This window comes from Nocardia sp. NPDC049149, assembly GCF_043197455.1.
Taxonomy (GTDB): Bacteria; Actinomycetota; Actinomycetes; order Mycobacteriales; family Mycobacteriaceae; genus Nocardia.
This window is the reverse complement of sequence record NZ_JBICTD010000009.1, coordinates 173,015-288,357: the sequence shown is the minus strand read 5'-3', so window position 1 is coordinate 288,357 and position 115,343 is coordinate 173,015. Positions and strand designations below refer to the sequence as shown.

Below are 115,343 nucleotides of genomic sequence, written 5' to 3'. Positions count from 1 at the left end.
TCGGTCCGACGTCATGCCGCGCCCTGGGCGGCCTGGCGGCACTTGCGCTGCCACTTTTCGGTCCAGGTCCGAGTCCAACGGGTCACCCAACCGCAGTTCCACGCGAGACACGAAACAGTCCTTCATGGCCGGGCGCAGCTCATTCCACCGAGACACCGAGACGACAATGTGGATGCCGTAGGAAAGGCCTTGCACCGCAAGGTTCACGACGTCCTGCTCGAGCGTCTCGAAGTCCTGCCGGATGGATCCGAAACCATCCACCACGAGGAAGACGTCGCCATACGGGTCCTGTCGCACACTGTCGGCGACCGTGTCGACGGCAGGATCCGTCGAGCGCAAAACCCGGAACTGAGCCATGGATTCGATGCCGAGCTCGGCGAACTGGGTTTGGCGGCGACGCAGCAGCGCGGTCATCTCCGCGACTGTCCGTCGCACTCGATCGGTGTCCAACCGTCCGGCTATCGAGCCGATGTGCGGCAGCTCGCCGAGCCTGCTCAACGAGCCACCCCCGAAATCGAGGCAATAGAACTGCGCTTGTTCGACGGTGTGGGTCAACGACATTGCCAGGATCAATGTGCAGAGGAGTGTCGACTTGCCGGACTGGGGGCCGCCGACCACGGCCACATGTCCGGACGCACCGGCAAGGTTGAGTATGAGCGTGTCGAGGCGATGTTCATACGGCCGGTCGACGATGCCGACAGCTGCCAGCAAGGGGGCAACAGTGCCGTAGCCGCCGGTCAGGATCGACGTCGACGGTTGGAAGAGCCGGTCCAAGGTCGGCGCGGCATCCAACGGCGGCAGCCAGATCGCGCGCGCTCGGCGACCGTGCTTACGCAGTTGCGCGACAACAGTTTCGAGCAGTGTGCGATCGACTGCGTCGGCCTCGGGACGCACGGTTCTGGAGGGATCGGCTCGTGACGGATGAACTGCCTGGAACCGAATCAACTCGGAGTCGGTGCGCAGATAGCCGGCACCCGGCGTGCTCGGGAGCAGGTAAGCGTCCTTTGTGCCCAGTGCGGCCCGTGACTCCTCCGCCGAGTGAACCCGAAGGGCGAGCTGGTACGAAATGTGGGAATCGAGCCCCCGCAACCTGCCGGTGTCGAAGCGCTGCGTGCTGAGCAACAGGTGCATCGCGAGCGATCGGCCAACGCGACCGATCATGATGAGCAGTTCTTCGAAGCGGGAACTCTCCGCCGCGAGGCTGGTGAACTCGTCGACAACGATCAGCAGGGTCGGCACGGGCTGCAGGGCAGCCCCGGTGGCGCGGGCCCGCTCGTAATCCGCCACATTCGCGAAATGGCCTGCTTCCCTGAGCATTTCCTGACGGCGATTGGCCTCACCGCTGAGTGCCTCGACGATCCGTTCGACGAGGGGAAGATCTTGGGTGACGTCGGCAATGTTCGAGGACACGTGCGGCAGCGCACTCAGCTCCCGAAAGGTGCCGTGCCCGTTGACGTCGACCAGGAAGAAATTCAGCACGTCCGGCGAATGCGTGAGCGAAAGCCCGACCACGATTGCCTTGAGCAGCTCCGACTTTCCAGACCCGGTCGCGCCGACCAGCAGGCCGTGCGGTCCCATGCCGTTCGCTGCGGATTCCTTGAAATCCAGTTCCACCCGTTCACCGGTGGTAGGGACCGTCCCGATCGGAATACGCAGATGGTCGCGGCCCTTTCTCGGCTGCCACAACGTGTCTGTGTTGAGCCGCACCGGCACATCGAGACCGTACAACGCGGCGAAGTCGGGCGGGGTGTTCGGTACCGCTCGACCAGCCGGATACGCTCCCGACTGCTTCGACCAGCCCTCGGCCACCTGCGTCACCAGGTCAGCGGCGCCATCGGCCATCTCCGACACCATCATCGACTCGTCGACGAGTTCCCGAATGTCGGGCAGGGCAATGCGAAACGCCCGCTGATTGAGTAGCGCCCAGCCAGGGCTGTCCGGCAGGCGCGCGGCCCGATCCGGGTTGACTCGCGATTCGGCGGGACGGTGCAGCCGCAGCTCGATATGGGCAGGGAGCAGGTCGGCCAGCCAGTCGGGCGCCTCACTCCAGTCGCGCGCCGTCGTCACGACGTGGACCGCGTATTCCGGGCCAGCGCTGGCGATGTGCCGGATCGTGTTCTCGAATTCCGGGAGCTGATTCGAGAAATCAGACCACCGATCGAGAATCAAGAACACATCCGGAAACGGTCCCTCGGCCAACACCGAACGGACCGCGCGCAGGCTGGTCGGCGAATCGATGTTGTGTTCGCGGTACAGCTTCTTCCTGCTGCGTATCTCGTCGATGATCGTCTGCAGGGTCAGCTCGACCTGCTCGAGTTCATCGTCGCCGACAACACCGACCAGATGCGGAAGACCACGCATCGAGCCGAGCCGGTTGCTCGATTCCAGTACGTAGGCGCGCGCCTCGTCTGGAGTGTGGGTGAGTGCCATCGCGCCGACGAAAGTGCGCAACAACGTGCTCTTCCCCGACCCCGCCCGGCCGACGATCAGCAGGTTGCCGTCGGCACGCGCCAGATCGAGCCACATCACCTCGCCCGGTGTCCCGTCCGAGCGCCGTTCCTGACCGATAGGGATCTTCAATTTGCCGGTGCCCCACCAGCTTTCCGCACGGAGGCCGGTGACTGGATCGAGTTCGAGTCGCCCGAGCAGGTCGCCGAGTTGCACGCGGTCGCCGATCTCCACCAGGGCGGGTGTGGCGCGGCGGGCGCGCGCGACATACACCTCATCGCGCAGCACACCGTAGTGGCTCGGTGTTTGGCGGACGGTACGGCTGCGTACCTCGGTACTCACGTACGTCCACAGGTCGTGGGTGCTGATTCGTCCGCTGCCGTTGTCGGCGAGCCCGGTGCCGATGCCCTTCACCATGGCTGCCGTGAACACCGACAGCGGCGCTGATCGGTCCGCGTTGCCGTCCTCGGCGATCTCGATCGCGGTCGATGCGGTCAGGACACAGATCCCGTCGCCGGTGGCGAGATCGTGGCCGACATCATCGAAGTTGGGCATCGCCTTGATGGCGTCGTTGCCGAGAAATGCTCCGCTGTAGCAGCAGTCGAGCAGGATGATCTTCGCCGCGGCGTCCGACTCTCGAATCAGCTCCTTGATGAACGAGGACGACACCGCGGAACTGCTGATCAGCGGCAGCTCGGTGTTGCTTGTTGCCAGATACAGGTTCTGTCGAGTCCGGATGCCGTGGCCGGAAAAGTAGAACAGCACGACGTCTTCGGGTCCTGCGCCGCGGAACAGCCGCTCGATGTTGCGTTCTATCTCCGCCTTGGACTCGTTGACCAGTAGCTCGGTCGGCTGGAAAGCGCCGATCTCCGGATCGCGCAACAGCTCTCGCAGTTGGTGCGCGTCGGAAACCGGTGCGTGCAGGCGCGCAATTCCCGGCGAGTGGTACGTGTCGTTGGCTACGAAGAGCGCGTGGCGTCGTCCGGCCGGGTCAGTCATCGTTGAGGACGTCGCGCAGGCGTTCTACGACATCTTCCACCTGCTTGTCGGCTGGCCGCACGATGGTGACCTCACGGTCCCCGTTTTTGACGGTGATGGAGGTGGCGCGGGTGCGGTCCAGGAACTTGTAGATGACGTCCCGGATCACCCAGGCGGCCGTGCCTAGCGCGCCGCCCGAGGCTAGTAACTGGCCGATCTCCACCGCCGCAGTCGATTTCGCGTCGCCGACCGCGCTGGTCGGCTTGGTGATCACGAGCCCGTTGATCTCGCGCAGGTCGTCCGCCAGCTCGTCGGTGATCCGGTCCAGCCGCTCGGGGTCAACGCGAATGTCGCCTTCGATGGCCAGTAGTACCTCGGACATTGCTGTTGCCCCCTCCTCGATCGACCGCACTCGCAACGTAGCAACACACTGTAGTCGCGGCGTCGACGCGCAGGCACCGAGTTGCGGCATCCCGCAGCGACCGGGAGTCTCGGTCAACTCCATGAATTCGACGGTAGTGCGGGGTGGTCGGGCATGTCGTGATCTTGTTCGTACTGGTCGGTCTTAAGATCGGGGCGGACGTCTGGGTTTGATACGCGCGGAGCTGATCGACCCGTGCCGGGTGGTCTGCCGCGGTGGAGATCAGGAGACCGCTCATGACCTTGCGTGTGCAGTTCGGCCGACGGTGGCGTCGGGTGGGGATGCGGATCGGCGCGGTGGGGGCGGTGGCGGTGCTTGCGGTGGGGCCGGTGGCGGCCTCGGCGGCGCCGGGGGAGGTGACGCTCGGACTGAAGACGCTCGGGTTGGGGAAGTCGTTGACCTTTCCGGGGGCGGCGCACGAGGTGTCGCTGACATTGCCGCTGTTGCCGGGGCTGGTGCCGACGGCGATCGTGGGGACGGTGCAACTGCCGCCGCACGTGGGGCGCGGGGCGTTGGAGGTGCATTCCGGGGAACGGCTGCTCGATCGGGTGGAGATTCCGGTGGCGCCGCGGGCGCCGATTCGGCTCGGGTTGGCCGGGGCCGAGGTGATCGACAACGCGATGTCGGTGACGGTGACGTCGTCGTTGATCTCGGATGCCGGGTTCTGTGTGACCGACTGGCTGGGGCGGCCGTTGGCGCTGACCGAGGTCGGCGTCGTGTACAGCGGCGAGGAGGTGCAGCCGACGACGGTGGCCGATTTTCTGCCGCCGGTCTTGCAGCGGTTGACGATCTATCTGCCCGCCGATCCTGCGGAGGTCGAGAGCGCCGCGGCGATGACGCTGAGCGCCGCGGTGATCGCGCGGTACGGCAGTCAGCCGGTGACGGTGGCTGTTCGGCCGATCCCCGCATCAGGAGAGATCCCCGACGACCCGCTGGATCTGCTGGAACGGCAGGTCGTGATCGGCGAATCACCCAATCCTGGACTGAGATTGAGCCCCGGCCCGAAGCCGAGGCTGACGATCAACGGTGAGAAGAAGAGCCTGCCGGACCAAATGCGCTTGCTCGTCAGCGATTTGACGAAGGTGGCGATCTCCTCGGCGGCGACGGCAGTCGCGCTGCCGCCCGCGCCGCTCATCGCGCCGGAGCACACCACGCTCGGCGAGCTCGGCCAGACGCAGCTCACCTCGACCGCACTCGGTGCGGTCCGCGTCGATGTCGGCATCGATCAGTCCCGGCTGGGCAGGCCGTCCAAGGATCTGCGAGTTCGCCTGCACGGCAGCTACACCCCGCTGCCGAACACCTTGAACGGGCAGCTCACGGTGACCGCGGGCGACACCCACATCGACAGCTGGCCGGTGGACGCCAGCGGGCGCTTCGATCGGTGGATCTCCGTCCCGAACTCCGTACTCGGCCGATTCACCACGCTGTCGGTGACCTTTCATCAAGCGGGTCTCACCCACGGCTGCGGACTGGAGCAGCCACTGACGCTGACCATCGACCCGAGCAGCGAAGTCACCAGCAACGCCGCGAATCCGCCCATCCCCTCGGGTTTCGGCGCACTACCGCAGGCGCTGCTGCCGGACGTCCAAGTCGGTTTGCGCACACCAGGATTCGCTGACACGGCGCGGGCCGTCACGGTACTCACCGGGTTGCAGCGCTTGACCGCCATCCCGATGCGGCCGGAGCTGGTGCCGTTCGATCAGGCGGTGCAGAGCAAGACCCCCGCGGTCCTCATCGCGGCGAACGGCGATGTGCCCGAGTCGATCCGGTTGCCGCTGACCCAAACCGACGCCGGGCTGGCGCTGACCGATACCGAAGGCAAGCCGATCACCAGGATCACCATCGACCCGACCACCCCGTTCGCGTCGCTGCAGAGCACGTGGTCCGGTGGCCGCACGGTGGTGGTCGGCACGTCGAGCGACGCACCGGAGCACTTCAACCGCATCCTCGAATGGCTCGACGCCGACCTGGACCGGTGGTCACGGCTGCACGGATCGGTGCTGTTCCAGGCCGACAACCGCGTGCCGGAGTTCGTCGACACCGACACCATGGCGACCCCCGCACCGTCGACCGCCGAAATGGACACCGTCGCACGGATTCTCACGGCGGCGGGCGCTGCCGTCGTGCTGGTCGGCGTGCTGGCCGGAATCGGCATCCTCGTTCGGCGCGGCAGGCGGTAGATGACCACCGAGCGGGAGCGGCTGCGCTGCATCGTCACCAGAATCGCGGTGCGGGCGGCGCTGGTGCTTCTCGCCACGACGGCCGCGTTCTGGACGACGTGGGTCCGGCTCGCGCACGACGCGTCGACCGGTTCCAGCATCGGATACGTCTACGTGCTCCCGATTCTGGCGATCTTCGCCGCGATCGGCATCACGGTGCGGCGCGGCAACGAGCTGCCCATCCACGACCGGCAGACCGATCTGATCGTCGGGTTGATCGGGCTCGGTCTGTCCGCCTGCACGTTGGGCCTGCTCACCCCGCGTTATCGGTACCTGTACGAGATGCTGCACCTGGACATCTTGGCGGCGTGGCTGTTTCTGGTGTCGGCCTGCATCCTGATGTTCGGCTTGCGGCCGGTCTCGCGGTACTGGCCGTGCTGGCTGCTGCTTCTTGCCGCGTTCCCGCCGCCGTATCGAGCGCTGCGCGTGGCGCTGGGCGGCGACGCTGTCGCCGCAGGCGTGACGATGCTGGTGTTGGCGGCGTTCGCCGCGGCCATCGCCGCGGGTCGCACCCGGACTCGCGGCTTGGTCGGTGCCGCACTGGCATTCGTGATCGGTGCAGTCATCCTCGCGGTTATGCGGATCCGGTTTCCGGACGCCTCCATCACCGCATATCAGGCGATTCCGTCGATCGCCGCCGTCTGGGTCGTCGCGGCGGTGATGTACGTGGACTGGCGGCGCAGGCGCGGCCTCTCACTGAAACCGTTGGACCGCGCGGTCGATCCGCTCACCGCGGCCCAGTCCTGGAGTGCGGCGGCGACGGTGGCCCTCGCGGGCATTCTGATCGCGGTCATCCCGATCCCGCCCGACTACAACCGCACCTTCCCTGTCGTGCCGGGATTCGTTGTCACCCAACCGCATACCGTGCCACCGGGCTGGACCGAGCTGAGCGAGCATCGATACCCCTGGGCACAACACTATTTCGGGCCCGGCACGTCGATGACCAGGCAGCTGCTTCGCGCCGATCAGCATGTCCCGGAGTGGGACAACGAATCCCGCCGCCGGCGCATCGTCGTCGACACGGTGGAATCCGACGACCAGTACTCGATCGACCGCTACCCGGAGTTCGTGCTCTACAACATGGCCCAGCCCCGGATCAGCCCGCCGACCCGAATAGATCTCGGCCACGGCATCTTCGCCCGCCTCAACACCGTCCTCGACGATCGCAGGCTGCTCAGCTGGACCTGGCTGACCTGGAACTGGAGCGGCGCAACGGGCGCCGAACGGATCAGCTTGATCGCCGCGGACAACCACGAATGGGACGCGGCCTTCCCGGAGCCGCAACCCTCGATGCTCGGGATCTTCGAGAACGTCATGCATCAATTCCTGCGCGGCAGGGCGGTGGTCCTGGACTCCGAATCCACCGATGTCGACTCCGATTCCGAGCACAAGGATCGCGACATGCTGATCAAGGTCGCGCAGGCGATCGTGGCCGGGGTCGAGTCGTGACCGGCGGACCGTCCGGCCCGGCGCCGGGATCGGCCAGCGCCGAGGCGTTGCACATCGCGGTGCACGGGCTGCGCGAGTCCGACCCGATGGCTTCGGCTTCGGTGGCATTCCTTCCGTGGCAACGCAATACGGCATTGGCCTGCCTCGCCGTCGTGGTGGCCTGCGCGGTGTTCTTCCCGGTGGTCACCTGCACGGTGCTGGTCGCCCTCTGCACCGCGGGCTATCTCGCCGCGATGGCCGATCGGGTATTGATCTTTCAGCGCGGCATGGCCAGGGACGCGATCATGACCGTCGAGGACGCGCGGGCGCTGGCGCTCACCGACGCGGAGTTGCCGCCCTACACGATTCTGGTTCCGGCCTACGGGGAACCGGAGGTGGTCGGCGACCTGATCGGCGCGATGACCGCACTCGACTATCCGAAGGACCGCCTCCAGGTGCTGCTCCTGCTCGAGGAGGACGACACGCCGACCATCGAGGCGGCCAGGAGCGCGGGCATCGGATCGAATCCCGCCGTCGATCACGTCACCATCGTGCTGGTCCCCGAGGCGCAACCGCGCACCAAGCCGAAGGCGTGCAACTACGGCCTGCGTCAGGCGACCGGCGACATCGTCACCATCTACGACGCCGAAGACATCCCCGATCCGCTCCAATTGCGCAGGGTGGTGGCGGCTTTCGCCGAGTTGCCGCCGTCGGTGGTGTGCATCCAGGCCAAGCTCGCCTTCCACAACGGCCGCCAGAATCTGCTCACCGCCTGGTTCACCGCGGACTACGGCCTGTGGTTCGGGTTCCTGCTGCCCGGCCTGATGCGCAGCAAGGCGCCGATTCCGTTGGGCGGCACCTCGAATCATTTCAAGCGCGACATCGTGACCGATATCGGCGCGTGGGATCCGTACAACGTCACCGAGGACGCCGACCTGGGCGTGCGTATCGCGGTGTCCGGCTACTCGACCGCGGTGATCGACTCGACCACCCTGGAAGAGGCAAACCCCGACCCGATCAACTGGATTCGCCAGCGCTCACGCTGGTACAAGGGTTACCTGCAGACCTGGCTCGTGCACACCCGCCGCCCGATTCAGTTGTGGCGCAGCATCGGCACCGTCAGTTTCATCCGCTTCACGCTGATTCTGGCGGGCACCCCGATCATCGCCTGCCTGAACCTGGTGTTCTGGTTCATCACGCTGTCCTGGATTCTCGGGCAGCCCGCCGCGATCGGGCAGCTGTTCCCCGCGTTCGTCTACTTCCCCTCGCTGATCGCGATGATCCTCGGCAACGGTGCGACCATCTACATGAATCTGCTTGCCTGCCGGGAGAACAACCGGTCCGATCTGCTCGTCGCGTGCCTGACGGTGCCGTTGTACTGGCTGATGATGAGCATCGCCGCCGCCAAGGGTTGCTATCAGCTGGTGCGCAATCCGTCTTACTGGGAGAAGACCTTTCACGGCCTCGGTACGAAGGAGGCCACCAGTTGACCGTGTCGACAATGGACCGTCAACGCACCGAGCGCATCCGCCCTGTCGCCGGCCGATCACGGCAGGCCCGCTGGATCTTCGTCGCCGCGACCGTGCTGTATCTCGCCGTCGGCGCGTGGCTCGGTGCGGGACACGGATTTCTGATGGGCGACGCGCTCAGCCGTGTGGCCGCCACCCAAGCAACGCTGTTCAGCCGCGACCCGCATTTGTCCGCGATCGGCTTCGTCTTCACTCCGCTGACCTCGCTGGCCCAGTTGCCGATGGTCGCCCTCGCGCACTGGTTTCCGGCGATCACCACCTGGAGCCTGTCCGGTGCGCTGATGTCGGCGCTGTTCATGGGTGGTGCGGTCGCGATGGTCTTCGGGATCGGCACCGACCGCGGTGCGCCGCTGTGGCTCAGTGGGGGAGTGGCCGCGGTGTTCGCGCTCAACCCGATGGTGGTGTTCTACGGCGGCAACGGGATGAGCGAGGCGCCGTTCCTGTTCTGCCTGTGCTTGGCATTGCGCAGGCTGATCCGCTGGGTACGCACCGACGACGCGAACGACCTGACAGTGTGTGGCATCGCGCTCGGGCTCGCCTACCTCACCCGCTACGACGCCTTGGCGCCCGCCGCGGCCGCCGCGGTCATCGTCGCCGTGCTCACCTATCGGCGCAGCCGTGGCGAGAGCCACCGGTGGCATTGCGTCATCATGGATTTCGTTCTCATCGTGCTTCCGGTCGCGGCCGCGTTTCTGGTGTGGGCCGCGACCAGCTGGTTGATCACCGGGCAGGCGTTCCAGCAATTCAGTTCGCAGTACGGCAACTCGTCGATCCTCCAGCAGTCCGGCGCTACCGGCACGACCGATGTCACTGCGGCGCTGGAGTATTCGACCGCCGCGACGCTGATCCTCGGTCCGGCGCTTCCCTTGCTCGTCCCGATCGTCGGCGCGCTCGCGATCCGCAGGCGCGATGGGCAGGTGGTGGTGCCGATCCTGCTCTGCGGAGCGGTGCTCGCGTTCCAGGCGTTCAGTTATCTGAGCGGTTCGACCTTCGCGTTCCTGCGCTTCTATGTCGCGGCGATCCCGCTGGCCGCGGTGCTGGTGCTACAAGTCGCGCCAGTGCGCGGGTTTCCACCGAGCAGGCGGCCCGGCAGGCATGCCGAGGTAGCGCCGCCGGATCCGGTGCGCACCACCGGTAAGCACCGCGCGTCCGCGCCACTGGGCGGCCGGGCCGTCGGGATGGCGCTCGCCTTGGCCCTGCTGGCGGCATCGGTGCCGCTCACCGCGTTGGGCATGTCGAGCCAGGCCATCTCGGTGCAGGAATACTCGCTCGGCGCAGTGGTTTTCCCGGATCCCGACGACGCGTCGGACCGCAGTGCCGACCAGCGTCGCATCGCGGCCACTTTCTCGACCGAGCGTCGCCTGGCGAACTATCTCGACGCCCTCGCGCTGCCGCGCGGTGCGGTGCTGATGGACACGGTGTACGGCTTCGCCGTGGTCGTCGCCTCGCATCGGCCCGATCAGTTCGTGGTGCCCTCGGACCGCGACTTCGTGCGGATGCTCAACCGTCCTGCCGAGCGCGGCGTGAAATACATTCTGGCGGTGCCGAACACCGGTCGCGGCACCTCGGACGCGGTCAATCGGCGCTACCCGACGATGTACGAGAACGGCAGCGGGATCGCGACGCTCGCCGTGGAGGCGCCGAACGACGGTGCGGGCCAGCCGCGGTGGCGGCTGTATCGGGTGCTCGGCGCGGGCTGAGGCGGTCAGCCGACGGTGGTGCGCTCCGCGACGAGCGACCACAGGGGATCGTCCGGCCCGATGTCGAAGGTGCATTGGTCTGGCCGCGGATCGGGGACAAAGGCCCAGAACAGCGCGCCCGCCGAGCCCGCGTTGCGTTGAGCGACCAGCTCCGCGTCGAGATGTGCGCGCCTGGTCGCTACGCTGCCGCACGACCCGGCCTTCTCGCCGATCTCGGCCACCAGCAACGGCTTTCGCAGCGCGGCGGCTTGCTGCAAGCGCACCGCCAGCCCGTTCCACTGATCGCCGGGCAACGAGGAATCGGTGGTCGAGTAGTCGTGGTACTCCACCACATCCACCTGCGGGGATTCGCTGACATACCGGAATTCGTCGCCCTGCGTACCGCATTGGCCGCCGCCCGCGTATCCCGCGAAGATCAACCGTTGCGGGTCGAGTGCCCGCACGATCGCCCCCGCGTCGTCCATGAACGTGCGCAGCACCTGCGCGGCGTCCGCAGGGCAGGTGCGGGCAGGCAGATCGCAATGTCCGCCCGTGCAATTGCTCGGCTCCGGTTCGCCGACCAACTCCCACCCCGCGAGCACCGGCACGTGCCGCCATCGGGCGACGGCGGTCCGCACCCACTCCTGGAAGCTCAGCACCGCACGCCCGTGGATCGGTGTGACGATCTTCCAGCCGTCCACATACCACTGCCGCTGCTTGAATTGCTCGTCCGCGCAACCACCGTCCTGCGGGGACAGCACCGGAAGCACGAGCTGGTCGTGCTTCGCTGCGGCGGCGAACACCGCGTCGGCGGGCGAATAGTCCATGGCGCCGGTCTCTTTGTTCACCGCGAGTGCCTGGAAAAGATTGAATCGGGTGAGCGAATTGCGCGGCAGCGCACCGAAGTAACGGTCCAGATCGGTCTGCGCGCCACAGCCGAAATTCACCGACCAATTCGTGGCGAGCTGTGGTGCGTTGAATCCGACCGGCCACCACTGCTTGTCGCGCAGTCGCAGGCCGGTCGGCGAGGCGCTCACCACCGCGTCGGCCGATGGCGTCGACGGTGGCGCCTTCGCGTCGTCCGCGCACGCGCACAGCCCTGTCACCAGCAAGGCGGCCGTCCACACTGCGGCGAATCGCACCTGCGTCACGTTACGCGGCTTTCGCCTGTCGCCGATCGCGACACGAACCGGAACTTTCGAGTTGTGGTATTTGTCCCTTTCGGGCCGTAATCCGCGTCACTGTTCCGGTTCGCCGAGTGTTGCGAAGCACGTGTGCAGCGTGCGGGGCTTCCGGCGGCAACCGGTTATAGTTGGGCGGCTGATTGGTTTACTGACCTTGGATTCGGTCGAGGTCGCGGGTGACGGTTTGTCACCGATTGCGCGTTGTGCTGTCAATTAAGGGCGGTAACTCGATGACCGACAATCGATCGATGTTTCGAACCTGGTGGCGAGACCGGGTCGATTACCGCCACCTGGTCGAAACCTTCGAATCACACGGCGCACTCGGTCGATTCAAGTTCATGCTCGGCACCGGCGGGCTGGTCATGCTGCTGATCGCGGTGCTCGCCTCGATCGCGCAGGGTGACGTGGCCGGGCCGGTCGGCGAGGTGCAAGGCATCGTCGAGGCCCTCGTCGCCGGCGTGTGGACCCTGCGCTGGTGGTTCCTGCCGTGGCCGCGCGAACGTGAGTCGCTCGTCTGGATCGTGCTCTTCGACATCGATACCACCGCCAACGATCTGCTGGTCCACGACCGCATCATCGGGGTGCTCGGTGTCGTCCTGCTCGCCGCGATGGGCGGGTACGTCGCGGTGTTCCACGGCCCGCGGATCCTGGCGCTGCACGTCGGGTGGACCGTGCTGACCAGCGTGCTGCTCGCGGCGCTGATGGTCAGCGGCGCGCTGCCTGCCGAGCAGGCGACCGTCGGGGACACCGGCGCGGATCTCGCACTCGGCCTCGCGTTCATCCTGGTGATGGTCGTGGTTGTCGGGGTGATCCTGCCTTTTGTGCAGTTCAGCCACTGGCTGCTGCGCAGGGACGCGCTGTCCGACCCGCTGACCGGGCTGTTGAACCGGCGCGGTCTCGACTCCTATCTGCCCTCGCATATGCGCCGTGCGCAGCACCGCGCGGCCTACGTGACGACGCTGGACCTGGACCGGTTCAAGGTCGTCAACGACACTTTCGGGCACCCGTTCGGCGACGAGGTGCTTGTTCGAACGGCCCAGCGCCTGCGTGCCGCGGCCGATCCCGACGCCTTGATCGCCCGCACCGGCGGGGAGGAATTCGTGGTCGTCGGTTTCCTGCGCGAGGATGCCGCCGCGGTGGGGGATGGTCTGCGCGGGGCGGTCGAGACGATGCCCGACCTTCCGGTGCTGATCACCGCCAGTGTCGGGGTCGCCGTGCTCGAGGCGGCGGAATCGTACAGCGACGTGACCTACCGGCATCTGCTGCGCAGTTCCGATTCGGCGATGTATCGCGCGAAACGCCGCGGTGGCAACGCCGTCGTCGTCGCCGAGCAGGACGAACCGGTGCACCGCAGGCCGAAGCGCAGGCATGTCATCCGGCGCGGCAAGAACGCCGCCGCGACGCTGCCCGATGTGTGAAATTATTGCAGTTGTGCCGACGCTGATGAATCGAAATTCTGGACATGCCAATGGCATTCACGATAATCGATTCGAATCAAGCAGTCACGGAACGGATTACTTGAACAAGACCGCCAATTATCTTCTCTGAGTTAGTATTTCGTGCCCTCGCAATGGCATTTACAGTGGGTTGTCTCTTCTCTCTGTACCGGAGTAATGCGAGGAATCCCATGTACAAGAAATTCGCCGCCATCGGCGCTGCCGTTTTCGCGCTGGCGTTGCCATTAGCGGGCGCCCAAGTTTCGGCGGCGCCAGGCGGGATCGAGATCGAGCCTGCTCCGCCCGGCAAGATCACTATCGAGGTGGTGACGGTCAACGGAACCGGTTGCCCGAAGGACACCGCGGCCGTGGCGGTCTCTCCCGACAACACCGCGTTCACCGTGACCTACAGCCAGTACACGGCCGGGGTCGGACCGGGCACGGGCCCGATGGACTTCCGCAAGAACTGCCAGCTCAACCTGAAAGTGAATGTCCCGCAAGGCTTCACCTACGGGATCGCGTCTGCCGACTACCGCGGTTTCGCCAGCTTGGCGAAGGGGGCGACCGCGCTGGAGCGAGCCAGGTACTACTTCCAGGGCAACTCGCCGACCGACTTCGTCGACCACACTTTCGCGGGCCCGTTCAGTGATGACTGGCAGAAGACCGACACGACCGACGTCCATTCGATCGTCTACGCACCGTGCGGTGCCCGCCTCAACTTCAACATCAACACCCAGTTGCGGGTCGATGCGGGCAAATCGGACCCAAAGAAGGAGACCAGCTTCATCACGATGGACTCCACCGACGGCAGCATCAACACCACCTACCACTTCGCGTGGAAGGTGTGCCCCACCAACCCCTGATGCTCTCGGCCCGACGATGAGGGGCTGAGCGGCACAGGTGCAGGGACTCTCGGTGACGACAGGGTGGTTGAGCCCCGTTGCACCGGGAGTCCCTGTTTCGTACCGGTTTGTTTCCTCGGTGTTCAGGTGGGGAAATCCCCACTGCTCGCCGGACCACCGGCGATAGGCAGTGCCTTTGCTACTCACGAGTTCGGCGTTTTCGCGCTGCGTTCGCAACAAGTGCTGGGCTACAGTGCGTTACGCACCGGACTGACACCGCTGCCGACGACGAAAAATCATCGGCACGCTGTGTCTCCGTGGCACCGACCCTGATACCCGACTCGGCGTTCGTCCGCTGCGCACGCAGGCAGCCCGCGACCGCCGACCTACCGATGGATGGCTACTCTGCTGTGGATCCAGCTATGCGGCCCGCGTACTCGGCCTCCCACCGCCGGGAGCCGATCGCGCGGAAGACCGACGGCACGCAGTGGTAGACAGGGTGTACGCGACCGTTCAGCCCGACTATCGATGCGGTAGTCGGTTCAGGACACCGATGCGGTGTCGCCCACAGCGACGTAACGGTCTGCACCGCAATCGGATACAGGGTTTCAGTATGCGCTCATCCGTGACGATGGGTACCGGTTTCGGCTTCGGTTCCGTTGGGGGGACCCGCAGTCGCACGGTACGTGAAATGCAAAGCCGCCAAGCTCGCCTGTCGACCGGGCTACTGTTTTTGGAGAGGAAAGGTCTGTCGAGTGTTCAGCCGTATCGCAATCGTCAACCGTGGTGAGGCCGCGATGCGGCTCATACACGCCGTTCGGGACTTGGCCGCGGAAACCGGGCAAGCGATCGAAACCGTCGCCTTGCACACCGATGTCGACCGCACCGCCACGTTTGTGCGCGAAGCCGACATCGCCTACGACCTCGGTCCCGCGGCATCGCGCCCGTACCTCGATCTGAAGGTGCTCGAGCGCGCGCTGGTGGCGACCAAGGCCGACGCGGCCTGGGTCGGCTGGGGCTTCGTCGCCGAGGACCCGGCGTTCGCGGAACTGTGCGCGGAAATCGGCGTCACCTTCGTCGGACCGAGCGCGGACGCCATGCGCAAGCTCGGCGACAAGATCGGCGCGAAGCTGATCGCCGAAGAGGTCGGCGTTCCGGTGGCGCCGTGGAGTCGCGGTCCGGTCGAGACCCTCGACGCGGCGTTGGCCGCGGCTGAGAACATCGGCTACCCGCTGATGCTGAAGGCGACCGCGGGCGGCGGCGGGCGCGGCATCCGCGTCGTCACCAACCCCGGCGACCTCGCCGACGCCTACGAGCGCACCAGCCAGGAGGCCGCGCGCGCCTTCGGCAGCGGCATCGTGTTCCTGGAGCGCCTGGTCACCGGCGCCAGGCACGTCGAGGTCCAGGTGATCGCGGACGGCCAGGGCACCGCATGGGCACTCGGCGTCCGCGACTGCTCGGTGCAGCGGCGCAACCAGAAGGTCATCGAGGAGTCGGCCTCGCCGGTCCTCAGCGCGGAGCAGACCGCCGAGCTCAAGACCTCGGCCGAGCGGCTTGCCCTCGCGGTCGGCTACTGCGGCGCGGCGACCGTCGAATTCCTCTACCACCCCGGCGAGCAGCTGTTCGCCTTCCTCGAGGTGAACACCCGCCTGCAGGTCGAGCACCCGATCACCGAGTCCACCACCGGATTCGACCTGGTCAAGGCGCAGCTGCACGTGGCGTCGGGCGGCAAGCTCACCGGCGAGCCGCCGGCCGAGCGCGGCCACGCCATCGAGGCCAGGCTCAACGCCGAAGACCCCGACCGCGACTTCGCGCCGTCCCCCGGCCGCATCGCGCTGCTGAGCCTGCCTGCCGGGCCAGGCATCCGCGTCGACACCGGCGTCAGCACCGGCGACACCATCCCCGCCGACTTCGACTCGATGATCGCGAAGATCATCGCCTACGGTCGCGACCGCGACGAGGCACTCGGCAGGCTGCGCCGGGCGATGACGGAGACCACGGTCATCATCGAGGGCGGCGCGACGAACAAGAGCTTCGTGCTCGACCTGCTCGATCAGCCCGAGGTGATCGACGCCAGCGCGGACACCGGCTGGATCGACCGCGTCCGCGGCGAGGGCAGGCTGGTCTCGCACCGGCACTCCGCCGTCGCGCTGGCCGCCGCCGCCATCGAGGCGTACGAGGAAGAGGAACGCGTCGAGCGCCAGCGGCTGCTGTCGACGGCATTCGGCGGTCGCCCGCAGGTGCAGCACGAGAGCGGCAGGCCGCTGGATCTCAAGCTGCGTGGTGTCGGCTACCGGGTTCGGGTCGCCAGGGTCGGCGCCCACCGGTTCCGCGTCGGCATCGAAGCGGGCGACGACGTGCGCACCGCGGACATCGAACTCGATCGATTCGACCAGCACACCGGGCATATCGTCGTCAACGGCATCCGGTACCGGCTGGTCGCGGCCACGCACGGACCGATCCACCTGATCGAGGTCGACGGCATCACCCACCGGGTCAGCCGCGATGAGGGCGGCGTCGTCCGTTCGCCCGCACCCGCGCTCGTGGTCGCCACGCCGCTGGAGATCGGCGCCGAGGTCGAAGCGGGCGCGCCGGTGCTGGTGCTGGAGAGCATGAAGATGGAGACGGTGCTGCGTGCGCCGTTCAAGGCGCGGCTGAAGGAATGCGCCGTTTCGGTCGGCACCCAGGTGGAGACCGGTGCACCGCTGCTGCGGCTCGAGCCGATCGCCGATGACGACGACGCCGCCGAGGACACCTCGAGCGGTGCGACCGTCGAGTTGGAACTGCCCGCGTTGACCGACGACGTCCCGGCTCGCCTGCGCACCACGCGCGGTCGGGAAGATCTGCGCAGCCTGCTGCTCGGCTTCGATGTCGACCCGCACGACGAGCGCAGGGTCCTCGACGACTATCTCGTCGCGCGGCAGGCCGCCATCGCCGACGGCCACCGGCCGCTGGCGGGCGAGCTCGAACTCCTCGAGGTGTTCGCCGATCTCGCCGAGCTGAGCCGCAACCGGCCTGCCGCCGAGGACGGCACGGGCACGGGCCACGTGCACAGCGCCCGCGAGCACTTCCACACCTACCTGCAGAGCCTCGATGTCGGGCGGGCCGGGCTGCCGGAAACCTTCCAGGCCAAGCTGGCCAAGGCGCTCGGGCACTACGGCATCACCGAGCTCGATCGTTCCGCCGATCTCGAAGCCGCGGTGTTCCGCATCTTCCTCGCCCAGCAGCGCGCGTCCGCGTCGGCGACGGTGATCGCGGCCTTGTTGCGCGGTTGGCTGCGGGAGCCACCGCCGGACGACACGCTGCGCGAGTCCGTCGGCGTCGCGCTGGAACGCTTGGTGGCCGCCACTCAGGTCCGCTTCCCCGTGGTCGCCGACCTCGCGCGCGGCATGGCGTTCTCCTGGTTCGGTCAGCCGCTGCTGCGCCGCAACCGCGCCCGCGTCTACGCCGACGTGCGTAACCACCTGCGGCACTTGGATGCTCACCCGGATGCGGCGGACCGTGCTGAGCGCGTCGCCGAAATGGTCCGCAGCACTGAGCCTTTGGTGCGGCTGCTGGGGCAGCGGTTGATCCGCGACGACCTGGACAACACCATCATGCTCGAGGTGCTGACCCGCCGGTACTATGGCAACAAGGGTCTCACCGACGTGCGCAGCAAGGTGTTCAGCGGCTGCACTTTCGTTGTCGCGCAACGCGCGGGCTCGTGCGTGGTCTCTGCCGCGGTGAGCTTCGATGCGCTCGGCACCGCGCTCGACGGGCTCGCGGAGCTGGCTTCGGGCGGCGAGGATGCCATCGACGCGGACATCTACGTCGCGTGGGAGAAGCAGCCGGAGGACTTCGGCGCGATGGCCGCGGCCCTGCACGACATCGTCACCGCGCACCCGCTGCCGAGCCAGGTGCACCGGATCACCGCCACCGTCGCAGGCAGTGGCGGCGCGGTGATGCACCACCACTTCACCTTCCGCCGATTGTCCACGGGCATGACCGAGGAACGGCTGATCCGCGGCCTGCACCCGTACATCGCGCAGCGGATGCAGCTCGAACGGCTGAGCAAGTTCGACCTCACCCGGCTGCCGTCCTCCGACGAAGAGGTCTACCTCTTCCGCTCGGTGGCGCGGGAGAACCCGTCCGACGACCGCCTCGTCGCATTCGCGCAGGTGCGCGACCTGACCGAGCTGCGTGATCACGAGGGCAGGCTGGTCGCGCTGCCGACGGCCGAGGACACCATCGCCATCTGCCTCGACTCGATCCGGCGTGCGCAATCGCAGCGCCCGTCGAAGACCCGGTTCAACACCAACCGGATCGTGGTCTACGTGTGGCCGCCGAGCAACATCACCCGCGCGGAGCTGGCGACGATCGCCGAACGGGTGCTGCCGACCACGGCGGGCGCCGGGCTCGAAGAGATCCTTTTCATTGCGCGCCAGCGCAATCCGCGTACCGACGAGCTGGTCAAGATCGCCGTGCGCATCTCGTTCGATGCCACCGGCACCCCCGAGCTTACGGTCGGTGCGCCGCCGACCGAGCCGGTCGAGCCGCTCGACGACTACCGGCTGAAGGTGCTGCGCGCGAGCAGCCGCAACACCGTGTACCCGTACGAATTGACCAGCCTGCTCGGCAAATTCGTCGAATACGACCTCGACGACGCGCACAAGCTGGTGCGGGTCGACCGGCCGAAGGGACGCAACTCCGCGGCGATCGTCGCCGGCGTCGTCACCACGAAGACGCGGCGGCATCCGGAGGGCGTCAGTCGGGTCATCCTGCTCGGCGATCCGACGAAATCGCTTGGCGCGCTGTCGGAGCCGGAGTGCCGTCGGATCATCGCCGCGCTGGATCTGGCCGAGCAGATGCGGGTGCCGCTGGAGTGGTACGCGTTGTCCTCCGGCGCCAGGATCTCCATGACGTCGGGCACCGAGAACATGGACTGGGTGGCCGCCGCGCTCAAGCGGATCGTCGAGTTCACCCAGGACGGCGGCGAGATCAACATCGTCGTCGCGGGCATCAACGTTGGCGCGCAGCCGTATTGGAACGCCGAGGCGACGATGCTCATGCACACCAAGGGCATCCTGGTGATGACGCCCGACTCGGCGCTGGTGCTCACCGGTAAGCAGGCGCTCGACTTCTCCGGTGGTGTGTCGGCCGAGGACAACTTCGGCATCGGCGGCTACGACCGAGTGATGGGTCCCAACGGGCAGGCGCAGTACTGGGCGCCGGACCTGGCGGCGGCGCGCGACGTGCTGATGTCGTACTACGACCACACCTACGTCGTGCCCGGCGAGGACGGACCGCGACGGGCGAGCACCACCGACCCCATCGACCGCGACATCTCCGATTTCCCGCACATCATCGAGGGCAGCGACTTCACCACCGTCGGCGAGATCTTCTCCGCCGAGGCGAACCGGGATCGCAAGAAGCCCTTCGATATTCGGACCGTCATGCGGGCGCTGTCGGACCAGGACCACCCGGTGCTGGAACGCTGGGCGGGCATGGCCGATGCGGAAACCGCGGTGGTGCAGGACATGCACCTCGGCGGCATCCCGGTGTGCACGCTCGGCATCGAGTCGCAGTCGGTGCCGCGCCGCGGCTTCCCCCCCACCGACGGCCCGGACACCTACACCGCGGGCACGCTGTTCCCGCGGTCGTCGCAGAAGGCGGCGCGCGCCATCAACGCGGCGAGCGGCAACCGCCCGCTGGTGGTGCTGGCGAACCTGTCCGGATTCGACGGTTCGCCGGAGTCGCTGCGCAAGTTGCAGCTGGAGTACGGCGCCGAGATCGGCCGCGCGATCGTCAACTTCCGTGGGCCCATTGTGTTCTGCGTGATCTCGCGGTACCACGGCGGCGCGTTCGTGGTGTTCTCGAAGGCGCTGAACCCGAACATGACGGTGCTCGCGATCGAGGGCTCGTTCGCGTCGGTGCTCGGTGGCGCACCCGCGGCCGCGGTGGTGTTCGCGGGTGACGTGAATGCCCGCACTGCCGCCGACTCCCGCGTCCGTGAACTGGAGGCCCGCGTTGCCGCGGCCACCTCCGGCGCCGAACGTGGCGCCTTGCGGGCCGAGCTCGATGAGCTCCGCTCGTCGGTCCGCACCGAGAAGCTCGGCCAGGTGGCGGCGGAATTCGACGGGGTGCACAACATTCAGCGTGCCGTCGAGGTCGGCTCGGTCGACGCCGAGATCCGCGCCGCCGAACTGCGGCCGCGCATCATCGAAGCGATCGAGTCGCATCTGCGGTAGTCAACTGCGTTGTGGTGAACAAGGCCTGGCACTTTGGTGCCAGGCCTTGTTTTTTGTGCCGAATCGATTGCGGCGCATCGGTGCATTGGGATCAAGCGGGCGCAGAGGGTAGCTATGGCGCTGCTTCGCCCCTACAATCCAGGCACGAGTGATCGGAGCTTCCCGTGTCGACAATTCTGTATGTCCTTCTCGAACCACTGCTCGGTGCTCTCGGGGCCTCCTATTGGGCAACCATATTCATGATCGGTCCGCCGAACTGAGTTTTCTTCGCTGAGCCTGTCGACGCAGTGGCGCGGCGGGCTGCTTTCGTGACGGCGGGGTTCGCACATCCAGCGCGGCCGGGTGCTGCGCAGGCGAGTCCTCATGTCTGATTTGCCCGAATTAGGCTGGGGTGGTGAATGTAGAAATTACACCCCTGCCAGGGATCGGCGTACGCAAGGACTTTCCGCTCGCCAAGGTGCGCCGGCGGATCGGGGTCATCGATCATCGAGACGGCGCTATCGATCTGATCATGACGAAACTCGACGATCCGGAAAGCACCGTGCAGATTCCGCTGACCGAAGAGGAAGCGGGGGTGCTGGCGAATCTGCTCGGCGCCCCGCAGGTGGTCGCGCGGCTGCGTGCGGAGCACCGCGACATGGCCGGATTGAACACCAGGCAGATGTCGATTCGGCGCGGATCACCGTACGCGGGGCGGACGCTCGGCGCGACGGCGATGCGGACACGGACGAAGACATCGATCGTCGCGGTCATGCGGGTGGGACAGGTAATCGCCTCGCCGGGACCGGATTTCGAGTTCGGTGCGGGCGATGTCGTGGTACTGGTCGGCACCGACGAAGGTCTCGATGCCGCCGCTCACGTGCTGACCGACGGCTGAGGCGATGGGGGAGAGCGGAACCGCGCTGGCGTTGATCCAGCTGGGGGCGGTGCTTTTCGGGTTAGGGGTGCTCGGACGGATCGCGGCCAAGATCGGCATGTCGCCGATCCCGTTGTATCTGATCGGTGGGCTGGTCTTCGGGACGGGTGGGTTGATCGAGCTGCGGCATGCGGACGACTTTCTCCACCTGGCCAGCGAAATCGGGGTGGTGTTGCTGCTGCTGTTGCTCGGATTGGAGTACAGCGCTGCGGAATTGGTGACCGGGATGCGAAGATCCTGGCCCGCCGGGCTGCTCGATATCGTGCTCAACGCGACACCGGGTGTGCTGGTTGCGGTCGCCCTCGGGTGGGGCACGACCGGCGCCATCGCGATGGCGGGGGTCACCTACATCTCCTCGTCGGGAATCGTCGCGAAAGTGCTGAACGACCTCGGCCGCCTCGGCAACCGGGAGACGCCGGCGATCCTGTCGATCCTGGTGTTCGAGGATCTGGCGATGGCGGGGTATCTGCCGGTGCTGACGGCGGTGCTCGCCGGGGTCGGCTTGGTCGCGGGCTTGCAGACCTTGGCGATCGCGCTGGGCGCGGTCACCGCGGTGCTGGTCGTCGCGTTGCGCTTCGGCAGACAGGTGTCGGCGGTGCTGGCCAGCAAGGACCGTGAGGTCTTCCTGTTGAAGGTGCTCGGCGCGGCGCTGCTGGTCGCCGGTGTCGCGTCGGCCGTGCAGGTTTCGGCGGCGGTCGGCGCGTTTCTGCTCGGCATCGCCGTGTCGGATGCCACCGCCCGCGACGCGACGAAGATCCTGGAGCCGTTGCGAGACCTGTTCGCGGCGTTGTTCTTCGTGCTGTTCGGGCTCAGCACCGACCCGGCGAGCATTCCGCCGGTGCTGTTGTGGGCCGTGCTGCTCGCGGTCGTCACCACGGCGACCAAGGTCGCCACCGGATGGTGGGCCGCCAAGCGGGGTGGCGCCACCCCGCTCGGCCGCGTCCGTGCGGGGACAGCCTTGGTCGCGCACGGTGAGTTCTCGATCGTGATCGCGGGTCTCGCGGTCGGCGCCGGGGCGGTCCCCGACGAATTCGCGGCCCTGGCAACGACTTACGTGCTCCTGATGGCGATGCTCGGCCCGATCGCGGCGCGCGTCGCTGAGCCGGTCGTGCGGATCGTCAAAGGTCAACCGCCCGTTCCGAAGAGCGAGGTCGGCGAATGAGGGTTCGGTCAGTCGGCGGCCGCGCCCGCGGTGATCCGGTTGTCCGGCAGGCCGACTCGGCTGGCGATGTTGCCGCGCAGCGGGAGGAAGGTCCCGTCACGCAAGGACTGTTCGATGTCCTCTAGCGAATGACCCTTGGTTTCGGGCACGGCGAAGTACACGAAAACGAAGGACAGCAGGTTGAATCCGGCGTACATGACGAATGCCGGGCCGAGCCCGAGTCCGTCGATGGTGGACAGCGCGGTGAGCGTGAGCACCAGATTCGAACCCCACAACGCGACAGCGTGCAGGCTGGTGGCGCGGTCCCTGATGCTCAGCGGGTAGAGCTCGGAGCCGAGCAACCAGCCGACCGCCTGCAGCCCTGCGGCATTGCAGGCCATGTACGCCAGCATCAAGGCGAGCGTGAGGTACCGGTTGGGGTGATCGGTGAGCACGAACATCAACCCGAAACCGAACAGGAACACCGTCGAGCCGGGAATCAACGTGAGCATCAATCGCCTGCGCCCGACCACGTCGACCAGTCGCTCGCCGACGGCGGTGAAGATCAGATACACGGCGGCGATGCCGAGGCCGGACCACACGACCAGGTCTGCGCCGAAGCCTGCGGCGGTGCCGAGGATGGTGTGCGAGTAGTAGATCATCATCTCCAGCCCGGACAGCTGGGTGAAGGCCGCGATGCCGAGTCCGGCGATGAGTGCAGGCCGGGCCCAACGCTGGGTGAGGTTCGCCCAGCCGCCGCGCGAATCCTTGGTCTCCTGCTGGGAGATCGCCCAGATCTGCAGGGTTTCCTCGACGGCGGCCGTCCGGTTGGGGCGCATCCAGCGCAGCACCACCCTGGCCTTGCCGACGGTGCCGTTCTCGATGAGCCAGCGTGGCGTTTCCGGCAGCTGGAGCATCGCGGCGGCGAGCACGAGTGCGGGGAACACCGCGATCCCGATCATCCACCGCCAGTTGCTGTTCGCCTCGGGAGTGCCGCCCGCGGCCGCGACCACGCTGACGAGGTTCGCGAGGAAGATGCCGACACCGATCGCGATGTTGAAGAACGTGACCATCGCGCCCCGGCGCTGTGGCGGCGCCAACTCGGCGATGTAGGTCGGCACGATCTGTGAGCAGGCGCCGACCGCGAGGCCGAGGAAGAGCCTGCAGACCGTCATCATCCAGGCGTCCACCGCGAGCGCGCAGGCCAGCACGCCCACCGCGAACACGCAGGCGATGATGAAGATGGTCTTGCGGCGCCCGAGCTTCTTCGACAGCGACCCGCCGACCAGCGCGCCGATCACCGCGCCTGCGAGGATCGCCGCGGTCACGATTTCCTGCCGCGTGTGGTCGATGCCCCACTGTGCCGACATCTTGGGGAGCGCGCCGGAGATGATGCCGGTGTCGTAGCCGTAGAGCATGCCGCCCAACGCGGCGAACAATGCCACAATCGCGACATTTCTCCCGGCACTCTGCTTTTCATCCCGTGTCGCCTTTTCCGGCGGTGAGATGACCATTTCGTATCCGTCGAGGTTGCGACGGCGCAGCCGAGGAATGAAACTTCTCCGTCTGCTAATTGTCGTTTTCTCGAGAGACATGCGCTCCAGTCGACCAGTGTTCGAACGTGCTGCGCAAATCGAAGGTGATTATTTGTGAGTTGGCTAACCTTTCTGTTTATTTTTTGTGCTCATTTTCCGTACACCATTTACCGGACAATGGTTACGCAACGGGCGACCGGTGCTGCCGTGGCCGGACGGTGCACGACACACGCATGTTTGGCCGACGCCTGCGTGAGTTGGTAGAAAGTCTTGGTGCCCAACATCATCACGAGATTCACGTCGTCCCTTCGGTATTCGCGAGTGGTGACGCGGTCGGTCTGTGTCGACCCCGAACTGGACGTGACGTGCACGCTGGTTCGCGCCGGTGATCTGGCGGCCGGGCGGCGGCTGTTGGCGCAGACTCGTGACGATGCGGAACTGCGCTGCCTGCGGGTCAGCGAGGTCAGCGACGCGGCGGTGGACCGAGTCGACGAATTGGCCCGCCTGTCCGAATCGTCGCCCGATGATCCGGATCTCGCGGTGTGGCTGGGGACGACGCGCATCAGGCAGGGTTGGCGGGTGCGCGGCGCAAGCCGCGCCGAGTACGTCAGCCGCACGCAGTTCGAGCAGTTCTGGCAGATCCTCGGCGGCGCCCGCGATCCGCTCGTGCGGGCCGCCGAACTCTTGCCCGCCGACCCGGTGCCGTGGGATTCGTTGCAGTGGTTGGGACTCGGCCTCGAATCCGACCGCGCCGAGCTCGACGACATCTGGGCGCAGCTGTCGCGCCGGACGCCGAATCTATACGCGGGTAACTACTCTCGCGTTCAGGTGCTGTGTGAGAAGTGGCTGGGCAGCAACGGGGAAGTGCTGGAGTTCGCCGACGGTTTGGCCGATCGGGTGCCCGCGGGTGATCCGATGACGGCGTTGGTGGTCGCCGCGCATCTCGAGGCCGCCAGCGAGGCGGACTGGCCGCTGGCGAGTTACTTTCAGAGCCCGGCGATTCGCGATCACCTCGTGGCGTCGGCGGATCGCTGGGCAGCCAACGAAACTGCTCATATTCGGACGCCGGAGGCGCACCATCTATTCGGCGCAGGTCTTTTCCTCGCGGGCGACCACGACCGGGCGCGACGGCATCTCGCACAGGTCGACGGCAAGGTCATGCCCGAGCGGTTGCCCTGGGTGTACCCGCTCAATTACTGCCCCGGCTACGACTACCTGAGCGTGCGCAGACAGCTCCGGCTGAGCTGACCGATCAGCTCCCGCGCAGGCCGAGGCCGCGCAGCTCCAGCGCGGCCAGCTCGCGCACCGTGTCCTCGTCGCCGTTGCGCCATGCCGTCACCACCTCCGGGTCGATCCGGTGCAGCCGGCGCAGCGGTTGATGGGTGAGCGCACGCAGCGCGAGCAGATCCTGCCCGGCCGGATCGGCCCGGAGACCGACCGCCGCCCCGGCCCTGCGCATCCAGCGCACCCGCAGCGGCAGCCAGACGAACAAGACCAACCCGATCGGGACGATCAACGACCCGATCGCCAGGGCGAGGGCCAGCTCGTGCACGAGCGCCTGCTGGTCGTGCCCGGCCTCGGCCATCGATCTGGCTGCGGTGGCGGCTCGTTCGAACGGCGACGTCAGATCGTCGCCGACCACCGGAACCCGCCCCACCTTGCCGCCGACGGTGCCGAGGTTGTCGGCCAAGCCACTGCCCGCGCCCTCCAACTTCTGTCCGGGCACGGCGAGCTTGCCCACCAGCTCGTGTAGCCACAGCGCGGTCCAGATCGCCGCGTACACCCATGCGGCGACCAGCAGATCGGTGACCAGTTGACGAATGGCGACAGGTGCGCGATCGGCATAAATCTTCACCAGCCCAGAATCCCCCGGTCGCCGCGCGAAAACTCGAAAAGCGGCACTAGACCGCGGAACTCGTGGTGCCCTTCGCCAGTTCGGTCAGCGAACCGTTCCGTACCGTCATCGCCGACAACGCGACGCCCGCCGTCTTCAGCTATCAGATCTACAACGGGGAACTCGACGATCTGCCGAAAGGCCTTGCTACGAGCAATGATCAGCTGATCGCCAAGGCGATCGATGCGTTGCGGCGCTCGGGCGAGGCCAGCGGTCCCGATGGTGCGGCGGAGTATCCCGAAGGCACCGACCTCGGTGGCGGCGGCAACATCCTCCTCGATTTCTCGTGGATGAACGTTATCCAGGACATCTTCCGTGTCGGCTCGCTGCTGTTTCCGAACTGCGACGGGTTCGTCGCCAGTGGCACCGTCGGCAAGAACAAGGTCGGCTGGGATCGGGCCATCGACGCCGCAGGCGGCACCATCTACCGCCAGACCATCCGGTACCCAGGCTACGACTCGCGGGCCGGCTGCGGGAGCAACTCCGATTACACCGTCACCTGGTCGGTCGCCCGCAGTCGCGCGCATGGTCCGAGCCTGCGAAACTTCCTGCGCGAGAACGGACTTGTGCCGTCACCTGGTCTTCGTTCGCTCTCGTCCGGCGGCCCGTTCAGCGTTCGGCGGCTCATGTACTGAACGGGCGGAACCCTTCAGCGGATGCGGTCGTAGATCGTCGCGATCTCGCCGAGCTCGCCGACTTCTTGATGGGTGAGCGTCCATGTCGAACCCGGCAGGCCGTCCTCGAACAGTCGCTGCCCGCCGCCGACGATCTCGGGGGTGATCAGGAGGAACAGCCGGTCGACCAGGTCCGCGGCGAGCAGCGGCTTCAGGATGCTCGGGCTGGTGTTGACGAGGATGTTGCCGGTGCCAATGGCTTTCAGTTCCGTGACGACATCGGCGGCGGGCGCGTTCAGCACGCGGGTACGCTCCCACGGCGCTTCGGTCAAAGTGGTGGAGAGCACGACTTTTTCGGTGTCGACCAACCATTTCGCGTAGCCGCGATCGCGGGGATCGGCGTTCTCGTCCGCGGCGACCGTCGGCCAATAGCCGAGGAAGCCTTGGGCATTGGGCCGGGAGAGCAGTGCTGTCGTCGCGCCGTCCCAGATCTGGGTGAGATGGTTTCGGCCGACGTCGGTGGTCGCGTAGCGAACGATAGCGCCGAGGTCGCCGGGTCCGTCGGGCCCGTGGTAGCGCCCGTCGAGGGTGATGGCGATGTTCGCGGTGACCTTGCGGCCGGTGGTGTTGGTCATGACGTTTCCTTTTCCTGCGGTGAACTTTTCAGCGTTGAGCGGTGCCGACGGCGTCGGCGAGGTTGTCGAGGACTTGGCCCCAACCGGTTTCGATTCCGGCAATGGCGGGGACTGCCTCGACGGTGGTTTCGGTGATGCTGAGGTCCAGGTGCAACCGGGTGCCTTCCTGGACCGAGGTGAGGGTCAGGTCGTAGCGGCCGGTGAACGAGACCGCGCCCGCGGGGTCGAGCACCGAGAGATCGAATTCGAGATGCGCGGGTTCCTGCGCGGCGTTGACCCGTCCTTCGGAGCGATACCGGCGTTCGGCATCGCGGAACTCGAGGACGGCGCGCCCGCCCGGCTTCGGCTCGAGGACGCACTCGGTGACCGTCATCGACGGCGGCGCCCACCAGGTGGCGAGCAGATCCGGGTCGACCCAGTACTGCCAGAGCACCTCCGGTGGCGTGGCGAGCACGCGTTCGAACGTGAAGGTGCGTCCGTCCGCCCAGCGGTCCCGGTCCGCGAGCGCGGATTCCGCGTCGATGGCCGCGCGATACCTGGCGACGACATCGCGCTCGTCGGCATGCGCCTCGATGAGCTCGATCAGCCCGCGGACCCGACGTTCGAGGTCGTGCAAGGGTGCCGCCTCGACCGCATAGACGCGGCGTTGCCCGAGCGGGAAGACCGTGACAAGCCCTGCGCGAGAAAGGGTTTGGAGGTGCTTGGTGGTCTGCGGCTGGCGTAGCCCGGTCAGCTCAGCCAGCTCGCCGACGGAGCGCGGCCGCTCGGCGAGCAACTCGACGATGCGCCACCGGGCGCCGTCGCCGAGCGCTGATGCGATCTGTTCCATGCTTCAAAGTATTCACTGAAGAGAATATTCTTGTCAAGGAATGCTTTGAGCGAGCGGTTCGGGCAGGTCAGCGGCGTGCAGGATGTGCAGGGTGCTGACGGCTCGGGTCAACGCGACGTAGAGGCGTTGTAGGCCACGCTGTTCCGCCGCGGCGATGCGGGCAGGCTCGACGACCACGACGGTGTCGAACTCCAGGCCCTTGGCGAGGGTGACCGGCGCCAGCGTGAGGGGAGTGGTGTCGGGGCTCGCCGTCTCGGCGCCGAGGACGGTGTGCGGTAGGCCTGCCTGCGTGAGTGCGTCCCGCAGCCAGGGGATGTCGGCGTCGGCGGCGATGAGGCCGATGGACCCTTCCTCGGAAAGGGCGGTGGCACAGGCGTTGACGACCACGGTGGTCAGGTCCGCCGGTGCGGTTTCGGTGATGCGGAGTGCATCGTCGGACTGCCGGAACGAGGCGGGGCCGCGCAAATCCGGCGCGATGTGCGGCAACAGTCGTGCGGCGTAGTCGATGATCTGCGCAGGGACGCGGTAGCCGCGCGTCAGCTCCTCGATCTTCCCGTCGGGCTTGTCGAGGTGGGTGAGCAGGGTGGACCAGTCGTGGACCGCCGCGGCGCTGGTGGCCTGGGCCAGATCGCCGAGGACGGTGCACGAGCCCGCCGCCCGCCGCGCGATCGCGCGAATCTGCATCGCGCTGAGGTCCTGGGCTTCGTCGACGACGATATGACCGAGCCTGGCAGGGCGCTCGACCAGCGCCGCGGCCTCGTCGAAGAGGGCGAGGTCCGCGCTGCTCCACGCCATCGTCTTGACGCTGCGCGGGCGCGGCGTGCGCAGGATCGCCTGCTGTTCTGCCTCGGTCAGGATGCCGTCCGCCGCGCGGGCGAGCTGGTCCTGGTCGGTGAGGAGCTCGAAGATCAGTCGCGCGGGATCGACCTTGGGCCACATCAGGCCGACGCTGTGCCGAATTGCCTTGGCGCGACCGAGTTGTCGGAGCGTATCGGTGCCGGTCGAGTGCCCGGCCCGCTCCATCTGGCGCAGCACCAGATAGGCCAGACGCTGGGCCAGCAGCTCTAGGCCCGCGTGGTAGCTGGTGCCGCGGCCGCGCACGGCATCGAGTTCGTCGGCGAGCTCCTCGGGATACAGCCGCCAGGTGCGATGCTGATGCTTGACCTCCAAGGTCTGCTCGCTCGGTTGGATGCGCGACCACAGATGGTTATCGATGACCTCGGCCATGCGGGTATCGCCTTTGATCCGAGCCACGTCCGGATCGTCGACGCGGTCGACAATGCGATCCGGATCGATCAGCTCGTCGATGGTGGTCTGGGAGACCTCCACCTCGCCGAGCGCGGGCAGCACGTTGCGGACGTAGGCGAGAAAGGAGCGGTTGGGGCCGATGACGGCGACCCCGCCGCTCGTTCGTAATCGCTCCCGCTCGCTGAACAGCAGATATGCCAAACGGTGCAGGCCGACAGCGGTTTTCCCGGTGCCAGGCGCGCCCTGGATGCACAGCGTGCGCTCCATCGGCGCACGGACCAGGCTCATCTGCTCCGGCTGAATGGTGGCTACGATATCGCGCATCGGACCCTTGCGTGGCCGCTCGATCTCCGCGGCCAAGAGTCCACTGGCCGAGGCGATCCGGCTCTCGAGTGACTCGTCCTCGAACGCGCTCAGCATGCCGTCGCGGTCGAAGCCGTACCGGCGTCGAACCCGGACGCCCCGCGAATCCTGGTGACTCGCTTCATAAAAGGCGCTCGACAGCGGCGCGCGCCAATCGATGACCATGAGCTCGCCCGCCTCGTCGCTCACCCCGCGGCGGCCGATGTAGACCCGATCGCGGTCGGGATCGCTTGCCGGTGAACGGCTGTCGCGCAGCTCGTCCGGCGGATAGTCCAGGCGGCCGAAAAACAAAGGCACACCCTCGATATCGGACAGCTCCTCGACCTGGTTGACGCGCCACCGGCGCATCGCGGTGTTGGTCACCTTGTCCCCGATGGCATCGCCGTCGGCTGCGCCTGTGCGCAACATCCGCTCCACCTCCCCGCGCATCCGGGCGAGTGCGGCACGGCAGGCGACCATATAGTCACGCTCCGCACGTATTTCGGGCTCGACAAATTCGCGGTCTGCTTGATTCATGATGAGGGTCCCCGAGATCGAATGCTGACGAGGTCAAGCGCTCGACCCTACGCGGGTATCCAGGTGCGTACCAACAGGTTTTCGCCGTTGCGGATGACCCCCCGGTCCTTCCTTCGGCCGATGCCAGGCCTCGGCGCTCGTGCCTACGGTTGGCTCATGGAATCGCTGCTGGATTTCGTCCGCGCTCGCATCGCCGAGGACGAGGCGGGGGCTCGTGCCGATCGAGGCAACGGCGGCTGGTCGGGGCGCCGGATCCTCGACGAGTGCGCCGCCAAGCGGGCGGTGCTTGCGGCGTTGGAACGCGACCGGAAGAAGAAGTCCGAGGAGGACGCCTGGGATTGGCTGGACGAAGAATCTGCGATGTCATGGCTTTTCGGCGACTCGAAGGAGGACCAGTCCAAGCGGCTCGCGCGGGAGATCTTGCTGGCGATGGCGCTGCCGTACGCCATGCATCCGGACTATCGGCAGGAATGGTCCGCGCCACCCCGGCGCAGCCGCAGGTTCTGGTAGCTCGCTGGCGCATCCGGCTCGGACGCAGCGGGCCCGGCCGCGCGTGCGGCCGGGCCCGTGTCGGTGTCTCTTACCTGCTTACTTCGATCAGGCGCTTGCGCAGCCAGGTCAGCGCGGTGGCGCCACCACCGACCGAGTACCAGGGGTAGCTCTGGTGGATTCCGGACTTCAAGAAGTCGTCGACCTGCTTCTTGCGCTCTTCGTACGCCGAGTTGTTGAGCTGGTCGGACAACAGGCCGAGCCCGCCCGCCGCGAGGGCGTCGCTGATGAGTTCGTTCGCTTGTGCCTGGTAGGAGCCGAGTTGGCCCGGGTCCGGGTTGGAGATCTGCGCGAAGAAACCGGCGATCCGTGCGGCGTAGTCGCCGTCGGGGGTCGCGCAGTACAGATCGCCAGGGGCACAGAAGGTGTAAGTCTGCGACGAGAGCCAGCCGAAGCCGCCGATGCGCGGGCCGCCTGCGCCCGCACCCGCGACGGGCGGGCCGATCAGGGTGTCGGTCGGGGAGCGACGGGGATCGGAGATGAGTCCGACCAGCTCGACCCGGTCGGGGGACACCACACCGAGTCCGGTGCCGATCTCGGCAGCGAGGTCGCCTGCCGCGTCCGCGCCCTGGCTGTAGCCGAGCAGCGCGAAGTGCGTGGAGTCGCAGCGCTGCGCCACGTCACGGACCAGGTTCCTGGCATTCGCGACGGCCTCGTGTTTGGAACGACCGTACACATCGCCTTCCCAAGGGAAAGCGGTGGCAGGGTAGGCGACATAGCCGGTTTCGACGTCGCCGGGCAAGTTGTCGGCGACCGCGGCGAGCATCCCCTTGCCCGGGTCGGTGGTCGAGGTTTCCCAGGTTCCGGGAACCGCGACAACATACATTTCGGGACAACCCCGAGGGGCCGCCTGCGCGGTCGACGCGACACCGACCGGTAGGACGGCGGTCATCGTCGCAGCCGCACACGCGGCGGTGATCTTCCATCGCGAAAACATCGTTGTACTCCGTGTACTCACTGCCAGGCGGGTGCCCGGTCGGCGAAGGCGCTCGGTGTCCGGTTGAGCGCCGAAGGCTGTCTTTTCTTCAGTTGGATACCATGTGCGCCGGGGATGTCCCCGCAGATGGGAACAGTGTCCCAGAAAGTTCCCCCCACGCATGCTGTTCTGTACAGAGCGTAGTTGTTCGTCTGGGCGCGCCTGGCGCGGATGAGTCCTCGACTTCGGAACCTACCGGATGAGATCGAACTTTGCCCCGCACGCTGGTTAACACCAATCCGCGTGCCGCCGATGAGCCTCGATTCAACCGCGCGGAAACCGGCGCGGGATGGTCTCCTGTTCTCGTGCGGATTCCACACGTCCTGGTGGCGTTGCTGTTGCTGCTCCTGCCTATTGGGTGTGCGACTGGACCCGCTCCGATGGATTGGACGGCGGTCTGGATGACCGCACCGCACTTGCCAAGCAAGACGGCCACCCCGAATTGGTCGGTCGCCGGGTTCGCGAATCAGACACTGCGACAAGTGGTCCGGGTCAGCGACGGCGGAGCAACCACGCGCGTGCGCCTGACCAATCGTTACGGCACAACGGCGCTCATGGTTGCAGGGGCAACCATTGCGCGCAACGGCCGCAACGGCAGCATCCTGCTGGACACACTGCGCACCCTTTCCCTGGATCGCGATCCGGCGTTTCGGATTGCGCCGGGCGCCGAGGTGGCGACCGATCCAGTGCCCTTGGCGCTCGCACCACTGGAATCGATAACCATCACCCTCTACTTCGCCGAGCCGACCGGTCCGGCGACGCAGCACGCGCAAGCACTCGCCACCACGTATCGGGCCGAAGGGGATCATCGCGCGGACCCGACCGCCGACGCCTTCACCGAAACCACCCGGTCCTGGTACTACCTGGCCGGTGTCGACGTGCAGAACGTCTACCCACCGCGTCCCGGCGTCGTTGCATTCGGCGATTCCATCACCGACGGTGTCGGCTCGATGCCCGACTTCGACAACCGATTTCCCGACGAACTGGCCGAACGGCTCGCCTTCGCAGGCGCGGCCCGCCCGATCCTGAACGCGGGCATCAGCGGCAACCGCGTCACCGTCGACTCCAGCACGCTCGGCGACGCAGGCGTGCGCCGCTTCCGCCGCGATGTCCTCGACCAACCCGGCGTCGGCACCGTGATCATCTTCGAAGGCATCAACGACATCGGACTCAGCCGGAATGTCCCCGGCGCAGGCGATCCCGCGGTGCCGGTCTCGACCGCCCAACTGATCGCAGGCCTGCGCGACCTGATCAACCAAGCTCGTTCCCGCGACCTCCGAGTAATCGGCGCAACGATCCTGCCCTACTTAGGCTCTCCCTACGCCAGCGCAGGCGAACCGACCCGCGACGCCGTCAACGACTGGATCCGCACCTCCGGCGAATACGACGCCGTCCTCGACTTCGACACCCTGCTGGCCGATCCCACCGCCCCCGACCGCCTCGACCCCACCTTCGACAGCGGCGACCACCTGCACCCCAACGACGCGGGCTACCGCGCCATGGCCGCAGCAGTGCGCCCAGCAGATCTGCGCCAGTAGGTATGGGGGACAGGGGGATTGCTAGGGTGCTGGGGTATCTGCCGGGGAAGGCTCCGGTGGTGGGGACGGATCGCTGACGGGGCTGAGGACGGGTATGAAGCGAGCAGGTGGGGCGGGTAGTGTTGCGCGCCTTGGCATGACGGTGTTGGTCGCTGGTCTTTTCGCGGCGACCGCGGCGTGTGGCAAGGAGGCGGGGAGTTCGGCGAGTCAGCCGAGCAGTTCGGCTGCGGCGCCGTCGGCTGTGGTCGCGCCCTTCGAAGAGCACGCCATCGAGAACGAGTGTGTGCTGAGCGCGGCGGAGATCAGTGCGCTAGCGGGTGTCGGTCTCGGTGACGGGCAGGACATCGAGACCAAGCGGGCCGATGGTTCGTCCGGTCGTAGCTGCAAGTATTACCTGACCGAGGGCGGTCCGCTGGCGTTCACCGCGACGATCAAAGTCATGCGGCCGCACGAGGGTCCGGTCACCGACGCGATGATCACGCGACTCATCAAGCCGAGCACCCATCGGGTGCCCGGCGTCGGGCGGGCCGTGCTGATCGAGACCACGAGCGACTTCCCGCAGGCCTGGGTCTTCACCGACAAGCTCATCACCAGTGTCGTCCTGGTCGGCAGCAACGTGCCGACGCTGCCGACCGACGAGCAATGGACTATCGCCGCGCAACAGATCGTCGGCAAGCTCCCGACATAGTCATTGGGTGAAGTCGACGACGCTGCCGTCGACCCAGCGGGGCAGCCGGTCGGCGACGAAGGCCGCCAAATCACCGTCGCCCGCTGTCACTTCGTGAATTTCGGCGAGGTAGGCCTGCATGCCGCGCACGGCCGCGGGCGTCGAGCAGGATTCCAGGAAACCGGCCCGCTCCACATGCATTCCCTTGTCGAGGGATTCGGAGCCGCCGACGTAGATGGCGCGTTTGAGCGCGCCGACCGCGACGGGCGCGCGGCGGGCGAGCCGTGCCGCGGTGGTGCGTGCTTCGGTCAGCAGCCCGGCCGGCGCGACAAGCCGGTGCACCAGCCCGATTTCGTAGGCACGGGCCGGCGTGATGGGCGCGCCTTCGAGGCAGAGCTCCATGGCACGGCCCGCGCCGAGCACCCTGGTGAGCAACTGGGTGCCACCGCCGCCGGGAATGATGCCGACCAGCAGCTCGGGTTGGCCGATCTCGTACGGCCCGTCCGCCATCAGCCGAATATCGCAGGACAGCGCGAGTTCACAGCCACCGCCCAGTGTGCGACCGTTGAGCGCGGCGATGAACACCTTGTCCGAGTTGCGCATTCGATGGCCGACCTCGTGAAAGCGGCGCAGGTCGGCGACGCCCTTGGCGCCTGCGCGCGCCAATGCTGTCTGCGCACCGGGGATATGGTCGGCGACCCGGCTCGTCACCAGCGCGGCCGCCGCGGTCCGTGCCGTGAGCTGCACCGGTGATGATTCAGCGCCGGAAAGGATTTCGGCGACGTCGAAATGACTGACGAAGACATCTTCCACCGCGCTGGTCAGTATCACGGCGCGGCATGAATCATCGCGCGCCAGCGAGTCGAGCACTTCCCCCAGTGCGATCATGATGTCCGTGGTGAGGAAGTTGTAGGGCGGGTTGTCCAGCCACACGGTCAAAACTGCGCCGTCACGCTCGGTACGGATCATGCTGATGGATTCCTCTGTTCGTCGGCTGCCGGACGGAATGATAGAGAGTGCCCGGCTTCTCGCCCACACCTTCGAAAAATGCCGTGCACGTGCACAATTGAGAGCGGATAGTTCGGTCATCGGCCGAGGATCTAGTTCTTCGGAGTCGATCGGATAGATCTGAAGATGCATTTACCGCGCGACGGCCGGGGCCGACAATAGGACGGTGCCCGCCTATGCCGGGCCGGACGCAGGGGGCCAGGCGTCCTGGATCGAATCGGGCATGCGCCTCTCCCGGTGTCCGAAACCGCACGGAGGCAGCTCATGAGCGTATCTGCTCGGCAGAACCGAGAGAACTCGATCGCCCGCGCCCGGCCGGACAGCGACCAGAGCGCATCGGCTGCCCGGCACACCGCGTCGCAGGCCATCGGTATCGACCTCACCGCCGTCCCGGCCGTCGCACCGCCTATCGTGCGTGACGTGCTGCGCGACGCGGGCCAGCCGCTCGACAGCGCGACACTGGCCGCGATGAATTCCCATTTCGACACCGACTTCAGCCGGGTGCGGATTCACACCGGGCCGCAGGCGTCGGCCTCGGCGGCAGCTGTTGCGGCGCAGGCCTATACGGTGGGCCGGCACGTGGTTTTCGATTCGCGCGGATATCGACCTGGCACCGAGGACGGTCGGGAGCTCCTGACGCACGAACTCGCCCATGTGGTGCAACAATCCGCGCACGATCCGTCGGCCGGGGCGGCGCTGCGGATCGGTGATACGGGCGCTCCGGTCGAAGTCGCGGCGGCAGGTGCGGCGGCGGGTGGGCGGCACGCTCTCGGCACCGACCACGGGCCGGTGCTGCGACGTCAACCGGTCCAAAAGTCCATGGGCGACACCGGGATATCCAGCTCGACCACCCAGAAAACGCTGAGCGGGTTCGCGACCGGTTCGGCCGAGCTCACCGATGCGCATCAAGAGATCATCGCGCGCGTCGCGGCGGATCTGAATGCGCATCCGTTGATATTCGGCGGGTTCGTCACGCTGGTCGGTCAAGCGGATCGCCGCGGCGACGTGGGTGAGAACAAGGCATTGGGCCAACGTCGCGCCGAGGCGGTGCGGGATCGGTTGCGCCGGTTGGTCACCGACAACGACACCGCGCAGCAGATCGGGGCGTATTCGTTGGGTGCGCCGACGGAGGGGCCGGTCCGCGACGACCCGATGCTCCGCAAGGTCGATATCACCGTCACGCGGCGCACCCACACCATGAACACCCCAGTTCTGCAGCCGAGGCAGAAGATGCCGCACTACTTTCCACCTCCGGTCGATATCTCCCGCACCCCACGTCCTCCCGGGATCCGGGAGGAGGACTGGCCCTTTGACAAGGAGGGGCGCCCGAAGAGGCGGCCGCCGACGATTCTGCCGGACTGGCTCTATAAGGAGTTGCCGCCGCGCCCGAAGGACCCGGAGGTGATCATGTATCTGCTGACCGAATTGGTCACCGCGGTCGACAAACTCGTGCAAACCCAAGACCTGGCCAACGGATTGGCCCGCATCGCAGGCAAGGTGGCAAGTGGCCTCGGCCTCGGTGACAGCGCCAAGGTGCATCAGTTACTGATGGATGCGTACAAGAATGGGAAGGAAGCGGGAGTGAAGGCGCTGCTCGAGGCAATGATCAAGGCTGCGGCAGGCTCGCCGACCGGTGCCCAGGAAAGCCCGTACGGGCCCCCTGCGAAAGGGCCTGATGTGCCTGAGGCGTACGAGACCCCGGAAATCCCGCTCCCGTAGGCGTATTCAGGATCGTCGGCACTACCGACAGGTCGCTTACTGGGCACGTTCGCGGACGACGCGGGCGATATCGATGCGGTTCACCAGCCGCGCGGCTGGCAGCTGAGAGAGTGCGGCGGCGACCAGCACCGCGCCGACGGCGAGCAGCGGGAGCAGCCAACCGGTGGACAGCTCGATATCGAACATGTCACTGCGGAACGAGCGGAGGAACGCCCAGGCCGTGCATATCCCGGCGGCGAGTCCGATCGGCACCGCAAGCAGTGTGGCGGTGAGGTTTTCGATGGCGAGGGTGGCGGTGAGCCTGCGGACCGAGACGCCTGCCGCGCGCAACGTGGCCAGTTCGGTGGTTCGTTCGGCCAGGTTCACCGTCATGACGACATAGATCACGGTGAACGCCAAAATCGCGCCCAGCGTGAGCATCACGCCGATGAAGATCCAGAGCAGCCCGAGGAACTGGTCGGCTTGATCCGCCAAGGCGTGGGTGTCGGTGTAAGCGACGACGCCGGAGAGCCCGGTGATCGTGGCGCGCAGGCTGTCTCGGTCCGCGTCCGGTGCGAAGCGGAGCAGATAGCCGGTGGTGCCGAGACCCTTGATGTCGCGTGCGGTAGCGGTGGTCGCGTAGGCGAACGTGCCGAATGGTTCGTCGACGAACCCGGCGAGCGGAACCTGCTGCGGGCTGCCGAAAGCCGGTGTCACGGTGACGGTGTCGCCGACCGCGATGTCGAGCTTCGACGCCAGCTGCGCACCGGCGAGGATGCCGGTGTCGGGCAGGTTCCTGGTGCCGCCTGCCACGGTGCGAAAGCCGTGCATGGTTGTGTCGGAAGGCAATCCGGTCAACGTCGTCGGGTACGACTTGTTCCCGGCGCTGATGGTGACCGGGGTGAACACGCCCTCCTCGACAGCGGCGACGCCGGGAATTGCGCGCAACTGTGCGACGAGATCGCTACTGCCCTTGGTGACAAGGACCGTGGCGTCCTCGCGCTGCACCTGCCCGAACTGCACGTTCAGCATGTGCTGGATGCTGGTGAACATGCCGAGCGAGGCAAGGATCACCACCAGCCCGAGCACCGTGCCGACCATGGTGGCCACCGTACGACGCCGGCCTCTTGCCAAGGAGCGCAACGCCATTCGTGCGACCACCGGCAGCCAATGCCAGCGTGCGGTCAGCCGTGCGAGCTGGCCGGCGCGCACCGGTTGGGCGCCGTCGCCGCGCATCGCCTCCGCAGGGGCCGTGCGGGCAGCGGCGATCGCGGGCGCCGCAGCGGCGATGATGCCAGCGAGCAGCCCGAGCGCGAATCCGACCAGCGCGGTGGGGATTCGGTGCTCGACGACTGTGTCGGGTATCCCGATCTCGGCGGTATACACCCCGGTGATCGCGGAGGTCGCGACGAAGCCGCCGGCAACGCCGAGCAACGCGCCGATGCCCGCGATGCCGACGCCGTAGTTGATGTAGTGCCCGACGACGCTGCGCCTGCGTGCGCCCATCGCGAGCATGGTGCCGATGATCGGGCGTTCGGACTGGACCAGCCTGGTCATCAACACGTACTCGGCGATGGCCGCGGCCAGCAAGAACAGTGCGGGAAAGCCGATGGCGAGGGTGGAGAAGCCGTTCAGGTCTTCCTGCAGCGCCGCGTGCGAGGGCTGCTCGCGCTGCGGTTCGACGGCGGTCGCACCGGCCGACCGCAGCTGCTCTGCGACCTCGGATCGTTCCGCTGCGGTTGCGGCGGAAGACATTTCGATCAGGGTCTGATTCGGTTTCGGCTGACCGGCTAGGCGCAGTGCTTGTGCCTGCGGCGCGAACACGACGGCGAAGGAGTGCGGGTCGGCGACCACCTCCTGCCTGCTCCTGGCAGGCCACAGGTACTCCGCTGACCGCGCGACGCCACTGACCGTCACCGGCCGCCAAGCGGTGCCGTCGAAGATCTGTAGCGTGCTGCCCGCCTTCAGACCGAAAGTCTGGGCAGTGTGGTGTTCGATCACCACCTGCTCAGGGCGCGCCGGGTCGGGCAGCGCGCCCTCGGTCAGGTCGAGTTCGTTCACGCTCGGCGTGCCGGGCTGGGGGAGCCCGGCGACCCGGCCGACCAGCTTGGTGCCATCGATGGTCATGGGGACATCGGCTTGGGTACGCACCGCGACCCGGCCGACCCCTGGCGCTGCGCGCAGCGCCGTGGCGATGGTCGCCGGATCGCCACCGGTAGCGGTGAAATCGGCAAGGTGCAGCCGGGCATAGGTCTGTCGATACGACGTGCCGAGGTTGCGGAACGAGTCGTAGCTGGCGACGAACAGCAGGACACCGAGCAGCACCGTCGCGGTGATGGCGGCGACCTGCGCGGTGCGCCGCCGCAGGTCGCGCAGAATCTTCTTGGCCAGCACCGGTTTCGCGGACATCAGCATCGCGGTGTCACCACCTGATCGACGCCGCGTCGGCGGGGTTGGCGTTGTGGTCGCTGGACAGGACCCGGCCGTCGCGCATGCGGACGACCCGGTCGGCGATGTCCGCGGCGGCTTCGTTGTGCGTGACCATGACGACGCCGCGACCGGCCCGGCTGGTCTGCTGCAACAGTTCCAGCACACCTCGGCCGGTCGCGACGTCCAGTGCGCCGGTCGGCTCGTCGGCGAGGAGTAGATCCGGATCGGTGGCCAGGGCGCGGGCGATCGACACCCGCTGCTGCTGGCCGCCGGACATCTGCGCGGGGAAGTGGTCGACGCGGTCCGAAAGTCCAACGGCAGCAAGCAGTTCGGTGACCCGGTTCCGATCGCCGCGTCCCGTCAACTCGATGATGACCTCGACGTTCTCGCGGGCGGTGAGGCTCGGTATCAGATTGAAGAATTGGAAGACGAATCCGACGTGCTCGCGCCGGAACTCGCCGAGCGCGGCGGGGTGCTTGCGGGAAATATCCTGCCCGGCCACGACGAGGGTGCCGCTGTCGGCGGATTCGATGCCGCCGATCACGTTGAGCATGGTGGTCTTTCCCGAACCGCTGGCGCCGAGGATCGCGACCAGTTCACCGGGTTTGACATCGAGGTCGACATCGGCGAGCGCGTGTACGGCGGCTTCCCCTTCGCCGTAGGTCTTGCTGACACCGTGCAGGGTGATGCCACCCCGTGTGCGGTCAGCTGCGGGTTCGCTCGCCCTCGGCTGCTCGGTCATCGGAAACTCCTTCGTTCGCAAGACGTTCGGCAATTCCGGCCGCGCGGAGCAGCGGGCCGGACACGTCCACCGCGCCAAGGGTGGGATCGATCATTCGGTGCAGAATCAGCCCGTCGATGGCGGCGAGGGTGAACACGGCGGTGGCCTCCGGGTCGGCCACGCCTTGGTCGCGTAGCCAGTCGGCCAGCAGGGTCCTCGCCTCAGTGACCAGACCCCGGAGTTCGACTCGCAGTCGTTCGAGTCGCGTTGCGGCGAGCAGCATTTCGCTGACTGCCACCGTCGCGGGATCGGTCGAACCGTAGCCGGCGATGGCGCGCAGCATCTGGGCCATCGCTTCCGGCCCCGGCATCGCCGTGATCCCGGCCATCACGGCCTCGAACTCGGTGCGCGCCACCTGCATCGACGCGTCGATCAACAGATCGGTGACCGATCGAAAGTGATAGTGCACCAACCCGGGCCGCAGCCCCGCACGCTCGGCGACCATCCGCGTCGTCACCGCACCCCAACCATGCTCGACGATGAGCTCCACCGCCGCCGCCATCAACCGGCCACGAGTCTCGCGACCTTGCTCCGATGACGTCACCACGAGAATCTCCTACCGATCAGATTGGACGATCGCCTTGGGCGTACGACCAAACTAGCGCCCACCAGGCCGCAGTGCAATAGGTTCTCGGCTTACTGCCTGTCTGGGAGCTGGCGGGTCAGTGGAGGCGGGTGAGGATTGTGGTGGCGACGGCGACGGCTTTGGCGCAGATGTCCCAGGCGACGCCGGAGGTGATGCGGGGCGTGGCGATGCCCAAGTAGAACGATCCGCCGGACGGGACCGAGACGCGGATGTCGCAGCCGCCGCGGCGTCCGTCGGGGCGGAGGCTGGGCGTCAGGGTGGCCTGCTGATCGGCGATCGTGATCTGCTGCTCGAGCGGGTCGTGCACGGCACGAGGCTCGAGCGGGCTGGTCTGTGGCGCGAATCGGACGGTGTGGCGGGCCGACATCGAACTCTGGATGGAATGCCAGGAACAGGCGGGCAGGTGGCTCGGGGGCGTCGACGCCTGACCGGCAGCGTCAAGGACGAAGTGTGCGATGTCCTCCGGTCCGAGCACGCTGCACGGACGGTACGTGAGGTCGGCGAGCGTCCATGGTTGCGGCGGCAGAACCGACGTCGGCGCGGCAACCTTGGTCGACGACGACAACACCGGCTTCGCCTCGGTCCCCGTGTCACACCCGGAAACAAGCAGTGCCGCAGCCGATCCGACCAACAAGGTCACCCGGCAACGCGACGATACCGACATCATCAGTTCCTCCCACCACAGATCACACCAGACCGTGTCGCAGGATGTCGAGCTGGGCGGTCGGCTAGTTCGTCAGCAGGTCGGCGAGTGCGGCGACCGGCGCGCGGTGCAGGTGCTCGATGATGTTGCGTGGCTTGTTCTTCGGATCCTTGCGGTAGTAGGCGGCACCGGATTCGTACACCACGTAGACGTGCCCGTCGTAGAGCGCGAGACCTTCCGACATGCTGGGCGCGCGGAGGCAGTACAGGCGAGCCTTGTCGAGGTCGGCGGCGTTGGCGTCGCGTTTGACCACGTAGAGGTTGCTGCGGTTGGGCCTGCCGTAAGACGTGCTGTAGACGAAGAGGTCCTTGGTGACCATGAGGCCCTGGGTCTTCTTCGGAACCTGCCACGGACCGCCGGTCTGGGTCAGTGCACCGTTGTCGGCGACCCGGTAGGAGAACATCTGACCTCTGCTGTCTTCCAAGAACTTTCCGGTCCACAAGGTGTCGCCGGGTTCCTCGGCAGCGAGGAACGACGCACCGCCCGACACCGGTTGGGCGTCACCGTCTTCGGTGAGGTAGGTGGAATTCGCGATCGCCTGCCGTAGCCGATCCAACGCATACCGGCGCACCGTGTTCGCCTTGTCGCCCTGCACGAAGGCCCACCCTTGCCGTTCGAAGACCGCGACACCACCGACGTGCGAGGCGTCGATCGCCGCGGAGCCGACGTGCGCACCGGTCTTGGCGTCGATGCCGATGAGGTGCGCGCGTCCACCATCCGGCGCGTAGGAGGAGACGAGCAGCAGATCGTCAGAACCGTTCCATTTGGACCACCGCGCCATGCCCTGCGGGACGTGGGTACCAAGCTCCGGCACCTGGTGTGACGCGGAAAAGTGCTTGTCGTAGACATCGGAGGCACGCGGCCCCGAGTAGAACGCATGGTTGTCGGTGACTACGTCGTTGCAGGTGATCGCAGCGTCGGGCTCGGCCGCCGCAACAGACATGGTCGCCAGCATGATCACCACGCCACCGACCAGAAGAGCACGTACACGCGAACCGAACGACATCGTCACATCCTCGGCGTAGGAAACCGCCGACCCGATCGCCCGGCCGGGCAACGAACATCGATACCGCGGACCGGACCAAGGAATCGGAGGGCGGTGGTACGCGCCAACTGTAGGCAGGATCGACCCCAAGCGCGCGGCCAGAACCCGACCCGGCCGCAATTCTGTGCGACGGAACCAGCAACCAGCCCCGAACTCGTGCACCGAGTCCAATCAGCCTGCGTGGTTGGTCAGGCGACGAGGGTGAGGTGGGTGGGTTTGGGGGTGGCGCCGGTGCGGGTGAGGAGGCGGGACAGGGCTTCGGCGACGCGGGCCGGCTGTTCGAGGATGATCGAATGGCCTGCGCCGTCGAGGATCACGAGGTCGGAGTATTCGACAGCGGTGGCCATGGCGACGGAGTGCGAGGGCGGGGTCATCAGGTCGGCGGCGCCGCAGAGGATGAGCGTGGGGATCTTGGAAAGGGCTGGGAGGGTGGCGGTTTGGTCGTAGGCCATGAAGCTGGTCAAGAAGGTGGCCATGGTGACGATGGGGGTTTCGTTGTGCATGGCGTTGGCCAGCGCCAGCACTCGGGGGCTGATCTTGCGGTTGCCGAACTCGGCGGTGCGGACGATCGGGGCGAAGACCTTGCAGGCGAGGCGTTTTGCGTGCTGCATGGTGCGGGGAGCGCAACGAACGGCGGCCTGGAAGAGCGAGATGATCGGGTGGCGGAGGAGCCGGCCGAAGCCCGCGTCGGCGAGACCGCTTGCGGCGGTGGCGAGCAGCGCGACGCCGACGATGCGGGTGCCGATCTGATGCGGGTGCTGGCTCAGGTAGGTGAGTGCGGTCATGCCGCCCATGGAGTGGCCGACCAGGATCAGGGGGCCGGTGGGGGCGACCGCGTCGAGCACGGTGTGCAGGTCGTGGCCGAGCTGGTCGAGGGTGTAGGTGTCGCGCGGGGCGGCGGTGGAGTCGCCGTGGCCGCGGTGGTCGTAGCAGACGACCCTGGCGTGCGGGAATTGGCGGAGTAAGGAATCGCGGACGTCGGTCCAGGATTCGGTGCGCAGGCAATGGCCGTGCAGGAGGACGACGGTGAGTTCGGCACTGCGCGGTCCGTATTCGCGCACCGCGAGGGCAACACCGTCGGCGGTCGAGATCGTGGCACGACGTTCGGCCGAGGTGGCGCGGGTGCTCGAGATCGACATCGGTGGCTCCGGTCGGGTTGCGGTGGACTTGTCTAACTGTGCGCCGGATGTGCTGCCGCTTTTAGGGACCCGAGTGCTGAGGTATTGCCCCACGGGGGTGGGCTGATCGCCACCAAGGGTGTGTGGTGCCCCCGATGTTCCGGGGCGGTAGTCGTGGTCCCGACCGCGCGCACGATCCTCGACGAACTGCCGCTCAACCCCAATGGCACAGTCGATAGCGGGCGCGCTACCGGAAACGAACCGTCCGCACCATCGCCCGCCGATTGGGCACCGTGACCACGTAAAATCAACCCGATTCTAAAGCGTGACAACACATCTGGCGTGCGCGATTCTTATTTCAGGTCAAGAGTGCCAGCGTCAAGTCCCCGGCTAGCTGGCCGGCAACCCTCCATCCGCGGCGGGGTGCCCCGGGTCAAGACCAGGCCGAGCCGCGTACCGCGGTCCGGGCAAGCGCGGGCTCCGTCGTTTTCTGGGGCCCTGACGGTGGGATCGGGGGTCGAATCATGTCTGTGTCGACTAGCTCCTTCCGCACGCCCGGGCCGGTGGCCGGTCCATCGAGCGACAACCAGAGGGGAACGACATGGCTACGGCCACGCCATCTCTCGGAGACCGCGTGTTGGACACCACCAGGCAGGGATTCGATCACGAATCGCTGACCGCGCTGCTGAACGGGGCGGTGCACGCGGTGCGGCTCGGCGGATTCGTCCGGCCCGACGCGCTCGATCACTTACGAAAGGCGTTCGTCGGCAGGCAGGATCACGGCCCACTGGCCACCGATCCGCAGTTCCGGCGCATCGGCCACGCATTTTCCGAGACGAGCAGCGACGCGGGCCGCGGGCAGTACTTCGACGAGGCGCGCGACAATATCGAGCGCCTGCGCGAGATCGCCTCGCCCTATTCGTATCCGGCGGACGACCTGCGACTGCTGCTCGACGAGATCTGGCCGTCCGGGGCGAGTTTGCTGCGGCGCGACGGGCAGGCGTTCTTCGCCGGTGTCGCGCGCTACCAGCTCGCCGGTGTCGATCTCGAGCCGCACACCGACAATGTCAGCCGAAACCTGCCGGAGGACTTCGGTATTCGCATTACGCGGCAGCTGTCGGTCAACGTCTACCTGGACGTGCCGGACCGCGGCGGGGAATTACAGATCTGGGACGACTACCCCGACGAGGGAGAGTATCGGAATCGCTCCGGTGAACGCGTGTACGGGATCGACCGCGCCACCGTCGGCGACCCGGCGCTGGTGATCGCGCCGCGGGTCGGGGACGCGATCTTCATCGACCCGCGCCGTGTCCATGCCGTCGCGCCCTCGCAGGACCGTCCCCGCATCACCATCGGATTGTTCATCGGTGTCAGTGATCCGGCCGACTCGCTGAAGGTGTGGAGCTGATGACGACGACCACGCTGCTCTCGGCGTCCCACAAGGCGGCATACGACCTACGGTCGGACGGCATCACGACCGAAGGCCGCTCGACGGTCCTGCTTGTCAGCGTCGGCGCCGAGTACCACGAGGGCGAAAAGCTCGCCGCGACCATCGATTTGATCAATCGCTCGAACTTCGGTCGATGCGCGATCGCCGTCGCGGACACCCTGCAGCGGCACAACCTCAGTGGCGGAAGCGATGTCGACCGGCATGCGCGGGCCAGGATCGCCGGCGACGAATGGCTGGTCCGCAACATCGGCTATCTGGACCAGATCGACTGCCCCACCAACGTTTTGCGATGGGACTTCGCACTGTCCCATCCTCGCTACGGTGACCTCTACGACGCGGTCGAGCAGGCTTACGAGACCGACGAGCCCTACCGGCGCGCCATCGACAGCACCATCGACCGATTCATCGAACGACGAGTGTCCCGGGAACCCGACGTTGATCAGGACGCGGTCCGGACATCGTGCCGTGCTTACCTTTTGGAGGAATGCCCGATCATCATGCCGCTGTGGGCGCATGAGGGATTCGACTATGTGATCTACCCGCAGCGGATATCCGCAGCGATGGGCCGCACGCGCGAACTGTTCGTCGAGCCGGAGCATCCGGAGCGAGTCGCCTGGCTGCCCTTGCGTTTCAAGAAGCGAAAGTCGGCATCGAACACAACGACGGGAGTGGAATGACCATAGCGATCCCCACCCAACGGCGGTTGATCGGCTTCACCGGGCTGGCGGTGGCCTCGTTTCTCGGGTGCATCGACCTGACGATCGTCACCACCGCGCTGCCTGCCATCGGCGACGACCTGCATGCTGGGCCGTCGAATACCGAGCTCACCCTCGGCGTTTTCCTGATGGCGCTGTCGATGTTCATGGTCACCGCGGGCCGGATCGCCGATCGCCTCGGCAGGCGGCGCGTGCTGCTGTTCGGTCTCGCGCTGTTCGTGGTGGCGTCGGTGGGCGCGGCCCTGTCGTGGAACATCGGCGCGCTGATCGCCGCCAGGTTCGTCCAGGGCGCTGCCTGTGCCGTGCTGTACACGAGCACCTCGACGTTGGTGGAATCGCTGTTCCCCGAAGGGGATCGAGGCAAGGCGATCGGTTGGTTGTACTCGGTGAACGGGCTCGGCCTCGCCATCGGCCCGGTCCTCGGCGGCCTGCTGGTGCCGAGTTTCGGGTGGCAGGCGATCTTCTGGATCAACCTGCCGCTCGGGATCGCGGCGCTGGCGGCGATCGCGTACGCGGTGCCCCACATCGCGCCGGACAGCGGCGGCGGAACAGACTGGGCCGGACAGGTTCTCGTCGCCTTCGCCGTGGTCTCCGCGGTCGGCATCTTCGTGCTCGGTGATCTGGAAGGGTGGGTCTCGCCCGCGGTGGTCGTCGCCGCGGTGGTGTTCGTCGCGGCGGTCGCGATCGGGATCGTCGTGGAGCGGCGGGCGACGAACCCGTTGATCGATCCCGCCTTGTTCGGGCACCGCCGATTCGTCGCGGCGATCGTCTCGGACTTCGGGTTGGGCTTGTTCTATGCCGCTGCGCTGCTGGTGATTCCGACCTATCTCACCGAGGGGCGCGGGTTCGATGTGCGGTCCGCGGGATTCCTGCTGTTGCTCGTCAGCGGCACCCTCGCGCTGTCGTCGCCGGTCGCGGGCCGGTTCGTCGACCGCGTGGGCGCACACTCTCTGCTGCCGTGGGGATTCGGGCTGTTGTCCCTCGCCGGAGCCGGAATCGCTTGGGCCGCATTCGGCGACCAGCCGGCGGTGCTCGTTGTCGCGCTCGTCCTGTTCGGAGCGGGCTGGGCCTTGGTGCTCGGTCCCGCGACGGTGCTGGCGATTTCGAGCGTGGACCCGGCACGGTCCGGGTTCGCGGTCGGTGCGTCGTGGACGTTCCACAACCTGGGCGGCGCGATTGGTGCGGCGCTGGCCACGGTCGTCTTCGGGCACACGCAGCTCGACATCGCCGACGCGGTCGGCGACGCGACCGGAAACGTGGCGGCGATCATCGCGAGCACCAGCCTGGTCGCGCTGATCGTCGTGCTGGTGCTGACACGCGGTCGGCGCACGGCTGCACCGGTGCCGGGGGTGACAGACAAGGCCGAGCCGGCGGTGACAGACAAGGCCGAGCCGGCGGTGACAGACAAGGCCGAGCCCGCTCCGGTCGAAGTAGGCAACGTCTAGGTCGCGGCGCGACCCCGCAGGATGCCGTGGCAATAGCTGGTACTTGCGGGGTCGCCGTCGGCTTGTGCGGCGCTGAACGCCAACGACATCCGCGTAGTCTCGAGTCGGGCCCGCGGTATGCCCGGCGGGCCTCGACGCTCAGCGGGAGGCGGATGTGATGCGAATCGACGATGCGAGGCGGGCGCGGGCCGCGGTGCTGGAGAGCATCGGTGCGCCTCCGGTGCTGCGGGAGTTCGATATTCCGCGTCCTGGCCCTGGACAGCTCATCGTCGCCTGCTCCTACGGCGGGATCTGCGGCACGGACCTGCATCTGCAGCAGGGGCATCTGCCGATTCCGGTGCCAATAGTGTTGGGGCACGAGGGTTTAGGGGTCATCCGGGAGCTCGGCCCCGGGGTCGTCGCTGATGCGCTCGGCGCGCCCTTGCAGCCGGGCGACCGGGTGATGTGGGCGTCCTCGATCGCCTGCGGTGTGTGCGTGTCCTGCCGTCAATATCGCGAACCGACCCTGTGCGAGGCGCGTCAGACCTACGGCGTGAACCGGTCAATCGCCGACGAGCCGTTGTCCGGCGCCTGGGCCGATCACATCCTGCTGCAGCCGGGTACGACCGTGGTGCGGCTCGCCGATTCGGTGACCGATCTGGCGGCGATGTCGCTGGCCTGCGCAGGCCCGACCTTGATTCATGCGCTCTACGAACGCCGCCCGGTTCGCCTGGGGGAGACCGTGATTGTGCAGGGCAGCGGACCGGTCGGCCTCGCCGCGGCCGCGTTCGCGCAACTCGCGGGCGCCGCCCAGGTGATTGTTGTCGGCGGTCCGGCGCACCGCCTAGACATCGCCAAATCCTGCGGCATCGGCGATGCGCACCTCGACATCATCGGCGCCGCAGACCAATCCGCCGTCCTGGACCAGGTCGGGCAACTCACCGGGGGCCGCGGTGCCGACCTGGTCATCGAGTGCACCGGCGTCCCTGCCGCGGTGCAGCAGGGCATCACGCTCGCCCGCCGCGGCGGCGCACTCCTGATCATCGGCCAGTACACCGACGCGGGCCCCACCTCGATCAATCCGCACCACATCGTCCGCCAGCAGCTGGATGTCCTCGGCTCCTGGGCCTTCACCGGTGCCCATCTCGTCGAATACGTCCGCCTCCTACCGACATTGACCAACCGTTTCGATCTGGCGAGCCTTGTCTCGGTCTTCCCGCTTGCCCAATGTGTGGACGCCATGGCCGCGGTCGCTGCGGGCAGCGTGATGAAGGCAGTGCTTGCCGGCGCGGGCATATCCGAGACCGACTGACCGATCCGGCGTCAGCGGGAACGGGCAGGTCACAGCCTGGCGGGCCGCGCTCGGCGGCAAAGCTCTTGCTCAGGTAAGCAAACCGGTCTATGGTTTTGCTCATGCAAGCAAGAAACAGTGCGGGCAAGCAAGAAAGCCGCACGTTCACTGAGACCGCGCGGCGCGCGCAGATCGTGAACGCCGCCATCGAGGTGGTCGCCGAGCGTGGCTATGCGAACGCCTCGTTCGCGAAGATCGCCGAACGGGCCGGGCTGAGCAGCACGGGCATGATCTCCTACCACTTTCGCGGCAAGGACGATCTGATCCGTGAGGTCGTTGCCGAAATCATGCGCGTGGCATTGGAATTCGTGAGCGCCAAGCTCGACGGCGAGACCGACTACGCCGCCCGGCTTCGGCTGAACATCGTCGCCAACTTGGCGCTGCTCGACGAGTACCCCGGCCATCTGCGTGCGCTGTCGAGCATCCTCGCCAACGCGCACCCGGACGACCGGGAGAAATTCGGCCTGGCGGACCACCTTTCCGAGTTCGCGCAGATCCAGGAGGAACGGATCCGGGAAGCGCAGCGAGCCGGGGCATTTCGCGACTTCGATCCCGCCATCCTGGTGCTCGCCATGCGCGGCGCCCTCGACGCCGCCATCGCCCGCGCGGCCGTCGACCCCGACTTCGATACCGCCGCGTGTGCACGCGAGCTGGCCGACCTTTTTGATCACGCCACCCGGAGGCAATCGTGAGCACGACTGACACGAGTCGGCAGGCAACCGCAGCCGACCGCACCCCGCAGCAGAAACGCGCGGCACTCCGCCGACACCTCCTGATGCAGCTCATTCTGGAAGTGATACTCCCACTAGGCGGTTACTACGCCTTGCGTGCGGCGGGGGTGAATCCATGGCTGGCATTGATCGCGCCCGGCCTGCTGATCGCGGGGATTCTCGCCTATCGCGTGGTACGGCAGCGCCGCGTCGACGCGATGGCGCTGTTCACGCTCAGCCTCATCGTCGTCGGCACGGTGATGACGGTCGTGACCGGCGATCCTCGCACCCTGATGGTGCGGGACAGTTGGATTTTCGGCGTTCTCGGGTTGTGGGTGCTGGCCACCTTGCTGACCCAGCGACCATTCATGCGGATTGCCGCTCGGGCGATCGTCACCGTCAAGATTGGCGAGGAGGGCTATCGGCAATGGGATGCCCGCTGGGACAACGACTCCCGGTTCCGTGTCCATCTCAGGCTGCTGACCGCGGTGTGGGGCACGGCTTTCGTGGTGGATGCGGTGATCCGTATCCTGCTTGCCTACACCTTGCCGATCGATGCGATCCCGCTGGTGAGCACCGTGCAATGGCTGGTCGTGCTCGCCGCTCTCATCGCCTTCCAGAACTTCTACGTCACCAGACACGGTCTCAAAGTCTGATCCGAACGGCGGCCGGATGATGTACTTGGCTGGCAGGTTTCGATGCATCCGAGGAAAGGTGGCAAGCGATGACCGCTCCTGAAGCGCGACCGCTGGTCTTGCAGCTCAGCACGGCAGAAGCCAACGAACTGAACACCTTTCAGAAAGCCGCGGACGATGTCGCCGAGGTGCCCCAGCGACTCGGCGTGGAGGCGCACGCCTTTCCGGCCCTGCACCCTGGCGTCCTCTTGCAGGGGGAGCCTGCCACCGACCAGCGGCCCGATGACGAGCTCGCCACGCCGGTGCTCAACCGTTGGCTGGTAGTCCGGCATGCCGCGCCGCTCGGCTCGGGCACGCTGGTCACCACCACCTGGATTGTCGTGCCGGGTCCACCGCAGAGCGCCGAATCCGACGCATCCAGTGCAGGCCCGGTCTGGCAGGGGCAGGCGGTGGACCCGGTGGTCGAGTCCACGGTGATGCCGACCTCGGGCCGCCCACAGCCCCGGTTGACCATGTTTCTGCCTGCCGCCGCGGCGGGTTCGGCCGACGAGTCGATCGTGCCCTCGTTCCACGATCCACTCGACGGCTTTGCCTCAGGATCCGAGTGGCAGTTGACCTATCAGGTCAGCGAACTCGACTCGGAGAACAAGGTGATTCGTGGACTCCATGGAGAAATCTCTCGCCTGCTGATCTCCATGACCGCGGGTTAGTTCGGTGTGAGGATCAGCTTGCCGGTGGTGCGGCGGGCGAGGATGTCTTCGTGGGCGCGGCGTGCCTCGGCGAGTGGATACGCGCCACCGACGATGGGGCGAAGCGTGCCTGCCGCAGTGAGATTGAGCATCTCGATGAGCGGCTCGTCGAACATGCCGCGCATCGCGAGTGCCGGGGTGACCCAGAACCCGATGACGGACAAGTTCCGAGTGAGCAGGTCGCCGGGTTGGATCGGTGTGGCGGGTGTACGGGAGGCCATGCCGTAGGTGACAAGTCGTCCGAACTGCGCCAGGACGGAGAGAGCCTCGTCCAGCACGGGTCCGCTCATGGCGTCCAGGACGATATCGACCCGCTTGCCGTCGTTGGCGTCGCGGACGCGGGCGGCATACCCGTCGGGGGCGTTGTCGACGGCGACGTCGGCGCCGAGGTCGAGGGCGAGCTGCCGCTTCTCCGCGGTGGATGCGGTGGCGATCACCCGTCCGGCGCCGAAGTACTTGGCGAGCTGGACCGCCAGCGAGCCGACGCCGCCTGCGGCCGCGTTGATCACCACGGATTCGCCGGGGATGATTTTGGCGCTGGTGCGCAGCAGGTGCCATGCCGAAAGGCCTTGGATGAGAAGGGCGAGGGCTTGACCGTCGCTGACAGCGTCCGGCACCTCGACCGCGCTGTCCTCGGCGAGCACGGCCTGCTCGGCGTATCCGCCGCCCGGCACCAGTCCGAGCAGTCGCCGGCCATCGGCAGTGCGGCCTACGACTTCGCCGCCGGGAATGAAGGGCAGCGTGGTGCGGGATAGGTAAGTGTTCTCGGTCATGTGGGTATCGGCGTAATTGATGCCTGCGGCGCTCACCCGCACGACCTGTTCGCCGGGGCCTGCCACCGGATCGGACACGTCGACGAGAGTGAGGACCTCGGGTCCGCCGAGGGTGGAAACTTGAATCGCGCGCATGGGGCTTCTCCTGGAGGGTTTGCTTAGGGCTTGATGACGATGCGGATGGGGTTGCCGTCGTGTTCGGCCAGGCGACGCACGCCTTCGTGGATGTCCTCGAGCGGAAGGACCGCGCTGACCGATCGGGTCAGGTCGAGCCTGCGCAGCTCGGTGAGCTTGACCAATTGCGCGAGGTTGTCGTAGCTGTAGCCGAGGTGGCCGAAGACCCGGTGGCGGGCCATCGAGAAGTGCAGTTCGGAGCCGAGATTCAGGTCGACGGGGGTCAGCCCGACCAGGACGAGCCTGCCGCCGGTGCGCAGTGCGGCGTTGGCTTGCGGCACGGTGTGCTGGCTGCCGACGTTGTCGATCGCCAGCTCGACGCCGCCGCCGGTCAGGTCGCGCAGCTGCTGGATGGCATCGGCGTCGGTGGGATCGAGGACGTGGTCGGCGCCGAAATCCAGTGCCCGGGAACGGGCTTCGGGTAGTGGATCGAGTCCGATGATCGGCGCCGCGCCGGCCAGCCTGGCGAGTTGCATGGTATGCACGCCGAGTCCGCCTAGGCCCCATACCGCCACGGACTCGGCCGGGCGCAGACCGGCGGTGCCGAACAATGCGCCGTAGGGTGTGGCGACGGCGTCGGCGAGAATCGCGGCCTGCTCCATGGGCACGCCGCGCGGTGCGGCGATCACGGTGGAGATCGGGGCCACGACGTACTCGGCCCACCCGCCGTCGCGGTGCACGCCCATGATTTGCAGGTTCTGGCAGGTATTCGTGTCGGCCAGATGCTGGCACGCACGGCAGGTTCCGCACGGCTGGCCACCGTGCAAGACCACGGCGTCGCCGATCTCCCAGCCCGGTGTCGGTCCGCCGAAAGCGGCGATGGTGCCGGAGATTTCGTGCCCCGGCGTGATGGCGGTGTGCCCGGTGGGCACCCCGCCGCTCATCACCGTCAGGTCGGAGTGGCAGATCCCGCAGGCGACAACCTTGACAAGCACTTCCCCGGGGCCTGGCTCGGGAGTCGGAACATCTTGTACCGAAAGGGTTTTGGACGCGAAGTCGAAACGTGCAGCACGCATGGTGATTTCTCCTTATGCCAGCGCTTTGCCGGCGAGTTCGGGGTGACGGGTGAAGGCAGGGACGCGGTCGAAGAGGCTGGTGGCCACCGCTCCGATCAGTGCACCGGCCGCGCCGATGATGGCGACGTCGACCCAGGCCGTTTCCAGTCCGGACAGCGGTGCGGAGTCGTAGTAGAGGATCGAGCGCAAGCCGGTGACGATCGGGCGCATCGGCTCGATGTCCGCGATCGCGCGGAAGAACGCCGGAGTCGCCTCGAGCGGAATCGTTCCCGCCGAGGAGATCATGGCGAGGGCGATGAAGAAGAACATGTTGATCAGCGGGCCGAGCGAGCCGAACATTGCGAAAACGGTCAGTGCGCCGATGCCGACGGCGGCGATGGTGGTCGTCGAGAACAGAAACAGTTGCAAGGGGGAGGGAATGGGCATGTCGAGCAAGGTGCCTGCGACGAATTGGAGTCCGGCGGCGCACAGCGGCGCGGCAAGCAACATGACCGACCATTTGATGAGCAAGGTGTGCAGCCGGGACAGGTGCGTGTAGCCGCGGCGGCGCACCTTCGGGCCCATTTCACTCGGCAGGAACCCGATTGCCGAGTCGATGATCGGATGCATCGCGGACGCACCGACGAAGCCGAGTAGCACAAGCACGATGGCGTAGTAGAAGACGCTGGTGCCCAATCCGGTGTGCGCGGCAAGCGGCACCAGCGGGGCGGTGGCGACGGTGAACGGCGACGCGAGTGCGGTCGCGGCAGAAACGGTGGTTGCCTTGGTGGCCAACGTCTTTCCGAACTGGGCGTTCACCGCTGCGGCAACGGGCGCGAGTTGACCGGTGAACAGCCCGGAGCTCAGCGCGCCGGATGCCGGTGCGGTGTCGAGGTGGAGGACGGCGTGCGCCGGCGGTCCGGCCGAATCCGTTGTCAGGCGGGCGATCTCGGCGTTGAAGTTGGCGGGGATGCGCACGGCGCCGAAGATCTTGCCGCTGCCCATCTGCTCCTTTTCCTCGTCGACGGTCATCGGGACGAAGGTGATGGCGTCGTGGTTCGCGGCGGCTTCCACCGCGGTGCGGACCTGGTCCGCGGCGTTGTTCGCCGAGCTGGTCTGCGGCTCGACGACCATCGCGATCGGGAAGTCCTTCAGATTGCCTGCCGGATCGAGCGTGCCGCCGAGGTAGACCGCGGGCAGTGCGATCGCCAGCACGAACATCACGACAAGCGGCGGTAACCAGGTGCCGGGGTGGCGGGCGAAACGGTGGGTGACCTTCATGATCCTCAACTTTACACTTGTTTATTTACGCATGTTAAGATGAGAGCATGGCAGTGGCACCACGCAAACGCAACGCCCGAGGGCAGGGGAGTGCGCTACGTCACGAGATCGTGCGCGCGACGATCGCGTTGATCGACGAGGTCGACCTGGAATCCGAGGTGACATTGCGCAGCATCGCGCGGGCGGCCAGCGTGTCCGCGCCCGCCATCTACGCGCACTTTCCCGATCGGGACGCGGTGCTCGAGTCGGTGACCGAGACGAGCTGGGAGGAGATCGTTCGCGCCATCGTCGCCAATTCGGACCAGGCGGTGGAACCCCGCGACCGTCTCATGCGTGGGTGCCTCGCATACATCGAGTTCGCGCAGCGACATCCCTTGCGCTACACGCTGATGACATTGCGAGCGGGCGCAACGTCCGGTGCGCACGATGCGTTGGATGTGCTCACCGGGGCGCTCGCTCGCTGTCGTGGCGGCGAAACCGATGATTCGGGTGTCATCGCCGCGGGGCTGTCGGCGGCGCTGCACGGCATGGCGATGATGAATCGGATGCAATCGTCCGCGCCGTGGATCGGGGGATATGACGTCGAGGATGTACTCGCGGGGCTGATCGACAGCGCGATCAGTTTTCAACCGCCGGGTGCCGACTGAGCGGCGGGGTGTTTGCCGCTCAGTCGAAAGACGTTGAGTCAGTTACCGATCGGGTACTGGAAGACGCCCATGGCGAAGGTGCCGACCTTGCGGAGCCATTCCGGCCAGGTCGACTCGTCGAGCATCATGGTGCCCACGTCGTTGAAAACGCAGCCGTCGGCGACCGGCACTCCGTCGAAACGATCCTTCAGCCACTGGGTTTCCTTCGCCCAGGCGATGACCATCAACGAGAAATGCTCGCTGAAGTTGTCACGCATGTATTCGACGCGGGCCTTCGGGTCCTTGCAATAGCTGGCGTAGAGGTCGTTGACCGGGCCGATCGGGACGATCCAGTCCGGGTTGGAATTGAACATGAAGACCGGCATGTCGGGCGTCGCGTGGCCCATCCGCAGCTTCTCGAACACCGCGGCGGGGGCCGGGTCGCTGAACACATCGGGGCTGTCGAAGAGGCCCTGCAGGTTCACGAACGGCAGCACGGCGGCGGACCACAGACAGAACGGGGCTTTCACCACGGCCATGGCCTTGCCGAAATCATTCATATGTTGCTCGTAATAGGCTGCCAGCTCCGGATATTCGCGCGCGGCGGCCAGCATGCCGGACAGCAGTAGCCCGGAGCCGACATTGTTGCTCGCCAATTTGATCATCCGAACCAGGTCCGCTGGGATGCCGCCCATCGCCGAGCCGACGATGTTCAGTTCGGGGGCGTAGGAGGCCTTCAGTTCGGCAGTATGACCGGTGGCGATGGCGCCGCCGGAGTAGCCGAGCAGGCCGACCTTGGTGCGGGCTCCTTCGAGGCCGAGGAGTTCGAAGTTCTCCGCGGCGCGGATGCTGTCCAACGTGATTCGCGCGTTGAGCGGCCCGGCGCCGAAAGCCATGTAGGGAGCGTCGTAGTCGGGCATGTTCAACGCCCAGCCGAGACCGAGGGTGGTGACCGCGTTGATGAACTCGGCCGGAATGTTCAGCGCGCCGGTGATATTCGGCGGTACCGAGGCCAACTGCAGCACATACGACGGCGAGCAGTACTGGGCCATCGAGTCGGGGGCGAACTGGAACGACAGCAGATTGCGCGGGACGCCGTTGTTGTTGCCGCGCGGCTTGGCGACGGTCGTGACCGCGGCAATGGGTTCGCCGCGCGTATTGGTGGAACGGAACGAAAGTTGCCAGGAGTCAACGTTATACGGCAACACCGAGTACAAGGACACGTGCACCTCGCGGGCTGCGATGATTTCGCCGGGCTGCTTCGCGGCCACGATCGCCGGATCGGGTTGGTAGAACGCCGGGTCCAGTTCTGGTGGTGACGGCGGAATCGGGAAGGGGAGCGCGGGCTGCACGGGAACCGGAGCCGGGTCCGGGTCTGCGGCCACGCTTCCCGTCGTGGCCATCAGCACCACCGCGGTGAGTGCCGCGATCGGCACGGTCGACCATCGGCGGAACAGGCTTTCCGTTCCTGCGATACGCATGGCGAACTCCTCGGCAAAGACATCACGCGACGATTGATCGGAAGTTGCGGCACCACCCAGCCGCGAGTTGCCTCAGAATAGCTACAGGAATGTCCGTGCGGGCCACTCGACATGCCGATTCGATACGGCTGCACCCGAGGCGCAGGCAGAACATCGTCGGGCGGTGGCCGCAGCCCTGGTGTTCGCCGTATCCACCTTCGCGACTACTGCGGTGCTGATTCTCGTAAGTGGCCGGGCGGTTCGTGTGTCACGAGACTCGGAAGGCGCGGCGGTAGGCGCCCGGGGTGGTGCCTACTCGGGCTCGGAAGCGGCGGCGCAAGTTGACCGCTGAGGTGAGGCCGACACGGGTGGCGATCGTTTCCACCGGCAGGTCTGTTTCCTCGAGGAGGGTGCGGGCTTCGTCTACGCGACGGCGCAAAAGCCATGCGCCTGGGCTGGTTCCGAGCTCGTCGGCGAAGCGGCGGGCCAAGGTCCGCGGGGAGACGTTGAGGTGGGCGGCCAAGTCGGTGACCGTCAGCGGGGTGTCGAGGCGCGCATCCGCCCATTCGAGGAGGCCGTCCAGTGCGTCCGTCGGCGGCGGGGGAGGTGCGTATTGCACTTGGCCGCCGTCGCGGTGCGGGGGCATGACCATGTGCCTGGCGATGAGGGCGGCGTGCGCGGCGCCGTGATCCGCGCGGACGAGGTGGAGGCACAGGTCGATGCCCGCGCCGGCGCCCGCACTGGTCGCGACGTCACCGTGGTCGACGAAGAGCAGGTCGGGTTGCACACGGATGTGCGGGAATTCGCGCTGCAGCTGCTCGGCGCGTAGCCAGTGGGTAGTCGCGGAACGCCCGTCGAGGAGTCCGGTGCGGGCAAGCGCGAACACGCCCGAGCAGATGGTGACGAGCCGTGCGCCGCGGGCGTGGGCTTGCAGCAATGCGTGGTGCACCGGGGCGGGCAGCGGTGCTTCCACCGGCGACCAGCCGGGGATGAGCACGGTGTCCGCGGATGTGAGCGCGGAAAGGTCGTGCGGCACGAACATCGCGTATCCGGCGGTCGTCGGCACCGGCCCGGGTGTTTCTGTGCAGACCTCGAATTCGTAGTGCTGCGGCACTCCGGCTCGCTGCGTGCCGAACACCTCGACGGCGCAGCCGAGCTCGAACGTCGACTGCACCGGCCGGACCAGAGCCACAACGCGATGCATGGCAGAAAAGTACCCCATAGTGTCTTACTCGACACTGTCGAGGGACGAGTTGCGTGCGGCAACGTGAGTGGCATGCACCCCGAGATCCTTGCGCAGGAGGGCTACACCTCCGCTTCTGTCGTCGAATCGCCTGTCCGCGAACTCTTTCCGGGGATTCGGCTGCGTCCGCTGTGGAAAGGGGAGTCCGGTGCGCACGCCGATGTGCTGGAGATGGACGCCGGTACCTCGTGGCCGCGCCGTGACGTGCACGAACCCGGCCCGGAGGAGGTGTACGTGGTCGCGGGCACATTCAACGACGGTGCGCGCGACTACCCGGCCGGGACGTTCCTGCACGCCCCGGCCGGGTCGTGGCATGTGCCCGCGAGCACGACCGGCTGCACGTTGTTCCTCTTCTACCCGGAGGGGTAGTTCAGATGATGCGCGGAAGTGGTTGCGCCGGTGGCATTTCCGCCACTACTCGACCCAAAGACGGGTCTCGTGCGCCTCGACCAGCGCTCGGATACTTGCCACCGCCTTGTCGGCGGATTGGGCGGGCAGCCGCCGCCCGTCCCTGAGTCGCACCGCCACTTCGCCGTTCGCGATCTCGGCCGGGCCGAGAATGAACTGGTACGGCGCCAGCCGGGTGTCGCGGACACGCGCACCGAGACTTCCGTCGACCGCGACCTGTGCGCGCAACCCCGCATCCAGGCAGCGGTCCCGCAGCTCGCGGGCGGCGGGTTCCTCGGCCTCGGACACCGGCAGCACGGCGACCTGCACCGGGGCGAGCCAGGCCGGGAAGGCGCCGCCGTGCAGTTCGATCAGGTGCGCGACCGCGCGCTCGACACTGCCGATGATGCTGCGGTGCACCATGACTGGCCGATGCTTGCCGCCGTCGGCGCCGATGTACTGCAGGTCGAACTGTTCGGGTTGATAGAAATCGACCTGCACGGTGGACAAGGTGGACTCGCGACCCGCGTGATCGCTTACCTGGATATCGATCTTCGGGCCGTAGAACGCGGCCTCGCCTTCGACCGCCTCATAGACCACGCCGGCCTGGTCGAGCACTTCGCCGAGAATCTTGCCGGCCTGCTGCCACATCTCCGGTGCGGCAACGTATTTCCCGCCTGCGCCGGGTAGCGACAGTCGGTACCGTGCTCCGTCGATGCCCATTGCTCGGTACGCGGCGGCGATCAGCGCCAATGCACTACTGGCCTCCTCGGCAACCTGGTCCAAGGTGCAGAAGATGTGCGCGTCGTTGAGCTGGATGCACCGTACTCGGGTCAAACCGCCTAAGACGCCGGACAATTCGGAGCGGTACATCGCGCCCAGCTCTGCCATGCGCAGCGGCAGTTCGCGATAGCTGTGCGAGCGCGACCGGTACATCACCGCATGATGCGGGCACAGGCTCGGCCGCAGCACCACCTGTTCGCCGCCGATATCCATCGGCGGGTACATGTCATCGTCGTAATGCGCCCAGTGGCCCGATATTTCGTACAGTTCGCGTTTGGCGAGCACGGGCGAGTAGACGTGCTGATAGCCTGCGCGGCGCTCCACCGCCCTGATGTATTCCGCGAGACTGTGCCGCACGATCGCCCCGTCGGGCAGCCAATACGGCAAGCCTGCCCCGATCAGCGGGTCGGTATCGAACAAGCCGAGTTCGCGGCCCAGTTTTCGATGGTCGTACATGTGGGTCTCCTCCGAGTAGAGGGCGGACGGCCACACAAAAAAGCCCCGGGCGTCCGCCCGGGGCATTGATCAACAGGATTCAGCGCGCCGGGAAGTCGTCCGGCGTCGTGGCGAACTGAGCGCGCTGCATGTCCATACTCAAGATATAGCGCACCAGACGGCACGCGGCAAACGCAATTCCATCAGTCGCTGGGCGCGGTGGCGGCCAGCACGTACACCCACGCTTTCGCGCCGGACCGCAACGGCAACAACACCCTGGTGTAGTCGTCGACCTCGTAATCGTCGGCGGCCACCAGATCCTCCTCGGTGAGTGTGAACACAGTGCCGGGCACACCGACACCACTTTCCGTGGGCCGCAACATCGGATGAATCGCACTACCACTGGCCGCAATCACCGCGGGATCAGTGATCGTCACCTCCCCGAGCTCATACCCCACGATCTCATCAGGACGCCCCCCGAGCTCGCGCCCAAACACCGTGCGCTGCACCCCAACCTGCTGCAACGTCCCATAAGAAAACAACAAAATCTCACCCACACCCCCATCCAACCAGAGCAAAGTCCCGGCTCTGGAGTTAGTCGGTTGATCACGGGAAACTGGTGCAGGCATCGCCCGAGAAGCCACCTGCACCAGTACCCCTTCGGCACCCAACCACCTCTGCCATCCCACATGCCGGGATCGCTGGCCTCCCTGAGGCGGGCAACCGCGGCCTGCCCCACCCAATACCGAAATCCGCACCCCTTCCGTGCATCCGCACGCTTTCCAGCAGCCCAGAACGAGTGCGAATCCCCAGAACGAGTGCGAATCCGAAGTCTCTGATCGCGAACCTCCGCAGCCGCACACCTTTCGTCTTCCCGCACACGATCTGGCATGCAATATCGTGTGCGGGAAGACAGAAAGTGTGCGGCTGAGAGTCTTTGATCTTGAATCTCTGTCTTTGATCTTGAAGTTCTCGAAACGGGAGCACAGCCAAGTAACCCGGCTGGGACGAGCGAACGCGTGAGCGACTGCGGAGGTCAGCCGGGTACGGCAGGCGACGCCACCACGCTAATCCGGTGCACACACCGAGATGCCGTACTCACAGGAGACCGTGGAGTCGGGGAAATCTTTGCCTTCGCCGAACCCAAAGCGGCACGACCACAACCCAACCCGACCCGTGGGGCCGCGGCCTCGGAAGCACGCGGCTTCGGGGGCGCGGCTTTGGGGGTTGGTGCGGCTTTCGTAGGGCGGGTTGCGTTTGGGGTGGTGGTTTATCCGCTGGTTGAACGGTTTCCAGGCACAGGACATTACGGGGTTTGCACTGGATAGCGTGGTGGCGTCGTGTGCCGTACCCGGCTGACCTCCGCTGTCAGGTGCGGGTTCTCTCGTTCCAGACCGGGTTGCTTGGCTGTGGTCCGGTTCAAAGATCTTTTCGGGGAAGTGATCTCGAGGGAGGTTGACGGGAGTCCTATGGTGGCCGTTTTCGGGCGGGCGGCAACCATAGGACTCCCGTCAATGGCGCGCAGCAACCATTTCACTACCGTCAACGCCGCTCGGCAACCATTCGACTACCGTCAATGCGGGTCAGCGACCAATTCTCTGACGTCGATGCGAGGCTCGCCGGCTAGGCGTGGTTCCGGCGCGAGAGGTGGTGCAGCCGTGTCCCGTTCGCGTGGATGGCGGTTCACGAGTGGTACATGGTGGAGGCGTTTACGGCGTGTCGGCTCCACCATGTACCACTCGTGCGGGTGTGTCGCAGCGAACAGGACATGGCGGTGGGTGGTTGTGGATTGAACGGGTAGTGGGGTGTGGTCGTAGCCAGGGCAGACATGTTCGGTTGTATCTGCTGCGGATGGCGCGGGCCAAGCGTAAGGCCAAGCGGGAGAACAAGGCTCGTTAGCAGTGTGCTGGGCTCGGCAGATGGCCGAGCTCGGCACGGTGACAACTACGAGGGTCGCCAGACGGTGTGTTGCGGCGTGTGGTCGCCGTGGCCGTTCGTGCGCGTGATCAGCACACGATCCAGGCTGAGGCGGAAGAGATGGGTGTTGGCTTCAGGGGCAGGGACACCGATCGTGGATCGTTCGGCGACAAACAGATCCGACAGAACTTGCCGAATGCCTGCGTCAGCGACGTTGTGAGCTCGGCCCGTGCAGTAGAAGGCGTCTTCGTTGTCGTCGCAGGGGAACGAGTGCAGGGAGTAGCGGCCGTCACGATGCAGGTCGACCTGTTTCGGTCCCGGCACGATGAACGCATACAACTCCTCCGATGCGACCCACTCGAGACTTCCTGGCCTGGCGGCGTTCTCGGGGAACAGCAGTGGGCAGATGGGGTGGAGACGCGGTCCCCCGTCACCGCGAACGGTGGCCAGGAAACCGAGCCCAACCCCGACCTGGTACAGCAACGCCCGGCCCGCATCAGCCAGGTCGGGCCGGCTCCGGTTGAACTCACTCCAATTTGCCATGGTTCCAAAGTGTTCCGGACAACCCGACCCACCACAATGACCGCGGGTGGCGACCGAATCAGTACGGCGTCGATCTATAAGGCCGCTCAGAGGAAGACGCGGGCGATTTTCAGCCACTGTTGTGCGTCCGCGCCGGCAGCGGTCAAACCGGTCTCGGCGAGGGGCCTGCGTTGGGTGACTCGGAGGCAGAAGTCGAGGGCGCTGCCTTGTACTTGCTGCTCGGCGGCTGCTGGGCCCCATGCCCAGGTCGCGCCGTCGGGGGCGGTCAGTTCGACACGGAACGGGTCTGTCGGGATGGGCAATTGGGCCGCGTAGTAGGACAGCGGCACTCCGAGGACGCCTAGGGTGGCGATGTGGCGGAGTCGACTTGTCGGCGGATGCGTGACACCCACCGTGTCGTAGATGTCCTGCCCGTGCGCCCACGTTTCCATCAACCGGAGCGGGACCATCAGTGCCGCGGTCAGCGGCGAATCGAACCACGGAAACTCTTGGTCCAGTGGGATGTCCCGGAGTGCGGCCGCCACCTCGGTTCGACCGGCGCGCCATTGCTCGAGCAGGACCGCGCGCGGCTGCGCTGCTCCTGCCGCCGCCTCCAGATCAGCGTGTCGGCTGCCTCCGGCTTCCGCCTGCTTGACCACGGTGTCGAACGCCTCCGGGGTGCGAATGGCGATGAGAACATTCGCATCGGCGGCCGCAAGGTGCGCGATCTGGTGGGCAATCGTCCACCCGGCCGCCGGTGTGTTGGTGGACCAGTCGTCCTGCGCGGATATCAGGGCGTCGAGCGCATCTCCTTCCGCCATCAGGTCGGGAAGGGCAAGGTCACGTTGCACAGCGGACAGATCGAGTCCGTAATTCACCATCTGGCAATCACCTTCACGCAGGGGTCGAACATGATCACCACCAACATAGACCTCGGTCGTGCCGGTGCGCACGTGTCGACAGCGGAGGTGACCCGAGAGCCCCTGCAAGATAGGCGATTTCGGATCGAACGTTGCGCTGCGGGAATGGGTCGTCGTCCGCGTGGAACCCGGAGTTTCCTGGTCGCAAAGGGCGTATTCGATGTACCCGAGCGACCCTACCTGGATCGATATCTGCTGCGGGTCTTCACATTTCGGCAGTGGTGCCGGGCAGAGTGCCTTCGGCGAGCTGCAGTCGTTCCGCGAAAACGACCAGGTACTGCTGAGCTTCTCCCGAGAGGCCGATCGTGGCTTTGTTGAGGCGGCGCAGGCCGGGGTCCATCAATCGGGAGATCAGCTCGACGTCGCCGGGGTCGACGGGTGGTGCGGTGGTGATCAGGTCTCGAGCACTCTGCGTCACTCCCGCGGAATACGACAGTTCGTGCATTATTTCAGCGATCCTCACGTCAGTTGTCGGTCACCGGTAGCGGCACTGTCACCGGTGCGACATCGCGGAGCTCGTCACCGGGTGCCTGCGGAGCTGTCTGTGATCGGCGACGCGGTCGTGTCGCCATCGCCACTCGCGAGACGGATCACGTCTCTGTGTCTCAAACTAACACCGCAGCGCGACGGCGACAAGGAGTAACTCGAACACCCGAGGTCATCGAGCGCCAAAGGTTCACATTCCGGATACGTGTGCGCGGTATTCGTGAAACTATTCGGCGCTGCTAATTGCCCGAATTGTCGCTGCGCAGATCGAAGCGCGACCAGTGACTTAACTCCCGTGAAGCGGAACTAACACTGATGGCTGGGTTGGTTTGCCCGCCTTAAACTCTCACATCCAACGGAATTCTATCGAAAGTAGCCGATGGGTAAACACCGTGCATCACGAAAGCCTGACGTGCCGACGCGAGTGGCAATGGTCTCGACAGTTGCGTTGCTCACTGCCTTGGCCGCCGTCGACTGGGATGGCACGCAGGAAGTCGGACCGACGTCGAGTGGGGGTAATCCAGCACCAGGAAAGTCCACTAATCCGTTCGCTTTGCCGCTGATGCCCGGACCGAGCGTTACCCCGGACACCACGCGTATCGAGCCCGATTCCGTCGAGATGGAAGCGGCGACCGACGTCGGCCTCAAGTTTCGTACCGCGCAAAACCTCCGCGATATCGCGGAACCGGCCGAGGAACCTGCACCGCCGACCGTCGACGATCGTGTCAACGGCGCTGCGGCAGCCTGGGTTTCGGGCACCATGCAGGGCTACGACTGGTTGAAGCACGTCGAGCAGATCATTATGGCGCGGGTGATGTCGACAGCGGAGGAGCGCAACGTGTGATGCCGGGCTCGGCTGATTCGCCTCATCGGCCGCTCGGTTCGTGAGCCCGACCCCCGGGTGGGGAGGACCGCCCGGGGGTTGTCACCGTGGTCGGGTACCGTGTCGACGAATTGTGATCGGCGAGCACGGAGGTACCCCATCGTGGCGGGGGGTTTAGGAAGGCGCAGGTTCGCGGTGACCGCGGGACTTGCGATGGCGGCGATGTCGACCGCCGGCTCGAAGGCGCTCGACGCCGCGACACCGGTGCGAACCAGCTCGGCGGCGGTGCCGCAGGCCACCGACACCGCGTTGCGGATCGCCTACGGCCCCGATCCGGATAACTTCGGCGATCTCTACCTGCCCGCCCACGGCTCCGGCCCACATCCGGTGGTCGTGCTGATCCACGGCGGCGGCTGGTCGCAGAACCGGACGCTCGCACAGTTCGCGCCGCACGCGAAGGGATTGGCCGACGAGGGCGTCGCGGTATGGAACATCGAGTACCGGCGGGTGAACGGTGCGGGCGGCTGGCCGATCACCCTCACCGACGTCGAGGACGCTGTTGCGGCGCTGCCCACCGTTGTCCAGCAGCGCTGTGCCAACCGGCTGAACCTGCGCCGAGTGCACCTGAGCGGACACTCCTCGGGCGGCCATCTGGCGGCGTGGGCGGCGGGCCGGCTCGTCTCGGAGACGGGCATGGTCGAAACGCTGCCGCAAATTCGGGTGCGCAGCGCCACGCTGATGGCCGCCGTCCTGGATCTGGAACTCGCGGCGACCAGAGGCCGCGACGGATTCGTGCGCAGGCTGCTCGGCGGCGGGCCCGATGAGGTGCCGGAGCGCTACCAAGCCGCGTCGCCGATCGAGCACCTGCCCATCGGCGTCCGCACCGTTGCCCTGCACGGCGACCAGGACCGTGTCGTGGATCTGGAGCAGAGCCGCCGCTACGTCGCGGCGCTCACCCGTGCAGGCGGCGGCGCCGACCTACAGGTGTTGCGCGGCACCGGCCACGGTGAATTCGTCGACCCCGCCTCGGCGGCGTGGGCGGCGAGCCGGCAGACGATCCTGGACCACGTCGCGCTGCTGTAGTGCGCTCGATGTTAGCGGGAATGCCCAGTGCCGAGGATGTGGCGACTGGGTAAACCTATCGCCGATGGTTAGGAATGAGCTCCCGGCGCATGGTAATAAATTCATGGTGTCCTGTTCATCGGTCGACTTCCCCGCGGACAGCGCTGGCAACCCGCGTTGTGGTTCCGTGCCGACACCGCCGCCGAGGCGGCGATGACTCGATGGTCGCTGCGACTCGCGCCGGGTGCAGCGCCTAAAACCCCACTGCAACGCCCGCCGAAGGCGAAGGGCTACCGACTGGACCTGGACGGTCTGCGCGGGTTCGCGATCGCGTTGGTCGTGGTGTTCCACGTCTGGTTCGGTCGGGTGTCCGGCGGCGTCGATGTGTTCCTTGTGCTGTCGGGATTCTTCTTCACTGGGTTGTTGCTGCGCCGCGCGGAGTCCGCGGAGGGCGTCGGGGTGGTGCACACCGCGCGACGGACCGCGCGGCGGCTGTTGCCCGCGATGGTGGTTGTGCTTGCCGCCGTTGTGGTGGCGACGGTGCTGCTGCGGCCGTATACGCAGTGGCCCGATATCGCGGCGCAGACCTTGGCGTCGCTGCTGTACTACCAGAACTGGCACCTGGCGTTGTCCTGGTCGGACTACTTGGCCGCGGACCCGTCGGTGAGTCCGCTGCAGCATCTGTGGTCGATGTCGATTCAGGGGCAGTTCTATCTGGCGGTGCTGCTGCTCGTTGCCCTGGTGGCGTGGTGCTGTCGACGGTGGGGGTCCCCGACGGCGGTGCGGCCGGTCCTTGCCGTCACCATGACCGTGCTGACTGTCGCCTCGTTCGCCTACGCCGAGCACGGCGTAGCAACGCATCAGGGCTGGAACTATTACGACAGCTTCGCCAGGACTTGGGAGTTGCTCGTCGGCGGCCTGATAGCCCTTGCGGCGCCGTGGATTTCGTTGCCACGTGTGGTCCGTGCCGTGCTTGCGGCGCTCGGTTTCGTGGCCATCGCGGCCTGCGGTTGGCTGATCGACGGCGCCAACGCGTTCCCGGGACCGGCCGCGCTGCTGCCTGTCGGCGCCGCGGTGGCGTTGATAGTCGCGGGCAACAACATTGACGCTGACGCGCATCCGATGCCGAACCGGCTGCTCGCCTCCGCGCCGATGGTGCGCTTGGGTGGGCTGGCTTACGCGCTCTACCTGTGGCATTGGCCGATCCTGATCTTCTATCTCGGCGAACGGCGCACGCCGACTGCCGGATTCGTCGGCGGGTCCGCGATCATCCTTCTCGCGCTGGCCTTGGCCTACCTGACCAATCGCTTCGTCGAAGAGCGATTGCGACTGCGACCTGAGGCGCCCGAAACAGACAGTCCCGTAGCGACATCCAGGAGGCGCACCGGGGTCGTTGTGCTTGCGCTCGGCACTGTCGTACTCACCGCGGCGTTCAGCGCGCACATCGTGACGCGGGTGTATCCGCCACAGCCCGTTGGCTATTTGAATCCGGCGGTGTATCCGGGCGCGGAGGCGCTGGTCCGTGGTGTCAGCGGACCGCACGCCCCGATGCGTCCGTCGCTGTGGGAAGCCCCGGCCGACGCGGCATACCCCACTCGTGACGGATGCATTGCCGATTGGGACACTCGCGACGTCATCACCTGCGGCTACGGCGATGCCAACGCCGAACGCACCATCGCCGTTGTCGGCAGCTCGCATGCCGAACACTGGGTACCTGCCCTGGATGTGCTTGCGCGCGAACATCATTTCCGGATCGCCACCTACCTGAAGATGGGCTGTCCGCTGACCGTCGCCGCCGAACCGACCTACAAGGGCGAGGCCATCCCCGACTGCCGGGACTGGTCCGCCGAGGTGATCGACCGCCTCGGCGCCGAACGGCCGGACTGGGTGTTCACCACCGGCACCCGCCCCCGCGACGACACCGGTGATGAAACCCCCACCGACTACCTCGACGTGTGGACGCAACTGTCCAAACGCCACCTCAACGTGATCGCCATCCGCGACACCCCCTGGTTGCGTCGCGACGGCGTCCGCTACCGGGGAACGGACTGCCTCGCCCAGCGCGGCGACCGCATCAGCTGCGGGATGCCTCGCGCTGCCGCCCTCGACCAGACCAACCCGGAAATCGAAGCCGCAGCCTCATTTCCGAACGTCTTCCCCCTCGACCTGACCAACGCGGTCTGTGAACCTCAGGTCTGCCCGATCACCGAGGGCAACATCCTGATCTACCACGACGAACACCACCTCACCGCCAGCTACTCCCGCTCCCTCGCCCCTGAACTCGGCCGCCAGCTCCAGTCGATTCTCGGCTGGTGGTGAGCCCGTCTTTCTGCCGCAGTGGAACGGCGTCGGCGGAGCGTCGTCGATCCGCCGACACCGACCCCTTTCCCCCCGGGCTGGAACCACCCCCTCGCGAGTACCCGCGCTCACTCTAACATGAACATGAATCATATTTACGTTCTTGTCATGTCAAGATGATCCACAGCGCCACAGGCGATTCGGGGCCTTACGACAGCTCCGCCATCTTGATGATTTCGCGCGCGATTAGTTCCGGCTCGGTGGCAGGGACGCTGTGGCCGGAGTTCTCGGCGATCACATGGCGGCCGGCGGGCGATCGGGTCGCGCGATGGGCATGCGCGGCAATGGCTTCGGCGCGAGTGGCCGCGTCCATGCCGTCGCCGGTGCGGGCGCCGGAGATGACGGTGACAGGGATGGACCCGGTGTCGGGTGGGGTAACACGCCAGGTGGCGAGTTCGTCGAGGAAGGTGCGTGCCTGTTGGCGCATGGTGCGCGCGACCCCGCGGGTGAAGCCTTCTCGATTCAGATCGTCGCGCACGTCGGGCGGGACGTCCCGCAGCAGCCCGCGGAACAGGAACCGGAGCAGCCCGAGCCTGGTGAGGACGGTGGCCACACCGATCCTGATGCGTTCGCCTCGGCGGAAGCGGGAAGTGAACAGGACCTGCGCGGCTTCGTCGACGGGGTCGACGAGCACGAGGCCCGCGATCCGGGCGGGTTGGCTGGCGGCGGCGAGGCGGACGATGGGGCCGCCCGCGCTGTGGCCGACCAGAATGAAAGGTCCTGGCCCGAAGTGGTCGAGCACCTGGTTGAGGTCGTCGGCCATGCGGATCATGCTGCGGCCGGACGGATCCGGTGCGCTGCGGCCGAGTCCGGAGCGGTCGTAGACGACCGCTCCCGTGCAGCGGGCTACCTCTGGTTGCACCTTGGCCCACGATGACCTGCTCGACCCTGCGCCTGCTTCGAATACGACCGTCGGCGCGGTTGTTTCGTTGCCGGGGTGTGGAATTGGTAGCACCATCGCGTGCAGCCGCCGCCCGTCCTGAGTGGTGACCCATTCCGAGAGGCCTTGAGTGTGCTGGACCGGTTCGGTCATCGTTCCCCCGTTCGCTCTGTGAAAAGGGGGTGGTGCTGAGTAGGCATGTGGATTGGCGTAGCCCCCAACCTGCCGACCGTAGGCCGTCCCCCGCCGAGGAGTGTAAACCACCTGAGCGGAACGAAATGGCGGGCCGGATATTTGCTGCACTGGATATGGCCGAGCATTCCTGCACAGGATCTCTACAACGCGAACCCGCTGGCGCGCACAATCGCCGTCTAGCTTTGGCGGCAGCGGCGAGGAGTCCGCTCCTCGCGACAATCTGCGAGATCATGGAGGTCGATATGCAGAGTGCGAACGAATTCTCGCGATGGACAAGCGAATTCGAAGCGAAGACGGTCGCGCGGGCGGCCGCTGGGGATCCCGATTGGGGCAGGGGAGCGGCGCTGGATTCCGCGGTCGCCAAGAGCATTCAGCGATTCCAGGTCGGCGAGAGCGGCGACGGCGCGAATCTGATCGCGAAGGCGGACGCAGCAGGCGATCCGGTGTATGCCCGTGCCGCGTTCGCGAAAACCTCGGCCCCGGCCCGCCTGATTCAGCTCGTGCTGTGGTGGATAGTCCTGATCGGCTCGACCGCCGTGGTCGCCGCCGACCACGGCCCCGCGTTGCGCGTGCTCGGCGTCACCCGAACCGGCTTCCTCCTCGACGTGCTCGGCTTGTTCAGAACGATTGTCCCGACCGCCCTCTCATCGAACGTCCTGGCCGTCGCCCGAATCCCGGCACAACCGGTAGCCGGTCTGAACTGAGGCTCAGAGACGGTCGAGGACCTCGCCCAACTTCGACAGCGTCTGCCGCCACCCGCGTTCCATGACGTTGCGCTGCATCTTCTGGCGCTTGTCCTCGATGTTGAACCCGCTGTTGATCAGCAGCAGTCGGGTGCCGCGCCCTTGTGGCTGCACGGCCCAGGTCACCGTCCACGGGGTCGGGTTCGGCCCGCGGAGATCGACCCAGCTCCACGTCATGGCCGCACCAGGGGTGGCGGCGAGGACCTCGCAGGCGATTTCGGCGGGGGGATTGGTGGGCACGGTGAAGATGAAACTGGTTCCGACCTGGGCGCCGTCGAAGCCCACCGAGGGGAGCAGCCACTGTTCGACGACGGTCGAATCGGTGAGCGCGTGCCAGACCGTCTCCGGTGGCTGCGGGTAGAACCTGCCGAGTTCGACGCGTGTGGGATCAAGTTCGGGGTCGATACTCATTCGGTCTACGTTATCGAATGGCAGGCAGGTCTCGGAGTTGCCGACGCGAGCTGATGTCGAGTTTCCGGAAGATGTTGCGCAGGTGCGCGTCGACGGTGCGCGGGCTGAGGAACATCTGGGCCGCGACCTCTTTGGACGTGGCGCCGCCCGCAACCAGGCGAGCGATGTGGACCTCCTGCACGGTGAGTGCGTCGGCGGCCGACGCGGACCGGCTGCGGGCGCGTTCGCCGGTGGCTCTGAGCTCGCTTGCCGCTCGCGCCGCGAACGCTTCCGCACCCAGGCCTGCCAGCATGTCATGGGCGAGCCGTAGCTGGGCTCTGGCGTCGAGCCTGCGTCCTTCCCTGCGCAACCATTCGCCGTAGACGAGGTGGGCGCGGCCGAGGTAGATCGCGAACGGACCGGACGCCAGCAGCGAGATGGCCTGCAGGTAGGCGTCTTCGTCGTTGTCGACGAGGCCGCGCGCGTAGGCGACGATGCCCGCACCCCACGCGGGTGTGCTCGCACAGGAGCGTTCGGCCAATTCCTCGAATGCCCTGCGTGCCGTGTCGGTGTTGCCGCAGTGCACCGCCGCCTCGATCAGCTCCGGCAATGCCAGCCCGGCGAGCCCGAGATCGCCGGTCGCGACCGTACTTTCGGCGGCGCGCAGCGCGGTCGGATAGTCGGCGAGACCGTTGTTGAGTGCGGCGGTCGCGTACTGCACGCTGAGGCTCATATGCGGGCCGACCTCGGCGAACAGCTGCTCGGCCTGCGCGCGCCGACCGGCAAGCGCCGCAAGGTGGATGCGGGGATAAACGAGCGGGGCCGCGCCGGTGGCCTCGGCGATCGCCTCCTCCTCGGAGATCATCTCCTTGGCGGCGCCGAAGTCGCCGGTGTAGGCGGTGGCGGTCGCGAGCATGGCCAGCCCGATCGGCAGCAGATGGAAGGAGCCCGACTCGCGGCCCGCCGCGACGACGTGGGTAGGGATGGCCCGCATCGCGTCGGCGTTCCACAGTTCCACTGCGAGCAGGAATCCGAGGGTCGGCCAACGCACCGACAACTCGCTGTTCCATGCCGCGACGAGCGGGTGCAGCAGCTTCGCGCCGGCACGATGTCCTTCGACATGCAGTGCGATCATGCCGTCGAGGATGTTGTCCGCGTCGCTCGGCTGCGCGGTCGGGCGTGGCGCCGTCTGCGCCGCGGCGATGACCGCGTCCAATCCGCCTGTCAGAATCGCCATTTCGATCGCGTCCACATAGCACTCGCGGGCCAGCGCCGGGTCGCGGACGGCCAGTTTGGCGGCGGCAAGGAGCAGATGGTCGACCGGCAGCTCATCACCGCGGAAGCGGGCGAACGAGATTCGGCCACGCAGCAGATCGACGCGCGGATCCGCCGGATCGACGGTCGACAGCAATTCGGCTGCCGCGCCGAAACTTCCGACGGACACGGTGGCCTCGACGGCAGCGAGCACCCGCTCGGACCGCAGGCCTCGGTCGAGCGTGAGCGCGGCCGCGCGCGCCAAAAAGGCTGCGGCTGCGGCCATTCCGCCGCGTGCCCGGGCGCGGTCCGCCGAACGAACCAGCGCGGCGGCCACGTCCTCGTCCGGTCCCGCGCTGGCACGGGCCCGATGCCAGGCAACCCGATCCGGGTCGGCGACCGCGTCGCTCACCTCGGCGAGCGCGCCGTGGGCACGCCGACGCTCCGCGTCCGTCGCGGCCCAGTAGACCGCCGACCGCGCCACCGGGTGGACGAACCGCACTCGGGTGTCGAACTCGACCAGCGACGCATCCGCGGCAACCGTTCGGTCGATGCCGAGTAGCGCCGCCGCCCGCCAGAGCAGACCCGGATCACCGATCGGTTCGGCGGCGGCCACGGTCAGCAATAGCCGTTCCTCGGGGGCCAGCGCCTCCAGCCTGGTGCGAAAACTCCGTTCGGCGAGCTGCGGGGCAGGCAGGTCGAACCCGCCTGCCAGCCCGGCCAGGCCTGCCGTCTTGGCCAATTCCAGCAGCGCCAACGGATTGCCGCGCGCCTCGGCCAGAATGCGGTCACGCACCCGCTCGTCCAACGACGTGCGAATCTCGCGCGCCAGCACGGCCCGCGCTTCGGGCTCGCTCAATCGCCGCACCTCCACCTGCGGCAGCCGATCCAGCACCGGAACGCTCTCGCGCGCCGCGAACACCATCGCCACGCGTTCCGCGCCGACGCGCCGCGCCACGAACGCCAGCGCCCGCGCCGACGCGTCATCGAGCCACTGCGCGTCGTCGACGAGGCACAGCAGCGATCGGTCGCGCTCCAGCAGCAGACCCAACGTGGCCGCACCGACCAGAAATTCACTCGGAGTCCCTGACTCCATGCCGAACGCGATGCGCAGTGCCTCGCGATGCGGCGGCGGCAGCGCGTCGAGGTGCTCGAATACCGGAGCGCACAGCTGGTGCAGAGCCGAGTACGGCAGCTCCGTCTCGAATTCGGCGCCGGCGGCCCGGATAATCAAGAAGTCGTCGGTCCGCGCCAGCTGGTCGAGCAGCGCACTCTTGCCGATGCCGGGCTCCCCGCGGAGCAGCACCGCGCCGCCGCGTGACTGCCGCGCCTCATCCAGCAGCGCCAGCAGCCGCGTCGTTTCGTCCCGTCGCCCGACCATCTCACTCACAAGCAAGGATCTTGGTGCATAGCGGCATTACTGTCACAGCGGGAGTAGGTGAAAACTACCGACGCGAGCGGACCCACACCATTGCGACATTAGTGGCATGAACGCACCACACAGGATTGACACGATGTCGAATACCGCAACCGACGCCGACCAGGTATCGCACGAGCGCCTGCTCGACGACTGGATGGCCGTCTGGAACGGTGACTACACCCCGGCCGAGCGGATCATTTCCCCTGCCTTCTTCGTCCACGCCGCCATGCTGGACGGCAGCGACAGCACCGCGATCCGCGGGCCGGAAGGCTTGGTCGCGTGGGTCGCTCAGCTGCGCGCGGCGTTCAGCGAGCTGGTGTTCGAGGTGGAGGTCGGGCCGATTCTCGACGCCAACTATCTGGTGCTGCGCTGGATCGCCACCGGCACCTACGACGGCGGATTCCCCGGCGCGACAGCTGCTCTCGGCGCGCAGGTCCAGTTCACCGGCACCGATGTGCTGCGCGTCGAGCACGACATGCTCGCTGAATATTGGCTGAACTCCGACGTCCATGTGCTGCTCGCGCAGCTCGGTGTGCACTGAACCTGTCCGCACAAAAACCGGTTGAGGGGGTCGCGCTCGGCGACCCATGATGGGAGCTCGCGAGACAGAGGAGTTCGGGTGCGGCCGTTGACAGTGCTGTGGTTGACGGGCGCTCCCGGAGTCGGCAAGTCGACCACTGCCTGGGCCATGTACTCCTGGGCCAAGGCCGAGGGGCGGCCGGTCGCCTACGTCGAAATCGATCAGCTGGGCCTCCTCGCGCCCGCGCCGAGCAACGACCCGCAGTACCACCGGGTGAAGGCGGACAACCTTCGCGCGGTGCTCGATACCTTCCGTCGCCACGGCGTCCGGCAAGTGATCGTGTCCGGTGTTGTCGACCCGGAACGCGGGATCGACGGCTACTTCGCCACAGCGTCGGACATCGAGTTCACGCTCATCCGATTGCGCTGCGACCGTGCGGAATTGCGCCGCCGGTATCTGGGACGCGGCTCCACCGAGGAACGACTCGAAGAGCTGATGTCGATCGCGGACGCGTACGACCGGAACGCGGTAGGAATACCGTTCGACACCACGGCGCTGGCTTCGCACGAGATCGTGGCGAAATTGAGTGAGCTGGTATGCGTTGCGGGCCAACCGCATTCCACTGCCTCGACGCTGGCGGAGCCGCTTACCGCCGCTGAACCCGCGCCCGTCCTGGTGCTGGCGGGCCCGACCGCGGTGGGTAAGTCGACCGTTGGCTTCGAGGTGCTGCGGACACTGTGGAGCCGTGATCTGCCTGCGGCCTATATCGATGTGGACCAGCTCGGGTTCTGCGAGTTCGCCCAAGAAGTCAAGTCCGAGAACCTCATCCAGCTCTGGCATGGCTACCGCCGGGCGGGCTCCCGTGCACTGATCGTTGTCGCACGCGGTATTCCGCGCCCCTACCTACAGGCGCTTGCCGACCAGCGCATCACCCTCGTGCATCTGACGGCGTCGCCGAGCGAGCTGGCGAAGCGGATCGCCTCGCGTGCGCACGGTCACCGCCACGGCGACGGCCCTGGCCTGGCGGGTGATTCGCTGATCGGAGCATCGGCCGAGCAACAGGCCAGCATGCTTGACCGATCCGCCGAGGAAACTGTCGCGCTCCGTCGGGACGGCGACGGTGCTCTTGTCGTCGACACCGACCACGAGACCAGCTCGGAAATCGCCGCGAGGCTGGCCGACCTGGTCGGGCTCGACCTCCGCGCTTAGCCCGGGGGACTGCCTCGCCTGCCTCGTCGGCGGCGAAATAATCACCTGCACTGGCAATCTCGCCGCAATGCGAGCTTCTTTCACCATCGACGCCGATCCTCTTGCGCGGCGGCCCCGCTCGCTCGTACTCTTCATAAGTAAGTAGTTACTTACAAGGGAGAGCATGAGCGGATCGACCCGCGAACGGATCATCGGCGAGGCGCTGCGCCTGTTCGGTGAGCAGGGGTTCGCGCGGACCACAGTGACCCAGATCGAGCGGGCGGCAGGCCTTTCCGGTGGGGCGGGCGGGTTGTACCGGCACTTCCGGTCCAAGGACGAACTGCTGGTCGAGGCGGTCCGGTCGCGACTGACCGAGCGAGGCGAATGGGCGCCCTTTCTCGCCCCCGATTTCTCGATCATGTCCTGGCTGGATTCGCTTGCGCCGCAGAGCTCCACCGTGGACAAGCTGACAATGCTGTTCCACATCGGCCTCGGCAGGCTGGAACACGACCGCGACGTCAATCGAATCCTGATGCGCGACAACTCGATCGGCACCGACGTGCTCGAGGTGTTCCGGCGCGAGGAGTACCTGGTGTTCGTCAAGGCGGTACTGCGCGGACTGCTCGAGCTCACCGAACCTGATGCGCGGGACCAGGACTGGGAAGCCGCGTCCGCGGTGTTCGTCGGCGCGATCGCGCACTACTGGCTGATCAGCGACACCTTCGGCGGCGACCATCCCACGGCGGTCGATCCGGACCGCTATCTGCGGGCTATCGCCGAGTTGGTCGTCGCCAGGCTGCGGTGGACGGATACACAGGGAGAGGGATAGTCATGAGCAAGCACATCACCGTGATCGGGGGCGGTCTGGCCGGGCTCACGGCGGCGATCGCGGCCGCGGAGGGCGGTGCGGCCGTTCAGCTGCACGAGGCGCATCAGACCCTCGGCGGTCGCGGGCGCGCCACGGCGGCGCCCTATGTCGTCCACGAGGGCGCGCACGTCTTCTATGCCGACGGACCGCACTATCGGTGGCTGAAGCAGCACGGCTTCGTCGCCGATCTCGGCTGGCCCGGGCTCGGCGGCTGGGCAAGGCTCGGCTTCCGTGCCGGTGGCAGCCTCCGCAAGTCGCCGCCGCTCGGGATGGTGCGCGCCCAGCTGCGCGGCAGGCTGACCGCGCCGGTGGACGTCGACTTCCGCAGCTGGGCGACATCGAAATGGGGTGAGGTCACGGCCGAGCAGCTGGCCAACGCCATCAGCGTGGTGACCTATGACGCCGACACCGGTCGGCTGTCCGCGGCCTTCGTCTGGGACCTGGTTCGGCGCGTGTTCGGCGTCAACGTTCCTGCGGTGCGCTGGGTGCGCGGCGGCTGGCAACGGGTCATTACCGATATGGCCGCCCGCGCAACCGAACTCGGCGTCGAGATCGAAACCGGTTCCCGCGTGGCCGAACTGCCTGCCAAGGGTCAGGTGATCATCGCCACCGACCTGAACGCGGCACGGAACCTGCTCGGCGACAACAGCCTCGGCTGGACCAGCGGGCATGCGGCGTTGCTCGATATCGCGGTGCGATCGTCGCGCCGCGACCGGACGTTGGTGTTCGATCTCGACGAGGGTGGCTTCCACGAGAGTTACACGATGCAGGACAACACCATCGCGCCGCAGGGCGAATCGCTCTACCAACTCCAGATGCCCATTCGCGCAGGCGAATCCGCTGCGCACGCGAACGTCAGGCTGGAGCGCTTCGCCGACATCGTCGTGCCCGGTCGCCACGATCGCACCACTTTCCAGCGCACCTCGACCGCGAAGGGCCGCACCGGTGCGCTGGACCTACCCGGTCAGACCTGGCGCGATCGTCCGGCGATCGATCGCGGGCACGGCGTCTACCTGGTGGGTGACATGGTCGCCGCGCCGGGCATGCGCGGCGAAATCTCCATCAACAGTGCACTGCACGCGGTGCGTGCGGCCCTCGCTACCGCGGGCGCGGAAACCGTTCGCTGAACGAGGCTGGCGGGCAGTACTTCTGGGTGGTGTACCGATCTGATCACGTGGCGGGGAGAGATCGGTGCACTGCCCGGGATTACTGCCCGCGACGGCCCGCGGTGCGATCACCAGACGAGAGTGGTGTCCGCCGTGCGCACACTGCCGAAAAACCGCTTCCCGGTGTCACTTCCATCATGGTTGTACGCATCGATGATCTCCGCCAGCTCCTCGGCAAGGGCCTGCAACGCCGGACTGGCTGTCGCGATACCGCCGTCGGACACCCACCCCCACTCCGCAGGTACGCCCTCGATCGTGATCACGATGCGGCCATACGAAGGCTGGTCGACGGAGTAGCTGATCTCCGCGGGCGCCGCGCGCACCGGGCTGCTCACCTCGAGCTCCGTCGGCAGGCCTGGCACGGAAAACGTGCGCACGAACGCCAGGTCTGCGCGAATCATCGCCACGATCTCCGGCAGATCGGCATGCCGCCCCACCTTGTCGTACTGTCTGCCATAGGTCCGGTCGCCGACCGCGCGCAGTCCCGCGCCGTCGCCGGCCTTGCGCAAGAGCCGCAACAACATTCGTTCCGCCGTCGCCCGCTCCTCTGCGCCGGTCGCCGGATGGTCGATCAGTGCACGCAGGTGTGCGATCCGCGAACCCAAACCACCAGCAGCCATGCGGCCATGCTAGAGCAGCGGCGATCGAGGGCGGGTCACCAGAGCCTGCGCCCGGCATGAACTGGGATCCGGCCGGCTACGCGCGCTCACACCTCGATATGCGAGCCCATGATGACGGTGCGCTCGCGGGGCAAGCCGAAGTACTCGGCGGCATCGGCGGTGATGTGCGACGTCGCGATGAACAACCGCTTCCGCCAAGCCGCCATCGTTGGTGAATCACCGGGCAACAGTTCGATTTTCGAGAGGAAGTACGAGGCGTGCGCGAGGTCGAGCGCGCCCTCGGTCTGCTCGGGATCGAGTTGGGCCAGCGCGCGCGGGACGTCGGGATTCTCCATATACCCGTAGCTGGCGGTGACATGGACGATGCCGTCGTCGCCATAGCCGAGATGGTCGACGGTGATCCGATGATCCTCCGGCACCCGAGGAACCGGCTCGGTCTGGATCGACAGGATCACGATCTGCTTGTGCCGCACGTGGTTGTGTTCCGCGTTGGCGCGCATGGCCAGCGGCGCGGTTTCGCTGCCGCGGTTGAGGAATACCGCGGTGCCTGGAACCGTGATGGCTTCCGACTCGCCGTTCTGTAGCGTGTCGACGAATTCTCGTAGCGATCCCTCGCGCTTTTCCCTTGCCGCGGTGACGATTTCGCGGCCCTTCTCCCAGGTGGTCATGATGGTGAACGCGGTGAGGGCGATCAGCAGCGGCAGCCAGGCGCCGTGCACGAGCTTCGTGAGATTGGCGGCGACGAACAGCAGGTCGACCCCGACCAACGGGATCGCGCCGAGCAGCACCACCCACAGCGGCGTCCGCCATTTCGCATGCGCCACATACAGGAACAGCACGGTGGTGATGGTGATCGTGCCGGTCACCGCCATACCGAACGCGTAAGCCAATGCGGCCGAACTGCGGAACGCGAACACCAGGGTCAGCACCGAGACCAGCAGCAGCCAGTTGATCCACGGCACGTAGATCTGGCCGATCGCCGATTCGGAGGTGTGCGCGATGCGCAGCCGCGGCAGATACCCGAGCTGAGCGGCTTGGGAGGCAACCGAATACGCGCCGGTGATCACCGCCTGCGAGGCGATGACGGTGGCCGCGGTGGCGAGCAGCACCAGCGGTAGGCGCGCCCATTCGGGAGCGAGCAGGAAGAACGGTGCGCTGATGTTCGCGGAGTCGTCGAGGATCAACGCGCCTTGGCCGAGGTAGCTGAGCACGCAGGCCGGGAGGACGAGTACGAGCCAGCCGCGGGTGATCGCGCGGCGACCGAAGTGGCCCATATCGGCGTACAGGGCTTCGGCGCCGGTCACCGCGAGCACGATCGCGGCGAGCGCGAAGAACGCGATGCCGAAATGTCCGGCCAGGAAACCGATTGCGTAGGTGGGGGACAGGGCCAAAAGAATGTCGGGATTGCGGGTGATCCCGGCGATGCCGCAGCCGCCGATGACGACGAACCAGGCGATCATCACCGGCCCGAATACGCGCCCGACCGCCGCGGTTCCGCGTTTCTGCACCAGGAACAGTCCGATGATGATCACCGCGGTGATCGGCACGATCCACGGTTCCAGCGACGGCTGGACGACCTTCAACCCTTCGACCGCCGACAGCACCGAGATGGCAGGCGTGATCATGCTGTCGCCGAAAAACAGTGACGCCCCGAAGATGCCGAGCGCGGCGAGTGCCATCGCGGTGCGCCGCCCGCCCGGCGCGGTCAGGCGGCGCAGCAGGGTGATCAGCGCCATGATCCCGCCCTCGCCGTCGTTGTCGGCGCGCATCGCCAACAGCACGTAGGTCACCGTGACGATGATCATCACCGACCAGAAGATGAGCGACACCACGCCGAACACGTTGTCCCTGCTGACCGGAACCGGGTGCGGGTCAGCGGGATTGAACACTGTCTGCAGCGTGTAGATCGGACTGGTGCCGATGTCGCCGAACACCACGCCCAGCGCGCCGACCACCACCGCGAGTTTCGCGGTGTCGCGCACCGCGGTGTGCTGGTGCGGTGCGGACGGGTCGTCGGTCGTGGTCATGTGTGGTGGCTCGGTCACGGCGGTCCTCTCCGCGCGGACCGTCGGCCGCGCCTCGCGGCGGACGATACCCGCTGTACTGGTACAACGCGTGGCGACTAGCCAGCTACGGCGGATCGGTCGAATCTGTGGCGAGTGCAAGGCGAAGCTGGCAGGTCGCTGTGAGTGAATCGCTGACCCGACCTCGCGCGCGACATCGGTCGATCCAGCACCCTACGCTGGAACGATGCCGAAACTGGAGCATCGTGTGCCGCCGAAGCTCGTCGTTGCTGGGGCGTCGGTGTCTGGGGTGACCGCGGTCGACCGCGAGGGGCCTGCGGCTTCGAGCGGGCCAGCGATCCGATGACACCGGACCGGGACAAGCCGCAGGACGCGACCGTTCTGGTGGTCGACGACGAGACCAATATCCTTGATCTGCTCAGCGCCGCACTGCGGATGACCGGGTTCCAGGTGCACGCCGTGACCACCGGGCGGGCCGCGTTGGCGGCAGCCGCTTCGCATCCGCCGGACATCGTCGTGCTGGATGTGATGCTGCCGGATCTCGACGGCTACACGGTGGCTCGACGGCTGCGGGAGGCCGGTAATCACGTGCCAGTGCTGTTTCTGACTTCGCGGGACGCGGTCGAGGACCGGATCGCGGGGCTGGTGGCCGGTGGGGACGACTATGTGAGCAAACCGTTCAGCCTCGAGGAAGTGGTGTTGCGCCTGCGCGCCATCCTGCGCCGCACCGCCGCGGAGGAGCCCGACGATCGGGTGCTCACCTATGCGGATCTGCGGCTTGATGTCGACGCGCACACGGCAACCCGTGCCGGAGAAGAGATCTCGCTGTCGGCCACCGAGTTCAACCTGCTGCACTATCTGATGGCCAACGCGGACAAGGTGGTCAGCAAGCAACAGATCATCGATCGAGTGTGGACGGGGCACGCCGCGGACGGGCGAGTGGTCGAGACGTTCATCAGCCAGCTGCGACGCAAGATCGATTCGCGAAAACCGCCGCTGATCCACACGATTCGCGGTGTCGGCTACACCCTGCGGCTGTCTGGTCCGCAGCGGTGAGCGTGCGGCGCATGACGTTACGCACCCGGCTGCTGCTGGCGCTGCTGACTGTCGCGGCCATCGGCATGGCGGGGTTCGGGTTGTTGAGCGTGACGATGTTGAACCACCTACAGCTGGAAAGGGTTGACTCTCAAGTCGATCGGGTCGCCATCGATGCCACGTCGCCCAATCGGCCTGCGCCGCCACCGGTGGAGCCCGAGTACGATCAGCTGCCGTCCGAGTTCCGGATGATGTTCTTCGACATGGACGGCACACCCCACGGGACGCTCGGCGGCCCGGTGACCGGCGGCACGGTTCCGGCATTGCCGCCGATGGATGCCGCGTCGGTGCGCAGCCGTGGGGACAGTCCGGTGACCGTCAAGGACGAGAAGACCAAGGCGCGCTGGCGAATACGCACAGTCGTCCAGGCTCCCACCGAGTGGCAGCCGACGGCCGGTACCGCCGCGATCGCCATGTCCCTGTCAGCGACCGATGAGTTGTCGCGGAGGCTGCGGATCATCGAGGTCGCCGCAGGCGCCGGGCTGTTGATCGTCATCTCGATCATCGCGGCGATCCTGGTGCGGTTGGGTTTGCGGCCGCTGACCAGGATCGAGCACGCGGCCGAGGCGATCGCCGCGGGAGATCTCGATCGCCGTGTCGCACAGACCGATTCGCACACCGAGGTGGGACGGCTCGGCGCCGCGTTCAACGTGATGGTCGCGCGGCTGTCCTCGGCGATCGGTCAACTGGAGGATTCGGAGCGACGGATGCGGGCCTTCATCGCCGACGCCTCGCACGAATTGCGGACTCCGCTGACCTCGGTGCGCGGCTTCGCCGAACTGTATCGGCGCGGCGGTGCGCAGACCGAGGCCGACGTCGACGTGATGATGGGCCGCATCGAAGGCGCAGCCATCCGGATGGGCATGCTGGTCGACGATCTGCTGTTGCTGGCCAAGTTCGATCAGGAACGTTCGCTGGACCTCGGCGAGGTCGATCTGGTCGCGCTGGCCGAGGAGGTGGTGCGCGACGCCGCGACGCGTGCGCCGACCCGCGACATCGGCCTCGAGCGTCCACCGGTGCCCGTCCGAATCATCGGCGACGTGCACCGATTGCGGCAGGTCCTTACCAATCTCGTCGACAACGCGTTGATTCACACCCCGGCGCCGGCGCGGATCACGGTCGCGGTCTCGATCATGTCCGCGTCGGAATTGCCGCCTGCGGTAGCTGAGGCGGGCGCCGATTTGCCGGATATATCCGAGTTCGTCGTCCTCGACGTCAGGGACGAGGGCCCCGGCATCGCCGCCGAAGACGCCGAGCGCATCTTCGACCGGTTCTACCGGGCCGCCGAATCACGGTCGAGCACTGCGGGTTCCGGGCTCGGACTGGCGATTGTCGCGGCCATCGTCGGCGCGCACGGCGCCAGGATCCAGCTGCTGAGCACGCCAGGTACCGGCGCCACCTTCCGGATCCTGTTCAGCGGCACCTCACAGCTACCTCACAGCGTCGACTCAGGAGAGCCCGACACTGCTCGACCAAGATCGGGATCATGACGCTGACCATCGACCGGCCGGAGCCGGTGGGTGGCCCGACGACGCGCCGTTCCGCGCGGGCGCTGTTCCTCGGGCCGCCGACCGAGCCACGCTGGACGCGTCCGAGCTTTGCCGCGCTGCTGGTCGCGACCGCCGTGCTCTATCTATGGGGCCTCGGCTCGTCAGGGTGGGGCAACGAGTTCTACGCCGCCGCCGCGTGGGCGGGCACCAAAGATTGGACGGCGCTCCTGTTCGGTTCGGTCGATCCGGGCAACATCATCACGGTCGACAAACCGCCCGCCGCGATGTGGGTGATGGCGCTGTCCGGGCGGCTGTTCGGGTTCAGCACGTTCTCGGTGCTGCTGCCGCAGGCGCTGATGGGCGTCGGTGCGGTCGCCTTGCTCGCCGCGACAGTACGTCGCTGGCACGGGCCCGCCGCCGGGCTCCTGGCCGCAGCGGTGCTGGCCTTGACACCCGTTGCGGCGCTGATGTTCCGCTACGACAACCCGGACGCGTTGCTGGTGCTGCTGCTCGTTGCCGCCGCCTACTGCGTCGTGCGAGCGACCGAAACCGCAAGCACCCGTTGGATAGCGCTGGCTGGAGTCGCCCTCGGTTTCGCCTTCCTCACCAAACTGCTCCAGGCGTTCCTGGTGCTGCCCGCGTTCGGACTGGTCTTCCTGATCGCGGCACCGGTCGGAATATGGTCGCGGATAAGGAAATTGGCGATCGCGCTGGTGGCGATGATCGTCTCGGGCGGCTGGTTCGTCCTGATGGTTGAGCTGTGGCCTGCCTCGAGTCGTCCCTATATCGGCGGCTCGACCAACAACAGCCTGTGGGAGCTGACGCTCGGATACAACGGTCTCGGACGCATCCTCGGCAGCAACGGAAACCCGAAGTCGGTCGGTCCGGGCGAACCACGTTTCGGTGGGACCCCCGGCATCACCCGGTTGCTCACCGACTCCGCCGGTGTCGAGATCTCCTGGTTGCTTCCGGTTGCGGTGCTCGGACTCGTTGCCGGACTGTGGATTTACCGTCGTGCGCCGCGCACGGACCGAACGCGCGCCGGTTTTGTCCTGTGGGGTGGCTGGCTGCTGGTCACCGGTGTGGTGTTCAGCTTCATGAGCGGCACTTTCCACGAGTACTACACCGTTGCCCTCGCGCCGGCGATGGCTGCCTTGGTCGGTGTCGGCATTCGAGAAATGTGGTGCCGTAGAGAGGTTTTCGCTGACCGCTTGATACTTGCACTGATGGCAGCAAGCGTCGGGCTGTGGAACCTCGCGCTGCTCGACCGGACCCCGGACTGGCTGCCGTGGCTGCGTTGGGTACTGCTGATCGGATCCCTCACTGTCGCAACAGCATTTCTCGTCGCCGGGCAGGTCCGCAGGTGCACCGTTGTCCTCGCCGCGACCGGCCTGCTGTTCGGCCTCGGCGGCACCACTGCGTACACACTGGAAACACTCTCCGTCCGCCACAGCGGCGGAATCCTCAACTCCGGCCCACCTGGCGAGCCAGCGTTCGGTCATGGTGACGACATCGCGGCCAACGCCGCACTGAATGTGGTCCTGCAGAACACCGACACGCGGTGGGCCGCCGCCGTCATCTCGTCCAGAGTCGGTACCCAACTGGAGCTCAGCAGCGGCAAACCGGTGATCTGCCTCGGCGGCTTCCTCGGCGCTGATCCCGCGCCGACCCTCGCGCAGTTCCAGTCCTACGTCACCAGCGGCGCGGTCCGATACTTCGTGGCGACCAGCCGTGGCCACGCGAAGGAACCTGAGTCATCCACCGACGCCCTGCCATGGGGTGTCCCCGCCGACTCCTCCGCCGCCGAGATAACCGCGTGGGTGAAGGCCAATTTCACGGCAACCACCGTCGGCTCCGCCACCGTTTACGACCTGACGCACTGACCCCGACGGACCGCAAGCCAAACGAGAAAGACTCTGCCGCAGGTCATTTCGTCTGACGGTGGAGATCCTTTCCGGCGGGGTTCAGCTTTTCGTACGCAGTGCTGGGCCTGCGAGCTGTTCGACTGCGGTGGCAACGAATTCGGTGAGTGTGTCGAGGGGGTATCGGTCGGTGGCGGCCATCCGCATGAGCTGTTCGCCGACGGCGAGCAGGGACGCGGCCAAGAGATCCGGGTTCAGCTCGGCAAGTCCCGGCCGCCGCTCGCGACCCCATTCGATGAGCGCCCGCAGGTTGGTGCGGGCGAATTCGCGGGCGTTGGCGGCATATTCGCGCACCTCGGGTGGCGCGTCGTCCGCGGAAGCGATGAGCAGCAACGCCGAGCCGGGATGCTCGGCGACGGTGCGCAGCATGTTGGTGGCCGCCGCGACGAGGACGGTGTCGAAGTCCGCGTCGTCGGTGAAGGCGGGCATCGCCTCCGCCAACGCGTCGATGGTGCGCTGCTGTTCCCGCTCCAGCAAGGCCAACAGCAGCGGTCCGCGCCCCGGATATGCCGCGTACACCCTGGGTTTGGCGAGCTGGGTCTCGCGCGCGATCGCCTCCATCGTCGCGGCCGCATAGCCGTCCCGCGTCACCAGCCGCAGGGCAGCGTCGAGCACCTGGACGCGGCGGACCTCGATCTCCATCCGCGGTTGGCGTTTCCGCGGCGGTTCGGCGATGGCAGACACGAGGTCCACGGTATGCCGTCTCAGTACAGGTCTCGCATACCGAGGGGCGGTAGCGCGAGCTGCAAGGGGGTGTTGGCCAGCCACGCGCCTGCCGGCCAGCACAGCGGCGCGATCTGGGCGGCCCGATCGCGACGGACCTCGGTCGAACGGTCGGCGGCACGCATGATCCGCAAAGCCCGCGAGGACAGGTCGCGATTGCGCACGCCCCACTTGCGGCGGTGGTCCGCCCATTGTTCGACCGCGCGACGGCCCCGAACCGGGTCCGCAACGGCACGTGCGATGGCGGTTGCGGCATCGGTGGCATCGAAAACGCCGGAGTTCAGGCCACGTCCACCCCACGGTGCGAACAGGTGGGCAGCTTCACCGGCCAGCAGCACTCTGCGGTGTTCGTCGGTGTAGGAACTGGCCACGGATTGGTGGAAGCGGTAGTGCGACACCCAGCTGACATGGTCGCCATACCAGGGGTCCACCACCTTGGCGGTCCACTCCCGCACACCCTCAGGGCTGGACATGTATTCGACGTCGTCGGTGGGGAGGCATTGCACGTCGATGCGCATGCCACCTTTGAATGGCATGTGCATGACGTTGCGGCCACCGAGTTCTGGGCGCTTGTAGTGGAAGAGGCAGGACCCTTGCGGCGTCGACCCGTCGGGGTGTTCCTCGACGTCGACGATGATGAACGTGGTGTCGTCCGGCCGACCTTCCATGGTCGCACCGATATCGCGTCGCACCTGCGAGCGGGCACCGTCCGCGCCGATGACATAGGCCGCGGACAGTGTTTCGCCCGTGCCGAGTTCGAGTTCGACCGCGTCTGCGGTGCTCTGGAGCCGCGCCAGCGGAGACTCCCAGCGGAACTGCACCCCGTTGGCCACGCACGCGCGGTAGAGGTGAACTTCGGTGACTCGCTGCGGCAAACTCGTGCCCAAGAGGTCACTGCGCAGCAGTCGTCCGGCCACGCCCTGTCCGATGCGGTGGTGGAAGACCCGTCGGTCTCCGTAGTAGGTGTCGTATCCGAGGATGCTGAGGCCGGATGCCGCGACGTTGCGCCCGAGTCCGGGCATGATCGCATCGAAGCGAAGCACTGTCGGAAGAAATAGTCCGATGGCTCGGCTTCCCGGCCGTGTCCGATCCTGCGGCTCGGCCTCGAGCACGGTGACGGGCAGGCCTCTCCTGGCCAGCGCCAACGCCGCGGTCAGCCCGACCGGCCCGGCTCCGACGACGACACAGTGATTGCGCACCGGCTGCGCTGCTGGTGAATGCTGCGCCATTTTCACGCTCCTGGCTAGGGAATATGTTTAGGTACCCTACCGTAAGTACGGAAGCGTAACTATGTTTTGGGCAAATGCACCCTTATTGGGACGATGGGCTGCTGGAGTGGGAGTCTTGGTGTCGGCCGGCGGCCCTCCCTGTTGCCGAACAGTGCTGAGCCGGTGCCGAACGACGGAGACGCCGTGGTGTGAAACGACATTCGGTCACCTATTGGTCGGTCGTTATGGCGCTCCTTGTGAGGTTTGCGCTACTGTTGCTGTGCGCCCGGTCATCGCCGGTCGCTGCTGCTCCGACCGCCGCTGCGGCGGGTCCGTGCGTCGGTTTCGACAGGACGGACAACTCTTCGCCTTTCTGATTCGCGGCGGCTCGCCAACCGTGAATCGCCACTCCATCAAAGGAATACAACGAAGAAGGAGTACTTGATGACCACCGAGTCGAACTCCACCGCCACCGGTGCAGGCGCGCAGGGCGCGGGTATGCACATGGAATACCTCTACGGTCCGCAGTGGCGCGACGTGGTGCGGATCATCGAGCGCGCCGCGCAGCTCACCGATGACGAGCGCGCAAAGCTCAAGGCGCAAGCCGAGCAGCAGTTGCAGTCGCAGATGGCGGCCATGTCGGGCGCGGGCGGTGGGTTGGGCAACGGGCTCGGTGGCGGATTGGCCAACTTGCTCTCCGGCCTCGGCCAGCTCTCGAACGACTCGCAGCCCGCCAAGATCGCTGCCGAGACGGCAAAGGAGTTCGGCCGCACGCGCAACGTGCAGGTGGCAGGAATGGTAGCCGGACAGGCGGTTTCGTCCGCCGAAGGCGTCGAAGGACAGCTTGCGGGACTGCTCGGTTCGCTGAGTTCGCTCACTACGGTGAGCCAGGCGGCCACCGCGGCGGTGCTCGGCGATCTGATCGGCCAAGGAAAGTTCACCCAAGAGGTCTACGACGCATTGATGACGCCGTGGAGCAGCTCTGTCTCCTGAGCGGTGAACGACAGCATGACCCAGCCTCCCGACAGGTCGAGCGGGCGGGCCGACGACACCACCAGTGGTGACGGCTTCTCCGCCCGCTTCGACGCCCTCTTCACCGTCGTCGGAAACCCCCCGGTGAAATCGGTACTGCGCGCGGCGAATGCGCGCGTCCGACCAGGGGCCAGACCGATCACCGCGCAACGGATCAGCGACTGGCGCCGCGGCAATCGAGTACCGGCCACGTTCGACTCAGTGCGCCCCGTCCTGGATGTGCTCATCTCGGAAGGCCGTCGCCGGGCCGCCGAGGACCCGCGCATCGACAGATCCCTGCTCGATCCGGCCCGCTGGCACGCCGAGTGGAAGGCGGCGCGGGCCGAGCCGACCGTTGTCGATGCCAATCGACAGCCCTATTGCGGACTTTCCGCCTATCGCGCCGACGACGCCGAGCTGTTCTTCGGCCGTGACAAGGCGAGATTTCAACTGCACCAGCTTGTTTCGGCGGCGGAGGAGAGCGGTACGACGGCGCTGGTCCTGCTGCTCGGCACCCGCGGCGTCGGTAAATCGTCCCTGCTCGCCGCCGGGCTGCAAGCCGATCCGGGACTGCGCACGCCGATCCGCATGACCCCGAACGACGATCCGGTGTTCACCCTGCACACGGCGCTCGCGCGCACATCGTCGGCGGGTCGGCGACTGTTGCTGATCGATCAGGGCGAACGCCTGTACACCCTGTGCACCAGAGAGGAGCTGCGCAGGCAGTTCCTCGCCGAGCTTGCGGCGCTGGCCGCGCCTGATGCGCAACCGCCGACCACGATCGTCCTCGCGGTCGATACCGCGTATCTGCCGGAGCTGTCGCAGAACTCGTTGCTGATGACGGCCGTGCGGAACCGGTCGATGGTGCTCGAACCGATGGCAGATCCGGAACTGCGCGAGGCCATCGTCCGGCCCGCCGCGGCCACCGGGCTTCGGGTCGAGGACAGCCTGATCGAGATCCTGTTGCAGGATCTGACCATCCTCGACTCGCAGAACACGGTGCGACTTGCCACGTTGTCGTATGTCCTTGCCGCGACATGGGAGAACCGGCGTGGTCGGACCTTGACGCTGGCCGCCTATCGCGAAACCGGTGGTGTGGCAGGGGCGTTCGCGGACCGCTCCGAACTGATCTGGTCCGGCCTGAGCGATTTCGAGCGCCAGGTGGTGCGTTACGTGATGACCGCGCTGACCATCGCCGGTCCGACGGCCGTGCATTCGCACCCGGTTCCGGAGATCGTCCTGCTCGAGGAGTCCGAGGATCCGAGCTACACCGAAATCGTGCTGGCCCGGATGATCAAGGACCGGATCGTGGTGCGGCGCAACGCCGATATCGAACTGGTGCACGATCTGGTGCTGACTTCCTGGCCGCGGATGGTCGGCTGGCTCGCCGAGGAAAAGGAATTCGCACCGGCGCGGCAGCGGATCGAGGCGGACGCTCGGCAATGGGTGCGTGAGGACCGCCCAGACACCTTGTTGTACACCAGAACCCGACTAGAGGATGCCGCCGACCTGATCAGGCGGCCGGGCTCGACGAACCGGCTCACCCGGGAATTCGTCGCCGTATCGCTGGCTCGGCATCGCAAGCAAGTGCTCCGGCGCCGGGTAGTCCTGGCGGCAGTTGTCCTGCTCGCGGTGTGTCTGCTCGTGCTGACGACCGTGGTCATCACGCTGCAGGTGGCCGGCTAGCGCGGGTGAATCAGGTTTCTGTACTGATGATTCGGGTGCCGACGGTGTCAGGCGTCCGCGATGGGCAGGTGGTATTCGCGGCGGACGCTGGTGCCGAGTTTGCCGATGTTGGCGCCGTAGATGTGGATCGAGATCACCGTCGAGGTGCCGCTGTTGCGGACCAGGTGGATGTCGCCGGGTGGGGCGAAGCCGCAGGCGGATCCGGCGTCGTTGACGACGTCGGCGACGACGACCAGGCGGGCGGTCGGGCCCGCACCGCGGAGCTCGAAGCGTTGTTCGGATTCCGCGCCCTCGTAGACGCCTGCGACGCACCACGCGACGTGGTCGTGGATCGGCGTTTGCTGGCCGGGCCGCCACACGATGGCCACCACCGAGAAACTGCCGTCGGGTTCGGTGTGCACGAGGTGCTGCCGGTACCGGTTCGGGTCGCCTTCGCGGTATTCGGCGGGCAGCAGGTCCGGCTGCTGGAGGAACCGCTCGAGCCGGTCGGCGACGAGTTGTGCGGCATCGGTCGGCGGGCGTTCGAGCTGGACGACTTCCCGTACCGCACAGACGAGATCGGCGAGGGTCGAGGTGCTCAGGATGCTGCTGGGGGACATGTGATCAGGATGCGACGCAGCTACTCTTGCGGTCTACTTAGACATTCTTGCCGATCTCAAAGTTCTCCTTATGGATGGAACATGGTGATTGGCAACAGATTTCATCGAGAACTCATCGCATTGGCGGCACTCTGGATGGCGTCCATCATCAGCCGGGTGACCGGAATCTTCTGGTGGCCCGACAGCGTGTAGGCGGCCACCGTCCTCGAGTCGGCCGGAATCACCGGGCGGCTCACCACCTTCGGATGACGGATGAAGGACTGCACCATGTTCGGCATCATCGCGATGCCGGTCCCCTCGGCGACCAGGCTCTGCACGGCGAGGTTGTCGTCGGTGGTGAAGTCGATGTGCGGTGCGAACCCGGCCGTCGCGCACGATTCGATGAAATGGCTTCGGCAGCGCACACATCCCGCGATCCAGCGTTCCTCGGCCAGCTGCGCCAACTCCACGGTGCGCCGCCGCGCCAGCGGATGTCCCTTGGGGAGCAGCACGATCAGCGGATCGTCCAGCAGCGAAACCTTGTACAGGTCATCGGCTTCCGGCTGTTCGGCCGATGCGTCGTAGGTGAAGGCCAGCGTGATGTCGCAGTCCCCGCGGCGCAGCGCCTCGACCGAATCGGGCGGTTCCGCGTCGAACAATTCGATCCGGATGCCGGGATGTTTCGACTTGATCGATGCCACCGCCGAAGGAATCAGCGTCGCGCAGGCGCTGGGGAACGCGCAGACCCGCACCCGGCCCGACTTCAGCCTGGTGATCGCCGTCATCTGCTGCTGTGCCGCCGAGATCGTGCCCAGGATGTCGGCGGCGTGCTTGGCCAGTACGTCACCCGCGTCGGTCAGCCGCAGCCCCCTGCCGACCCGAACGAACAGCGGTGTGCCGACGGACCGTTCGAGCGCCTTCATCTGCTGGCTGATCGCGGGCTGGGTGTAACCGAGTGCCCGGGCCGCGGCGGCGAAGGAACCGGTCCGCACCACCTCGTCGAAAACCCGGATGTGCCGTGAGTCGAACATGGCCCAACCATAAGCATTTCTGTGGTGGCCCATAGCAATTCACCGCGGTCGGCTATGGAGCGCGTGAGATGGTCGGGCGGCCCCGGGTTGTTGTCTGCCAGCGGGCATACGCTTGTCACGACAATGGGTCGGCTACTCGGCCCGTGAGGTCGCCGAGCTGATGGAGGTCACTGTGCCCGCGGTGAACAGCGCGCTGCAACGCGCTCGCCGCCTGCTCGACGAGCGCGTGCCTGAGCAGAGTCAGCAGACCGCATTGCGGGCACTCGGGGACGCGCGCGTTCGCGAGTTGGTCGATCGTTACGCCTCCGCGCTGGAGCGGGCTGATCTGGCTGCGCTGATCGGCATGCTGACGCTGTCATACCCATCAGCGGACCTCCGCGCGGTCGCTCGGCTTCGCGGTCGCTCGCCGTCGCGAGGTGTGTGCCATGGTCGAGGCTCCTTTGCGGGTCGGTTGGTGTGGGGCTTCCACACCAATAGAGACCCGCGAGGCATCGTCAACTAAGCAACACGTGCCGCCGAGCGCCGCGGGCGATGAATTTCCGAACCACACGACGTCTGCACAACTACATCGAAGAAAGGCAGGCTGCCCGTGCATACACCTGAGGTTTTGCTGGAAGGGGTCGTCTTCGGCGAATCCCCGCGCTGGCACGAGGGACGACTCTGGTTCTCCGACTGGGGCGCCAATCAAGTGATCGCGCTCGACGCCGAGAATCACGCAGAGGTCATCGTGAACGTCGCGTCGTTCCCGATGTGTATCGACTTCCTGCCCGGCGGGGAGCTTCTCGTCGTCGACTCGGCGCAGCGGCGGCTGCTCCGCCGCGGTCCGGACGGAACACTCGGCACGCACGCCGACCTGGCCGCGATCTCGGACAAGCCGTGGAATGACATCGTCGTCGATGCCGGTGGCAACGCCTACGTCAACAACATCGGATTCGACTTTCCCGGTGGGGAATTCGCCCCTGGCATCATCGTTCATGTCACGCCCGACGGTGAGGTCCGCCAGGTTGCCGACAACCTCGCCTTTCCGAACGGGATGGCGATCACCGCGGACGGCGCCACGTTGATCGTCGCCGAGTCTTACGCGAATTGCCTGAGCGCCTTCGACATCGGTGCCGACGGCGCCCTCACCAACCGCCGCGTCTGGGCCGAAACTCCCGGCGACCATCCCGACGGGATCTGCGTCGACACCGAAGGCGCGGTCTGGTACGCCGATGTCGGGAACAGTCATTGCGTTCGGGTGACCGAAGGCGGTGCGATATCCGACACTGTCAAATGGGACCGTGGTGCTTTCGCCTGCGCCCTCAGCCGGGATTCCGAACCGCGGCTCTATGTTGTCGGTCAGAACTTCGGTGACTCCGAATCCGCCGGTCCAACAGGGCAAGTCGTCGCATTCCCGGCACCCGCCCCAGGAGCTGGTTGGCCCTGATCGCTCCACTCGATCCGCCGGCCCGTCCCTGGGACCGGGACGACATTCCGAAACATGTCGAATCATGTTGTGGCGGTGGGTGTTTGCGTCTTCTCGAGCTGGTGAACCGACCGCCGGTTTGTTAGCCTCGATGTAGGCACGCACCGTCGCATCCGACGCTGCCGCCTGTTGTCGTCGGAGTAGGCAATGAACAGGAACTACCGGACCTTTGCGGTGTACTACTTCGCAACGATGACGGCGGTCGCCATGATGGGAGTGATCCTCTTCCTCTCGGCTTGGACGGTGCATTACTGGCAGGCGTGGCTCCTGATGGCGGCGATGCTCGGCAGCGTCGGCCTGATGATCCTGGGCTGCATCGTGCGACATGAACTGCTACCCGTGCAGCGAAGCTCGGAACGCTCGCAGGACAGAAGTTGGAGCCAGACGGCGACTCTGCGGATCGTCGAATCCATTGCGGGGCTTGCCTTCGTCGCCCTGCTGATCCTCCCCGGCGTCGACCATCGGTTCGGCTGGTCGTCGGTACCGCCCTGGGTCAGCCTTCCCGCCGCTCTCCTCTTCGCCGCGGGCATACTGATCACCTACCGCGTGGGCCGGGAGAAGATCCGTTGGTCGTCCGCGATCACGGAAGAGAAGCGGGACCGGCAGGTGATCTCGACCGGCCCCTTCGCCGTCGTCCGATCCCCGCTGCAGACCGGGATCCTCCTCTACCAGGGCGCGATGCCTGTTGCCCTCGGATCCTGGTGGGGTCTGGTGCCCTTCGCTGTCGTATTGGTGCTGAACGTGGTGGCTCTCTTGTGTATGGAGAGGGCCATGCGGCAGATGGTTCCCGGCTACGCCGATTACCTCGATAGGGTCGAATACCGTTTGGTCCCGTACGTCTGGTAAGCACCACCTGGGCGCTCCGCCGCCTGGGGCGAGCGTGGCACAGTTCTGGGCGGGCGTACGCGCCGAAAGCGGCGTTGAGCGGCGCGAAGTCCGTGGAGGTCGCGTGCGCCTTCGAATGGATTTCAGATTGCCCGAGTGGCGTGCCAGGGTTCGACCGTTCGCACAGGTTAGTATCGCTGTGCCCATGAGAACGTGGCGGCGTTCACTGGGTGTACGGGGAAGCGGCCCGCCCAGCAGTGTGTCTGCACTGCTGGGCGGGCCACGTACCGGCTGTCGCTGGTGATCGCCTCGACGGAGTCCCGCAACCGGCGCTGAGCGTGCGTTCGCCGTCAGGTCGGTGGCGGAAGATACAGTCGTGGCAGAAGTTCGGTGACGCACGGTGGCCAAGTGCGTTGGTGGATGGAGCGACGGTGCGCAAAATCGTATGTGGGGGCCGGGACAGCGCGATCGAACAGTTCGATGCGGTGGTCGAACTGTACCGAATCGTGTTCGGTGGGCCGCCGTATTTCGAAGGGGCGGAACATGTTGCGCGTTTTCGTGAGCTGCTGACGACCGAGCTCGATCGGCCGGGGTTCACGCTCGCGCAGGCGCTCGACGGCGACACCCTGATCGGGATGGTGTACGGCTATCCGATGGTGTCGGGGGAGTGGTGGACCGACGCGCACATCTTGCCGGACCCGAAGCTCGTCGCGGCCGGAAAGCTAGCGGTCATGGAGTTCGCGGTGCATCCCGATCACCAGAATCGAGGGCTCGGGCGGGCGCTGATGGACGAGGTGTTGCGGGGGCGGCCCGAGCCGTTCGCGGTGCTCTGCGCCAACCCGGGTGCGCCGGCTCGGGAGATCTACCGTCGGTGGGGGTGGCGGGAGGCCGGGTGCCGGATGACGAACGGTGATGATCCGGTCGACGTGCTCTATTTGGCCCTGGCGTAGAGGACGATTTGCTGCTCGTGGACGGTGCGGCCGGGAATCTTTGTGCGCCGCAGTGAGTTCCGCTCGGTTAGAGGGGGTTGGTGAGGCGCGGCCGGTGAGATGCAGCCGGTGAGAAGCGGCCGGCCAGACTCGGTCGGTCAGATGGGTTGGTGGACAGTCGGATTCGACGTGTGGGATGTCGGGATTGCGGTCACTGCAGCCGACTCCCATCGGACCGGGCGGTCCGATGGGAGTCCACGAGGCATGCGGATCAAGCGGAGGCCAATGCTGCGGCGCTGAGGGGGACGAGCAATGGGGCGAGGACCGAGCTGCCTGCGCCGGCGATCGAGCTACCGCTCCCGAGGGCCGCGCTGCCGGGTTCGAGGAGCGAGCTACCGCTGCCGAGGACTGCGCTGCCGGTTCCGAGGAGCGAGCTGCCGGATTCCAGGCCTTGGGTGAGTGCTGCTCCCACTTTCAGTGCGTTGGTGACGGTCGCCAGCAGTGACGCGAGATCCGATGCCGGAGCGGCTGGTTGGGTCTTGCGGGTGGGGGTGCTCGGCGTTGCGGGGGTGCTTTCGGTGGTGGCCGTGTCGTCGGCAGTGTCGCTTTCCGTGCTGGTCGGTGCGGCGGGCGTGGTCGCCCCGGTGTCGAGGGCCGCGCTGCCGGTCCCGAGACCCTGTGCGAATGCCGCTCCCGCGTTCAGTGCCGCGGTGATGTTGGTCAGCAGTCCCGTGAGATCGATAGGCGGAACGGCTATTTGAGTGCTGGGCTGGGGGCCTGGCTCGCTCTGCAGACGCGGATTAGGCGCGATCTTGCGGCCGGGTATAGCCGTCATCGGCCGTTCGAACGGCGTGAGTGGGAGTCCGGGTCGCCCTGCCTCTTCGCGGTCGGTCGGCTGATCCTTCTTGTGCCGTGGTGCCGCCGCATCGGCGGCCGGCTTTATCGGATGTATCGGCTGGTCCGTTGCCACCGAATGCTGCGTGTCGGTCTTCGGGGTGACCGGCGCCGGGGGTAGTTCGGTCAAGGTGGCCGTCAGCATCGTCGCTTGATTCTCGGGCGACGGCCCGTGCTGGGTGGCGATTCCGGTGGCGATCAGGGCGGTCATAGAGAGCATGGCCAATCGCACCGAACCTTGCGGGTTCCGCCTTGCGTTGTGTTTGCCCATCAGTGGTTGTCCTTAGTGACGGATTGATCGTTTCAGTTGTGGCCGCATGCCGGTGTCGCCGGATCCGTCGCCGCTATTCGCGCACGTCCGCCCATGGTGTGCGTAGTAGTGGAGATCGAATACGTCCGGCGTCCTGAGCTGCGCCCAATTTCGGATGTCCCGCATCGTATCGGACGGTTGATCGTCTGCGCGCCATTATTGCTGCGAATCTTCCGGGCGGTAGCACCCTGATTGCCACTATCCGCCACGGTGTCTCGAGCAGGCACTGTGACCTTGCCTGTGCTCGCGCTACAGTGCTACTGTTATTCAACCGTAATACGAACCAAGGGGTTTGAATTATGCGTTTTTCATCACCTTTCAGCCGCGCCTCACTTACTTGTCTCGTCATCTCTTCCGTTTCGGCCTGGCTTATCGCCTCCGGCCCTGCGGCGCTGGCGGCGCCGCAGGATCGGTCGGCCGCAGGCTCGGTGGTCAGTCTCACCAACGCCGAGCGCGCGAAGGCGGGATGCCCTGCCTTGAAGGCGGAGACGCGACTAACCCAGGCCGCTCAGGCGCACACGGAAGACATGGCCGCCCGTGGCCGGTTGGATCACAACTCGTCCAAGGGCAGTCCCGGTGACCGGATCAAGGCAGCGGGTTACCAGGCCAACACCTGGGCAGAGAATATTGCCTCGGGCCAATCCACTCCTGCTGCTGTAGTCGGTGCGTGGATGCGTAGTCCGGGGCATCGGGCGAATATTCTCAATTGTTCGCTGCGTGATATCGGCGTCGGATTTGCCAAGAGTAGTAAGGGTACGCCCTATTGGACGCAGGATTTCGGTACGTCCAGAGGGCAGGGGTTTAATCAGTCTCCACGGCAGTGAATGGTTGGTGCTTTGGGGGAGTCGGGTGTGAATTCATTGTCGGCGGGAATTTGATTTCGGATTCTTGGGATGGTGATTTGCGCTTGGTGTGATGGATAGCGTGGGTTCCGTGCTGGGAGCGGGGCCTCCTTGTAGCGATAGGTCGGCTGGTTGCCGACCTATCGCTACTGGTGGTTGGGGTGGGGTGGGGGTTTGGTGCGTGGGTGGTGGTGGTTGGGGTGGTCCGGCAGCAGTGGACTGTTGGCCAAACGGGTGTTGTGGGTGCAGCAGTGTTGGGGTTTGGTACGTGGGTGGGGATGGGTGGTGCTGTCGTTGGGCCGGTTCGGCAGCGGTGGGTTGCTGGGCCAACGGGTCTTGTGGTGCGGCAGTGTTGGTGCGTGGTGCGTGGTGCGTGGGTGGTGGTGCTGTCGTTGGGCCGGTCCGGCAGCGGGGGACCTGCTGGGTCAACGGGGTCTTGTGGGTGCGACAATGTCGGGGTTTGGGTGGGGATTTGGTGTGTGGATGGGATGGTTGGGCTGGTCCCGCAGCGGGGACTGTTGGCTCAACGGGGTCCAGTGGGTGCGGCCATCTCGGGGGTTGGGTGGGTTCATGCCCGCGATGCAACAGCGGTTGGGTCCGACAGGAGTTGGTTGAGCTGTCGGCAGGCGAGGGAGCTGTGGCGTTGGATGCTGAGTTCGATGGCGAGCGTTCGACTTCGGTGGCAGGTATTCGAGGTATCGGCGCCGACTCACTCGCGAGGCCGCTTCACCCGCGTCCACCCGACGGTACGGCTGTCAGCGAATAGGCCGAAACCCTCGGCCAAGTCCCACTCGGTGAGACGCACCCGCACGAGTGGTACATGGTGGAGGCGACACGCCGCAAACGCCTCCACCATGTACCACTCGTGAACCACCACCCACGCGAACGGGGCATGGCTGCACCAACTCTCGCGCCGAACCCTCCTTTGAGGTCGCAAGCCTCGCATCGGCGTGAGAGAAGTGGTTGCCGAGCCGCCTTGAGTGGTAGTCGAATGGTTGCCGAGCTTCGTTGGCGTGAGAGAAATGGTTGCTGAACCTGATTGGCGTGAGTGAAGTGGTTGCCGCCCGCGTTGACGGGAGTGAAATGGTTGCTCACCGCCGTTGACGGGAGTCATATGGCGGCAGTACACGCCGAGATGCCCACCATTGGACTCCCGTCAACCTGCCTCGAGATCACTTCCCCGAAAATCTTTGGACCGGACCACAGCCAAGCAACCCGGTCTGGAACAAGAGAACGCGTGAGCGACTGCGGAGGTCAGCCGGGAACGGCACACGACGCCACCACGCTATCCAGTGCAAACCCCGAAACCGTCCCGCTCGCCAGGAAACCGTCCAACCCGCGGATAAACCACCACCCCAAACGCAACCCGCCCTACGAAACCCGCACCAACCCCCAAAGCCGCGCCCGCCCGAAGCCGCACCCGTCCGAGGCCGCGCCCCACGGGCCGGGTTGGACTGCGCCCGTGCCGCTTTGGGCTCGGCGAAGGCAGAGCTCCTTCGGGTCCACGGTCTCCTGTGAATTCGGCAGCCAAGGGTTTGCACCGGATAGCGTGGTTGCCTCGCCTGCCGTACCCGGCTGACCTCCGCAGTCGATCACGCGTCGTCCAGTCCCAGCCGGGTTACTTGGCTGTGCTCCCGTTTCGAGAACTTCGAGATCAAAGATGTCGAATGTTCGTGCCCACCAATGGGTTCTGTCACCTTTGGTTTCGTCCTGGCGCACTTGACCTACGGAACATGCCCTTGACCGATGCTGCAGTGTGGGTCGAGAGCGCAATTCCTACGTCAAGTCACGCGCGAGCTCGGGGTTCACGGCCGAAGGGTCGAAATCCGCACTCGTTCTGTGGATTCGCACTGGTTGCGGGCTGCTAGAAGGGGTGCGGATGCACGGAAGGGGTGCGGATCTCGGACGGGTGAAGCCGGAGAGTAGTGGTCGATGTGTGGGGTTGGCGGGGTGTGGGCAGCGTCGGGGGTCAGTCGGCTGGATCTGGGTTGGGTGACTGTGTGGTGTGGGGGCGGGCGTCTCGCCAGGTTCGGTAGCCGCGGTGGGCGGCGAAGGCTCCGATGATTGCGACGACGCACCACACTGCGATCGCGGTGTAGGCCAATGGTGCTGAGAGGTCGCCGATCGATGCGCCGAGTGCGGTATAGACGAATGCGCGCGGCGCCGATCCGATGAACGCGCCGACGGCCATCTGCCACAACGGGATTCCGAGTGCGCCGAATACGTAGGAGGCCAACGCATCCGAGATGCCTGGGACGAAACGTTGTCCGACGACCGCCCACAAACCGCGCCGTTCGATCTGTGCGTCGACCCGCTCGGCTCGCTCGGCGCCGAGCAGTCTGCGCGCACTGTCGCGTCCGGCCCGCCGCCCGAGCAGGTTGGTGATCATCGCGGTGCCTACCGTCGCACCCAGTGTCACGAACGTCCCGAGCAGTGGTCCGAAGAGTAGGCCGCTTGTCGCTGCCAGGATCGGACCGGGGACGAAGATGGCGCCGAGGGCCGCCGACACCAGCACGTAGATCAACGGTGCTGCCGGACCGGTCGCCGCGATGAAGCTGCGCACGCCGTCGATGTCGATCACTCGCGCGACGGCGACGAGGTAGAACATCACGAACAGGAACGCGGCGAGCAGGGCGAGTCGCGCGATGTCTCGCCGTCGGCCGCGGCGGGCGTCGTTGTCAGTCATGGTGCGCCTCATCCTGCCTGCACCTGTGGCGCGGGGGCGGACGTGGTCTGGCGGTGCAGGTGCTGCTTATTTCGACTCGGTCGCTGTACCGACGGTCGGCGGTGAGTTCTTACATGGTTTTGCCGTTGTCCTGTCATTGCCGTGTGGTTCGGCGGTGAGGATCGGGGTGTCGGCGACTCGCGCCGAGCAGGTATCGGAGAGGAGCTCACCACGATGCGCATCGCCGCTGCACTCGTGCTTGCCCTGGCGACAGCACTTTTGGTGGCTGCCTGTTCATCGGGGACCACGGACACGCCGTCATCGACCGAGTCCGCTGCGGTCGACCCGAAGCCGGTGCTCATGCCTTCAGGGCAGTCGGCGGTCGGACGAGATGTTCTTCATCTGGTAGACGCCGGTCGCACGGATCCGTGGACGCCAGGCACGCCGCGGGAGCTGATGGTCAGCATGTACTACCCGGCGCAGCGAGGTGGTGGTGCGCACGCGCCGTACGCGAGTGCCGCCGAAAGCCGCGCGATGCTGGTCGGATTGGGGCTCGACAAGGAGGTGCCCGCCGAAGTGCTGGCGTCGGTGCACACCAATAGTGTCGAAGGGGCGGCGCCGGTTGACGGTTCGCATCCGCTGGTTGTCCTTTCGCCGGGTTTCACCGCGCCGCGCTTCACGCTCACCGCGCTGTCCGAGGAGCTCGCCAGCCGCGGCTATATCGTTGCCGCCGTCGACCATGCCGGTGAATCGTTCGGCACCGAGTTCCCTGGCGGCCGGATGTCGACGTGCGTTGCCTGCCAACGCACCGACGAAGGGGAGCCGCTCACCACCGTTGCCGAGACCAGGGCTCGTGATGTGGCATTCCTGCTGGATCGGTTGACCGGCCCGCAACCGAGCTGGCCGCATGCCAACCTCATCGACCGCACCCGCATCGGCATGGCGGGTCACTCCATCGGCGGCGCCGCCACCGCGGAGACGATGGCCACCGATCAACGTGTCCGCGCGGGACTGAACATGGACGGCACCTTCTTCGGCGCCGCACCGATGTCGGCGCTGGGCGACCGCCCGTTCCTGCTGTTCGGCACCGATGCCGAAACCAGGCCGGGCGGCCACGATCCCAGCTGGGACCGAGCCTGGTCGGAACTCCCCGACTGGAAGCGCTGGCTGACCGTGGTCGGCACCAACCACAGCTCCTTCATCGACACCCCGATGCTCCTGGAACAAGCTGCCACGCCCCAAGATTCGCTGTCCGGCCAGCGTGCCGTCGAAATCACCCGCGCCTACGTAGCCGCCTTCTTCGACCACCATCTCCGTGGAATCCCCCAACCCTTGCTCGACCATCAAGACCCGGCCTACCCAGAGGTCCGTTTCAACAATCCCTAACGGCCGCTCCCCAGCGCAGCGGTCGGAAGAAGGCACGGACTTCTTCGACCAGCAGCTCGGGCATTCCAGCACAGGGACATGGCCGCCACGGCCGAACTCGGTGCAGCGCTGCAGGTTGCCGCGTCCCGATTGAGGGGGACGTCTCCGCAACTTGGCCACTCGCACGAACCGAATCTCGCGAGGGCGGCCGCGATCGGGCCTCGACCGCCACTGGACAAGTGATCACTGGGAACTGGTGCAGGTGGCTTCTCTCGATGCCGCCACCAGTTCCCAGTATTCGGATGACCAACTGAATAGCGCGCCATGCGACGCAGCGCATACGGCGGCCCCCGGCGGATGTTTGGGCACACCGGCATGATTGGCAGATGGAGTTCCAGCTGACGGTGGCGGCGCAACCCGCGAGTCATCAGTTCGTGATCGTGATCGAGCCGGAAGCGATGCAGTACGAGTTTCCTGAGGAAGGGAAAGTTGTGCTGTCGTTTCGCGGACCTGATTCGATGTCGGCCGAGCTGACTCACTATCCGGATGCGGTGGTCATCTGGCGGCCTGCGGATACCGAAGTCTGGGCCACGACCATCGACGGCCGTTGTGAGCTCATCGCGGGATTCGCGGGCAATCCGGCGCCCGGCCTCGACACCGGTGGAAAGCCGCTGGATCAGCCGATGCGTCAACTGCTCGGGCGGCTGTTCTACAACGAACCGGGGTAGGGCGAACCTCGCTCGCTGGGCGAACTGCCTCGGTTGGGCAGTTGACGAACAAGTGCTTTGCGACCGGGCGGGCCGTGTTGGTTCTGTTTACTCGCAGGCGACTCCGTCGCCGTCGCGGTCGAGCTTCGCGCTGTAGCCCGGGTCGCCACGGTGCAGCGGGGCAGCGCCGGCGGCGCGGGCGGCGGCACAGTTGGCGTAGTAGACGCTTGGGGCGGGCTGGGCAGGGGGTGTTGTGCGAGGTGGGGGTTCGGGGGCGGGTGGAGGTTGTGGCACAAATGGTTGTGGTGCGGGTGGTTGTGGCACAGCTGATCGTGGCGCGGCCGGTTGTGGTGCGGGTGGTTGCGGCGCGGTCGTCTCGGCCGGTGGTGGCGGGACGGGTGGTTGCGATGGGACTGTCGTCGCTGAAGTCGAAGGGCGGGTGGTGGATGCTGGTGTGGTGGTTGTCGGTTGGGTGCGCGTGGTCAGGGTGGCCGATGGGGTCACCTTTGGTGCAGGAGTGGTCTCGGCGCTGCATGCGGCGGATCCGAGTGTGGTTGCAGCGATTAGGATTGCGGCGATTGCGTAACGACGCGGTGCGGTTGTCATGTTGTATGCCTTGTATTCAGCCGGGTACGCGCGATCGCGTTGTGGACGATTGTTGGGCGCGTGGTGTCGGCCTGCTTCGTATCCCGCACTCGCTGTCCCCCCTGGGATGTGCCGATAGCTACGCAGACGGTAGCACGGGAGGAGTGCTCGATTTTGTTGTCGCGCTGTCGCGTTCGTTGGTGAGGCGAAGTCTATTGGGCGCCAGGCGCGACGCGTATCCATCGAACAACGGACGTGCTGTGCCCGGATACGAGCATCCGGCGCAACGGAACACCCTCGAGAATCGAGTGCCATGAGGAACTTGTTGTGACTGAAGATGTTTCGGCGAAACTGGCACGCCGGCTCGGCGTCGGGGATGCGGTGGTCATCGGGCTCGGTGCGATGATCGGGGCCGGCATCTTCGCTGCCCTGGCGCCGGCCGCCCATGCGGCGGGGTCGGGTCTGCTGATCGGGTTGGCGATCGCCGCGGTGGTCGCCTATTGCAACGCGACGTCGTCCGCGCGGCTCGCCGCCCGATACCCCGCGTCCGGCGGAACCTACGTCTACGGGCGCGAGCGGTTGGGGCCGTTCTGGGGATATTTGGCGGGCTGGAGTTTCGTGGTGGGCAAGACGGCGTCGTGCGCGGCCATGGCGTTGACCGTCGGCAGCTATTTGTGGCCCGGCCACGCCCATGTCGTGGCCGTCGCGGCAGTGGTGGGGTTGACCGCGGTGAACTATGGCGGCGTGCAGAAGTCGGCGTTGCTGACTCGCATCATCGTCGCAGTGGTCATCGCGGTGCTTGCCGCCGTCGTTGTCGCGGCCCTTACTTCCCCCGAAATGGATGGGGGTCGGCTGGAATTCGATAGTGACATAACCGCTTTCGGTATTCTGCAGGCCGCAGGATTTCTGTTCTTCGCCTTCGCGGGTTACGCCCGCATCGCCACCCTCGGCGAAGAAGTGCGTGATCCGGCCCGAACCATTCCGCGCGCAATTCCGTTGGCCCTCGGCATCACTCTTGTCGTGTACGCGGCAGTCGCGGTTGCGGCACTGAGCGTGCTCGGTCCGGACCGCCTCGCCGCGGCTACCGCGCCGCTGTCGGCTCTCGTGCACGTCGCCGGTGCCGGATGGCTGGAACCGGTGGTCCGCGTCGGCGCCGCGATCGCCGCCCTCGGCTCGCTGCTCGCGCTGATCCTCGGCGTCTCCCGCACAACGCTGGCCATGGCCCGTGACCGGCATTTCCCACCCGCGCTGGCGGCGATCCATCCGCGCTTCCAGGTGCCGCACCGCGCGGAGCTGGCTGTCGGTGCGATCGTCGCCGTCGCCGCAGCCACCGCCGACCTGCGCGCGGCGATCGGCTTCTCCTCCTTCGGCGTGCTGCTCTACTACGCGATCGCGAACGCCTCGGCCTTGACCCTGTCTCGTGCCGAAAACCGCCCTGCGCGAGCGATTCCCGTCATCGGACTGATCGGCTGCCTGGCGCTGGGCTGCGCCCTCCCCGGATCGTCGGTGCTGACCGGCGCTGCGGTAATCGGCGTCGGTGCCGCCATCTACGCGTTCCGCGCACACGCACTATCGCGCCGTTAGCTTGCCGGGGGATCAACCGCTCGGTTCAACCGCGGCGCGAACTGCGGCGCTCTGGTCGAGGAGCCGCGGGGCCGCTCCACCGGGAGTCTCATGGGCACGCGGCGAAGTACTCGAGGACGGCCAAGTGCTCGAGGACGGCCAAGTATTCGAGGACGGCCAGCGTGTGGCCGCTACAACGCTGGGCGTTTATGTTGCCTTGGCGGCGTCTGTTACGCGTTCGGCCACCCAGTTCAAGAAGCTTCGGACTTCGGTGGTCGGCAGGGGGAGTGCTGCTTGGCGCGGACGCTCGAAGCTTTGCACGGCGGCTTCCACGAGGGGGCGGAAACGGGACTCTGATGCTGCGATCGATTGTGCGGCTTTGCGTTTGGGGAGCCAGCGGCCGGTGCGGCAGAAGACTGCCGAGCGGCAGCCGTTGAGTACTCGATTGTCGTTCAGGTGGCCTTCGGCGGTGGTGTGTTCGCGGACGGAGGTTGCCAGGGCGGTGAACAGGTCGTGTTGTGTTGGCGCTGTGAGGACTTGCCGGACGGGGTCGCCCGCGAGCAGACGTCCGGACTGGTAGGCGATCGAGCGATCGATGACATACCAAAAAGACTGTGCACCAGACGAATCGAAGTCGGCGCAGGGCGGCAGCATAGGGCCAGTATTGAGATTCAGGAGGTACCCGGCGTTTCCGGAGGGACGGGCGGTGAAGTCGGAGTCGTAGACCACCAGCTCCAATCCTGCTGCCGGGCAGGGGAGCGCGGGGTGGGTGAGTGATTCGGCCAGTTCGGGTACGGCGGCTGCCGGGAGCGCCGGGTCGACGACCATCGTCACGTCGATGTCGCTGCGGCCGTGTCGGTAGTCGTCGAGCGCGATCGAGCCGACCGCGAAGATGCTGCGCAGGTGTGGTCCGCAGACGGTCGTGCTGCGCTGAACGAGTTCGTCCAGGTAGGGGCGGATCTCTTCGGGCAAGGGCGGCGGGTCGGCACGGTGCACGCGATCAAGTATCCATCGGGGTCCCTGGGCTCCTCAGTGCTCGGCTCAGTGGACACGATCCGTGGTCGGCACGGATGTTTCGATCCCGCGCCGAAATTAGCGTTAGCTGCATGAACATCACCACTGACACCAACACCGGCATCAACATCCACCTCGAGGTCCCCGACCCGGCCGCCGCCGAAGCCTCCTACGCCGCCGCCTTCGGGTTGGGCGACAAGCTGAGCTTCCGAGCTGCACAGGAACCAGCAACCGGCTTCCGCGGGTTCATGCTCTCGCTGGTGGTCGCCCAGCCGAGCACCGTCGACAGCCTTGTCGGCTCCGCCCTGGCCGTCGGCTTCACGATGTTGAAGCCCGCGAAGAAGAGCTTCTGGGGTTACGGCGCGGTCATCCAGGCGCCGGACGGAACGATCTGGAAGGTGACCTCGTCGAACAAGAAGGATACCGGCCCGGCCACTCGCGAGGTCGACGATGTGGTGCTGCTGCTCGGCGTCGACGACGTCAAGGCGAGCAAGCAGTTCTATGTCGACCGCGGTCTGACCGTGGCAAAGAGCTTCGGCGGCAAGTACGTCGAGTTCGCGAGCCCGAAGTCGGCGGTCAAGCTGGCGATGTACCCGCGCAAGGCCGCCGCCAAGGATGCGGGCGTCGCCGTGGACGGCACCGGTTCGCACCAGATCGTCATCGGCGGCAACGCCGGTTCCTTCGTCGATCCGGACGGGTTCGTGTGGGAGGGCACGGCGGCCTGAAATGGCAACGGGGACTGCGAGTCTGGGGTGTGCGATGAGGGCGCACCCCGGAACCGTCCTCGAGTTTCAGTCAGTTACCGGGAACGTCTCGGTGGGCAAACCCCACGATGCCACGTTGGCCGCCACGACGGCGTAGTCGTTCGGCGGGTCGATCTCGATATCGAGGGTGCTTGCGAGTCGGTTCTGGGTCCAGAAGTAGCCGCAGAGGTGTATCGCCTCGACGATTTCAGCGTCGGAAAGATGGTGGCGCACAGCGGCAAAGGCCTGCTCATCGATGCGCGGGCTTTTCACTACGGCAGTGGCGAACTGGACCAGGGATCGGTCGTAATCGTCGAGGATGTCGAGGTTTTCCGAGCGGATTGCCGCGCGTTGCTCGACGGTCACGCCGAACGACGCCGAGGTCGTTTCGTGTTGGCGCCACTCGTATACGGCGTCCATGGCGTGACAGGTCGCCAAGATCACCAGTTCACGAGAGCGCGCAGGCAAGGTGGTTGCGGTGAACAGTGCGACACCGAGCCCTATCCACGGTTGGATCGTCCCTTGCGAATGCATCAGCATGCTGAGCATGTGATGCTCCGGCACGTCCGTGGGAATCGGGACGGCCCGCACTGACTTCGGGCGCTCGGGGTAGGGAATCCTCGCCATGGTGCGCTCTCTTCCGGGGACTACTCCGTGGATCCGAATCGGGTCGAGATGTCGGTTAAATAGTTGCGTAGCAATGCCTTTACTTCGGTGATCAATTGGGGATCGCCCGCCGGATCCAGCCGGAAGGCCGCCAGGACGATCGCGTCAACGGCCAGCACTGCCGCATGGCACGCGGCCGTCAATCCTGGCGTCTCGACGGCGATGCCTTGGGCGAGCACGATCTGCCGGACGTTGTCGGCGATGGCCTGGATGTAAGCCCGATCCGCTTGGATCAGTTCCTCGGAAAGACGAGCGTCGACCAGAATCGCGAGCAGTGCGGGCCGGCCGCGGAACTGGTGCACGAACAGGTCGACCAGCACGTCGGCCGGATCGGCCCACGTCTGCTCGCCTGCTCGCTGGACGAGCTCGCCGAGGGTGTTGTCGAACTGGAGCAGGAAGCGCTCGGCCAGTGCACCCAGGATCGCCTCCTTGTCCGGAAAGTACCGGTACATCGCGCCGACCGACATGCCGACCTCGGCGGCGACCTTGGTCGTGGTGACCGCCGAGACGCCCGCCTCGGCGAGCAGCCGCTCGGCGGCATCCAGCACCGCGCCGATCCGTGCGTGACTGCGCGCCTGCTGGGGTGCGACGCGGAGCCTGCTGGTCGTGGCAACACCGCTGCTGCGGTCGGTCATGGCACCTCCGAAGGCAAATGTGAAACCGAATTCAGATTCGCTTTTTGAAGATAGCAGAAGGCTATCGAAGGCGTCCAGCGGTGCTAGGAAACGAGGGAATAGACCCGGGTGAGCGCGGCCGCCCGCTCGGCGGGATCGGTCACCACGTTCATCACCATCAGCTCATCCGGCCGTGTCGCGCCGACGATGTCGGTCAACCTGCGCCGCACCGTTGCCGGACTGCCGATCGCCTGTGCCTGTTGGCGTTCGTCGGCCGCGGCGCGTTCGTCCGCGGTCCAGGCGTAGGCCGCCGCCTCGGCGGGCGAAGGGAACCCCTCCGTTGGCCAGCCATTCATCCGAAGGAACGACAACTGGGCCGGGTCCGCCAACCATCGCGCCTTGGCATCGTCCTCGGCGCAGACCACGTGCACAGACACCATGGTGTACGGCGCGCTGAGTAAGCCGGAAGAACGAAACTCGCTCCGGTACAACTCCATTGCCTCCGCCGCGAGCTGCGGTTTGAGATGATGCGCGAACGCGTAGCGCAGTCCGCATTCGGCGGCCAATCGTGCGCTGTCCAGACCGGAGCCAAGCAACCACAGCTCGACATCGCTGCCCTGTCCAGGCACCGCGGTCACCGACGCGGAGCCAACGGTCAAATAGCGCAGCAGTTCTCGTAGTTCGTCGCCGAACACGCTGTCCGGCGGTCGCCGCAATGCCTCGGCCGCAACCGCATTGGTGCCGGGCGCCCGGCCGATACCGAGATCGACCCGGTCCGGGTAGTACGCCGACAAGGTGCCGAACTGCTCGGCGACCACCAGCGGTGCGTGATTGGGCAGCATCACCCCACCCGAACCGAGCCGGATCCGCGCTGTCGCCGCGCCGAGCACCCCCAGAATCACGGCCGGAGCCGCCGTCGCGATATTGGGCGAATTATGATGCTCGGCAACCCAAAACCGCTGACAGCCGAGCTGATCGGCATGTACAGCGAGACTCAGCGTCGCCTGCAGCGCCTCGCTCGGCGACTGCCCCTCCTCGATGGGCCCGATGTCGAGCACCGAAATCGGCAGTTTCATCGGCCGTCTCGCTCGGCGTCGATCGCACAGCCCGCACCTGGACCCGGAACCAGCACCTTCGTCACACGATCGACACTATCCCCGCCCCCAGACCCGCCGCCACCACGAATGGGAGGTGCTCGGCAGCGGCGAGCTGACACTGGGCGCTGCAACGAGTTTGACGTCCTACTGCGTGCATCGCGCCGGTCTGATCGCCGAACTTCGGTAGGTGCAGTGCAACGTCGACGTGGTGGCGGCGACTGATGGGTGCTCAGCGGGGGTCGAGGATCATGATGGGGATTGTGCGGTCTCGGGCGAGGTGTTGGTAGAAGTCGTAGTCGGGGAAGAACGCGACGAATTGGGGCCAGAGTTGATCTCGCTCCGCGTCAGTTGCGACGCGTGCCCGGACCGTACGGGTTTGCGAGCCGATTCGAATCGTGGTGTCCGGGTTGGCTTTCAGGTTGTGAAACCAGGCGGGGTGGGTTGGCTGGCCCGCCTTCGAGGCCACTACCGCAACGAACTTGTCGCCGGCGTAGTACATCAGTGGCGAGGTGCGCCGGAGTCCGCTCTTGGCTCCGACATGATCCAGCAGCAGAATCTTCGCCCGTGGCGATCCGGGCAGATGGCCGCCGATTCTGCCGTTGGACCGCCGATACAGGGCCACATGCACTTTCGTCGAACGCCGGCCCAGGTAGATCCCGCGTTTGTTGGCGAACCGCGAAGCTGACGACATGATGCGTGCCGCCGAGGAATTACCGCCCCGCCCAGTCTCGTTCGCGCCAGCACTGTTTCGCATAGGATCTCCCCACCCTTGATCTACTACAACTGATAGTAGACAGTGTGCTGCTTGCTCGCAACGGTCAGAGGGCGGCCGCGGCTTCGTGCAGAAGGCTGTTGGTTTCGGTGGGTGGCGCGGCTTGCACAGCGAGCTGGTCCATGACTTCGTGGTACCGGCCGACCTCGTCGCGACGGTCGAGGTAGATGGCGCTGGCGAGTTGTTCCATATAGACGATGTCGGGCAGCTCGCGTTCGGCAAAACGGAGCATCGTGAACGAGCTGCCCGCGGCCGGATGCCCACCCGTGCGGTAGGGCAGGACTTGGATGGTCACATTGGGGCGGTCCGTCATTCGCGTCAAGTGTTCGATCTGCGCGCGCAGCACGGCGATGCTGCCGATCGGGCGGTGCAAGACCGCCTCATCGAGCACGGCCCACAACTTCGGCGGCGCGGGCCGATCCAGGATTTCCTGGCGCTTTCTGCGCAATTCGACCCGGCGGACCGAGTCGGGGCTCTTGTGCCTGACCGCGACGACCGCGCGGGTGTAGTCCTCGGTTTGCAGTAGCCCCGGAACCAGTTGGCCCTCAAAGGTTCTGATCGTGTGCGCGGCGCCTTCGAGGCCGATGTAGGTTTCGAACCAGTGCGGCAGCAGGTCGTTGTAGCGATGCCACCAGCCGGGCTCGTTGGCCTTGCGCGCCAATTCGAGGAACATCTCGCGCTGGTCGGAGTCGGTGACGCCGTAGAGCGTCAGCAGATCGCGCACGTCGCGGTCTTTGAAGCCGTGTCGGCCGAGCTCGAGGCGACTGATCTTGGCGTGCGAGCTGCGGATGTGCTCGCCCGCATCGTCGCGGGTGATGCCCGCCGCCTCGCGGAGTCTGCGGAGCTGGCCGCCGACGGCGATCCGCAACGCGGTCGGTCCACGGTCGGCCACGTTCGGATCGACCCCATTGATCCGAACCGGTTGTGCGACCACGAGTTTTCCTGTTCCGAACATGATGGCAGCGAGCGCGAGGGCGGCCACGACGTCGGCGGGGCACACCGCTCGCCCTAAATGCTAGCGCTCGAACACGGGCGAGGGTATGAGCTCACCGCGGTGCACGAGTCGCATTGCTGCATGCGCAAGATTTCGTCCGTGCAGCGAGCGAACGCCACGGCCGAGGCGCCGAGTGCTGCAACATCTTCGAGTGTCCCCATCTCCGACGGGATGTCTAGTACCGTCACATCCGCACCAGTAGTTGTGGGTTCAACTCCCCACTCAGGCGCCTGCAGCGCGTCACTCGAACCGATATAGGAGTTGACAATGTCGAACGACCGGTTGATTCGCACCGACATTCCGCATTCCGCGCGGATCTGGAACTTCTGGATGGGCGGCAAGGACAACTACGACGTCGATCGTGCCGTCGGCGAGGCGAGCCTGCAGATCGATCCGGATATCGCGACGATGGCAGTGCAATCGCGCGAGTTCCTCATCCGCGCGGTGCGTTACCTGGCGCGCGAGGCCGGGATCCGCCAGTTCCTCGACATCGGCACCGGGTTGCCGACTATGCAGAACACTCACGAGGTCGCCCAGTCGGAGGCGCCTGCCGCGAAAATTGTCTACGTGGACAACGATCCGCTGGTGCTCACCCACGCGCGGGCGTTGTTGAACAACACCACCAGCCAAGGCGTCACCACCTATATCGATGCCGACTTCCACGTTCCCGAACAGATCGTGTCCGACGCACACAACATCCTGGACTTCACCCAGCCGATCGCGGTGATGTTCATGGGGGTGCTCGGGCATGCCCACAGTTACCAGGACATGCTGCGCATCGTGCGCACGGTTGTCGATTCGGCTCCTTCCGGCAGCTATTTGGTGCTGTGGGACGGCACCACCGAAAGCGAACCGTATGTGACGTTGTGCGCGGAGTACGCGAAATCTGGTGGCGTGCCCTATGTTCCGCGCACCGGGGACGAGATCCGCGCCGCCTTCGACGGTCTCGAATTCGTCGAACCAGGATTCGTCTCCATCACCGAATGGCGTCCCGAGGTCAAGGACGTCGGCGATACCCGGCCGATCTCCGCCCGCGGGGGAGTCGCTCGTAAACCCTGACGGGTAGCCACGTTCCGAGCTCAGCGTGGCGGACGAAGCATCCGCATCGCGGCCTTCAAGATCGGCCCAGGTACGTGGTCCCGCATGCCGAGCGCCGCCGCCGCGGCTCTGGTGCGCACTTCGGTGCCGCGGCCGAACGCCTTGCTGAGCGGTCCGCCCGACGGTTCGAGATCGACATGCAGCGGCGGCCTGCCGTCGGCCGCGCCGAGCGCATGCGCGATCACGATGCGCTGGATCTCGCTGGTCCCCTCGAAGATGGTGTACAGCTTCGCATCTCGGTACCACTTCTCCACCGGGTGGTCGCTGATGTACCCCCAGCCGCCCAGCGTCTGGATCGCGCGTTCGGTGGCTTTCACCGCGACCTGGCTGGCCGCCAGCTTCGACATCGATCCTTCGCCGCGCTCGAAGGGCACACCGTTGGCCGCCATCCAGGAGGCCCGCCAGGTCAGCAGCCGCGCGGCGTCGATCTCGGTGGCCAGGTCGGCGATCGGGAAGGCGATGCCCTGATTGTCGATGATCGGCGCGCCGAAGGCCTCCCGCCGGTTGGCGTATGCCGTCATGTATTCCAATGCGGCCCTGGCGATTCCGAGTGCCTGCGCGGCGACCATCGGGCGGGTCTGCTCGAACGTGCCCAGCGTCACCGAACCAGCGCGGCCGCCGCTGCGCAGTGCTTCGCGTCGCTTGGCGAGCGTGTGCTCGAGCTTGTCGATCCCGCCGAGCAGATTCTCCGCGGGCACGCGCACGCCGGTGAACCGCAATTCCGCGGTATGGGATGCGCGACAGCCCATCTTGTCGAGCTTGCGCACCAACTCCAATCCTGGTGTGCCGCCTGGCACCACGAACAGCGCCTGGCCGCGGTGCCCGAGCTCCGCATCCACCACCGCGTTGACGACGTGCACATTCGCGATGCCGCCGTTGCCGATCCACATCTTGTGGCCGTCGATGACCCAGTCGTCGCCGTCGCGGACCGCTCTGGTGCGCAGGTTGCGGACATCGCTGCCGCCCTCGGGTTCCGAGATGGCCAGCGCCGCGAGCTTCAGATCCCCAGGCGTGCCGAAACATTCGGGCGCCCACCGCAGCATCTGCTCGGGCGTTGCGGCCTGACCGATCGCCGAAAGGGCAAGTGCGGGCATCACAATCGCCAATCCGATGCCGGCACAGCCCCAGAACAACTCCTCCATGAACATCGGCAGCGACAGTCCGGTCGGGTCGCCGATGAGGTCGCGATAGAACAGCGGGCTGTAGAAGCCGCGCTCGGCGGCCGCTTCGAGCAGCGGCCACGGGAACTCCTGGGCCCGGTCGTAGTGGGCGGCGGCCGGCCTGAGGCAGTCTTCGGCGAATTCGTGCGCACGCTTGGCCAGGTCGTGCTGCGCCGCCGTCGGTGTCAGGTCGAAACTCACGACTTGGCGATACCCAGCCTCGGGCCGCGCACACGGCGAAGATCGGATCGATCGCGGCAGAATCCGCCAGGGACCCAGCAAATGCTTGACTGGTTCCAGAAACCGGACAAGACTTCCGAGCGTGCCAACGGACACGGAATTCCAGCAGATGCTGCGGGGAGTTTCGCTGCGCGTGACGGCACCGCGAGTCGCGGTGCTCAGCGCAGTGCACGATGATCCGCACGCCGACACGGATTCGATCATCCGGGCCGTGCGCGCCCGCCTGGCGGCGGTCTCGCACCAGGCCGTATACGACTCGTTGCACACGCTCACCGCCGCAGGCCTGCTCCGCTGCATCCAGCCGTCCGGCTCGGTCGCGCGGTACGAATCGCGCGTCGGCGACAACCATCACCATGTCGTCTGCCGCAGGTGCGGCGTGATCGCCGACGTCGACTGCGCCGTCGGCGCGGCCCCGTGTCTGACCGCGTCGAACGACCACGGTTTCTCGATCGACGAGGCCGAGGTCATCTACTGGGGTCTGTGCCCCGCATGCTCGGCGGCACAGGCCGCCCCCGCACGTCCCTGACCACAGCCCGCACCACCCATCAGGAAGGAACGTCGTGACCACCGACAGCCGCCCACCCACTCCTGACACCGCGACACGCAGTGAGAGTGAGAACCCGGCAATCCCGTCGCCGACGCCGAAGACCGATCATCGCCCGCGCACCAACAAGGACTGGTGGCCGGAGCAGATCGACGTCTCGGTGCTGCACGCCCACTCGCCCAAGGGCAACCCGCTCGGCGAAGACTTCGACTACGCCGCCGAGTTCCGCAAGCTCGACGTCGACGCGCTGAAGGCGGATGTCGCTGCGGTACTGACCAATTCGCAGGACTGGTGGCCCGCCGACTACGGCAACTACGGCGGCCTGTTCATCAGGTTGAGCTGGCACGCGGCAGGCACCTACCGCATCGCGGACGGCCGCGGCGGCGGCGGTCAGGGCGCGCAGCGCTTCGCACCGCTCAACAGTTGGCCGGACAACGCCAACCTGGACAAGGCGCGCAGGCTGCTGTGGCCGGTGAAGCAGAAGTACGGCAACGCCGTCTCCTGGGCCGACCTGCTGGTGTTCGCGGGCAACGTTGCGCTCGAATCGATGGGGTTCCAGACCTTCGGCTTCGGCTTCGGCCGCCCCGACATCTGGGAGCCCGAGGAGATCTTCTGGGGGTCGGAGGACACCTGGCTCGGCGACGAACGCTACAGCGGCGAGCGTGAGCTGTCGGGTCCGCTCGGCGCCGTCCAGATGGGCCTGATCTATGTGAATCCGGAAGGGCCGAACGGTCGCCCGGATCCGGTGGCCGCCGCGCGGGACATCCGAGAGACGTTCGGGCGCATGGCCATGAACGACGAGGAGACCGCCGCGCTGATCGTCGGCGGGCACAGCTTCGGCAAGACCCACGGTGCAGGCGATGCGGACCTGGTCGGCGCGGAGCCCGAAGCCGCCCCGATCGAGCAGCAAGGCCTCGGCTGGAAGAGCGCATACGGCACCGGCAAGGGCAAGGACGCCATCACCAGCGGTCTGGAAGTCGTCTGGACGTCGACACCGACCAAGTGGGGCAACGGTTTCCTGCAGAACCTCTACGGCTACGAGTGGGAGCTGACCAAGAGCCCCGCCGGTGCGCATCAGTGGAAGCCGAAAGACGGTGCGGGCGAAGGCACTATCCCCGATCCGTTCGACGGGCCCGCCCGGACGCCGACCATGCTGACCACGGACCTCGCGCTGCGGGAAGACCCGATCTACCGCGAGATCACCAGTCGTTGGCTGGAGCATCCCGAGGAGCTGTCCGAGGCGTTCGCGAAGGCATGGTACAAGCTGCTGCACCGCGACATGGGGCCGATCAGCCGGTATCTCGGTCCGTGGGTGCCGGAACCGCAGCTGTGGCAGGACCCGGTTCCCGACGTCGACCACGAGCTGATCGGTGCGCCGGAGATCGCGGAGCTCAAGAGCAAGGTGCTCGAGTCGGGACTCTCGGTGGCGCAGCTGGTCAAGACCGCGTGGGCGTCGGCGGCGAGCTTCCGCAGCACCGACAAGCGTGGCGGCGCCAACGGCGCTCGGCTTCGCCTCGAACCCCAAAAGAGCTGGGAGGTCAACGAACCCGCCGAGCTGGCCAAGGTGCTGCCCGTGCTCGAGCAGATTCAGCAGGACTTCAACGGCTCCGGCGGCAAGAAGGTTTCGCTGGCCGACCTGATCATCCTCGCCGGGTCGGCGGCGATCGAGAAGGCGGCCAAGGACGCCGGCCACGACGTCACAGTGCCGTTCGCGCCCGGCCGCACCGATGCCTCGCAGGAGAGCACGGACGTGGAGTCGTTCGCGGTGCTCGAGCCGCGCGCCGACGGGTTCCGCAACTACGTGCGGGTCGGGGAGAAGGCGCCGCTGGAGCGGTTGCTGCTCGAGCGGGCCTACCTGCTCGACGTGACGGCGCCGGAGCTGACCGTGCTGATCGGCGGCTTGCGTGCGCTCGGCGCCAACTACAACGGCACCGAGCACGGTGTATTCACCGATCGGCCAGGCACTTTGACGAACGACTTCTTCGTCAACCTGCTCGACCAGAACATCGAGTGGAAGGCGTCCGCGTCGGCGGAGAACGTCTACGAGGGTGTCGACTCGAAGTCGGGCAAGACGGTGCGGACGGCGACCGCCAACGATCTGCTCTTCGGGTCGCACTCGGTGCTGCGTGCGGTGGCTGAGGTGTATGCCCAGCAGGACTCGGGGGCGCGGTTCGTGAAGGACTTCGTTGCCGCGTGGGTCAAGGTGGTCGAGAACGACAGGTTCGATCTCGCCTGAGCGTGACTGGATTCCAGGCCGGCCCTTCGGGGTCGGCCTGGATTTGTTTGGGGGACTTGGGTTATCGGTTCCGAGCGGACTCGGTCTGCGGTTGCGGTGCTGTCCTTGCTCGGGATCCGCTGACCGATCCCGTGTCGATCGTCAAGCCTGGCGCGACAACAGCGTTGCCGCCCAACTGTTTCGCCTGAAACATGGCGGCGTCGGAGCGGCAGAACACGGTGCGATACGACAAGCCGGTGCGTGGTTTCCTGGCGGATTCCGCGACCGCGGCGCCGACGCTGGCGGTGACCGTGGTCGGCAGGCCGGGCATGGTCGCGATGGCGTGGCGCAGCCGCTCCGCGGTGACCGAAATGGATTGGCCGCGTAGATAACCCACCACCGTGAACTCGTCGCCGCCGGTGCGGGCGATGACCGCGCCCGGCAGTGCGGCGGCGCGCAGACTCTCGGCCGTCCGCAGCAGCACCTCGTCGCCGACGGCGTGGCCGAAGGCGGCGTTGACGGAGGTGAACTGATCCAGATCGACCGCGACGACATAGGCGTCGCGGCGGCTGTCGGGGCCGAAGAAGCGCCGCAGCTGGCAATCGAGGCCGCGGCGGTTCGGCAGCGTGGTCAACGGATCCGAGAGCGAATCCAGTCGCAGCAGCCAGTGGCAGAAGTGCACCATCGGGAGCACGAGGCCTGCGGCAACGACCCCGACCAGAACCACCGCTACGCCGAGGGCGAAGTCGCCTTTACCGAGTTCGGTATCTGCAGGCGTGCCGAGGATCATCAGGGTCGACACCACTGTGATCGACAGCAGTGTCCAGCCGGTGTTGAGTGCCAGAATCCGCGGACCGTGGAAGACCGTCACGTATCCGCCGGTCGACAGCATCAGGATGATGCCGAGCACGCCGAGCAGCCGGTTCTGGACCACGACGGCGTTGGCGGCGATGCCGACATCGAGGAGCACGATCCACATCAACGACTCGGCTTCCCGCGGCCACGGCAACAACCACCAGCGCAGTGTGAACAGGCCGGCGAGCACGGCCCCGATGCCGCACAGTGCGTGGCCGACCGGGCCTGCCGCACCGGCCTGCGTCGACGCAGTCAGCATCGCGATCGCCACCATGACGATCCCGCCCGCGCCGATCGCGACCTTCAATGGGCCGAGCGCCGAATGGGATTCGAGCGTCTCGACAACCCAGTCGTAGTCGACCGAGTCGCGCCACCACGTCTGAAGCATTGCGCGGGTGTTGGTCATCAGAGTACCGCCTTTGTGCTGTTGCGGCACAATAACCGAATGGAAATAATCTCGGCAAGATGTCGGGGAAAATCGACGTCGACGGTGGTAGGTGGCCTGGTCCTGTAGTTCGCTTGAAGTTCGCGTGCTGAGGCGGCCTAGAGCAGTTCGACCTCGTCGAAACCGACGGTCAGGCTGTGTCGCCGCTCCCGCAGCACGCCGCCTTCGCGATGGGCGAGGCCCTCGCCGAAGTCGATGCGCATGCGCGAGCTCCTGGCGTCGACCTCCCGTACGACCCCGCAGATCCCGCTGAACGGCCCTTCCGGGAAGATAACGACGTCACCTGGACTGTATTCCGCAAACCCCACGCGGCCAGAGTAATTCAACTCCCAGACCTCCGCCCGCAGGTCCAGAGTGGCTGCGGCGCAGGGCTCTTCCGGTCAGCCCTTCCGTCTCGCGATTCTGGCGGGTACGGCGCAACCGATTTCGATGGTGCATCAAGTGTTGTGGTGTGCCAAGGGGGTTGGGTGGGAGTAGGGGAGTTGCGGTGTTCGAGTGGGGATTTGGGCATATTGCCCAGTTGCTTTGTGAATTCTAACGTTCTTGGTGTACGTGACTGTTTTCAAGCGGCTTGGTTTATCCCTCTCGCGAATCCGCGGCCGGATCGCGTGCTCCGGATTCGTGCACTGTCGTGCCAGGAGTAACAATGAAATCTTCTCTCACCACCCGGATCCGTATTCGTACATTCGTGACGGCCGCGCTGGCGGCGGTCGCGCTGGTGTCGGGTGGGACTTCGCTGTCGCCGGGCATCGCTGCGGCCGCGGACAACTCTGTCGTCGTCACTCCGCAAGAGGCGGAGAAGAACCACGGCCTGCCGCCCAAGGGCGCGAACAACTGGAAGTGCAAACCGAGCCGCGCCCACCCGAACCCGGTGGTGCTCGTGCACGGTGCCAGCGCGAACATGTTCGTGAACTGGGTGAAGATCTCGCCGATGCTGGCCGACAAGGGCTACTGCGTCTTCGCGCTGACCTACGGCGTGCCGGACGGGACGCCCTTCCCGCTCAACCAGATCGGTGGCCGCAACGTCATGGAGCGCAGCGCCGTGGAATTGGGCGCGTTCATCGACAAGGTCCTCGCGGCGACCAAAGCGGCCAAGGTCGACATAGTCGGGCATTCCGAGGGCAGTTTGATGCCCAACCACTATGTCAAATTCCTCGGTGGCGCAGCGAAAGTCGACAAATATGTCGCGATGACCCCGCTGTGGGACGGCTCCAAGGTGTTCGGCGCCGATGTCCTGTACAAGCTGGCCAGGCAATTCGGGCTCGGCCCGGTGATCGACAAGATCTCGGGTGAAGTCTTCGCGTCCGCTCCGCAGTTCCTGCACGGCTCCGACTTCCTGAACAAACTCAACGCCGGTGGCGTCGCCGTGCCGGGTATCACCTACACCAACATCATGACCCGCTACGACGAGGCCGTCGTCCCCTACACCAGCGGTGTCATGAACGCCCCCAACGCAACCAACATCGTTGTGCAGGACCTGTGCCCGAAGGATCTCTCCGAACACGGATTGATGGCCATCGACCCGGTGACCGCCAAGGTCATCGTCAATGCCCTCGATCCGGCGCACGCCAAGCCGGTCACCTGCTGACCGGATCGACGAAAGCCGCTCCGAGCGAGCGGCTTTCGCCGTGCAGAGACGACGTCGGCGCCGTGCCGCGTCGGAGACCCGGTCAGTGCCTGGCGATTCCGAATTGCGAGCCCTTCAGCACCACCTCGGGGCAATCGAGGGCCGGGTGTTGGGTGAGGATGTCTTCGTAGAGGCGCAGCAGCGCTTTGCCGGGCTCGACACCGAGTTCCTCGTCCAGATGCTTGCGCGTGCAGTGGAACAGCCGGAGCGCGTCGGACTGCCGATCCGTGCGGTAGAGCGCGAGCATGAGCAAGGCGCACAGGCGCTCGCGGGTCGGGTGGGTGGCGACGAGGCGACGCAATTCCGTTGCGGCTTGGCGGTTGTCACCGAGCAGCAGGTGGGCGCTGGTCAGATCCTCCCAGGCGAGCAGTCGCCGTTCCTCCAGGAATGCGGCGGCGCCCCGGCATCGTTCGCCGGTGTGCGTGTTGAGCAGCGCCGGTCCGCGCCACAGGTCGAGTCCCTGCCGCAGCAGTCGCGCGGCCTCCGCGGGATCGTGCGACAACGCGATGGCGCCGCGGGCGGTGAGGTCCAGGAACCGATTGCTGTCGACCAGTTCGTGGGGAATGTCGAGTATGTACCCGTTGTAGACGGCACGCAGGGCACAACATTGATCGGTCTGCGGCGTGGATCGCTCGA

Annotated in this window: 97 protein-coding genes and 1 riboswitch (2 of these 98 running past the window's edge); of the genes, 50 read left to right on the top strand and 47 right to left on the bottom strand. The window is 66.4% G+C overall.

The window, feature by feature from the left end; all coding sequences use genetic code 11:
- Both eccCb and ACGFNJ_RS32830 read right to left on the bottom strand, forming a co-directional pair.
- Window positions 1-3,447, bottom strand: the 5' portion of a protein-coding gene (gene eccCb, locus ACGFNJ_RS32835) for a type VII secretion protein EccCb (protein ID WP_393457139.1). It extends 903 nt beyond the left edge of the window; 3,447 of the gene's 4,350 nt are visible here — the first part of the coding sequence; the start codon lies at window positions 3,445-3,447; its stop codon lies beyond the left edge, outside the window.
- On the bottom strand, window positions 3,440-3,808 hold the full coding sequence (locus ACGFNJ_RS32830; RefSeq protein WP_393457136.1) for a hypothetical protein: 369 nt from the start codon (window positions 3,806-3,808) through the stop codon (window positions 3,440-3,442). Before ACGFNJ_RS32830 ends, eccCb begins: the two co-directional genes overlap by 8 nt.
- A 275-nt stretch (window positions 3,809-4,083) precedes the next feature.
- Between ACGFNJ_RS32830 and ACGFNJ_RS32825 the strand changes: the two genes are divergently transcribed.
- Genes ACGFNJ_RS32825 through ACGFNJ_RS32810 form a run of 4 tightly spaced genes read left to right on the top strand, consistent with a single transcriptional unit; the run spans window position 4,084 to window position 10,723 of the window.
- Window positions 4,084-6,027: a hypothetical protein gene (locus tag ACGFNJ_RS32825; protein ID WP_393457133.1), complete on the top strand. Its 1,944-nt coding sequence runs from the start codon at window positions 4,084-4,086 to the stop codon at window positions 6,025-6,027.
- On the top strand, window positions 6,028-7,515 hold the full coding sequence (locus ACGFNJ_RS32820) for a hypothetical protein (protein WP_393457130.1): 1,488 nt from the start codon (window positions 6,028-6,030) through the stop codon (window positions 7,513-7,515).
- Window positions 7,512-8,984, top strand: coding sequence for a glycosyltransferase (locus ACGFNJ_RS32815; RefSeq protein WP_393457127.1), 1,473 nt, complete (start codon window positions 7,512-7,514; stop codon window positions 8,982-8,984). Before ACGFNJ_RS32820 ends, ACGFNJ_RS32815 begins: the two co-directional genes overlap by 4 nt.
- An 11-nt stretch (window positions 8,985-8,995) precedes the next feature.
- Complete coding sequence (locus ACGFNJ_RS32810) at window positions 8,996-10,723, top strand: ArnT family glycosyltransferase (RefSeq protein WP_393457463.1); 1,728 nt, start codon at window positions 8,996-8,998, stop codon at window positions 10,721-10,723.
- Between the two features lie 5 nt (window positions 10,724-10,728).
- On the opposite strand, the gene ACGFNJ_RS32805 is transcribed toward ACGFNJ_RS32810, so the two are convergent.
- Window positions 10,729-11,853, bottom strand: coding sequence for a beta-mannosidase (locus ACGFNJ_RS32805; protein ID WP_393457124.1), 1,125 nt, complete (start codon window positions 11,851-11,853; stop codon window positions 10,729-10,731).
- A 281-nt stretch (window positions 11,854-12,134) separates the two neighbouring features.
- Here ACGFNJ_RS32805 and ACGFNJ_RS32800 point away from each other — a divergent pair, with 281 nt between their 5' ends.
- The 5 genes from ACGFNJ_RS32800 to ACGFNJ_RS32780 all read left to right on the top strand — a co-directional run bounded on the left by ACGFNJ_RS32800 (window position 12,135) and on the right by ACGFNJ_RS32780 (window position 22,469).
- Window positions 12,135-13,304 carry a diguanylate cyclase gene (locus ACGFNJ_RS32800; protein ID WP_393457121.1) on the top strand — a complete coding sequence of 390 codons (1,170 nt, stop codon included), beginning with the start codon at window positions 12,135-12,137 and terminating at the stop codon, window positions 13,302-13,304.
- Window positions 13,305-13,513: 209 nt separating this feature from the next.
- Complete coding sequence (locus ACGFNJ_RS32795; RefSeq protein WP_393457118.1) at window positions 13,514-14,185, top strand: DUF4360 domain-containing protein; 672 nt, start codon at window positions 13,514-13,516, stop codon at window positions 14,183-14,185.
- A gap of 734 nt (window positions 14,186-14,919) precedes the next feature.
- Complete coding sequence (locus ACGFNJ_RS32790; RefSeq protein ID WP_393457115.1) at window positions 14,920-20,391, top strand: carboxyl transferase domain-containing protein; 5,472 nt, start codon at window positions 14,920-14,922, stop codon at window positions 20,389-20,391.
- Window positions 20,392-20,785: 394 nt separating this feature from the next.
- Window positions 20,786-21,268: a cation:proton antiporter regulatory subunit gene (locus ACGFNJ_RS32785; RefSeq protein ID WP_393457112.1), complete on the top strand. Its 483-nt coding sequence runs from the start codon at window positions 20,786-20,788 to the stop codon at window positions 21,266-21,268.
- Between the two features lie 4 nt (window positions 21,269-21,272).
- Window positions 21,273-22,469, top strand: coding sequence for a cation:proton antiporter (locus tag ACGFNJ_RS32780; protein ID WP_393457109.1), 1,197 nt, complete (start codon window positions 21,273-21,275; stop codon window positions 22,467-22,469).
- Between the two features lie 8 nt (window positions 22,470-22,477).
- Here ACGFNJ_RS32780 and ACGFNJ_RS32775 read toward each other — a convergent pair whose 3' ends face one another.
- Window positions 22,478-24,043: a sugar porter family MFS transporter gene (locus tag ACGFNJ_RS32775; RefSeq protein WP_393457106.1), complete on the bottom strand. Its 1,566-nt coding sequence runs from the start codon at window positions 24,041-24,043 to the stop codon at window positions 22,478-22,480.
- Between the two features lie 264 nt (window positions 24,044-24,307).
- Between ACGFNJ_RS32775 and ACGFNJ_RS32770 the strand changes: the two genes are divergently transcribed.
- Complete coding sequence (locus ACGFNJ_RS32770) at window positions 24,308-25,231, top strand: hypothetical protein (RefSeq protein ID WP_393457103.1); 924 nt, start codon at window positions 24,308-24,310, stop codon at window positions 25,229-25,231.
- A 4-nt stretch (window positions 25,232-25,235) separates the two neighbouring features.
- Here the strand turns inward: ACGFNJ_RS32770 and ACGFNJ_RS32765 are convergent, their stop codons facing one another.
- The gene (locus tag ACGFNJ_RS32765) at window positions 25,236-25,838 is read right to left on the bottom strand and encodes a hypothetical protein (RefSeq protein WP_393457100.1); all 603 of its coding nucleotides are present in this window, start codon (window positions 25,836-25,838) and stop codon (window positions 25,236-25,238) included.
- Window positions 25,839-25,903: 65 nt separating this feature from the next.
- Between ACGFNJ_RS32765 and ACGFNJ_RS32760 the strand changes: the two genes are divergently transcribed.
- Window positions 25,904-26,512 carry a hypothetical protein gene (locus ACGFNJ_RS32760; protein WP_393457097.1) on the top strand — a complete coding sequence of 203 codons (609 nt, stop codon included), beginning with the start codon at window positions 25,904-25,906 and terminating at the stop codon, window positions 26,510-26,512.
- 14 nt (window positions 26,513-26,526) lie between these two features.
- On the opposite strand, the gene ACGFNJ_RS32755 is transcribed toward ACGFNJ_RS32760, so the two are convergent.
- From ACGFNJ_RS32755 to ACGFNJ_RS32745, 3 genes are read right to left on the bottom strand one after another with little or no spacing between them, the layout of a single operon-like run.
- Window positions 26,527-27,126: a dihydrofolate reductase family protein gene (locus ACGFNJ_RS32755; protein WP_393457094.1), complete on the bottom strand. Its 600-nt coding sequence runs from the start codon at window positions 27,124-27,126 to the stop codon at window positions 26,527-26,529.
- Window positions 27,127-27,154: 28 nt separating this feature from the next.
- A complete protein-coding gene (locus ACGFNJ_RS32750) occupies window positions 27,155-27,955 on the bottom strand; it encodes a metalloregulator ArsR/SmtB family transcription factor (protein ID WP_393457091.1) in 801 nt (266 codons plus the stop codon).
- Between the two features lie 33 nt (window positions 27,956-27,988).
- A complete protein-coding gene (locus tag ACGFNJ_RS32745) occupies window positions 27,989-30,082 on the bottom strand; it encodes a HelD family protein (RefSeq protein WP_393457088.1) in 2,094 nt (697 codons plus the stop codon).
- A 156-nt stretch (window positions 30,083-30,238) separates the two neighbouring features.
- On the opposite strand from ACGFNJ_RS32745, the gene ACGFNJ_RS32740 reads away from it, so the two are divergent.
- Entirely contained in the window at window positions 30,239-30,592 is a 354-nt protein-coding gene (locus ACGFNJ_RS32740) for a DUF6221 family protein (protein WP_393457085.1), read from the top strand.
- Between the two features lie 70 nt (window positions 30,593-30,662).
- On the opposite strand, the gene ACGFNJ_RS32735 is transcribed toward ACGFNJ_RS32740, so the two are convergent.
- Complete coding sequence (locus tag ACGFNJ_RS32735; RefSeq protein ID WP_393457082.1) at window positions 30,663-31,568, bottom strand: cutinase family protein; 906 nt, start codon at window positions 31,566-31,568, stop codon at window positions 30,663-30,665.
- Window positions 31,569-32,008: 440 nt separating this feature from the next.
- Between ACGFNJ_RS32735 and ACGFNJ_RS32730 the strand changes: the two genes are divergently transcribed.
- Window positions 32,009-33,145, top strand: a complete 1,137-nt coding sequence (locus tag ACGFNJ_RS32730; RefSeq protein WP_393457079.1) for an SGNH/GDSL hydrolase family protein — start codon at window positions 32,009-32,011, stop codon at window positions 33,143-33,145.
- A gap of 136 nt (window positions 33,146-33,281) precedes the next feature.
- Window positions 33,282-33,833, top strand: coding sequence for a hypothetical protein (locus ACGFNJ_RS32725; RefSeq protein WP_393457076.1), 552 nt, complete (start codon window positions 33,282-33,284; stop codon window positions 33,831-33,833).
- On the opposite strand, the gene ACGFNJ_RS32720 is transcribed toward ACGFNJ_RS32725, so the two are convergent.
- Window positions 33,834-34,781: an enoyl-CoA hydratase/isomerase family protein gene (locus ACGFNJ_RS32720; protein ID WP_393457073.1), complete on the bottom strand. Its 948-nt coding sequence runs from the start codon at window positions 34,779-34,781 to the stop codon at window positions 33,834-33,836.
- Window positions 34,782-35,084: 303 nt separating this feature from the next.
- Between ACGFNJ_RS32720 and ACGFNJ_RS32715 the strand changes: the two genes are divergently transcribed.
- A complete protein-coding gene (locus ACGFNJ_RS32715) occupies window positions 35,085-36,539 on the top strand; it encodes a DUF4157 domain-containing protein (RefSeq protein WP_393457070.1) in 1,455 nt (484 codons plus the stop codon).
- Between the two features lie 36 nt (window positions 36,540-36,575).
- On the opposite strand, the gene ACGFNJ_RS32710 is transcribed toward ACGFNJ_RS32715, so the two are convergent.
- From ACGFNJ_RS32710 to ACGFNJ_RS32685, 6 genes are all read right to left on the bottom strand, one after another.
- Window positions 36,576-38,933: an FtsX-like permease family protein gene (locus ACGFNJ_RS32710; protein ID WP_393457068.1), complete on the bottom strand. Its 2,358-nt coding sequence runs from the start codon at window positions 38,931-38,933 to the stop codon at window positions 36,576-36,578.
- A gap of 7 nt (window positions 38,934-38,940) precedes the next feature.
- Window positions 38,941-39,690 (bottom strand): ABC transporter ATP-binding protein, encoded by a 750-nt coding sequence (locus ACGFNJ_RS32705; RefSeq protein WP_393457065.1) that lies wholly within the window; start codon window positions 39,688-39,690, stop codon window positions 38,941-38,943.
- Window positions 39,653-40,276, bottom strand: a complete 624-nt coding sequence (locus ACGFNJ_RS32700; protein ID WP_393457062.1) for a TetR/AcrR family transcriptional regulator — start codon at window positions 40,274-40,276, stop codon at window positions 39,653-39,655. The genes ACGFNJ_RS32705 and ACGFNJ_RS32700 overlap by 38 nt, the downstream gene beginning before the upstream one ends.
- A 115-nt stretch (window positions 40,277-40,391) precedes the next feature.
- Window positions 40,392-40,955, bottom strand: coding sequence for a DUF3558 family protein (locus tag ACGFNJ_RS32695; RefSeq protein ID WP_393457059.1), 564 nt, complete (start codon window positions 40,953-40,955; stop codon window positions 40,392-40,394).
- A gap of 88 nt (window positions 40,956-41,043) precedes the next feature.
- Window positions 41,044-42,024 (bottom strand): hypothetical protein, encoded by a 981-nt coding sequence (locus ACGFNJ_RS32690; protein ID WP_393457056.1) that lies wholly within the window; start codon window positions 42,022-42,024, stop codon window positions 41,044-41,046.
- Window positions 42,025-42,251: 227 nt separating this feature from the next.
- On the bottom strand, window positions 42,252-43,202 hold the full coding sequence (locus ACGFNJ_RS32685; RefSeq protein WP_393457053.1) for an alpha/beta fold hydrolase: 951 nt from the start codon (window positions 43,200-43,202) through the stop codon (window positions 42,252-42,254).
- A gap of 340 nt (window positions 43,203-43,542) precedes the next feature.
- A riboswitch (SAM riboswitch) is annotated at window positions 43,543-43,661 on the top strand.
- 154 nt (window positions 43,662-43,815) lie between these two features.
- On the opposite strand from ACGFNJ_RS32685, the gene ACGFNJ_RS32680 reads away from it, so the two are divergent.
- From ACGFNJ_RS32680 to ACGFNJ_RS32650, 7 genes are all read left to right on the top strand, one after another.
- Window positions 43,816-44,589 carry a 2OG-Fe(II) oxygenase gene (locus ACGFNJ_RS32680; RefSeq protein WP_393457050.1) on the top strand — a complete coding sequence of 258 codons (774 nt, stop codon included), beginning with the start codon at window positions 43,816-43,818 and terminating at the stop codon, window positions 44,587-44,589.
- Window positions 44,589-45,308 (top strand): tRNA-dependent cyclodipeptide synthase, encoded by a 720-nt coding sequence (locus tag ACGFNJ_RS32675; protein WP_393457047.1) that lies wholly within the window; start codon window positions 44,589-44,591, stop codon window positions 45,306-45,308. Before ACGFNJ_RS32680 ends, ACGFNJ_RS32675 begins: the two co-directional genes overlap by 1 nt.
- Window positions 45,305-46,792, top strand: a complete 1,488-nt coding sequence (locus tag ACGFNJ_RS32670) for an MFS transporter (RefSeq protein WP_393457044.1) — start codon at window positions 45,305-45,307, stop codon at window positions 46,790-46,792. Before ACGFNJ_RS32675 ends, ACGFNJ_RS32670 begins: the two co-directional genes overlap by 4 nt.
- A gap of 157 nt (window positions 46,793-46,949) precedes the next feature.
- Window positions 46,950-48,083, top strand: coding sequence for a zinc-binding dehydrogenase (locus tag ACGFNJ_RS32665; RefSeq protein ID WP_393457041.1), 1,134 nt, complete (start codon window positions 46,950-46,952; stop codon window positions 48,081-48,083).
- Between the two features lie 101 nt (window positions 48,084-48,184).
- A complete protein-coding gene (locus ACGFNJ_RS32660) occupies window positions 48,185-48,814 on the top strand; it encodes a TetR/AcrR family transcriptional regulator (protein ID WP_393457038.1) in 630 nt (209 codons plus the stop codon).
- Window positions 48,811-49,488, top strand: a complete 678-nt coding sequence (locus ACGFNJ_RS32655; RefSeq protein WP_393457035.1) for a VC0807 family protein — start codon at window positions 48,811-48,813, stop codon at window positions 49,486-49,488. Before ACGFNJ_RS32660 ends, ACGFNJ_RS32655 begins: the two co-directional genes overlap by 4 nt.
- Before the next feature lie 68 nt (window positions 49,489-49,556).
- Window positions 49,557-50,177 carry a hypothetical protein gene (locus ACGFNJ_RS32650; protein WP_393457032.1) on the top strand — a complete coding sequence of 207 codons (621 nt, stop codon included), beginning with the start codon at window positions 49,557-49,559 and terminating at the stop codon, window positions 50,175-50,177.
- On the opposite strand, the gene ACGFNJ_RS32645 is transcribed toward ACGFNJ_RS32650, so the two are convergent.
- Genes ACGFNJ_RS32645 through ACGFNJ_RS32635 form a run of 3 tightly spaced genes read right to left on the bottom strand, consistent with a single transcriptional unit; the run spans window position 50,174 to window position 53,439 of the window.
- Window positions 50,174-51,124 carry a zinc-binding alcohol dehydrogenase family protein gene (locus ACGFNJ_RS32645; protein WP_393457029.1) on the bottom strand — a complete coding sequence of 317 codons (951 nt, stop codon included), beginning with the start codon at window positions 51,122-51,124 and terminating at the stop codon, window positions 50,174-50,176. The genes ACGFNJ_RS32650 and ACGFNJ_RS32645 overlap by 4 nt on opposite strands.
- A 23-nt stretch (window positions 51,125-51,147) precedes the next feature.
- On the bottom strand, window positions 51,148-52,179 hold the full coding sequence (locus ACGFNJ_RS32640; RefSeq protein ID WP_393457026.1) for a zinc-binding dehydrogenase: 1,032 nt from the start codon (window positions 52,177-52,179) through the stop codon (window positions 51,148-51,150).
- A gap of 12 nt (window positions 52,180-52,191) precedes the next feature.
- Entirely contained in the window at window positions 52,192-53,439 is a 1,248-nt protein-coding gene (locus ACGFNJ_RS32635) for a YhgE/Pip domain-containing protein (RefSeq protein ID WP_393457023.1), read from the bottom strand.
- A gap of 47 nt (window positions 53,440-53,486) precedes the next feature.
- Between ACGFNJ_RS32635 and ACGFNJ_RS32630 the strand changes: the two genes are divergently transcribed.
- Window positions 53,487-54,086 (top strand): TetR/AcrR family transcriptional regulator, encoded by a 600-nt coding sequence (locus ACGFNJ_RS32630; protein ID WP_393457020.1) that lies wholly within the window; start codon window positions 53,487-53,489, stop codon window positions 54,084-54,086.
- Between the two features lie 38 nt (window positions 54,087-54,124).
- Here the strand turns inward: ACGFNJ_RS32630 and ACGFNJ_RS32625 are convergent, their stop codons facing one another.
- Entirely contained in the window at window positions 54,125-55,546 is a 1,422-nt protein-coding gene (locus ACGFNJ_RS32625; protein WP_393457017.1) for a lipase family protein, read from the bottom strand.
- A 247-nt stretch (window positions 55,547-55,793) separates the two neighbouring features.
- A complete protein-coding gene (locus tag ACGFNJ_RS32620; RefSeq protein ID WP_393457014.1) occupies window positions 55,794-56,729 on the bottom strand; it encodes a GlxA family transcriptional regulator in 936 nt (311 codons plus the stop codon).
- A gap of 72 nt (window positions 56,730-56,801) precedes the next feature.
- On the opposite strand from ACGFNJ_RS32620, the gene ACGFNJ_RS32615 reads away from it, so the two are divergent.
- Window positions 56,802-57,137, top strand: coding sequence for a cupin domain-containing protein (locus ACGFNJ_RS32615; RefSeq protein WP_393457011.1), 336 nt, complete (start codon window positions 56,802-56,804; stop codon window positions 57,135-57,137).
- Window positions 57,138-57,182: 45 nt separating this feature from the next.
- On the opposite strand, the gene thrS is transcribed toward ACGFNJ_RS32615, so the two are convergent.
- The 5 genes from thrS to ACGFNJ_RS32590 all read right to left on the bottom strand — a co-directional run bounded on the left by thrS (window position 57,183) and on the right by ACGFNJ_RS32590 (window position 62,177).
- Window positions 57,183-58,460, bottom strand: coding sequence for a threonine--tRNA ligase (gene thrS / locus ACGFNJ_RS32610; RefSeq protein ID WP_393457008.1), 1,278 nt, complete (start codon window positions 58,458-58,460; stop codon window positions 57,183-57,185).
- Window positions 58,461-58,576: 116 nt separating this feature from the next.
- Window positions 58,577-58,930: a gamma-glutamylcyclotransferase family protein gene (locus tag ACGFNJ_RS32605; RefSeq protein ID WP_393457005.1), complete on the bottom strand. Its 354-nt coding sequence runs from the start codon at window positions 58,928-58,930 to the stop codon at window positions 58,577-58,579.
- A gap of 1,387 nt (window positions 58,931-60,317) precedes the next feature.
- On the bottom strand, window positions 60,318-60,833 hold the full coding sequence (locus ACGFNJ_RS32600) for a hypothetical protein (protein WP_393457002.1): 516 nt from the start codon (window positions 60,831-60,833) through the stop codon (window positions 60,318-60,320).
- Window positions 60,834-60,919: 86 nt separating this feature from the next.
- Window positions 60,920-61,693 (bottom strand): TIGR03084 family metal-binding protein, encoded by a 774-nt coding sequence (locus ACGFNJ_RS32595; protein WP_393456999.1) that lies wholly within the window; start codon window positions 61,691-61,693, stop codon window positions 60,920-60,922.
- A gap of 244 nt (window positions 61,694-61,937) precedes the next feature.
- The gene (locus ACGFNJ_RS32590; protein WP_393456997.1) at window positions 61,938-62,177 is read right to left on the bottom strand and encodes a hypothetical protein; all 240 of its coding nucleotides are present in this window, start codon (window positions 62,175-62,177) and stop codon (window positions 61,938-61,940) included.
- Window positions 62,178-62,678: 501 nt separating this feature from the next.
- Between ACGFNJ_RS32590 and ACGFNJ_RS32585 the strand changes: the two genes are divergently transcribed.
- The 3 genes from ACGFNJ_RS32585 (at window position 62,679) to ACGFNJ_RS32575 (ending at window position 66,422) form a co-directional block, all read left to right on the top strand.
- Entirely contained in the window at window positions 62,679-63,062 is a 384-nt protein-coding gene (locus tag ACGFNJ_RS32585) for a hypothetical protein (protein WP_393456994.1), read from the top strand.
- Window positions 63,063-63,236: 174 nt separating this feature from the next.
- The gene (locus ACGFNJ_RS32580; RefSeq protein WP_393456991.1) at window positions 63,237-64,124 is read left to right on the top strand and encodes an alpha/beta hydrolase family protein; all 888 of its coding nucleotides are present in this window, start codon (window positions 63,237-63,239) and stop codon (window positions 64,122-64,124) included.
- 192 nt (window positions 64,125-64,316) lie between these two features.
- A complete protein-coding gene (locus ACGFNJ_RS32575) occupies window positions 64,317-66,422 on the top strand; it encodes an acyltransferase family protein (RefSeq protein WP_393456988.1) in 2,106 nt (701 codons plus the stop codon).
- A gap of 187 nt (window positions 66,423-66,609) precedes the next feature.
- Here the strand turns inward: ACGFNJ_RS32575 and ACGFNJ_RS32570 are convergent, their stop codons facing one another.
- Window positions 66,610-67,494: an alpha/beta fold hydrolase gene (locus ACGFNJ_RS32570; RefSeq protein ID WP_393456985.1), complete on the bottom strand. Its 885-nt coding sequence runs from the start codon at window positions 67,492-67,494 to the stop codon at window positions 66,610-66,612.
- Window positions 67,495-67,778: 284 nt separating this feature from the next.
- Between ACGFNJ_RS32570 and ACGFNJ_RS32565 the strand changes: the two genes are divergently transcribed.
- The gene (locus ACGFNJ_RS32565) at window positions 67,779-68,240 is read left to right on the top strand and encodes a hypothetical protein (protein ID WP_393456982.1); all 462 of its coding nucleotides are present in this window, start codon (window positions 67,779-67,781) and stop codon (window positions 68,238-68,240) included.
- Between the two features lie 3 nt (window positions 68,241-68,243).
- On the opposite strand, the gene ACGFNJ_RS32560 is transcribed toward ACGFNJ_RS32565, so the two are convergent.
- Both ACGFNJ_RS32560 and ACGFNJ_RS32555 read right to left on the bottom strand, forming a co-directional pair.
- Window positions 68,244-68,690, bottom strand: coding sequence for an SRPBCC domain-containing protein (locus tag ACGFNJ_RS32560; protein WP_393456979.1), 447 nt, complete (start codon window positions 68,688-68,690; stop codon window positions 68,244-68,246).
- 10 nt (window positions 68,691-68,700) lie between these two features.
- Window positions 68,701-71,304: an AAA family ATPase gene (locus tag ACGFNJ_RS32555; protein ID WP_393457460.1), complete on the bottom strand. Its 2,604-nt coding sequence runs from the start codon at window positions 71,302-71,304 to the stop codon at window positions 68,701-68,703.
- A 133-nt stretch (window positions 71,305-71,437) separates the two neighbouring features.
- Between ACGFNJ_RS32555 and ACGFNJ_RS32550 the strand changes: the two genes are divergently transcribed.
- The 4 genes from ACGFNJ_RS32550 to ACGFNJ_RS32535 all read left to right on the top strand — a co-directional run bounded on the left by ACGFNJ_RS32550 (window position 71,438) and on the right by ACGFNJ_RS32535 (window position 75,046).
- The gene (locus ACGFNJ_RS32550; protein WP_393456976.1) at window positions 71,438-71,884 is read left to right on the top strand and encodes an ester cyclase; all 447 of its coding nucleotides are present in this window, start codon (window positions 71,438-71,440) and stop codon (window positions 71,882-71,884) included.
- Between the two features lie 78 nt (window positions 71,885-71,962).
- On the top strand, window positions 71,963-73,072 hold the full coding sequence (locus ACGFNJ_RS32545) for an AAA family ATPase (protein WP_393456973.1): 1,110 nt from the start codon (window positions 71,963-71,965) through the stop codon (window positions 73,070-73,072).
- Window positions 73,073-73,235: 163 nt separating this feature from the next.
- Window positions 73,236-73,880 (top strand): TetR/AcrR family transcriptional regulator, encoded by a 645-nt coding sequence (locus ACGFNJ_RS32540; protein WP_393456970.1) that lies wholly within the window; start codon window positions 73,236-73,238, stop codon window positions 73,878-73,880.
- 2 nt (window positions 73,881-73,882) lie between these two features.
- A complete protein-coding gene (locus ACGFNJ_RS32535; protein ID WP_393456967.1) occupies window positions 73,883-75,046 on the top strand; it encodes an FAD-dependent oxidoreductase in 1,164 nt (387 codons plus the stop codon).
- Between the two features lie 107 nt (window positions 75,047-75,153).
- Here the strand turns inward: ACGFNJ_RS32535 and ACGFNJ_RS32530 are convergent, their stop codons facing one another.
- The gene (locus tag ACGFNJ_RS32530; protein ID WP_393456964.1) at window positions 75,154-75,705 is read right to left on the bottom strand and encodes a hypothetical protein; all 552 of its coding nucleotides are present in this window, start codon (window positions 75,703-75,705) and stop codon (window positions 75,154-75,156) included.
- Window positions 75,706-75,791: 86 nt separating this feature from the next.
- On the bottom strand, window positions 75,792-77,732 hold the full coding sequence (locus ACGFNJ_RS32525; protein WP_393457457.1) for a potassium transporter Kup: 1,941 nt from the start codon (window positions 77,730-77,732) through the stop codon (window positions 75,792-75,794).
- A 339-nt stretch (window positions 77,733-78,071) separates the two neighbouring features.
- Between ACGFNJ_RS32525 and ACGFNJ_RS32520 the strand changes: the two genes are divergently transcribed.
- Genes ACGFNJ_RS32520 through ACGFNJ_RS32510 form a run of 3 tightly spaced genes read left to right on the top strand, consistent with a single transcriptional unit; the run spans window position 78,072 to window position 82,197 of the window.
- Entirely contained in the window at window positions 78,072-78,785 is a 714-nt protein-coding gene (locus ACGFNJ_RS32520) for a response regulator transcription factor (RefSeq protein ID WP_393456961.1), read from the top strand.
- Between the two features lie 11 nt (window positions 78,786-78,796).
- A complete protein-coding gene (locus tag ACGFNJ_RS32515; protein ID WP_393456958.1) occupies window positions 78,797-80,314 on the top strand; it encodes a sensor histidine kinase in 1,518 nt (505 codons plus the stop codon).
- Window positions 80,311-82,197, top strand: coding sequence for an ArnT family glycosyltransferase (locus ACGFNJ_RS32510; RefSeq protein WP_393456955.1), 1,887 nt, complete (start codon window positions 80,311-80,313; stop codon window positions 82,195-82,197). Before ACGFNJ_RS32515 ends, ACGFNJ_RS32510 begins: the two co-directional genes overlap by 4 nt.
- Window positions 82,198-82,278: 81 nt before the next feature.
- Here the strand turns inward: ACGFNJ_RS32510 and ACGFNJ_RS32505 are convergent, their stop codons facing one another.
- Entirely contained in the window at window positions 82,279-82,920 is a 642-nt protein-coding gene (locus ACGFNJ_RS32505; protein ID WP_393456952.1) for a TetR/AcrR family transcriptional regulator, read from the bottom strand.
- A 20-nt stretch (window positions 82,921-82,940) separates the two neighbouring features.
- Window positions 82,941-84,188 (bottom strand): FAD-dependent oxidoreductase, encoded by a 1,248-nt coding sequence (locus ACGFNJ_RS32500; protein WP_393456949.1) that lies wholly within the window; start codon window positions 84,186-84,188, stop codon window positions 82,941-82,943.
- 423 nt (window positions 84,189-84,611) lie between these two features.
- Between ACGFNJ_RS32500 and ACGFNJ_RS32495 the strand changes: the two genes are divergently transcribed.
- Together ACGFNJ_RS32495 and ACGFNJ_RS32490 are read left to right on the top strand one after the other, a co-directional pair.
- The gene (locus ACGFNJ_RS32495; protein ID WP_393456946.1) at window positions 84,612-85,160 is read left to right on the top strand and encodes a hypothetical protein; all 549 of its coding nucleotides are present in this window, start codon (window positions 84,612-84,614) and stop codon (window positions 85,158-85,160) included.
- A gap of 15 nt (window positions 85,161-85,175) precedes the next feature.
- Window positions 85,176-86,864: a hypothetical protein gene (locus tag ACGFNJ_RS32490; RefSeq protein ID WP_393456943.1), complete on the top strand. Its 1,689-nt coding sequence runs from the start codon at window positions 85,176-85,178 to the stop codon at window positions 86,862-86,864.
- Between the two features lie 47 nt (window positions 86,865-86,911).
- On the opposite strand, the gene ACGFNJ_RS32485 is transcribed toward ACGFNJ_RS32490, so the two are convergent.
- Together ACGFNJ_RS32485 and ACGFNJ_RS32480 are read right to left on the bottom strand one after the other, a co-directional pair.
- A complete protein-coding gene (locus ACGFNJ_RS32485; RefSeq protein WP_393456940.1) occupies window positions 86,912-87,463 on the bottom strand; it encodes a cysteine dioxygenase in 552 nt (183 codons plus the stop codon).
- A gap of 101 nt (window positions 87,464-87,564) precedes the next feature.
- Window positions 87,565-88,473, bottom strand: coding sequence for a LysR family transcriptional regulator (locus ACGFNJ_RS32480; protein ID WP_393456937.1), 909 nt, complete (start codon window positions 88,471-88,473; stop codon window positions 87,565-87,567).
- 112 nt (window positions 88,474-88,585) lie between these two features.
- Here ACGFNJ_RS32480 and ACGFNJ_RS32475 point away from each other — a divergent pair, with 112 nt between their 5' ends.
- The 4 genes from ACGFNJ_RS32475 (at window position 88,586) to ACGFNJ_RS32460 (ending at window position 91,713) form a co-directional block, all read left to right on the top strand.
- Window positions 88,586-88,975: a sigma factor-like helix-turn-helix DNA-binding protein gene (locus ACGFNJ_RS32475; protein ID WP_393456934.1), complete on the top strand. Its 390-nt coding sequence runs from the start codon at window positions 88,586-88,588 to the stop codon at window positions 88,973-88,975.
- Window positions 88,976-89,062: 87 nt separating this feature from the next.
- Window positions 89,063-89,899 carry an SMP-30/gluconolactonase/LRE family protein gene (locus ACGFNJ_RS32470; RefSeq protein WP_393456931.1) on the top strand — a complete coding sequence of 279 codons (837 nt, stop codon included), beginning with the start codon at window positions 89,063-89,065 and terminating at the stop codon, window positions 89,897-89,899.
- Window positions 89,900-90,085: 186 nt separating this feature from the next.
- Window positions 90,086-90,784 carry a methyltransferase family protein gene (locus tag ACGFNJ_RS32465; protein WP_393456928.1) on the top strand — a complete coding sequence of 233 codons (699 nt, stop codon included), beginning with the start codon at window positions 90,086-90,088 and terminating at the stop codon, window positions 90,782-90,784.
- Between the two features lie 410 nt (window positions 90,785-91,194).
- Window positions 91,195-91,713, top strand: a complete 519-nt coding sequence (locus tag ACGFNJ_RS32460; RefSeq protein ID WP_393456925.1) for a GNAT family N-acetyltransferase — start codon at window positions 91,195-91,197, stop codon at window positions 91,711-91,713.
- Window positions 91,714-91,963: 250 nt separating this feature from the next.
- On the opposite strand, the gene ACGFNJ_RS32455 is transcribed toward ACGFNJ_RS32460, so the two are convergent.
- Complete coding sequence (locus ACGFNJ_RS32455) at window positions 91,964-92,797, bottom strand: hypothetical protein (RefSeq protein WP_393456922.1); 834 nt, start codon at window positions 92,795-92,797, stop codon at window positions 91,964-91,966.
- 398 nt (window positions 92,798-93,195) lie between these two features.
- Here ACGFNJ_RS32455 and ACGFNJ_RS32450 point away from each other — a divergent pair, with 398 nt between their 5' ends.
- Complete coding sequence (locus tag ACGFNJ_RS32450; RefSeq protein ID WP_393456919.1) at window positions 93,196-93,720, top strand: CAP domain-containing protein; 525 nt, start codon at window positions 93,196-93,198, stop codon at window positions 93,718-93,720.
- A 1,987-nt stretch (window positions 93,721-95,707) separates the two neighbouring features.
- Here the strand turns inward: ACGFNJ_RS32450 and ACGFNJ_RS32445 are convergent.
- Entirely contained in the window at window positions 95,708-96,424 is a 717-nt protein-coding gene (locus tag ACGFNJ_RS32445; protein WP_393456916.1) for a TVP38/TMEM64 family protein, read from the bottom strand.
- A gap of 213 nt (window positions 96,425-96,637) precedes the next feature.
- On the opposite strand from ACGFNJ_RS32445, the gene ACGFNJ_RS32440 reads away from it, so the two are divergent.
- On the top strand, window positions 96,638-97,789 hold the full coding sequence (locus tag ACGFNJ_RS32440) for an alpha/beta hydrolase family protein (RefSeq protein WP_393456913.1): 1,152 nt from the start codon (window positions 96,638-96,640) through the stop codon (window positions 97,787-97,789).
- A 365-nt stretch (window positions 97,790-98,154) separates the two neighbouring features.
- Window positions 98,155-98,496 (top strand): hypothetical protein, encoded by a 342-nt coding sequence (locus ACGFNJ_RS32435; protein ID WP_393456910.1) that lies wholly within the window; start codon window positions 98,155-98,157, stop codon window positions 98,494-98,496.
- An 87-nt stretch (window positions 98,497-98,583) separates the two neighbouring features.
- Here ACGFNJ_RS32435 and ACGFNJ_RS32430 read toward each other — a convergent pair whose 3' ends face one another.
- Window positions 98,584-99,081 (bottom strand): excalibur calcium-binding domain-containing protein, encoded by a 498-nt coding sequence (locus tag ACGFNJ_RS32430; RefSeq protein ID WP_393456907.1) that lies wholly within the window; start codon window positions 99,079-99,081, stop codon window positions 98,584-98,586.
- Between the two features lie 306 nt (window positions 99,082-99,387).
- Between ACGFNJ_RS32430 and ACGFNJ_RS32425 the strand changes: the two genes are divergently transcribed.
- Window positions 99,388-100,644 carry an APC family permease gene (locus ACGFNJ_RS32425; protein ID WP_393456904.1) on the top strand — a complete coding sequence of 419 codons (1,257 nt, stop codon included), beginning with the start codon at window positions 99,388-99,390 and terminating at the stop codon, window positions 100,642-100,644.
- 186 nt (window positions 100,645-100,830) lie between these two features.
- Here ACGFNJ_RS32425 and ACGFNJ_RS32420 read toward each other — a convergent pair whose 3' ends face one another.
- Window positions 100,831-101,619, bottom strand: coding sequence for an aminoglycoside adenylyltransferase domain-containing protein (locus ACGFNJ_RS32420; protein WP_393456901.1), 789 nt, complete (start codon window positions 101,617-101,619; stop codon window positions 100,831-100,833).
- Window positions 101,620-101,729: 110 nt separating this feature from the next.
- Between ACGFNJ_RS32420 and ACGFNJ_RS32415 the strand changes: the two genes are divergently transcribed.
- Window positions 101,730-102,362 (top strand): glyoxalase, encoded by a 633-nt coding sequence (locus tag ACGFNJ_RS32415; protein ID WP_393456898.1) that lies wholly within the window; start codon window positions 101,730-101,732, stop codon window positions 102,360-102,362.
- Window positions 102,363-102,428: 66 nt separating this feature from the next.
- Here the strand turns inward: ACGFNJ_RS32415 and ACGFNJ_RS32410 are convergent, their stop codons facing one another.
- From ACGFNJ_RS32410 to ACGFNJ_RS32390, 5 genes are all read right to left on the bottom strand, one after another.
- Window positions 102,429-103,007, bottom strand: a complete 579-nt coding sequence (locus tag ACGFNJ_RS32410) for a carboxymuconolactone decarboxylase family protein (RefSeq protein WP_393456895.1) — start codon at window positions 103,005-103,007, stop codon at window positions 102,429-102,431.
- A gap of 20 nt (window positions 103,008-103,027) precedes the next feature.
- Window positions 103,028-103,681: a TetR/AcrR family transcriptional regulator gene (locus ACGFNJ_RS32405; protein WP_393456892.1), complete on the bottom strand. Its 654-nt coding sequence runs from the start codon at window positions 103,679-103,681 to the stop codon at window positions 103,028-103,030.
- Between the two features lie 83 nt (window positions 103,682-103,764).
- Window positions 103,765-104,736: an LLM class flavin-dependent oxidoreductase gene (locus ACGFNJ_RS32400; protein WP_393456889.1), complete on the bottom strand. Its 972-nt coding sequence runs from the start codon at window positions 104,734-104,736 to the stop codon at window positions 103,765-103,767.
- A 250-nt stretch (window positions 104,737-104,986) separates the two neighbouring features.
- Complete coding sequence (locus tag ACGFNJ_RS32395) at window positions 104,987-105,448, bottom strand: nitroreductase family deazaflavin-dependent oxidoreductase (RefSeq protein ID WP_393456886.1); 462 nt, start codon at window positions 105,446-105,448, stop codon at window positions 104,987-104,989.
- A 127-nt stretch (window positions 105,449-105,575) separates the two neighbouring features.
- Complete coding sequence (locus ACGFNJ_RS32390; protein WP_393456883.1) at window positions 105,576-106,463, bottom strand: helix-turn-helix domain-containing protein; 888 nt, start codon at window positions 106,461-106,463, stop codon at window positions 105,576-105,578.
- 327 nt (window positions 106,464-106,790) lie between these two features.
- Here ACGFNJ_RS32390 and ACGFNJ_RS32385 point away from each other — a divergent pair, with 327 nt between their 5' ends.
- Window positions 106,791-107,582 carry an SAM-dependent methyltransferase gene (locus ACGFNJ_RS32385; RefSeq protein WP_393456880.1) on the top strand — a complete coding sequence of 264 codons (792 nt, stop codon included), beginning with the start codon at window positions 106,791-106,793 and terminating at the stop codon, window positions 107,580-107,582.
- A 20-nt stretch (window positions 107,583-107,602) separates the two neighbouring features.
- Here the strand turns inward: ACGFNJ_RS32385 and ACGFNJ_RS32380 are convergent, their stop codons facing one another.
- On the bottom strand, window positions 107,603-108,982 hold the full coding sequence (locus ACGFNJ_RS32380) for an acyl-CoA dehydrogenase family protein (RefSeq protein ID WP_393456877.1): 1,380 nt from the start codon (window positions 108,980-108,982) through the stop codon (window positions 107,603-107,605).
- Between the two features lie 148 nt (window positions 108,983-109,130).
- Between ACGFNJ_RS32380 and ACGFNJ_RS32375 the strand changes: the two genes are divergently transcribed.
- Both ACGFNJ_RS32375 and katG read left to right on the top strand, forming a co-directional pair.
- The gene (locus ACGFNJ_RS32375) at window positions 109,131-109,547 is read left to right on the top strand and encodes a Fur family transcriptional regulator (RefSeq protein ID WP_393457454.1); all 417 of its coding nucleotides are present in this window, start codon (window positions 109,131-109,133) and stop codon (window positions 109,545-109,547) included.
- Between the two features lie 34 nt (window positions 109,548-109,581).
- Complete coding sequence (gene katG / locus ACGFNJ_RS32370; protein WP_393456874.1) at window positions 109,582-111,801, top strand: catalase/peroxidase HPI; 2,220 nt, start codon at window positions 109,582-109,584, stop codon at window positions 111,799-111,801.
- A 61-nt stretch (window positions 111,802-111,862) separates the two neighbouring features.
- Here katG and ACGFNJ_RS32365 read toward each other — a convergent pair whose 3' ends face one another.
- Entirely contained in the window at window positions 111,863-113,041 is a 1,179-nt protein-coding gene (locus ACGFNJ_RS32365; protein WP_393456871.1) for a diguanylate cyclase domain-containing protein, read from the bottom strand.
- Between the two features lie 685 nt (window positions 113,042-113,726).
- Here ACGFNJ_RS32365 and ACGFNJ_RS32360 point away from each other — a divergent pair.
- Window positions 113,727-114,668: an esterase/lipase family protein gene (locus tag ACGFNJ_RS32360; protein ID WP_393456868.1), complete on the top strand. Its 942-nt coding sequence runs from the start codon at window positions 113,727-113,729 to the stop codon at window positions 114,666-114,668.
- An 82-nt stretch (window positions 114,669-114,750) separates the two neighbouring features.
- On the opposite strand, the gene ACGFNJ_RS32355 is transcribed toward ACGFNJ_RS32360, so the two are convergent.
- On the bottom strand, window positions 114,751-115,343 hold the 3' portion of the coding sequence (locus ACGFNJ_RS32355; RefSeq protein WP_393456865.1) for a BTAD domain-containing putative transcriptional regulator. 277 nt of this gene lie beyond the right edge of the window; the window shows 593 of its 870 coding nt (coding positions 278-870); its start codon lies beyond the right edge, outside the window — the gene reads right to left on this strand; its stop codon occupies window positions 114,751-114,753.

Coding starts and splice junctions, on each gene's coding strand:
- ACGFNJ_RS32830 (WP_393457136.1), bottom strand. CDS start 3,808: ATGTCCGAGGTACTACTGGCCATCGAAGGCGACATTCGCGTTGACCCC.
- ACGFNJ_RS32825 (WP_393457133.1), top strand. CDS start 4,084: ATGACCTTGCGTGTGCAGTTCGGCCGACGGTGGCGTCGGGTGGGGATG.
- ACGFNJ_RS32820 (WP_393457130.1), top strand. CDS start 6,028: ATGACCACCGAGCGGGAGCGGCTGCGCTGCATCGTCACCAGAATCGCG.
- ACGFNJ_RS32810 (WP_393457463.1), top strand. CDS start 8,996: ATGGACCGTCAACGCACCGAGCGCATCCGCCCTGTCGCCGGCCGATCA.
- ACGFNJ_RS32800 (WP_393457121.1), top strand. CDS start 12,135: ATGTTTCGAACCTGGTGGCGAGACCGGGTCGATTACCGCCACCTGGTC.
- ACGFNJ_RS32795 (WP_393457118.1), top strand. CDS start 13,514: ATGTACAAGAAATTCGCCGCCATCGGCGCTGCCGTTTTCGCGCTGGCG.
- ACGFNJ_RS32780 (WP_393457109.1), top strand. CDS start 21,273: ATGGGGGAGAGCGGAACCGCGCTGGCGTTGATCCAGCTGGGGGCGGTG.
- ACGFNJ_RS32775 (WP_393457106.1), bottom strand. CDS start 24,043: ATGTCTCTCGAGAAAACGACAATTAGCAGACGGAGAAGTTTCATTCCT.
- ACGFNJ_RS32755 (WP_393457094.1), bottom strand. CDS start 27,126: ATGACCAACACCACCGGCCGCAAGGTCACCGCGAACATCGCCATCACC.
- ACGFNJ_RS32750 (WP_393457091.1), bottom strand. CDS start 27,955: ATGGAACAGATCGCATCAGCGCTCGGCGACGGCGCCCGGTGGCGCATC.
- ACGFNJ_RS32745 (WP_393457088.1), bottom strand. CDS start 30,082: ATGAATCAAGCAGACCGCGAATTTGTCGAGCCCGAAATACGTGCGGAG.
- ACGFNJ_RS32740 (WP_393457085.1), top strand. CDS start 30,239: ATGGAATCGCTGCTGGATTTCGTCCGCGCTCGCATCGCCGAGGACGAG.
- ACGFNJ_RS32735 (WP_393457082.1), bottom strand. CDS start 31,568: ATGTTTTCGCGATGGAAGATCACCGCCGCGTGTGCGGCTGCGACGATG.
- ACGFNJ_RS32730 (WP_393457079.1), top strand. CDS start 32,009: ATGACCGCACCGCACTTGCCAAGCAAGACGGCCACCCCGAATTGGTCG.
- ACGFNJ_RS32725 (WP_393457076.1), top strand. CDS start 33,282: ATGACGGTGTTGGTCGCTGGTCTTTTCGCGGCGACCGCGGCGTGTGGC.
- ACGFNJ_RS32720 (WP_393457073.1), bottom strand. CDS start 34,781: ATGATCCGTACCGAGCGTGACGGCGCAGTTTTGACCGTGTGGCTGGAC.
- ACGFNJ_RS32715 (WP_393457070.1), top strand. CDS start 35,085: ATGAGCGTATCTGCTCGGCAGAACCGAGAGAACTCGATCGCCCGCGCC.
- ACGFNJ_RS32710 (WP_393457068.1), bottom strand. CDS start 38,933: ATGCTGATGTCCGCGAAACCGGTGCTGGCCAAGAAGATTCTGCGCGAC.
- ACGFNJ_RS32705 (WP_393457065.1), bottom strand. CDS start 39,690: ATGACCGAGCAGCCGAGGGCGAGCGAACCCGCAGCTGACCGCACACGG.
- ACGFNJ_RS32690 (WP_393457056.1), bottom strand. CDS start 42,024: ATGTCGTTCGGTTCGCGTGTACGTGCTCTTCTGGTCGGTGGCGTGGTG.
- ACGFNJ_RS32685 (WP_393457053.1), bottom strand. CDS start 43,202: ATGTCGATCTCGAGCACCCGCGCCACCTCGGCCGAACGTCGTGCCACG.
- ACGFNJ_RS32675 (WP_393457047.1), top strand. CDS start 44,589: ATGACGACGACCACGCTGCTCTCGGCGTCCCACAAGGCGGCATACGAC.
- ACGFNJ_RS32670 (WP_393457044.1), top strand. CDS start 45,305: ATGACCATAGCGATCCCCACCCAACGGCGGTTGATCGGCTTCACCGGG.
- ACGFNJ_RS32665 (WP_393457041.1), top strand. CDS start 46,950: ATGCGAATCGACGATGCGAGGCGGGCGCGGGCCGCGGTGCTGGAGAGC.
- ACGFNJ_RS32660 (WP_393457038.1), top strand. CDS start 48,185: ATGCAAGCAAGAAACAGTGCGGGCAAGCAAGAAAGCCGCACGTTCACT.
- ACGFNJ_RS32650 (WP_393457032.1), top strand. CDS start 49,557: ATGACCGCTCCTGAAGCGCGACCGCTGGTCTTGCAGCTCAGCACGGCA.
- ACGFNJ_RS32645 (WP_393457029.1), bottom strand. CDS start 51,124: ATGCGCGCGATTCAAGTTTCCACCCTCGGCGGACCCGAGGTCCTCACT.
- ACGFNJ_RS32640 (WP_393457026.1), bottom strand. CDS start 52,179: ATGCGTGCTGCACGTTTCGACTTCGCGTCCAAAACCCTTTCGGTACAA.
- ACGFNJ_RS32635 (WP_393457023.1), bottom strand. CDS start 53,439: ATGAAGGTCACCCACCGTTTCGCCCGCCACCCCGGCACCTGGTTACCG.
- ACGFNJ_RS32630 (WP_393457020.1), top strand. CDS start 53,487: ATGGCAGTGGCACCACGCAAACGCAACGCCCGAGGGCAGGGGAGTGCG.
- ACGFNJ_RS32625 (WP_393457017.1), bottom strand. CDS start 55,546: ATGCGTATCGCAGGAACGGAAAGCCTGTTCCGCCGATGGTCGACCGTG.
- ACGFNJ_RS32620 (WP_393457014.1), bottom strand. CDS start 56,729: ATGCATCGCGTTGTGGCTCTGGTCCGGCCGGTGCAGTCGACGTTCGAG.
- ACGFNJ_RS32615 (WP_393457011.1), top strand. CDS start 56,802: ATGCACCCCGAGATCCTTGCGCAGGAGGGCTACACCTCCGCTTCTGTC.
- thrS (WP_393457008.1), bottom strand. CDS start 58,460: ATGCCCCGGGCGGACGCCCGGGGCTTTTTTGTGTGGCCGTCCGCCCTC.
- ACGFNJ_RS32600 (WP_393457002.1), bottom strand. CDS start 60,833: ATGGCAAATTGGAGTGAGTTCAACCGGAGCCGGCCCGACCTGGCTGAT.
- ACGFNJ_RS32595 (WP_393456999.1), bottom strand. CDS start 61,693: ATGGTGAATTACGGACTCGATCTGTCCGCTGTGCAACGTGACCTTGCC.
- ACGFNJ_RS32590 (WP_393456997.1), bottom strand. CDS start 62,177: ATGCACGAACTGTCGTATTCCGCGGGAGTGACGCAGAGTGCTCGAGAC.
- ACGFNJ_RS32575 (WP_393456988.1), top strand. CDS start 64,317: ATGACTCGATGGTCGCTGCGACTCGCGCCGGGTGCAGCGCCTAAAACC.
- ACGFNJ_RS32570 (WP_393456985.1), bottom strand. CDS start 67,494: ATGACCGAACCGGTCCAGCACACTCAAGGCCTCTCGGAATGGGTCACC.
- ACGFNJ_RS32565 (WP_393456982.1), top strand. CDS start 67,779: ATGCAGAGTGCGAACGAATTCTCGCGATGGACAAGCGAATTCGAAGCG.
- ACGFNJ_RS32560 (WP_393456979.1), bottom strand. CDS start 68,690: ATGAGTATCGACCCCGAACTTGATCCCACACGCGTCGAACTCGGCAGG.
- ACGFNJ_RS32555 (WP_393457460.1), bottom strand. CDS start 71,304: ATGGTCGGGCGACGGGACGAAACGACGCGGCTGCTGGCGCTGCTGGAT.
- ACGFNJ_RS32550 (WP_393456976.1), top strand. CDS start 71,438: ATGTCGAATACCGCAACCGACGCCGACCAGGTATCGCACGAGCGCCTG.
- ACGFNJ_RS32540 (WP_393456970.1), top strand. CDS start 73,236: ATGAGCGGATCGACCCGCGAACGGATCATCGGCGAGGCGCTGCGCCTG.
- ACGFNJ_RS32535 (WP_393456967.1), top strand. CDS start 73,883: ATGAGCAAGCACATCACCGTGATCGGGGGCGGTCTGGCCGGGCTCACG.
- ACGFNJ_RS32530 (WP_393456964.1), bottom strand. CDS start 75,705: ATGGCTGCTGGTGGTTTGGGTTCGCGGATCGCACACCTGCGTGCACTG.
- ACGFNJ_RS32525 (WP_393457457.1), bottom strand. CDS start 77,732: ATGACCACGACCGACGACCCGTCCGCACCGCACCAGCACACCGCGGTG.
- ACGFNJ_RS32520 (WP_393456961.1), top strand. CDS start 78,072: ATGACACCGGACCGGGACAAGCCGCAGGACGCGACCGTTCTGGTGGTC.
- ACGFNJ_RS32515 (WP_393456958.1), top strand. CDS start 78,797: ATGACGTTACGCACCCGGCTGCTGCTGGCGCTGCTGACTGTCGCGGCC.
- ACGFNJ_RS32510 (WP_393456955.1), top strand. CDS start 80,311: ATGACGCTGACCATCGACCGGCCGGAGCCGGTGGGTGGCCCGACGACG.
- ACGFNJ_RS32500 (WP_393456949.1), bottom strand. CDS start 84,188: ATGGCGCAGCATTCACCAGCAGCGCAGCCGGTGCGCAATCACTGTGTC.
- ACGFNJ_RS32495 (WP_393456946.1), top strand. CDS start 84,612: ATGACCACCGAGTCGAACTCCACCGCCACCGGTGCAGGCGCGCAGGGC.
- ACGFNJ_RS32490 (WP_393456943.1), top strand. CDS start 85,176: ATGACCCAGCCTCCCGACAGGTCGAGCGGGCGGGCCGACGACACCACC.
- ACGFNJ_RS32485 (WP_393456940.1), bottom strand. CDS start 87,463: ATGTCCCCCAGCAGCATCCTGAGCACCTCGACCCTCGCCGATCTCGTC.
- ACGFNJ_RS32480 (WP_393456937.1), bottom strand. CDS start 88,473: ATGTTCGACTCACGGCACATCCGGGTTTTCGACGAGGTGGTGCGGACC.
- ACGFNJ_RS32465 (WP_393456928.1), top strand. CDS start 90,086: ATGAACAGGAACTACCGGACCTTTGCGGTGTACTACTTCGCAACGATG.
- ACGFNJ_RS32455 (WP_393456922.1), bottom strand. CDS start 92,797: ATGACCGCCCTGATCGCCACCGGAATCGCCACCCAGCACGGGCCGTCG.
- ACGFNJ_RS32450 (WP_393456919.1), top strand. CDS start 93,196: ATGCGTTTTTCATCACCTTTCAGCCGCGCCTCACTTACTTGTCTCGTC.
- ACGFNJ_RS32445 (WP_393456916.1), bottom strand. CDS start 96,424: ATGACTGACAACGACGCCCGCCGCGGCCGACGGCGAGACATCGCGCGA.
- ACGFNJ_RS32440 (WP_393456913.1), top strand. CDS start 96,638: ATGCGCATCGCCGCTGCACTCGTGCTTGCCCTGGCGACAGCACTTTTG.
- ACGFNJ_RS32435 (WP_393456910.1), top strand. CDS start 98,155: ATGGAGTTCCAGCTGACGGTGGCGGCGCAACCCGCGAGTCATCAGTTC.
- ACGFNJ_RS32430 (WP_393456907.1), bottom strand. CDS start 99,081: ATGACAACCGCACCGCGTCGTTACGCAATCGCCGCAATCCTAATCGCT.
- ACGFNJ_RS32415 (WP_393456898.1), top strand. CDS start 101,730: ATGAACATCACCACTGACACCAACACCGGCATCAACATCCACCTCGAG.
- ACGFNJ_RS32410 (WP_393456895.1), bottom strand. CDS start 103,007: ATGGCGAGGATTCCCTACCCCGAGCGCCCGAAGTCAGTGCGGGCCGTC.
- ACGFNJ_RS32405 (WP_393456892.1), bottom strand. CDS start 103,681: ATGACCGACCGCAGCAGCGGTGTTGCCACGACCAGCAGGCTCCGCGTC.
- ACGFNJ_RS32400 (WP_393456889.1), bottom strand. CDS start 104,736: ATGAAACTGCCGATTTCGGTGCTCGACATCGGGCCCATCGAGGAGGGG.
- ACGFNJ_RS32395 (WP_393456886.1), bottom strand. CDS start 105,448: ATGTCGTCAGCTTCGCGGTTCGCCAACAAACGCGGGATCTACCTGGGC.
- ACGFNJ_RS32385 (WP_393456880.1), top strand. CDS start 106,791: ATGTCGAACGACCGGTTGATTCGCACCGACATTCCGCATTCCGCGCGG.
- ACGFNJ_RS32375 (WP_393457454.1), top strand. CDS start 109,131: ATGCTGCGGGGAGTTTCGCTGCGCGTGACGGCACCGCGAGTCGCGGTG.
- ACGFNJ_RS32365 (WP_393456871.1), bottom strand. CDS start 113,041: ATGACCAACACCCGCGCAATGCTTCAGACGTGGTGGCGCGACTCGGTC.
- ACGFNJ_RS32360 (WP_393456868.1), top strand. CDS start 113,727: ATGAAATCTTCTCTCACCACCCGGATCCGTATTCGTACATTCGTGACG.